Here is a 114,366-nt window from a genome sequence, read left to right as displayed (position 1 = left end):
ATTTTTGCGCAACAACTCACGCACTGAAATGCCCATAGCGCCAATCAGTGTTGTGAGTTCATCGCGCGAAGGCGGTGTCTCAAGGTAGTGAATAATTGTCGGCTCCACACCGCTGTTGCGGATCAGCGCCAGCGTGTTGCGCGAGGTGCCGCAGTCAGGGTTGTGATAAATCGTAATGTTGCTCATAAGTACTCTCACGACAAAGGAAAAGAGAGGCGCAATGCCAGCGCCACCAGCGTGACAAAAAGAACCGGCAATGTCATCACGATACCGGTTCGGAAGTAATACCCCCAGCTCACTGCGATCTTCTTCTGCGCCAGCACATGCAACCAGAGCAGTGTCGCCAGGCTGCCAATAGGCGTGATTTTCGGCCCCAGATCGCAGCCAATCACATTGGCATAAATCATCGCCTCTTTAAGCACGCCCGTTGCGCTGCTGCCATCAATCGACAGCGCACCAATCAGCACTGTTGGCATATTGTTCATTACCGAAGAGAGGAATGCGGTAATAAAACCTGTGCCGATGGTGGTCGCCCATAAGCCCTTATTGGCCAGCAGATTCAGAACCCCGGAAAGGTATTCGGTGAGCCCCGCGTTTCGCAGCCCATAGACCACCAAATACATGCCCAGCGAAAAGACAACGATTTGCCATGGTGCACCACGCAGCACTTTGTTTGTATCAATCGCTGCACCTTTTTTGGCGACGGCAAACAGAATAAGCGCACCAACAGCCGCAATCGCACTCACCGGAATACCGAGCGGTTCCAGCACAAAAAAGCCAGTCAGTAGCAGGATCAGCACTACCCAGCCGGTGCGAAATGTCGCCGGATCTTTAATTGCGCGGGCAGGTGCTGCCAGTTTATCTGCGGCATAATTTTGCGGAATGTCACGGCGAAAAAAGAGGTGGAGCATAGTAAGTGTCGCCGCGATTGCCGCGATGTCCACCGGCACCATGATGGAAGCGTAGGCGGTGAATCCCAGGTGGAAAAAGTCTGCCGATACGATATTAACCAGATTCGAGACAATCAGCGGCAGACTGGCGGTATCGGCAATAAAGCCTGCGGCCATCACGAACGCAAGTGTGGCTCGCGGGCTGAAACCAAGCGCCAGCAACATGGCAATGACAATCGGTGTCAGGATCAGCGCGGCACCATCGTTGGCAAACAGGGCTGCAACCGCCGCTCCTAACAACACAATATAAGTGAACAGCAACCGCCCGCACCCGTTGCCCCAACGTGCAACATGCAGCGCTGCCCATTCGAAAAAACCGGACTCATCTAACAGTAAGCTGATGATAATGACGGCAATAAACGTCGCCGTTGCGTTCCAGACAATATTCCACACCACCGGAATATCGCTCATATGAATCACACCGCAGGCCAGCGCCAGCACCGCGCCAAGCGTTGCGCTCCAGCCAATACTCAACCCTTTGGGCTGCCAGATAACCAGCACGAGGGTGAAAATAAAGATGCTTCCAGCCAGTAACATTTCAGACTCCATGATATACGGATTTATGCATATGTTTTGTTATCAGCACGAACCCAAAGACACTGATTGCAGTTTGGCTCGCGTCTCTTCACGCAAGCAATCCCATGCTGTATCGATGGTTGCTGCCGCCCAGGCGGGCATATGAGGTGACAGCCGATAATGGATCCATTTTCCTGCTCGTCGATCAACGACCAGACCATATTCACGTAACATCGCGATGTGCCTGGAAATTTTAGGTTGCGACTCCCCCGCCGCTGCGCAAATATCACATACGCAAAGTTCGCCGGACTCTCTGAGCAACAGCAGGATGGTTAATCGCGTTTCATCGGCGAGAATTTTAAAAAGCTGAACGGGTTGCAGCATGCCTTTACCTGAATGACGCCAAATAACATATATGGTAATTCATATGTATTGCTTTTTGAAGAGACAACGAGAATCACCGGAACATCTGGCCTTTCACATCATTTTTTTTGCCCAGCTGCAACCAATGTTAAACAAACATTTCACTCATCGGACACGTATTCATGGCACTGATAAACTCAATAGTATCTATCACAGCGATCGGAAGGTTATTGCCATGCAATATGAAGAACAGCAGCTTATCAACGGCCTTTTCCAGCGCCTGAAACAGACCGAGCAACAGAACGGCCAGCGCGACGCCGAGGCTGAGCGTCAGATAGCAGAATTTGTGCGTCAGCAACCTGCCGCGCCGTACTATATGGCGCAATCGATCCTGATTCAGGAAGCGGCGCTAAAACAGCTCCAGAGCAAAGTCCAGCAACTGGAAAGCGAGCTGGCGGCGCAAAAAAGCAAACCGCAAACCGGCGGTGGCAGTTTCCTCGGCGGCCTGTTTGGCGGCGGGAGAAGCCAAAGTCCACAGCCGGAAAATAACTGGAATGCACCTCAGCAGCCGCAGCAGGATTATTCCCGTTCGGCGGCACCTGCGCCACGCGGGAGCGGTTTTATGGCCGGGGCCTTACAAACCGCGGCGGGCGTTGCCGGTGGTGTGGTGCTGGCCGAAATGCTGACCAGCATGTTCCATCAGTCCCGCCCGGAAGAGATCGTGAATATTATTGAAGAACCGGCGACGGGTAATTCGTCGTTTGAAAACGCGCAGAACGACAACTTTAGTAATGCCTCCGACACCCGTTTTCTCGATCAGAACGATTCGTTCGGCAATGACTCTTACCAGAACGATGATTTTGATGACACCGATTACAGCAACGATGACGACAGCTTTATTTAACGCTGCCCACGCCTGAACCTGGCCCGGTGGCGCTGTCTGCCGGGCAATTTCTCCCCCCTTTTTAAAACCTACCAATTCAGGTGGCATGCCCCTTGCCAGTCGGGCATTGATGCTAACCTGTGCGGCGCTCAGCAAAAATGAGTCGGTTTTTTCTTTTTTCGGACAAGGAGAATGGGATGTTCATCGCCAAACCTGTCGCACGTACGCTGGCGGTTGCCGCCTGCCTGCTGGCACTGTCAGCCTGTGACGACAAAACCACCAAAACGCAAGAAGCGCAGCCGTCAGCCGAACAGGCCGAAGTGCTGAAGTACAACGAATATATTGCCGCGGCTAACATGACCTCGGCCAACTTCGGTAAACAACTTGCTGAATACCAGAAGTACACACAGCCCGCTTTCGATGGCAAAAAGAAAATGGATGATCTGTTTTTTACTGAACCGCTCTCTATGGGGCGTATTAAAGAACATCTGGATAAAGCGCACAGCATGAAGCCGGATATGCCGGAACTGGATGAACCGGGGCGTCTTTACAGCGAAGCGCTGGCAAAAGCCGAGCCGGTAAGCCGCGATATGTACAACTACATCAGCGCAAAAACATACAAAAGCGATAATGGCGCTCACGGTCGCGAGATCCAGCCCGCGTTGTTGAGCAGCATGCAGATGCTGGTCGTTGCGCAGGCGAATTTCTTTGAAGGTATCGAGGCAAAAGATCGTGCGCGCATTAAAGCGGAATTCGAACGTACGCAAAAAGGCACGCTTGAGCACGCGCAAATGGGGATGGTCTACTACCTGAAAGAGAGCCTGGATGCCGCCGGTGGCGTGCTGGATGGCAAAGGACTGGGCGATAAGAAGGCGGCATTCAAAGAGGCGCTCGATCAGTTCAACAGCATGGCTACCGCTTACGATGCCAAAGTACGCGAAAGCAACAAAACGGGCTGTTCGAGTCTTTTGTCTAAAGCCAATGACTATCTCTCCACCGGCCGTGACATTATTGAGCGCACCGAAAATGGCGAGTACGAAAAAGATGCCAAACAGTCAACGCAGTTTCAGCTGATGCAATCGCAGCAGACACAGGACGCCCAATCCCTGCTGCAAAACTACAACAATATGGTCAGCGCCTTAAACACCAACCAGTGTTAAGATTTTGCGCATAAAAAAAGAGGCCATCCGGCCTCTTTTTTGTTTTCTGCATACTCAGAACGTTTCCCAGTTATCACCCTGCGCCAGCGCCGGGCGCTGTGGCTTGAAGGTTTTGCTGGTTGGCGATGCCGCATTATTCTGACGCTGCGGTGCCGCGTCAGTTAAACGGAATGCCCCCACGGCTTCGGTCAGACGAGCCGCCTGCTCTTCCAGCGAAGCCGCCGCCGCCGAGGCTTCTTCTACCAGTGAGGCGTTCTGCTGGGTGACGTTATCCATTTCCGTGATCGCCTGGCTCACCTGGGTGATGCCTTTGCTCTGCTCATCAGAAGCGGCAGCGATCTCCAGCATGATATCGGTCACGCGCTTAACGGCTGTGACGATCTCACCCATGGTTTCACCGGCGGAAACCACTTCTCCGGAACCTTGTTCAATTAAGCTCACGGATTCGCTGATCAGCGCTTCAATCTCTTTCGCTGCCTGCGCACTGCGGCTTGCCAGCGTACGAACCTCGCTTGCCACCACCGCAAAACCACGCCCCTGTTCGCCCGCGCGCGCCGCTTCTACCGCCGCGTTAAGCGCCAGAATATTGGTCTGGAAGGCGATGCTGTTGATAACCGCTGTGATTTCGGAAATTTTGCGCGAACTGTTGGTGATATTGCCCATCGTTTGCACGACGCCAGAAACAATCTGCCCACCTTTGGTCGCTTTGCCGGAGGCATCGCGTGCCAGCCCGCTGGCATGGTGCGCGTTGTCGGCGTTCTGCTTCACGGTCGCGGTTAATTGCTCCATGCTGGCAGCCGTTTGTTCAATGGCCGCAGCCTGTTGCTCAGTACGGGAAGAGAGATCGGTATTACCGGCGGAGATCTCGCTGGTGCCGCGATAGATCTCTTCCGCGCCCTGACGCACCGTCGCGACCGTGGTGACCAGTGAATGCTGCATCGCTTGCAGATCGCTACTCAGGCGACCAATTTCGCTACGCCCGGCAGGCTCATCGGCTACCGTTAAATCCCCGGTCGCGATGCGAGAAATACGCTGAGCCGCACGTTGCAGCGGGTTAATCACTACGCTGCGCAATACGGTAAAGGTGATAACCGTCAGCACCAGCGCTAACGCAAAGGCGGCAGCCATAAACATCAGCCCAAGCTGGGTGCGGCTGTGAGCCTCTTCGGTCAGGCGCTGCGCACGCGCGGTACGGATATCAATGGCTTTTAACAACACTTCGTTGTAAGACGCATCCAGCTGGCGCGCCTGCTCACTTTCGTGGTTAATGATCGCTTCAAACATGCCGTTTTTGGCATATTTCAGCATCGGCTGCATGCCCGCGATGTAGGCATTAAAACGGGTGGTGAGATCGCCATCCAGGGCAAGGTCCGCCGGGGTTTTGACCGGGCGTTCCATATATTGATTAAAACCGTCCTGTGACTGCTTCATGCGTTTTTCTGCTTCAGCCACGTTGTTTTTCATATCTTCCATTTCGGCGATGCGACTGGCCGCGCCGGCGTGGATCAGGCTGATACGCGCTATGCGTAAGTTATTCGAACTGTTGGATAATCCCATGCGCACCTGGATTTCCTGTGTGACATCCTGCTGATCGCGATCCGCTTGCATCAGGAAGTAACCCGCCAGACCGGAACTTAATGCAAATAGCACTAAGATGCCGCCGAGAATGGAAGAAAACAGGGGAACCAATCGAATATTGTGCATAAAACCAATGCCTTGTGTTCTTTGCATCGCTGCTTTTTTATCCATGGCTATCGACTCTCATATATGTCTGATACGTACAACAGGAATGATATATAGGCATCGGCAATAATTGGATTATTCTTATGGCGAAAAGCGCGTCAGCGGTCACAGATTTGGAGTTTGGTTGCGCCAGCGGTGACACCGCTGGCGTGAGGGAGCGTTACTTTTCGCCGAAATGGATAACGGTGCGGATAGATTTCCCCTGATGCATCAGCTCAAAGGCATCGTTGATCTGCTCCAGTGGCATACGATGTGTAATGAAGGGATCGAGGCGAATTTTGCCCGCCATCGCATCTTCTACCATGCCTGGCAGCTGTGTACGACCTTTCACACCGCCGAAGGCGGAACCGCGCCATACACGCCCCGTCACCAGCTGGAATGGACGGGTGCTGATCTCCTGCCCTGCGCCCGCCACGCCGATGATGACGCTCTCGCCCCACCCTTTGTGGCAGCACTCAAGCGCGGCACGCATGACGTTCACATTGCCGATGCACTCAAAACTGAAGTCCACACCGCCGTCCGTCATTTCGACAATCACGTCCTGGATTGGCCGGTCGTGATCTTTCGGGTTAATAAAGTCGGTTGCGCCCATCTCTTTGGCGAGAGGGAATTTGTCCGGATTGGTATCAATCGCCAGAATGCGTCCCGCTTTCGCCTGAACTGCGCCCTGGATAGCCGCCAGACCGATGCCGCCGAGGCCAAAGATTGCGACCGTATCGCCCTCTTTGACTTTCGCCGTGTTATGCACCGCGCCAATGCCGGTGGTTACACCGCAGCCCAGCAGACAGACTTTATCCAGCGGCGCTTGTTCGTTAACTTTCGCCAGCGAGATTTCCGCGCAAACGGTGTATTCGCTGAACGTGCTGGTGCCCATGTAGTGATAAATCGGTTCGCCATTATACGAGAAACGGGTTGTACCATCAGGCATCAGGCCTTTGCCCTGTGTGGCGCGAACGGCCTGACAGAGGTTGGTTTTCCCGGATTTACAGAACTTACACTCGCCGCACTCCGCCGTGTAGAGCGGAATAACGTGGTCGCCCGGTTTCAGGCTGGTCACCCCTTCGCCGACTTCCACAACGATGCCGCCGCCTTCATGGCCGAGTACCGTCGGGAACACGCCTTCCGGATCGTCGCCAGAAAGCGTAAATGCATCGGTGTGGCAAACGCCGGTGTGTGTGATGCGCACCAGCACTTCACCCTTTTTTGGCGGCGCTACGTCTATCTCGACGATTTTGAGCGGTTGACCCGGCCCAAAGGCCACAGCTGCACGTGATTTCATAAGTCGCTTCCTTTTTGTATATGGCTTATTGCTTATTTTAGATAAGAGCGCAGAAGATGACCGACTTCCGCCATGCGCACCGCGCGTTGATCGGCAGTGGTTTCGCCGGTGACCAGCTCATCTTTGAGGTGAATTTCAACCATTTCGCCCATCAGACCATTGGCTGCGCCGCGCACGGCGGCGATTTGCTGCAAAATCGCGATGCAGGGCTCGCCGCTTTCCAGCGCGCGCTCTAATGCATCAACCTGGCCACGAATGCGACGAACCCGCGTAAGCACGCGTTTTTTATCTTCTGGTGAATGGGGCATACGACCTCCTTGATACTATAGGGGGGTATGGTAACTTTTATTTTAGTACGATGTAAACAATATGTTTTGCATGGATATCAGAAGGTTAGGCGTTTCAGTACAACTGACACTACGAGACACAAGACTATTGAGTGGCCCCAAATTTGTTTGAAAGAGTGTCTTCAATGAAGATAAATGTACACTGGTAGGTTGCACCAGCACCCCATTAAGAGCAGATATCCCACTGCCAGGCCGGACAGTCTGCATTGAACAAGGTTACTTAAAAACAAGATCACGAGAAATTTTGCTAGTTTGATGAGTTGTATAGTGTCTCACCTTGTCAATCGCTGTTTTTATCTACAGCAGAGCTATGATTTATTCCTTTCAAGAAGTTTTTGCTTCATGGATGCATGGCAATGTTAGCCAGGAGAATGTCGACGATTTGTGGGTTATTACCTGGATTGTCTGCTCATTTCTGTTTGCAATCGTCATTTATAAAACCACGATGCTTGCTATTCGCAAGTTAAAAAAACGATACGTCTAAATTTGCCCTCTTACTGACGGCAATGATAATGGTTCAGGAATTAGCCAGGGATAAATTCCATTTTTCTGCCCTGCTGACTTTCGACTGGTCAGGCAGAAATGATTAGGTACGCAAAGGTAATATGCCCTTCTCAGCGTATGATCGCATCGATGCTATGGGAGAGAGTTATTTTAATCATTAAAAACGTGGGGCTCTTTTTTATCTGCTTCGTGGCTGCATTTTGTTTATCAATATATGGAATGCCGCTCAATAGCTTAACCGTTGGCGTTTCAGACTGGGCTTATGCAACCTTTCGCCCGTTGATTTCCACGCCTTATGAAGCCGATGCCGATCCCACCTCATTCTTTGCGTTTGTCATTATGCTTTGTGTTTATGCATCGATTATGTTCGTGATCGTTAAATTAATTCTTCGCACAAAGAAGAGTTAACTCGCGTTCTTAATACAAGCAACTATTGTCGGCCAGCGTTTTGACCGACAATAGTTCCCAGGTTGCCACCCCCTGCGGTACTCAGCCTCAGTTTTACTTCACCAGCGACGAATAAATCAGCTTGATCCCTAAAATACTCAGTACCGTGGCCGAGGTTCTGTCCACCGCTGTTTTGATGCGCAAATACACGCGGCGCGGTTTCTCGGATGAAAGCAGCAGCGCCACCAGCGAATACCAGCCCGCATCAATCACAAAGCTCATCAGCGGGATCACATAATAGAAGACCGTTGGAATAGTGGCTGGCAGCAGCGCGGTGAAAATAGACGCGAATACGATAGCCGTTTTCGGGTTGCTTAACTGAATAAACAACCCATCACGAAACGTCTTCCACAGCCCTTTGGGTGCGTCGTTATGGTTCACAGAGAGCGTCAATGGTTGTGACGCGCCGCGAAAAATCTTCACCGCCATCCAGATAAGATACGCGCCCCCTGCTATCTTTAGCGCCATATAGAGTTCCGGCACCGCATTCAGCACCCTTTGCAATCCCAGCATCGCCATCAGCGCAAAAGTTGCCGCGCCAACCCCCATTCCCAGCGAGGTGACTAAACCATGCACACGTGAATGCGCCAGTGAATTACGCGCAACGTAAATAAAACTCGGACCTGGGCTCATTACCCCCATCATTAGCACAGCGGCGATCGCAATCAGACTGGACAACAGCACGGGAAACCTCCTGACAAGGCGAGACTAAAGTGACGTGATGACTCTAGCAGAGAGAAAACATAATGTATTCACCGGGAAAGGATAACAATCTTAAAATATATTGTACAAAACCCCACCATTTTTGTCTGATATCAAAATCCTAAGTAAATTTAATTAAATATATCGTAGGTTAATCAGTACAATATTAAATATAAAATTTAACTTAGGACTAGCGAGAATTATTTGATAAGATTTTTCTTAGTGAGGCATTATGCTATTAGCAAGGAGAACTTATGCGCTGGGATATTACGGATATGCTGCTTTCCCCAACGACAGGCACGGCGTTTGCTGTCGCCAGGAATAGTGAGCATCTGTCGGTTATTGTCTGGTATCGCGGCAACTATTTTTTACGACCAAACAACTACTTACATACTGATGGCGCACGGGTATCCATTGATGGAAAACCACAGAATTTTCGCGTTATTCATACCATGCCCTTTTTCCCTGCTATCTGGCGGACTTTAAAAACCAGTTGTCATTGTCCTGGTAATGATAACGTTTCATTACGGAATTGTGAAAAGCAGCAGACGTGTTTATTCGAACTTTGTCCCTATGGAATAAAAATGATTTCCTAGGTTAATATCACGTTGATATTTATTCCCCGAACGGACAAATAAATATTCCCCTGTAGATGTAAGCGAAAGAAAATCATCGGCCATTGCGCGCACCCGCCACGTCCTGCTCCGTGACGGATACGCGCAATATCCTGTTTAAGATTTACCTGATAGCCCGGCGGGCTCCTCCGGGCAAACGTCAGCGTTTTAACGGCTGCCCTGCGGTTTCGCGGGCGCGCAGCACTGTCAGGAAGGTGATGAGCGCCGCGCCCATCACATAGAAGGCGGGCGAAAATTTATCGCCGGTGCTGGTAATGAGCCAGGCGGAAAACCAGGGTGTGATGCCGCCAAAGAAGGCGACGGCAAAGTTATAGGCGATAGACAAGCCGCCATAGCGCACGCTGGTGGGGAAAAGTTCCGCCATTGCGGCGGTACAGGCGCCATCAAACGCGGCGATAAACGCCCCCAGCATCACCATTGCCAGCACAGCAGAGAGCACATCACCGTTCGCCATCACCATCATGGCCGGGTAACTCAGCAGAATAAACCCGGCGCACCCGGTCAGCATTAACGGTTTACGGCCATATTTATCCGACAGATAGCCCATAAACGGCACCAGCACCGCCACGGAAAAGAGACCAATCGTGGTGATGGCGTAAGCGTTAAGTTTCGAGAAGTGCAACTCGGTGGAGAGATAGCTCGGCATAAAGGTTTGCAGCGTCCAGTGCCCGACCGCTTTGATCACCACAAAACCGACGCAGAACAGCAACGCGCCCCACGCAGTGGTTACCGCTTTACGCAGCGGCGCGGATTCGGTTTGCCCGTTCTTCATGGCGTCGAGAAATTCTGGCGAATCTTCCAGATGTTTTCGTAAATACAGACCGACCCAGCCCAGCGGCCCGGCAATTAAAAAGGGAATGCGCCAGCCCCAGTCGCTCATGGTGCTTTCACCGAGCGTTGCCGTCAGCAGAAAGACCAGCCCGGAGCCGACGACAAACGCCATAAAACCAAAGTTATCGATCCAGCAGGTGAAGTAGCCACGGCGCTCCGTGGGGGCATATTCCGCCAGGTAGGTTGTCGCGCCCGAGCTTTCGCCCCCTGCGGCAAAGCCCTGAATCAGGCGCGTTATCACCAGCAGCACCGTCGCGGTAATACCAATCTGATGATAAGTCGGTAGCAGCCCCATTACGAAGGTGGCACCGGAGGTGAGCAGGATCACCGTTGCCAGCACTTTTTGCCGCCCTTTTCTGTCGCCCAACGAACCGAAAAACAGCCCGCCAAGCGGGCGCATAATAAAACCCGCGCCAAAGACCGCGAACGACGAAAGCAGTGCGACGCTCGGATCGCCCGCCTGGAAAAACTGTAGGCCGATAATGGCGGCGAGCGTGCCATACAGGCCAAAGTCAAACCATTCGACAAAGTGACCAATGCCGGTGGCGAGCAGCACTTTGCGTAATTTGCGCGATCCGGCAGCGTGTTCTTGTGTTGCCATCCGATCAAGAGACTCCTGTACTGGCTGTGTCATATCCCCTCCGCCCGATAGTGTTTCTATAATAGATATACTATCTACACTGCTTGTACGAATTGCGCACAGCACGGATGGCGTAAAATGTGATTTCCGCCCTGCTTTTCAATGTGGAAAACCCGACAGGATCACATTTTAGACGCGCAGAAATGAAAAAGCCCCGCAGGATGCGGGGCCAGCAGCGAGGAAGCGTTAGCCGCGTTTTTTTGGCATCATACGCAGCAGTGTGTTGTCTTTAAAATAGTAGTGATGCGCCAGCGCCGCACCGGCATGCAACGCAATGACAAAATAGCCAACATTGGCCAACAGCTCGTGGAACTCTTTAAGCGTATCCACCAAATCATAATTCGCTTCGGCGGCATACGGCATCGTAATACCGAAAGCAATCCATGGACCACCGCGGTTATACATCATCAGCAGGCCAATAACGGGCAAGGCAATAAACAGCATATAAATGACCAGATGCCCAAGGTGCGCCAGCCCGGTCATCATCGCTGACGGTTTCGGCTCAATCGGCGGCGTCGGGCTTTTCAGCCGCACCAGCAGACGCGCCAGCATCAGCACCAGAATTGAAATGCCGCATGAAACGTGTACCAGATTGAAATAAGGACGATAGCTGCGCGGGAAGAATCCGCGTAGTTCCATGGCGCAATAAGCGCCAATAACCAGCAGGAACACCAGCCAGTGAATGGCGATTTGTAATCCGGAATATTTGCTACGCATAAGGAACCCCAAAACGAACGAACCGGCGTTCAACATACCGGGCTTTCCTTAAAAATTCATTAACTTTTCCTTATCATTTTTCAGGGACTTACCACTGCCTGAATGGGATTCATTTGCCCAATAACGCCCGCCAGGTTATCACTAAATAAGTGCAAAACGGTGATTCATTACATTCTGATGGAGAAGATCGATGAGCAAAATTGGCATTAATGGATTCGGGCGCATTGGGCGCCTGGTGTTACGTCGCCTGCTGGAAACCAACAGCGGCGCAGAGGTGGTGGCGATCAACGATCTGACCTCACCCAAAGTGCTGGCCTATTTGTTAAAGCATGACTCCAACTACGGTCCGTTCGGCTGGAGCGTGGATTTTACCGAAGACGCGCTGATCGTTAACGGCAAAACCATCACGGTATATGCAGAAAAAGAGGCGAAAAATATTCCGTGGCGCAGCGCCGGTGCTGAGATCATCGTTGAGTGTACCGGTTTTTATACATCGAGCGAAAAATCGCAGGCGCACATCGACGCCGGAGCCAAAAAAGTGCTTATTTCCGCTCCGGCAGGCGAGATGAAAACTATCGTCTACAACGTTAACGACGACACGATTAATGCGCAGGACACCATTATTTCTGTGGCTTCCTGCACCACCAACTGTCTCGCGCCGATGGCCAAGGCATTGCAGGATAATTTCGGCATTAAAGTCGGCACCATGACCACCATCCACGCCTACACCGGTACGCAGGCGCTGGTCGATGGCCCGCGCGGGAAAGATCTGCGCGCCTCCCGCGCCGCCGCGGAAAACATCATTCCGCACACTACCGGTGCGGCGAAAGCCATCGGTCTGGTGATCCCGGCATTGAGCGGCAAGCTGAAAGGCCACGCGCAGCGCGTACCGGTGAAAACCGGCTCCGTTACCGAACTGGTATCCATATTAGAGAAGAAAGTGACGGTCGATGAGATCCATCAGGCGCTGAAAAAAGCCACCGAAAATAATGAATCTTTCGGCTATACCGACGATGAGATCGTCTCTTCTGATGTTATCGGCAGCCATTTTGGTTCCGTTTTTGACGCCACGCAAACCGAGATCACCGAAGCTGGCGGTGTACAACTGGTCAAAACCGTCTCCTGGTACGACAACGAATACGGTTTTGTCACTCAGCTGGTTCGCGTACTGGAAAAATATCGCGCACTGTAATCTCTCCATCCACGCCGGGTAATAACCCGGCGTATTCAAACCAGGCAGCACATGAGAAATATCAGCCCGGAAGATTTACTCACCCTGATAAAAGTAGCGGTACAACACGCCACGACGTTCCCCGTCTGGCCAACCGGCGAAGCTCCGGGTGCCGCGGTAAGCCCAGTGAAGTTTCAGCTTGAAGAGCATCATACCGGCCCCTCGCCTTTTGACCGATCAGTCACCGGCGTACGCGCTCCGCACATTACTGTCTACGCGCCACAAAACCCGAACGGTGTCGGTATTCTGGTCACGCCTGGCGGTTCTTATCGCCGCGTGGTGCTGGATAAAGAAGGCAGCGCGCTGGCCCCCTGCTTTAATGCCAAAGGTTACACCCTGTTTGTCATGACCTACCGCCTGCCCGGCGACGGGCATGAGGAAGGTGCGGACGCGCCGCTGGCCGATGTGCAACGCGCGATACGCGTCATTCGCGCCCGTGCGCAGGAGTGGCGACTCGATCCTGAACGTATTGGCATTATGGGTTTTTCCGCCGGCGGCCACGCCGCAGCCAGCCTTGGCACACGCTACAACGAAAACGTCTATCACCCCGTTGATGAGATGGATAAGCAACACGCCCGCCCGGCGTTTATGGCGCTGGTCTATCCGGTTATTACCATGCACCAGGAGATTGACCACCCGATGTCGCGCCAGCAGTTGATTGGCGATACGCTGGGCGACGAACAGATCCGTCGCTACTCCGCAGAGCAAATGGCCGATGAAAACACGCCGCCGACCTTTCTGTTGCACGCGGTCGATGACCCGGCAGTGAAAGTGGAAAACAGCGTGGTTATGTTCAGCGCCCTGCGCCGCCTTGGCGTGCCGGTTGAGATGCATCTGTTCGAACAGGGGAAACACGGTTTTGGCATTCGCGATGCGCTGGGCTTACCGGTGGCAATATGGCCGGAACTGATGATGGCGTGGATAGCAACCAAAGTATGAAACGAGCCCCCGTCATGCGCGGGGGCTGCGTATATCAGGACTGCAGATAGACCATTTGCGTTTGCAGATACTCGTTCAGGCCGTGGCGTCCATCCGCCCCACCAATGCCCGATTTGCGCCAGCCAGCATGGAAACCCTGCATCGATTCGAAATTCTCGCGGTTAATGTAGGTTTCACCAAACTTCAGCCCCCGCACGGCTTTCATTGCTGTCGTCAGATCGCGGGTATATACCGACGACGTGAGGCCATAATCGCTGTCGTTGGCCATCGCCAGCGCCTCTTCCAGCGTGTCGAACGCAACCACCGGCAGCACCGGGCCAAACGTCTCTTCATGCATGATGGCCATCTCCTGGCGCACATCGAGCAGCAATGTCGGCGGGTAAAAATAGCCTTTGCCGGCGACCGCCTTGCCGCCGAGTACCACGCGCGCGCCTTCAGACACGGCGCGCTCGACCTTCTCTGCAACGCGTTGCAGTGCCGCCGCATTGATAAGCGGCCCCATCGCTATATCGTTGCGCTGCGCCGGATCGCCAAACTGTACCGCTTTCATGGCTTCGCCAAGTCGATTGACAAAGCGGTCATAAATTCCTTTTTGCACATACACGCGTTCGGCGCAGTTACACACCTGCCCGGTATTGATGACGCGGGAATCAACAATCGCTTTCACGGCCAGCTCAAGATCGGCATCATCAAAAACAATTGCCGGTGCTTTGCCGCCCAGTTCAAGACACACTTTGGTGATGTTTTTCGCCGCTGCCGCCATGATTTTCTCACCCGCGCCAACGCTGCCGGTCATGCTGACCATCGCCACTTTCGGATTCCCCGCCAGCTCCTGCCCAACGGTTTCCCCGCGCCCGAGCACCAGGTTAAAAACGCCTTTTGGTAAGCCGACATCATGGACGATTTTCGCGAAGGCGATCGCGTTGTTCGGTGTGAATTCGCTCGGTTTAATCACGATGGTGTTGCCGGTAATTAGCGCGGGCGCCATTTTGCGGGCAATCAGGAAGAACGGGAAATTCCACGGCAAAATGCCAGTGGTGACACCCAACGGGCGTTTAAACACGAAGATATTTTCGCCCGGACGGTCGCTTTGCAGAATTTCGCCTTCATAGCGCCGCGCCCACTCGGCCATATAGTCGATGTAATCGGCGGTAAAGGAGACTTCCACCTCCGCAAGTTGCTGGATTTTTCCCCCTTCGGCGACAATCAGCGCACTGATCTCAGACGCTTTTTCACGAATACCCGCCGCGATTTTGCGTAACCAGCCCGCGCGCTCAATAGCGGGCAGCGCTTCCCAGCCTGGCTGCGCCCGTTCGGCAGCGTCAATGGCCTTACGCGCGTCTTCGGCGGTGCCATCGGGAATACGCGCCAGGATCGCTTCGGTTGCCGGGTTGATAACATCCAACCACGTATCGCCTTGCCAGCTCACGAATTGACCATCGATAAACATAGGGTGCTGTACCGGTGCTGTCATGCCTCGCTCCTGTAATGACATTGTTTTTAACAAGTGAATTCGTTGTTAAAAATCTATTCGCGCACGACATTTTTCCTACAGCCAGGGGCAACTTTTGTGAGAGAACGCATAAAAGGGGCGCTAAAAAGCAACAAAACCGTGACAAGTACAGCGGAGGAAATGCCCGTTTGCGGCAACGTCTGCGCAAACGGGCATTGGGGTTACAAAGCGCGGCTGCCGAGCGCCGCAGTAAGCGTGGTATCGGCCATTAAAACCTGCCAGGCAGCGTCGACTTCCTCCGGGAAATCAACATGAACGATAAAATCACGGCCGTTTGGCCCGTAGCCATTAGCATCATCGCGCAGACGCGGCACTTCCCCCAGCAGCAACGACAAATAACGCTCAACCGACCATAAGCCTCGCTGCTGCGGCTGGAATGCCAGCCCCTCAGCCGTGTTGGTTAACTGCGGAGTAAAGCCGGGCCAGCTCAGCCAGTGCGGCGCATCGTGACACTGCTGGCTGACGCGGGCAAACGTCGCCATTGTGCGGCGCTGCATGGTGGGATCCTGCACCACCATCACGGTTTTCGGTTTTACTCCCTGCGACATCAGCATATCGATGCTGAACCTGGCGTTCTCGCCGCAGTTGGTGGATTTGTCCTCAATCAGGATCTGTTTCGCATCAATCTGCCAGAACCGGTGCGCGATATCGGCCAGAATTGCCGCTTCACCGCGCCCGGTGGTACGCACGACGTTATAGCGTGGATGCCGGGCGACAGCCGAATAAAGAAAGGTGGTGGAGTGCCCGACGCCACCGCTTATCAGAAGCGGCGTTTGCTGCGCCGCCGCCAGTGCGCAGGCGGCATCGATCGCAGGAATGACAGCATTACCCGCGAGGATCACCACATCAGCCCGCACGGGCGTGGGCTTACCGACAAAATCATTTTGCGCCAGCCATGCGCCCAGCGTATTTGCCGCCGCCAGCGTGCGCTCTGATACGGCAGGAAAAGTCGTCATCAGCATAGAACCTCCTTCGCGTTAACTTACAGCCTACCGCGTCAACACCCGCAGAACAGGGGATCACTCCGAATCCTGTTCGCAGCGGTTCAGGTAAGTTTCTGTAGCCTTTTTGAAACATGTGCAATAACCCGCGATGCAGGGATTACCGCTGTATCTGCCCCATTGAAGACAGCGCCTGTAACCTGGCGTTAAGCAGGCAAAACGGCATACGTTTTATGTTGCGCACATTCGCGCACTAACGAAACCGCACCTACCGGTCACAACGCTTTTTCGAAACATACCGCTTCCGGCCTGCCAATATAGGTGCCGAAGTTTTCACGGATCCGAAAGCCGTTGCGCTGATAGAAATCAATGGCACGCTGGTTGATTTTGCGCGTCTCCAGCCACAACGCATGAAAACCGCGCTCCCGCGCATGCTGCTCAAGCGTGCGGAGCAACCGAGCGCCTACGCCGCGCGTGCCGGGGCGCGCATACATGCGCTTGATTTCACCGATCCCGGCGGACAATTCACGAACCGCAACGCAGCCCACCGCCACCGCGTTTTCTTGTGCCAGCAAAAAGAAGCCCCGCTCACCTAAGGCTGCGGCGTCAAACGAGGCTCTGCCGCTGCTGCCTGTGAGGTGTTGCAGGTAATCGGAAAGCGCGTCCTGAAGTTGCAGGCATGCAGGATCGCTTGCCCCGGTAAGCGTAATGGTTAGTGTACTCATTGTGACGTTGTCACCTATAGTTGTTTATTTTTATCAATAAAGCAGATCACTTAACGTCAGTAACCTATATTTTTCTTATGCGCTTGCATTGCCTTTGACGGCACAAGTAGAATCATTAGCCCGCTAACCATTCACATTAACAACCTTTGTTTCTATATGGATTACAGCTGTCCCCGACATCTTCATGCGCGCACAACTTACCGTCGCGAACGATCACCCTTAGCCCGGTCAGGAAAATGTAATGCGTTTGCCGAAAAGCGACCCGTATAGCCCACGCGAATGGCAGCCGCATGAAAAACCGATGCTGCTGGGTTCGCCTTCCACCCCTTATCACAGCACTCCGCGCCGTATCGCCTATGGTGTCGTTGGCCTGCTGGTTTGCATGACCGGCGCGCTCGGCAACGCGATGGTGACAGCTAATTTGCAAAACCTGCAAGGCACGTTTGCCGCCTGGTCGACGGAGATCGCCTGGCTGCCCGCCGTGTATGTGATGACCAATGTGTCAATTAACCTGCTGCTGGTAAAGTTTCGCCAGCAATACGGTTTGCGCGCGTTTACCGAAGGGTTTCTGGTGCTGTATGTACTGGTGACCTTCTTCCACCTGTTTATCAACGATCTCAGTTCTGCCCTGTTTGTCCGCGCCGCGCACGGCATGGTGGCGGCGGCACTCAGTTCGCTCGGCATTTACTATCAGATTCAGGCCTGGCCGGCGAAACATCGCTTAAAAGCGCTGACCATTGGTATTACCGGTTCGACGCTGGCGATTCCGATTGCCCGCCTCTTTTCTACCGAGCTGCTGCAACTGGATGAATGGCGCGGGCTGTACCTGTTCGAACTTGGGCTGGCGCTGCTCTCGCTTGGCTGTGTGATCGCCTTAAAATTGCCGCCGGGCGATCGTAAAAAAGTGTTTGAAAAGAAAGATTTCATCACTTTCTTTCTGCTCGCACCAGGCATGGCGCTGCTGTGCGCAGTGCTGTCGCTGGGTCGGCTGGACTGGTGGTTTGAAGCGCCCTGGATCGGCTGGGCGCTGGCAGGCGCCGTGGTGCTGATCGTCTCGGCGATAGCCTTTGAACACAACCGCAGTAACCCGCTGCTCAACACCCGCTGGCTCTCCAGCGGCAGCATTGTGCGTCTTGGGCTGATTATGCTGCTGATCCGCATTGTGCTCGCCGAGCAGAACACCGGCGTGTTTGGCTGGCTGCAATATGTTGGCCTGCAAAACGAGCAAATGACCAGCCTGGCGTGGTCGATCCTGGCAGGTATCATCTGCGGTATTACCGCCAGTTGCCTGACGATTAAACCCCAGCGACTGGCATGGCCGATTGTCACCTCGCTGGCATTGATGATTATCGCCTCGCTGCTTGATAGCCAGTCCACCAGTTTGACGCGCCCCAATCAGTTGATGGTAAGCCAGTTTTTACTCGGTTTTGCCAGTGCGTTTTTTATCGCACCAGCGATGCTGGCAGGGATTGGCGGCGTGGTGGCGGAGCCGCGCAACCTGGTCAGTTTCTCGGTGCTGTTTGGCATGAGCCAGAATATCGGCGGGCTGCTGGGTTCGGCGATCCTCGGCACGTTTCAGACATGGCGGGAAAAGTATCACTCCAGCCTGTTAGCGGACCAGCTCACCACCTTAAACCCACTGGTCAATGAGCGTTTGCAATATTACAGCCAGATGTTTCAAAGCCAGCTTGGCGACAGCACATTGCTTAGCGCGCAGGCGGTGACGCAGCTGCAAACGGTGTCGACGCTGGAAGCGAATATTCTGGCTTACAACGATACTTATCTGCTGACGGCCAGCATTGCCGCCGCCACGCTGATTTGGATTTTATGGCGCTTGTTGCGCCTGCGTATTACTGCCCGCCTTGTGTTGAAGCGGGCCACTGGGAGCAAATAATAATGTTACTGGAGTGTCTATGAGCCAGCAGGATGCCGCCAAAGAGCGGGCCAATACCCGCAGCAACTTACGTGTGGTTTCTCTTTTTTCCGCCGCCGCGATTGGCCTGGTGGGTGTACTGGTGATCCTTTACGCCTGGCAGTTGCCGCCGTTTACGCGCCATACCCAGTTTACTGATAACGCCTATGTACGTGGCCAGACAACATTTATCAGCCCGCAGGTGAACGGCTACATCACCGACGTGCCGGTACAGGATTTCGCCGTCGTGAAAAAAGGCGATCTGATTATGCAGATCGATGACCGAATCTACCGCCAGCGCGTCGATCAGGCGAAAGCCACGCTGGCGATGAAGCTGGCTGCGCTGGATAACAACCTCCAGCAGCGAAAAAGTGCGCAGGCCGTCATTGCCCGCAACGAAGCCGCGCTTGCCAGCGCCAAAGCGCAGGATTTGAAATCCCAGGCAGATTTAAAACGCGTGAAAGCACTGACCGCAGACGGCTCGCTCTCCATTCGTGAACGCGACGCCGCCCTCGCCACCGCCGCGCAGAACACCGCCAGTATTGCCCAGGCACAAGCGACGCTTGAGATGTCGCGCCAGGATCTGCAAACCACCATCGTTAATCGCGGGTCGCTACAGGCAGATGTGGAAAACGCCAAAGCGGCGCTTGAACTGGCGCAAATCGATCTGCAAAACACCCGTATCGTCGCCCCTCGCGACGGGCAACTGGGGCAAATCAGCGTGCGCCTTGGCGCGTATGTCACCGCCGGAACGCACCTGACCTCGCTGGTGCCGTCGCAACGCTGGGTGATCGCCAACCTGAAGGAGACGCAACTGGCAAATGTGGTTGTCGGGCAGCCAGTGCGCTTTACCGTCGATGCGCTGGATGGGCGCAGCTACCACGGGCGCGTGGAGAGCATCTCACCGGCTACCGGCGTGGAATTTAGCGCTATCAGCCCGGATAACGCCACCGGTAATTTTGTCAAAATCGCCCAGCGCATTCCGGTGCGTATCCAGGTGGAGGCGAAACCTGACGAACTGGCAAGGCTGCGCCCTGGAATGTCGGTGCAGGTACATATTGATACGCGGGAGGCAGAGCAATGAAGCGGCGTCTCACCGTTGTCGCGTTGAGTCTCACCCTTGCCGCTTGCCAGTCTGCCGATGTTCAGCAAGCCCAACCGTCGCTGCAGATCCCGGCGGCCTGGCGCAGCGAGGCGGGTCCGGTCAGCAAGACGGATAGCGTCTGGTGGCGTAACTTTCACGACAGCCAGCTAAACCGCTATGTCGACCAGGCACTACGCCACAACAGCGACGTGCTGATCGCCCGCGAGCGGGTCAATGAATATCAGGCGCGGGTTTACGCCGCCGACAGCGCCCTGTTCCCCGAACTGGACGCCGGAATTTCCGGCACCCGCGCCCGGTCGCAATCTGCCGCCACGGGTTTACCCGTTTACAGCACCTTGTACAAAGGCAATCTGACGGCCAGTTACAACGTCGATATCTGGGGAGCCAGCCGCAGCGCGTCTCGCGCGGCAGACGCCTCGCTGGAAGCCCAGAAAGCAGCGGCAGCGGCGGCCGATTTGACGGTGGCGACCAATGTCGCTTCCGGTTATCTCACGCTGCTGTCGCTGGATGCACAATTACAGGTCACGCAATCCACGCTGGCAGCGCGGGAAGATGCGCTCAAACTTGCCCGGCGACAGTATGAGACCGGCTATACTTCCCGGCTGGAGCTGATGCAAGCGGATTCCGAGTTGCGCAGCACGCGCGCGCAGATCCCGGTGCTGCAACATCAGATAAGCCAGCAGGAAAATGCATTGAGTGTGCTGCTGGGTAATAATCCGGGTGCGGTGAATCGTGGCGAATTTGCGGCGTTAACACCGCTGACATTGCCCTCGCAGTTACCGTCAAGTTTGCTCAACCGGCGGCCGGATATTGTGCAGGCACAGCGCCAGTTGGTTGCCGCCGATGCGACACTCGCCGCGTCGCAGGCGAAATTACTGCCGTCGGTTAACCTGACGGCAACCGGTAGTATGCAGGACAATACGCTGCCCGGTTTGCTGGATAATCCGCTACGGTTGTGGAGCATTGGCGGCAGCATTCTTGCCCCGTTGCTCAACCGCCAGGCGCTGAATGCGCAGGTCGATGTCTCGATGTCGCAGCGTAATCAGGCGCTTTACACCTATGAAAAAACCGTGCGCAACGCGTTCAAAGAGGTGAACGATAGCCTTGATGCCATCACCCGTCTGGGCGAGCAGCTCACCGAGCTTGCCGGGCAGGTCGATGTCGCGCAGGAGACGTTACGCATTGCGCAAAACCGTTATCACAACGGTTATTCCTCTTATCTGGACGTGCTGGACGCCCAGCGCACGTTGTTTTCCGCTCAACTGAGCGCGGTGCAGGTTAAAAACAATCTGTTACTGGCGCAGGTGGATCTCTATCGCGCACTGGGAGGTGGCTGGTCCGGGCTGAATTAAGTTTCTAATAAACCAGGAGTAATGCTATGCAGCAGAAGTGGTCCGCGGTTGACGAATACTTAGTAAAACAGCTGATTCCGGAAGATGAAATCCTGACGCAGGTGCTGGCAAATAACCAGCGCGCAGGGCTTCCGGCCATTGATGTTTCGCCCGCTCAGGGGCAATTACTGGCGCTGTTTGTGCGCATGGTGCGGGCGAAGCGCATTCTTGAAATCGGTACGCTCGGCGGTTACAGCACGGTGTGGATGGCGCGCGAGCTGCCAACCGGCGGCGAACTGCTGACGCTGGAAGCCGATCCGCTACACGCGGCGATAGCGCGTGAAAACCTGCAGCTTGCCGGGGTGGCGCATCAGGTCACCGTTGCCGAAGGCCCGGCGCTGCAGACGCTGGAAAACCTCGGCGAACGCCCGCCGTTCGATCTGATTTTTATCGATGCCGACAAACCCAATAACCCGAACTACCTGAAATGGGCGATGCACTATGCCCGTCCAGGTACGCTGATTATTGGCGATAATGTGGTGCGCGACGGCGCAGTGACTAACCCGACGACCACCGATGCCAGTGTGCAGGGCGTGCGTAAATTCATTGAGATGATTGGCGCCGACCCGCGCCTGACGGCCACTGCCATGCAAACGGTCGGCGTCAAGGGATGGGACGGCTTTACGCTTGCCTGGGTGAATGCGTAAGGTTACCGGTGCAAATCATTGCCGGATGGGAAACTCGCTTAGCTGGCAACGCGCGAAAGCGATGATAGTAGCCCGGTAGGCATCGCAACCGGGCGACTATCGGTTCTCTGTTCAGGCGCTAATCTGCTCCATTGCCTGCAGGATACGCTTATCGGAGATGGGATACGGTGTCCCCAGTTGCTGCGCAAAGTAGCTGACGCGCAGCTCTTCGATCATCCAGCGGATCGCTTTGACATCCTCATCTTCCCGGCGTGCCGGCGGCAGTTTATTCAGCCACTGCTGCCAGGCTTGCTGCGTCTGCTCCACTTTCAGCATCTGCGCGCGGTCGCGGTGTGGATCGACGGCCAGTTTTTCCAGCCGCTTCTCGATGGCTTGCAGGTAACGCAACGTGTCGCCCAGACGGCGGAAACCGTTGCCGGTAACAAACCCGCGATACACCAGCCCGCTCATTTGCGTTTTGATATCCGACAGCCCGAGCGCCATGGTCATATCCACGCGCCCTTTCAGCCGCTTGTTGATATTGAACACCGCCGTCAGGATCTGTTCGACCTGTTTGGCGATCTCCACCACCGTTTCGTTCAGTTCGGCGCGCACTTTTTCATGCAGCGCGGCGAAGCTCTCTTCCGTCCACACCGGGCCGCCCGCGTCATCAATCAGTTTGTCCACGCCGCAGGAAATGCAGTCATCAATCAAATCCAGCACTTTGCCGTACGGGTTGAAATAGAGCCCCAGCTTGGCTTTGTTTGGCAATTTTTCGTGCAGGTATTTAATCGGCGACGGAATATTTAGCAGCAGCAGGCGGCGGATACCGCGCCACATCGCCTGTTGCTGCGCCTGCGGGTTATCGAACAGCTTGATCGCGACACTGTCACGTTCATCGACCAGCGCAGGCCAGGCTTTTACCTTGTAGTTACCGCGTTTTTGCTCGTAGCTTTCCGGCAACTGGCCGAAACTCCAGATATGCAAACCGCTCTGCTCGATGCCGTCATCGGCCACCGCAGAAAGAGTTTCCTGCACTTTGCCTTTCAGGCGCTCTTTCAGTTCGGCCAGCGAGCGCCCTTCCAGCAGCTTCTTGTTCTTGTCATCCACTACGCGGAAGCTGATTTTCAGGTGATCGGGCACCTGATCCCAGTGCCAGTCGTCGCGGTCGACGGTAACCCCCGTCATCCGACGTAGTTCGCGCTCCAGCGCATCCAGCAATGGCAGTTCCAGCGGTGTAACGCGCCCCAGAAACGCTTCGGCGTAGTTTGGCGCGGGAACGAAGTTGCGCCGCGTCGGTTTCGGCAGTGATTTGATCAGCGCAATCACCAGTTCGCGGCGCAGGCCGGGAATTTGCCACTCAAACCCGCTCTCTTCGACCTGGTTTAATAACGGCAGCGGGATATGTACCGTGACGCCGTCGGCATCCGCGCCCGGTTCAAACTGATAACTCAGACGCAGCTTCAGGTTGCCCTGATGCCAGAAGTTGGGGTAATCGAGCTTACTGACACCCTCTGCGCCCTCTTTAATCAGCATGCTCTTTTCGAAGTTGAGCAGATCGGGGGCTTCACGGCTGGCCTTTTTCCACCAGCTATCGAAATGGCGGGCGGAAATCACCTCGTGGCTGATGCGCTGGTCATAAAACTCAAACAGCGTTTCGTCGTCCACCAGAATGTCGCGACGGCGTGATTTGTGCTCCAGTTCTTCCACTTCCGCGCGCAGTTTCAGGTTGTCGCGAAAGAAAGCATGCCGGGTTTGCCAGTCACCCTCGACCAGCGCGTGGCGAATAAAGAGCTCACGACACAGCATCGGGTCAATCTGGCTGTAGTTCACTTTGCGCGCCGCAACGATTGGCAGACCATAAACCGTCACTTTTTCCGTTGCCATTACCGCGCCCTGCGCCCGCTCCCAGTGCGGTTCACTGTACGAACGTTTAATCAGGTGCTGCGCTACCGGTTCAACCCATTCCGGATCGATGCGCGCGGCGATGCGCCCCCACAAACGGCTGGTTTCCACCAGTTCCGCAACCATTGTCCACTTCGGCGGTTTTTTGAATAAACCCGAGCCCGGGAAGATGGAAAAACGGGCATTCCGCGCGCCGGTAAATTCCTGTTTGTCGGCATCTTTCATACCTATATGCGACAGCAAACCGGTTAACAGCGCGATATGAATTTCGCGATATTCCGCAGGCTCGCTGTTGACCGGGATCCCTAACTCTTTCACCACCTGGCGCAGTTGGGTGTAGATATCCTGCCATTCGCGCACGCGCAGATAGTTCAGGTAATCCACCCGGCACTGACGACGGAACTGGTTTGACGAGAGCGCTTTTTGCTGCTCGCCCAGGTAATTCCACAGGTTCACAAAAGCGAGGAAATCAGACTCTTTATCATGAAAGCGCTGGTGCTTCTCGTCTGAAGCCTGCTTTTTATCCAGCGGTCTTTCGCGCGGATCCTGAATCGACAGCGCCGAGGTAATGATCATTGCTTCGCGCACGCAGCCATGTTTTTGCGCTTCCAGTACCATACGCGCTAAGCGCGGATCGACCGGCAGTTGCGATAGCTGGCGGCCCAGCGGCGTCAGTTTGTAGGCGGTCTGCTGCTCGTCGGTGGTGATCGCGCCTAACTCTTCCAGCAGGCGAACACCATCCTGAATATTGCGTTTATCCGGCGCTTCAACAAACGGGAAGGCGGCGATATCACCGAGCCCTAAAGCCGTCATTTGCAAAATGACCGACGCCAGGTTGGTGCGCAGAATTTCCGGATCGGTAAATTCCGGGCGTGACAGGAAATCATCTTCTGAATAGAGACGAATACAGATCCCTTCCGACACGCGGCCGCAGCGCCCTTTACGCTGGTTGGCAGAAGCCTGTGAAATCGGCTCAATCGGCAAACGCTGCACTTTGGTGCGATAGCTGTAGCGGCTGATGCGCGCCGTACCCGGATCAATGACATATTTGATGCCCGGTACGGTCAGCGACGTTTCCGCCACGTTGGTCGCCAGCACGATGCGCCGCCCGCTGTGCGGCTGGAATACACGGTTCTGCTCACTGTTTGATAAACGCGCATACAGCGGCAGGATCTCCGTGTGGCGCAGATCGCGCTTGCTCAGGGCATCAGCGGTATCGCGGATTTCCCGCTCGCCGCTCATAAAGATCAGAATATCGCCTGCACTTTCGCGCCCAAGCTCATCCACCGCATCGAATATCGCCTGAAGCTGGTCGCGTTCCGTGTCATCCGCTTCTTCGACAATCGGCCGGTAGCGCACTTCCACCGGGTAAGTGCGCCCGGACACTTCGATAATCGGCGCGTTATTGAAATGGCGCGAGAAACGTTGCGGATCGATGGTGGCGGAGGTGATGATAATTTTCAGATCCGGGCGGCGCGGCAGTAATTCACGCAGATAACCCAGCAGAAAATCGATGTTCAGGCTGCGTTCGTGCGCCTCATCGATAATGATGGTGTCGTACTGCATCAGCAAGCGATCCTGCTGGATTTCCGCCAGCAGAATACCGTCGGTCATCAGCTTGACCATGGTGTTGTCGCTAACGTGATCGCTGAAACGCACTTTATAGCCAATGCAACCGCCCGGCTCGGTTTTCAGCTCTTCGGCAATACGGTTGGCAACGGTGCGCGCCGCCAGACGACGCGGCTGAGTATGACCAATCAACCCTTTAATGCCGCGCCCCAGCTCCATGCAAATTTTCGGTAATTGCGTGGTTTTACCGGAGCCGGTTTCACCGGCCACAATCACCACCGGGTTATCGCGGATAGCTTCGAGGATCGCCTGTTTTTTCTGGCTGACCGGCAGGTTGTCCGGGTAATCAATGGTCGGGCGCGCGGCTTCGCGCTGCGCCACTTTTCCGGCGGCTTCGTTTATCTCTTGCGCCAGCGTCTGCAGCAGTGCTTGCTGAGATTCAGGATTTTTAACTTTCTTGCTGCCATGCAGGCGGCGGGCGAAGCGCTGCTGGTCGCGTAGCATCAGGGTGCTGAGCTGCGCGCTGAGATCGGTAATCGTCAATTTCTGTTGTTCTGTCATAGCGTTATTGGGCAGAGCACTGCCGGGAAACATCTTAAGTTCGCAATCGCAGTAGGATAGCACATCGCCGCAACCCTTTTCTTGTTCAAGAAATTCGAACATAGGATTCGATATATTGCGCTATTCATGTAGAGATTTTGTGAATAGAGTGTCATGACGTCACGGGGCAACCCATTGCAAATACAATAAAGGAAACACCCAATGAGCAAAGTTTTAGTTCTTAAATCCAGTATTCTGGCAGGGTACTCACAGTCTGGTCAGTTAGCCGATTATTTCGTTGAACAGTGGCGTGAAAAACACGCGGCGGATCACATTACCGTGCGTGACCTGGCCGCTAATCCGATCCCGGTGCTGGATGGCGAACTGGTTGGCGCGCTGCGCCCAAGCGATGCCCCGCTGACACCGCGTCAGCAGGAAGCACTGGCACTCTCCGACGAGCTGATTGCTGAGCTGCAAGCGCATGACGTGATTGTCATTAACGCCCCGATGTACAACTTCAACATCCCGACGCAGCTGAAAAACTACTTCGACCTGGTGGCACGTGCTGGCGTAACGTTCCGTTATACCGAAGCAGGTCCGGAAGGGCTGGTGAAAGGTAAACGCGTCATCGTGGTTTCCAGCCGTGGCGGTATCCATAAAGACACTCCGTCCGATCTGGTTGCGCCGTACCTGAAATTGTTCCTCGGCTTTATCGGCATTACCGATGTGAACTTTGTCTTCGCAGAAGGTATTGCTTACGGTCCGGAAGTGGCGACCAAAGCGCAGACCGACGCCAAAGCCGCAATCGACAGCCTGGTGGCTGCCTAAGATTTCCCCCTCTCACCTCCTGGTGGGAGGGTGCTTTTCCCCGCTTTTCCGGCTATTCACCTTCCGCAATATTATCGGCTGGATGCTTACCCGCGCCGCCTGTGGTTACGACACATCCCGCTTTTTTATCAAACCCATGACGCGGTGGCTGATTCACCGGAGTGCGAAAGCGCTGGCAGGTTGCCCCAGCACCTTGCTCAGGAAGGTAACGCGCCGCTTACGGTTTCTTCATCCATTTACCGTTAATGCCCTGCACGTAGTCGCCGGGCTTCGCGCGTTCCACCAGTTTCTGTCCGGCCATTCTGGCCACGTCATCCACCGCGATGTTGTTGCGATCGGCCAGTTGCTGGTAGCTCTCAGTGCGCGCTTTGTTAATGCGTTCCACCAGCGCCAGCGTCTCTTTATCCTGGCTTATCGGCGCGACATATCCATTGAGTGTTTCACCGACGCGCCCCTGGGTGCGGGCCTCATCAAGCGTCAGCGCCTGAGCGGTTGCGCTGAAAAGGCCAACGGCCAGCAGCGCGCTTATGACACGTTTTTTCATCATCGCCTCAGAACAAGTCGCTGCGGGTTTTCAGCAGGGTTTCAACGTCTTTATCCACTTTGATGTGAATTTCATGCTCGATCTTCACGTTCATATTGATGGTGATCGGCTCCTTTGGCGCCGCCACCTCAATCCGCGGCGTGCAGGCGGCCAGCAGCATTGTCGCCATCACTACGGGCACGGCTTTCAGGGTTCTCATTTTTTATCCTCACACTCTTCGCCCTTCGCGCAGCGGGCTTGCGGTAGCGCCGCGTGTTGCTCAAGCCATGACTGCAAATTGTCGCCAAAACGTAAACTGCGCCATAAGGTGAATACATTCTCCTCATGGGTATAGTTCAAATTCACGGTACTGCTTTTGCCATCGACAAAACTGGTGCCGCGCAGGGTGGCCTGCAGCGTCAGCAACCCCAAATTATCCAGATTGATCTTCGTCCATGAGCGGGAAATTTCCATATAGCGCAGCCAGTTAATCGCCGCGCCCGCCGCCATGTTGTCCTTCACCACCGCGTCAGCGGTATCTTTATCGATCCGCAGCGTCATCGGGCCGGGGTTATGCAACCAGCCATCTTTAATGATCCATTGCGGGTTATCCAGCCACAGCGGCAGCGCGCCGTCAAACGGCCCGGAAAGCGCGAACTGCTTCGGATTCACTGCGCTTATCAACTCACTGGCGGAAATGTGCTTCAGACGCAGCAGTGCCGGGTCGTGCTGCGGCATACGTAGCTGCTGCATGGTCACTTTTCCGCCCAGCACATCGACGCTGACATCGCTTAAAACGAGCGGATTATCCTCGCTCCACGGCCACGCGCCCTGCAAATCAGCGGTGATGTTTTTCGCCGTCACCTGGTTTGTTATCTCACCGATGCGCAATGAAACCGGTCTGCGGGTTCCCAGTTGCCAGCGCCCTTCGCGGTAGCGGAATGGCAGCACAAAATCGACGCCGCTGATTTGGTTGTCCGGCGTCCAGACACTGCCGCTTTTTAGCACACCGTGACCGCCCGCTTCAAAACCCTGGTCCGCTGCGGCGGAAAAGGCGACCTGCGCATACAGTGCGCCATTGAGCAGCTTCATTTTCCAGTCCGGGGGAATAAGCGGCTGGAATACAGAGAGCGCCTGGCGCGGCCACCATGCCTGCCCGCGTAAACGCTCACCGTCCCAGCGGCCATTAACCTGCACCGGGCCAATCGTGTCGGCCTGCAACGCCCCCTTAAACTGGAACATGGTTGGATCGTTGCCTTCGATGCTGAATGTCAAGGTCGAAGGCGGTAAGACACTTCCCGCGCTGAAGCTGGTTTGCCCGGCATCCAGCGTCAGTGCGCCGGTGAATTGCGGATTTGCCGCGTCACGCACCCACTTTACTGGTGCATCCAGCACTAACCGGGGCGCAGCCATGTGCATCGCGCCATATTGCAACTGGTCAAAGCCGGTTGAAAGATCGTTAAGTGTGATCGTGTTGTTATTCCATTCGCCGCGACCGGCGACATCCCAGCGTGCGTTCATCGGCGTGAAATTGCCGTCGCCCCAGTAGCGCCAGCGCCACAGGCCGTTATCCGGCAGAAAATCCTGCGCCTGACCATCAAGATGCAGACGGAAATCCCCCATCGCATTTTCATGCGCGCGAAGGATGGCCTGCAAACGCCCGTCAATACCATGCTGAGTGAGTTTGACGCCCGCCAGCGGCCAGCGCACTTCATCAATATTTAACGAATCAATCACCCGTCCGCGCGAGCGCAGCAGCGCGCCAGGCGTAAAAGCCAGTTGCGGATCGTCAATACTGCCGCTCAGATGGGCGGGAAGCACCGCATAAAACACCAGATCGCCCTGCTTTGCTTCTCCGGTCAGCTGCAGCGGCATATCGTTATTGTCGCTACCAAGACGGCCAGGGCCAATTGTCAGTACCGCGTTACCTTTCCCGGCGTCGCCCTGCGTCAGCACGTTTAACCGGCCACTGAACTGCGCCTTTTCCAGCCCCTGCTGCCAGTTATCCACTTTTAAGCCGACCCGACCGCTAAGCGGAAAACCCTGATAGGGCCAGCTCCAGCGTCCATCGCTGATGGTCAATTGTTCGGGCGTAAGCTGCCACGGCAGATCGAGTAGCGGATCGCCCTGATCGCGCGCCATAACCACCAGTTGCCCTTCGTTATCGCGCCAGTCGAGATCGACATCCACCACGCCCGGCTGCTGCGACAGGGTTAAGGTGCTTTCCATATGTCCGTTAACGGGTACGCTGTCTGGAACATCCGGCAGGGTAAATTCGCCACCGAGCGTAAACGGCGGCTGATCATCGACAAGACGCAGCGCCATGCGGCTAACCGTCAGCGTCTGCCCGCGCAAACGGGCATGGAGATCAACGCGCTCGCCAGAATAAGTAAGTTGCTGCACATCCGGTGTCAACGACGCGGATAATTTACCTGCCCACGTTTTCCACGGCGAAACGGTAAAACGCTCCACCGTCAGCCAGCTATAAGGCAGCATGGCTTGCCATTCGGCCAGCGTACGCGGCGCGGCAGAAACAGTTTCACTTTGTGGCAGTTTATTCAGGCAGGCGGTGTTAATATCCAGCGCGCCAATATGAAGCTGCCAGCGGCTGGGGTGTGTGAGTTCGGCGTTCTGTAATGATGCCAGTTGACAATCACCGACCAGATAGCGCAGATCGGGGATGTTTAACGCGTGTCGGGTGAATCGCGGGCTCTCCTCCATCGCGATACGCGTACCGGCTGGCAACCAGATCCCGACCAGCGTCGGCACCCATTGCGCAAGCGTCAGCAGCAGCGTAAGCGGCAACAGAAGGAACAGTAACACCAGTGCGATGGCGGCTTTGTATTTACCCTTCATGGGTAGCTAATATCCTGATTTTGCATATGATTAAGCCGATTCTGGCGGTTATTGTGGCATGTTTGACCGCCCCTTTGAAGGCGCGAGCCGTTTTAATCATAGTCTGGCGAGTGCATTTTCAGTAGTTACAGAAAATAGTGTTTTAATATCATTTACTTATGGATTCAGCGTATGTTCACGAAAGGCTCTTTAATTCGCGGCTGGTTTAGTGGCACCACCGTTTTCACCTGCTTTACCTTCAGCGATTATCTCAGTGCTAACTACTTTCACGACTCCAAAATTCCATGGCTTATCGGGGTTATTGCAGCGACAGCTATTAGCTGGAGCGCACGCAGCGCATTAAAACAATTGCGCTAGCAGGCGTGTCACAGCGGATATACTGAAACTGGACACATTCACCGCGCCCATGGTTGTCAATAAAATTTGAACGTTTACATAATAATTTTAAAACGTGATAATGTGGGTAGAAAACCATTGGAGAAAGTCTTATGAAACTCGCGATATACAGCACAAAGCAATACGATAAAAAGTATTTGCAGCAGGTAAACGAGAAATATGGCTACGATCTTGAATTTTTCGACTTTCTGTTAACCGAAAAGACTGCCAAAACCGCGAACGGCTGTGATGGGGTCTGTATTTTTGTTAACGACGATGGCAGCCGCCCGGTGCTGGAAGAGCTGAAAAAGCTCGGTGTGAAGTTTATCGCCCTGCGCTGTGCCGGGTTCAACAACGTTGATCTTGACGCGGCAAAAGAGCTGGGGTTGCAGGTCGTGCGTGTTCCGGCTTACTCACCGGAAGCGGTAGCAGAGCATGCCATTGGCATGATGATGACCCTGAACCGTCGCATTCACCGCGCGTATCAGCGTACCCGCGATGCTAACTTCTCCCTGGAAGGGCTGACCGGTTTCACCATGTACGGTAAAACGGCGGGTGTTATCGGCACCGGTAAAATTGGCGTTGCCGCCCTGCGCATTCTGAAAGGGTTTGGTATGCGCCTGCTGGCGTTCGACCCGTACCCGAGCGCAGCGGCGCTGGAGCTTGGCGTGGAGTATGTTGATCTGCCGACGCTGTTTTCGCAGGCGGATGTTATCTCCCTGCACTGCCCGCTCACCCCAGAAAACTTCCACCTGCTTAACCGCGACGCCTTTGCTCAGATGAAAGATGGCGTAATGATCATCAATACCAGCCGCGGTGGATTAGTGGATTCGCAAGCGGCGATAGAAGCGCTGAAAACGCAAAAAATCGGCGCGCTGGGAATGGATGTGTATGAAAACGAACGCGATCTGTTCTTTGAAGATAAATCCAACGATGTTATTCAGGACGACGTGTTCCGTCGCTTATCAGCTTGTCACAACGTGCTGTTTACCGGTCACCAGGCATTCCTGACGGCCGAGGCGTTGATTAGCATTTCCGAAACAACGCTGGAAAACCTGCGCCAGTTACGCGACGGCGAAGCCTGCCCGAACGTGCTGGCCTGATTGTCCGGGGTTCCCCTGCCTGCACGGGAACCCTTTCGGACAAACCCCGATGACGCCCAGGCTTAGCCTGTTAGAATCCCCCACGTGATGGATAACCCCTTAGAGGACGAGATGAAGAAAATTATGACTTTGGTTGCGTTGAGCGTAGTGCTTTCTGGCTGTGTGAGTTCCCGCACCGACACATTGAAACCACAGCAACTGGCAGATCAGCGTTTTGTGCTGACCACCGTGAACGGCCAGGCCGTGCAGGGTAATGGCCCGGCCCCGGAAATCCGTTTTGATAAAGACCTGCGCGTGTCCGGCAAAATGTGCAACGGCTTTATGGGCCAGGGAAAACTCTCTGAAGGCAAATTGACCGTCAAACAGATGGGCATGACCATGATGCTCTGCCCTGACCAGCAGCGTAATGAACTGGACCACACCATTAATGCGATGCTCAGCGAAGGCGCGCAGGTTGATCTTACTGACAACCAGCTGACGCTGGCGACGGCGACGCAAACCCTGATTTACACGCGCGCGGCGAAGGCTCAGTAACTGCCGCAGCTTCCGGTGGCAAGCGACTGTTCACTGCAGCGTTTGCCATTTGGTAAGGCGCACATTCCCACCATTGAACCATCGAGTTGCCGGGCAACAGACAACGAACCACCAATCATCGCACAGTTCGCCTGACCACCATTTGACATTGCGGCTTTAAGCCCCGGCGCTACGTGTGCTGCGGTCGCTTGCTGAACGGGTTCACTGCTGCATGCCGATAATAATAAAGCGGCACATCCTACTAAAAACGCTGCGCGCATTTCTCTCCCCCTGCCCCTGTGTCCTCAGGATAATTAAAAAAAGCGAAACCCAAGCATCATAGGCAGCAAGACGCAATACGTCGAGAGCTGAAAAGCATCTTTATGCGACCTGGAAACTTTTTTTTGCGTTTTTTTGGGCGGGTGAACACATTTCGTCGCAAACCGCGATTCAGCGGGTTCGTCAACTCAGGTTCAGTGGCAGGCGTTCCGCAGGCTACATCGCCACGAATGGCACGCTTTGGGCGCATCACGCAATTTGGCGGTTTGAGGTAACAACACGGTCGCGTCCTGAAGATTTCGCTGCGTAAAGCGCCTCATCGGCGAATTCGATGAGCATCGCCTCGTGCCCATTCAATGCGGCGGCAGATCCGGCGGCAACACCAATGCTCACACTCACGACGCCAAGCGGGCTTTGCTGGTGGGGAATATTCGCAAGCTTAATATTATGGCCTATCTTTCTGGCAATATTTCCGGCGGAATTCGCAGCCGTTTCAGGCAGAATGACCACAAACTCTTCTCCGCCATATCGGGCGGCCAGAAAAGAAGTTTCGCTAATGGTCTTTTTCAAATTATCGGCGACTGCCTGTAAACAGCCGTCACCGGCAATATGCCCGTAATTGTCGTTATATTTTTTAAAGTAATCGACATCAATTAATAGCAGTGCAATCTGCTGTTTGTTGCTGGCACATTTTGCCACTTCGTTCACTAAAGCCTCATCGAATTTGCGCCGATTCGCCAGCCCGGTTAAGCCATCTTCCGTGGCCATCACTTGCAACTCGGCATTCTCAGACGCCAGAGACTCTTTTGCTGCCGACAGCTCTTTACCGATGCGGATACGGTTGCGAACATCCTGAATAAGGTAATAGCTGGAGAAACTGACGCAGCCGATAAGAAACAGGATGATAGCAGCAAGAATTTCAGACTGACGACGCCATGAAGCCATGGCTTCATCGATGCTAACGGCAACGGTTGTCACCAAACCATAGCGTTTATTTTTTTGAAATGAATAAATGCGCTCTATTTTATCGAAACGCGACACTGACGTTGCGATCCCGGAATTCCCTCTTTTTAAATATTCCGTAAATAATGGCGAGTCCGAAATTTCCTTACCCATATATTTATCATCAAAAGGATAACGTAAAAGCACGATCCCCGCGTCGCTGGTTAACGCAATCGCGCCCTGCTTTCCAATGTCCAGCTTTCCATAGGTTTGCAAAAAATTGGCGATGTTCAGCGTCAATACAGTAACCCCTTTAAAATTCCCTTCGTTATCCTCCAGCCGTCGACTCACGGTGATCACCCACTGGCCATTTGTTCTGCTCACCACAGGCGGGCCGATAAAGATCTCCTTTGAATTATTATCCCGGTGGTGGATGAAGAAAAAGCGGTCGGCGCTATTACTCCTGCCCAAAAAATTCTCCTGCAAAGCGATAACTTTATTTCCTTTATCATCATAAATAATAATGTTATTCATCTGGGTGAGAAGCAGGTTCTGGTCGGCGAGTATTTTCTTAATATTCACTAACTGCGCGGGATCCATGCCATATATTTCCGTTATGTCAGAAATATTTTTTATCAACATCTCGCTTTGCCGGATAATTCCCTCTGAATAGGTATCGAGGGTATGGCTCAGGTTGGATATATTCGTATTAAGTTCATTACGCGTATGGTTTTTGGTACTCAGGATCTGAACAATCAGCGTGATGGATATCGCGAAAAAGACAACAGTAATGAAACTTGCCGCAAAAAAGATCTCTTTTTTCATCTTATTTTTACCCGCTACGACTCCTTCACAAGCACGACTGTAACTGTAAATCTTAAGTATCAAAAACACACATCTAAAGGTTTGAGAGCATTTAATTCATTAAGTTATTTACTGTACTCAAACGCAACGGCCGATAATAGCAGGATTGCAAATCCTTGTTTGTTAAGAACAGATGACTATCTTTTTTTTAAACAAGGCGCGATTACCCACCGCCATCATTTACCGTACATGGTTATTGCGATGATTCCACGTTCTATTATCGTGCAGCGCGACGATCGTTGCTGCTTTACACGGCCAATTTATGCGGGAAATTGTCGACGATACGCTTTTTTAGCGTCATTAAGACTCTGCGCATTCGCCCCACCCGCCAAATCAGGGTTGTCTGCCTGCAGCGGATCATCCTCCCAGTGGCAAACAGGACAGATCTCCCACGCACCACTTTCTGTAAGCGTTTCGCCACCGCAGCAAGGGCAGCGCAAAAGCTGTCTTGTCATTGATTTTCTCCCTCATTAAATGCATTCCGGCGCGAGAGTAACAGGCAACGCCTGCACACATGTCACCAGGTCTCGCCATCACCTGCCATTAAATCGCAATTCATTGATTCCCGTTATACCTCAGGACACAAAAGCGAAAATTGCGCGCGCAGTGGTTTGCTAAAATAACAGAATAACTACAGGGCTTGCCGCCGTTTCACAAGCCCCTTTCTATTGAGCAATGCAAGGGTGCCATATGATTACTATTGACGGTAATGGCGCGGTCGCGTCAGTCGCTTTCCGCACCAGTGAAGTTATCGCCATATACCCCATTACTCCCAGCTCGACGATGGCTGAACAGGCCGATGCCTGGGCCGGAAACGGCCTGAAAAATATCTGGGGCGACACGCCGCGCGTCGTGGAAATGCAGTCGGAAGCGGGGGCGATTGCCGCCGTACACGGAGCTTTGCAGACCGGTGCGCTCTCCACCTCGTTTACCTCATCGCAGGGTTTGCTGCTGATGATCCCCACGCTTTACAAGCTGGCGGGCCAGTTAATGCCATTTGTTCTGCACGTCGCCGCGCGTACCGTTGCCACCCACGCACTCTCTATTTTTGGCGATCATTCCGACGTGATGGCGGTTCGCCAGACCGGTTGTGCGATGCTCGCTGCCGGTAGCGTGCAGGAAGCACAAGATTTCGCGCTCATTTCGCACATGGCGACACTGAAAAGCCGGGTGCCATTCATTCATTTCTTTGATGGTTTTCGCACCTCGCACGAAATTAACAAAATCGTGCCGCTGGCGGATGACACCATTCGCAACCTGCTTCCTCAGGCGGAAATTGATGCGCATCGTGCCCGCGCGCTCAACCCGGAACATCCGGTGATCCGTGGTACTTCTGCCAACCCGGACACCTATTTCCAGTCTCGCGAAGCGACCAACCCGTGGTACAACGCGGTGTACGCGCACGTTGCGCAGGCGATGGACGATTTCGCTACCGCCACCGGGCGGCAGTACAAACCTTTTGAATATTATGGTCACCCGCAAGCCGATCGCGTGATCGTGCTGATGGGCTCGGCGATCGGTACCTGCGAAGAGGTGGTCGATGAGCTGCTGATGCGCGGGGAAAAAGTCGGCGTGTTGAAAGTGCGCCTCTATCGCCCGTTCAGCGCCGCGCATCTGTTGTCCGTGTTGCCGGAAAGCGCGAAAACCGTGGCCGTGCTGGATCGCACCAAAGAGCCGGGCGCCCTGGCCGAGCCGCTGTATCTGGATGTGATGACCGCGCTGGCAGAGGCGTTTAATAACGGCGAGCGGGAAACCCTGCCGCGGGTGATTGGCGGGCGTTACGGTCTGTCGTCAAAAGAGTTTGGCCCCGAATGCGTGCTGGCCATTTTTAACGAGCTGCGCGCGGCGAAGCCCAAACCGCGTTTTACCGTCGGTATTTACGACGATGTGACCAACCTTTCTCTGCCGCTACCGGAAAACACCCTGCCGTCGCATGCGAAATTAGAAGCGCTGTTCTATGGGCTCGGCAGTGACGGTAGCGTGTCGGCGACCAAGAACAATATCAAGATTATCGGTAACTCTACGCCGTGGTACGCGCAGGGTTATTTTGTCTATGACTCGAAAAAGGCTGGCGGCCTGACGGTTTCGCACCTGCGCGTCAGTGAAAAACCGATCAACTCGGCTTATCTGGTGTCGCAGGCGGATTTTGTCGGTTGCCACCAGTTGCAGTTTATCGATAAGTACCCAATGGCCGAGCGCCTGAAACCGGGCGGTATTTTCCTGCTCAACACGCCTTACAGCGCCGATGAAGTCTGGTCACGTTTGCCGCAGGAAGTGCAGGCGGTGCTCAACCAGAAAAAAGCGCGTCTCTATGTGGTTAACGCCGCGAAAATCGCCCGTGAATGTGGACTTGCCGCCCGCATTAACACCGTCATGCAAATGGCGTTCTTCCATCTCACAAATATTCTGCCGGGCGACAGCGCGCTGGCTGAATTGCAGGGTGCGATTGCCAAAAGCTACAGCAGTAAAGGTCAGGAGCTGGTGGAGCGAAACTGGCAGGCGCTGGCGATGGCCCGCGAATCGCTGTTCGAAGTGCCGCTGGAAGCGGTTAATCCGCTAAGTGCCCATCGCCCGCCGGTGGTCTCTGATTCGGCACCCGATTTTGTCAAAACCGTGACGGCGGCCATGCTGGCCGGTCTTGGCGATGCATTGCCGGTCTCCGCGCTGCCGCCGGACGGCACCTGGCCGGTGGGCACCACGCGCTGGGAGAAACGCAATATCGCCGAAGAGATCCCAGTCTGGAAAGAGGAGCTTTGCACCCAGTGTAACCACTGCGTTGCCGCCTGCCCGCACTCGGCGATCCGCGCCAAAGTGGTCTCGCCGCAGGCGATGGAAAACGCCCCGTCGAGCCTGCATTCACTGGATGTAAAATCCCGCGATATGCGCGGGCAGAAATATGTGCTGCAAGTCGCGCCGGAAGATTGCACCGGCTGTAACCTGTGTGTGGAAGTTTGCCCGGCAAAAGATCGCCAGAACCCGGACATCAAAGCCATCAACATGATGTCGCGCCTTGAACACGTTGAAGAAGAGAAAGTGAATTACGACTTCTTCCTCGACCTGCCGGAGATCGACCGCAGCAAACTGGAGCGCATCGACATTCGCACCTCGCAGTTGATTACCCCGCTGTTTGAGTATTCCGGGGCGTGCTCAGGCTGTGGCGAAACGCCGTATATCAAACTGCTGACGCAACTGTATGGCGACCGGATGATGATCGCCAATGCCACCGGTTGTTCATCGATTTATGGCGGTAACCTGCCCTCGACGCCTTACACCACCGATGAAAACGGGCGCGGGCCGGCGTGGGCGAACTCGCTGTTTGAAGATAACGCCGAGTTCGGCCTTGGGTTCCGCTTAAGTGTGGATCAGCACCGCCAGCGTGTTATGCGATTAATTGATCAATTCGCTGAACATATTCCGGCGGAACTGAACGCGGCATTGCACACGGAAGCGACCCCGGAAGCGCGCCGCGCACAGGTGGCAGAGCTGCGCACCGCGCTGGCGTCTGTGGAAGGTGCGCAACAGCTGTTGACCGATGCCGATGCGCTGGTCGAAAAATCGATTTGGCTGATTGGCGGCGACGGCTGGGCATACGATATCGGCTTTGGCGGCCTCGATCATGTGCTGAGCCTGACCGAGAACGTCAATATTCTGGTGCTGGATACCCAGTGTTACTCCAACACTGGCGGCCAGGCCTCAAAAGCCACCCCGCTCGGTGCGGTGACCAAATTTGGCGAGCATGGCAAACGCAAGGCGCGCAAAGATTTGGGCGTCAGCATGATGATGTACGGCCACGTTTACGTCGCGCAGATTTCGCTCGGCGCGCAGCTCAACCAGACGGTGAAAGCCATTCAGGAAGCAGAAGCCTACCCCGGCCCGTCGTTGATTATTGCTTACAGCCCCTGTGAAGAGCACGGCTATGATTTGGCGCTGAGCCACGATCAGATGCGCCAGCTCACCGCGACCGGTTTCTGGCCGCTGTACCGCTACGATCCGCGCCGTGAGGAAGAAGGGAAAGTTCCGCTGGCGCTGGACTCGCGGCCGCCATCCGATGCGCTGGCGGAGACCCTGCTTAATGAGCAGCGTTTCCGTCGTCTCAATGCGCAGCAGCCGGAAGTGGCGGAACAATTATGGAAAGATGCCGCCGCAGACCTGCAAAAACGCTATGACTTCCTGGCCCAGTTGGCAGGGAAAGCGGAGAAAAACGCAGCGGAGTAAGCCAGCCGCTGAAAAAGCCACCGGTTAACGCCGGTGGCTTTTTTAACGCACCGATTTAGCATGACACCCGCAGGAAGCGCGCTGATAATCACAATTTCAGTCCGCACGGCAAGGAGCGAATTTATGCATCATCACTCAGTCACCTCATCACGCATCGCTTCTGTCGGTTATGACGAACGCACCCGCACGCTGGAAATCTGTTTTCACGATAAAAGTGTTTACCAGTATCAGGGCGTGCCGGAACGTATCTTTTCTCTGTTTCTTACCGTGGTGTCCAAAGGCCGTTTTTATGATGGCGTGGTAAAAGGCAAATATCCGGAAAGAAAAGTCGCCTGAACAGGTAGCTACCGCTGCATTAATTTCCTGTCAGGATGGAGAGCAGACAACCCGCATCAGGAATCGCTATGTCAGCACTTAACCACCCCACTCCCTATTACGCAGTGATTTTCACCTCCGTGCGCACCGACGTTGATGATGGCTACGGCGCCATGTCCGATCGCATGATGGAACTGGCGGTGACTCAACCCGGCTTCCTGGGCGTGGATTCCGCCCGTGAAGAGGTTGGTATTACCGTCTCTTACTGGACATCGCTTGACGCTATCAAAAACTGGAAGATGAACGCCGGGCATCTGATTGCGCAGAAAACCGGGCGTGAAAAGTGGTATCGCTCGTTCACGACCCGCATCTGCCTGGTGGAAAAAGAGTATTCTTTTCAGGCGCAGGACCAGTAACAGTGTGCTCGTGCACCACGCATAATGAGCGCAAAACGCACCGCATTGAACAAATAAGCGCACGCTTTTTCGTTACGCTGTATTCGACATTCAACGGAATGTGATGAAAACAAAGCGAGGATTATGATGACATCCCGGACGCTTGAGCCAACGCCCGTAATCAAACGCCAGCAATTGCAGGACATCACCGTCACGATACTCAGTGACGGTTACCTTGAAGGTACTTTTGCGCTGTTGAACGGTATTGAAACCGACCAGGCCGAAGCGTTACTGACCGCCAGTGGCGTTTCGCCCCTGCCGCGCATGAATATTAATGCCTGCGTGGTCGAAACCGCCGGACACACCATTCTTATCGATAGTGGAACCGGTACGCCCGACGGCGCAAGCGGCGTGTTACCGGCTGCCCTTGCCGCAGCGGGCATTGATCCCCGCCGTATCGATACCGTCCTGTTAACCCATGGTCACCGCGATCACATTGGCGGTCTTGCCGGCCCGCAGCAGACTCCTCTGTTCAGTAACGTGCAGCGCCTGTTCGTGCATGAGAAAGAGCTCGCCTTCTGGCGGGATGAAACGCTATATGCCAGCGCACCGGAGGGGCTCAAGCGCTCATATGACATCGCAAGGAATGCATTCAGCGCATACGACGACCGGCTGGTGACCTTTAAGCAAGAGGATATTCTGCCCGGTATTCAGGCGGTGCCGCTTTTTGGTCATACCCCGGGTCACAGCGGTTTTCTGCTTAGCAATGAGAAAGACGCTTTGCTTATCTGGGGAGATATTGTCCATTTCCCGCACATTCAGATAGCCCGGCCTGATGTCTCGATTGCTTATGACCGCGACCCGGCGCTGGCGGCAAAAACGCGCAGCGCCCTGCTGGATCGCGTCGCGACAGATAATATTGCCGTTTGCGGTATGCACTTTAACCTCCCGACCACGGCAAAACTCAGCCGTAGCGGTAAAAGCTACGCGTTGCATTACGCAATGTAAGTTTCTCCGGCAGGAAACCTGCCGGAACCAGCCTTGCAGAGAAGACAAATGATAAGCCCCGCTTTACACGCCGATGCACGAGAAACAGAAATCCTGCTCAATGAATTACTGGAGCTGGCCTGTTCCGAACTCGCCTTCCCCTGCTGTTGCCTGCGCGCCATGCAAAGCTGGCAGGTTAATAAGTTTCAGGTCGACGGTGCGACCTTCTCCTTCCCCCTGCGCGGCACGTTTCGTTACCGCGAGCAGGATCAGTGGGTCTGCGTACCGCCCGGCGAGATGCTGGTGTTCCCCAACGCCCGTAGCATTGATATTGAGTGTACGCCCGATCCCGATAGCGGCGAGTTTCTCGCGCTGACAGTGTTAATGGCCGAGGAGCAACTGGAGGCCGCCCGGCTGTTACTGCGCGTTTTACCCCCGGCAACGCCCGGAAACGTCGGCGCTGAACCGCTGGCACAATTTATCGCCCCGATGACCCGCTGGGTCGCCGCGCTGCGGGCCGGAAACCGGGCACTATCAATACATGCAATGCTTGAGATTGTGATCAGATTGTTTGAGATGGGACATCACGGTTTGTTGCGTCTTCAGCCGCCGGGGATCGCCATGATGATACGCAACATGGTAAGCAGTGATCCGGCGTATCACTGGTCTACCGGTGAGATTGAAGAGCGGCTCAATATTAGCGGCGCCACGCTTCGCCGCCGTCTTGCGGCTGAAAATACTACGCTCAGCGCGGTGATCACCGATGCACGGATTGCCGGTGCGCTTCAGTTACTGATGACAACCCGCATACCGATAAAAACAGTTGCCGCGCGTGTTGGCTACGCGTCGGTCGCCAGTTTCAGCCGTCAGTTCAGTAAACGCTACGGCGCAGAACCTTCCGTTTTTCGCTAAAACAAACAGGCTCAATGGCATATTAAGCGCGAATAGCCTGCGCCCCGTTTCTTTAGCAATGTTCGGGGCACAGGATTTTACAGCGGGTCGTAAGATTCAGTTTTCTGGCGAAAGCCGTGTTTTTTTATAAGCCACAATCAGCAACGCGCACCGATTCAATCAGCTTTGCAAAACTGTTTAAGGAACACATGCCCTGCGCATTCTTCTCACTGCACGCCTTGAGCGCAAGATCCACCCGCCCCGGCGGGTTATCCAGCGAGAAAGCGCGCCTCTCTCTCATCTCCTGCAGGGTCTGATAAACGAACGACACCTGAACCCAGTCCGTGTTGTCGCTTACCCGTTTCCAGCGTTCGAAAACCAACTCTCCGCCCGGCGGGGTATTATCGGGTTGCGACGGCAGCGACCAGTTAAGATCTAACGCACCGCTGAGATTGGCGAGATTGGTATCATGTCCGGCAATAAACAACACAGAAACAGGAAATGTGATGCCGTAGTGATGCTGATCAGCGCCGTTGGTGGTCAATGCCGTGCGTATTAAATCAAGTAAGGGGGTCGCCCGGCTCCGCGCCACTTCAGGTGTTCTTTGTAACAGATCAAACTGGGCATTATGCAGGCTTAATAGCGATTGCCATTCTTTTTCTCCTGCGATCCTTCCCCACGCCACGTCCGCCATCCCCTGGGCTTGCTGCAGGAGGAAGATTTCCGTAAGTGTTGAAGAAAGCCCCCACGCGCCAGGTAAGGAGACGTTATCAGGCTTGATGTTGAGTCTGGTGGGGATATTTTTGGTGAATGAACACGCACGGCTATCCCCGGCGGTTTTGCATTTCTCTGAGGCAGGGAAATTTAAAACGTGCTCCAGAGTCTGAAAAGCTGGCTGATATTTCTGCGTGAATTGCTCAATACTTCCTCCCGCTTTCGTTAAAATCGCCTCATTCACCGCCGATGTGTTAAATGAACATTTACCCGTTTTTATCGGGTTAAAAAGCGGGTCTGTCTTCGATTTGTCTTGCTGATAATGCACAGGAACAGGACATTCAGGCGCCAGCCCCGTCAGGAATGCTTCACCTGTTTTGCGGGTTCGTTGATCGGTATCGGCAATCACTGCCACATGCCTCTCATCCGGGCAGGTTTTATCTGTCAGTAACCCCGTATCTGCCAGCCGCAGACGCTGATAATGCCCCAGTGCCGCTATAAGTTGTCCTCCGCGCGGTGTGAGCCATCCCAGCGGCACATCCCACTGGGGCCACTGAAAGGGTGTCACTTCGCGCATTTGTGGCGTGAACTTGGTTGGCGCGCGCACCCCGTGACGACTAACGATCACGACGCGCTCCAGCGTCATTCCGGGGTCTTCTTTTGCCTGTAATTGAAATGAAAAAAAGAAAAGGAGTAACACTCCTGCGCGAACAATCATTGCTCTTATCACTTTTACCTCCCTTCGATGATTAGATAACGGCTTGTTTCTTCACAAGCTGATTACACATCCTGGCGAAAATGATTTTACTCCTCTATTGATGAATAGGTTTTATACCGCACCTGAAAAAAGATGAGCGATGCCCCTTTCATTTATTGCCTGCGCCTGGTACCAGCCGTAAAACGTGCTGGTATTCGCCGCCGGAATCCGTACCATACGCGACATACTTTTGCCTGCTGGTGCTTGACTGCCAGCACAAGCCCATTTTCATCGCCAGTTAATGTGCATGAAAAGGGCAAAGGGTTTACGAAATTTACGGTGCATGGCGAGAGGAAATGAACCAGGATCAGAAAGGCATGCTCATCAGCAGCAGCCCTATCATGATGTGGTTTGCCCCTGCGGTGCCCCTGACGCTTCCAGAGACAAAATAATGATTGAAAAGCAAGAGATTACAAAGAAAGAACAGTACAACCTTAACAAACTGCAAAAGCGTCTGCGCCGTAACGTGGGCGAGGCCATTGCCGACTTCAACATGATTGAAGAAGGCGATCGCATTATGGTTTGCCTTTCCGGCGGCAAAGACAGTTACACCATGCTGGAAATTTTGCGCAACCTGCAACAGAGCGCGCCGGTCAACTTTTCGCTGGTGGCCGTTAACCTCGACCAGAAACAGCCGGGTTTCCCGGAACATATTCTGCCGCAGTATCTGGATACGCTGGGCGTGGAATACAAAATTGTGGAAGAAAACACGTACGGTATCGTTAAAGAGAAGATCCCGGAAGGCAAAACCACCTGTTCGCTCTGCTCACGCTTACGTCGCGGCATTCTTTACCGCACAGCGACGGAACTGGGTGCGACAAAAATCGCCCTTGGTCACCACCGCGATGACATCCTGCAAACGCTGTTTTTGAACATGTTCTACGGCGGAAAAATGAAAGGAATGCCGCCAAAACTGATGAGCGATGATGGTAAACACATCGTGATTCGCCCGCTGGCGTACTGCCGCGAAAAAGATATTGAGCGCTTCTCGGAAGCCAAAGGGTTCCCCATTATTCCGTGCAACTTGTGTGGCTCCCAGCCGAACCTGCAACGCCAGGTGATTGCCGATATGCTGCGTGACTGGGACAAACGCTATCCTGGACGCATCGAAACCATGTTCAGCGCGATGCAAAACGTGGTGCCTTCGCACCTGAGCGATATTAATTTGTTCGACTTTAAAGGCATCACCCACGGCTCTGAAGTGGTGAACGGCGGCGATCTGGCCTTTGATCGGGAAGAGATCCCGCTGCAACCGGCGGGCTGGCAGCCGGAAGAGGATGATTCGCAACTCGATGAGCTACGCCTCAACGTCATTGAAGTGAAATAACGTTGTGCCTCTCTGGTGCGCCAGAGAGGCTTTTTGCTTTATTTCAGCAACCGCACACGGCAGGTCTTGCCCTTAATTTTCCCGTTCTGCAATTGCTTCCACGCCTGACGCGCCACGCTTTGACGCACAGCGACATAAACGTGTGCCGGGTGGAGGGTGATTTTGCCGATATCCGCGCCATCCAGCCCCATTTCTCCCGTTAACGCCCCGAGCACATCACCGGCGCGCATTTTGGCTTTCTTGCCCCCATCAATGCACAACGTTGCCATTTCGGCTTCCAGCGGAACGACTTTGACGTTAGCCGGTGGATTGAGCCAGTTCAGCTTCAGTTGCAGCATCTCGGCCAGAATATTCGCGCGCTGTGCTTCTTCCGGCGCACAGAAACTGATGGCCAGACCGCTGTTACCCGCACGCGCGGTACGCCCGATGCGGTGTACGTGAACTTCCGGGTCCCACGCCAGCTCGTAGTTCACTACCAGCTCCAGTGATTTGATATCCAGCCCACGCGCGGCAACATCGGTGGCGACCAGCACACGGGCGCTGCCATTGGCGAAACGCACCAGCGTCTGATCGCGATCGCGCTGCTCCAGATCGCCATGCAGCGCCAGGGCATCCTGCCCGGCGGCGTTCAGTGCATCACACACTTCCTGGCAATCTTTTTTGGTGTTGCAGAACACCACACAGGATGCCGGGCGGTGTTCGCTGAGCAGCTTTTGCAGCAAACTGGCTTTGCCACTGCGGGAAACTTCGAAAAATTGCTGTTCTACTGCTGGCAGTGCGTCAACGGTGTCGATTTCAATTGTTTCCGGATTGCGCTGCACACGACCGCTAATGGCGGCAATGGCTTCCGGCCAGGTCGCAGAAAACAGCAGCGTCTGGCGCGAAGCCGGGGCAAAAGCGATAATCTCATTGATGGCGTCGCTAAACCCCATATCCAGCATACGATCCGCTTCATCCATCACCAGCGTTTGCAGGTTATCGAGAGCAACGGTGCTTTTTTGCAGGTGATCCAGCAGGCGGCCCGGCGTGGCAACAATAATATGCGGCGCGTGCTGTAACGAGTCGCGCTGCGCCCCGAAAGGCTGCCCACCGCACAAGGTCAATATTTTGATGTTCGGCATATAACGCGCCAGGCGACGCAGCTCGTTTGCCACCTGATCCGCCAGCTCACGCGTGGGGCATAAAATGAGGGACTGCGTTTGAAAACGGCTGGCATCAATGTGCTGCAACACCCCTAAGCCAAACGCCGCTGTTTTACCGCTGCCGGTTTTCGCCTGTACCCGGACATCCTTACCCGCAAGAATAGCGGGCAGCGCCGCCGCCTGGACGGGTGTCATGGTGAGATAGCCCAGTTCGTTGAGGTTTTCGATCTGGGCTGCGGGCAAAGTATTCAGGGTTGAAAAAGCGGTCACAATGTTTTCTCGCGATAAAAAGGCTTACGTTTAGCAGGCGCGTATCCTCTCAGATCTGCCTTTATAACGCGACATTTTAATCGGCTCTTCATCCGGCGGCGGATCCGGCATTGGTTGCGGGCGTGGGATCGGGTCGGGGATTGGAACCGGATCGGTTGGCACCGGATCGCTCAACTGTGGGGAAGAAAAATAGAGTGCGTTCATCATTGCCTCCTTTTTGTGGGCTTCTCGTTAAGGGTAGACGGCGAGAACACGGAGGCAAAAAAAAGCCGACTATTAAGTCGGCGTCGTACGAATCAATTGTGCTATGCAGTAATTCAAAAAAGGAAGTAAGACAATATGGAGCGCAACGCCCATCGCTTGACGTTGCATTCACCTGCGAGATGAATATTGCCCTGAACAGGTGTTTCGTTTATTGACCTCGCTCAATTAATGCGGCGTTTTTATGTTCAATTTTTGTTAAAAAAGTGAAATTTTACAGCCAGTTACTACGATGCAACCACCAGGTAACACCACCGATCAGCACCACCAACATCATGCAAAAAAGCGCAAAGCCAAAATGCCAGCCACCGCCGGGGATACCGCCAAGGTTGACGCCAAACAACCCGGTTAAAAATGTGCTCGGCAGAAAAACCATTGCCATCAAAGACATCGTATAAGTGCGTCGCGCCAGTGATTCCTGCATGACTTGGGTAATTTCATCGGTCATCACGCCGGTACGGGCGATACAGGCATCAATCTCATCGAGCCCGCGACCAAGGCGATCGGCAATATCCTGCATCCGTCGGCGCTGATCGTCACTCATCCACGGCAAACGTTCGCTGGCCAGCCGGGCAAACACATCGCGCTGCGGCGCCATATAGCGGCGCATCACAATCAATTGCTTACGCAGCAACGCCAGGATGCCGCGCGGCGGAATTTGCTGATCGAGCAGGTTATCTTCAAGGTCGATAATCCTATCGTGTAGCGATTCGATAAACTCGCTGGCGTGATCGGTCAGCGCATCGCACACATCCACCAGCCAGCCGCCACAATCCGTCGGGCCGGTTCCCTCCTCCAGATCGCTGACCACATCGTCCAGCGCCAGCACTTTGCGCTGACGTGTTGACACAATCATGCGCTCATCCATATAAACGCGCACCGCTACCAGTTGATCCGGCCGCTCGTCCGTGCTGCCATTTATGCAGCGCAAGGTAATTAACGTCCCCTCGCCCATGCGGCTTACCCGGGGGCGCATGCTCTCCCCGGAAAGCGCCGTGCGTACGCTGTTCGGCAACACCGGTGTGGTTTCCAGCCACTGGGCGCTCTCCGGGTTGGTATAATTCAGATGCACCCAGCACGGTGTGCTTGCGGTAATAACATCATTATCTTCCAGCGGTTTCACGCCGCCTTTTCCGTCCAACAGCCAGGCAAATACCGCATCCGGAACGTTCACATCAGTTCCTTTAATTGCTTCCACAGGACCTCCACAATCCGCATGGTGTTTTGGCAAGTCTAGCCATATGGCAACGTTAAGCAATCATCACGCTGAATTTATTAACAAATTAACAAACAATGCAAAAAAGAAGGCCCGGTTTCCCGGGCCTTTACGGCTATCACCGCAATCAGAACGAGTGCCAGTAATTTTCCTGCTTACCCAGCAGCGGAGCACTGACGCGTGGAGGGGAGACTTTTGCTGGCAGTACCGCATCCTGTGCTTTTACCGCCGCCAGGCGGAATTTACCAATACGTTGCAGTAAGCCCTCCACCTGGTGTTGTAAAACATCCGACGAGCCCGCCAGTTCATCCACCATGGTGACGTTGCTTTGCGTCACTTTTTCCAGCTCCGCCAGCGCCAGTGTGATCTGCGAGATCCCCTTTTCCTGCTGCAGCGTCGTGACGGCGATTTCATCCATTAATTTACTCACCACGCTCGCACCAGAGACAATCTCGTGCATGTTCTGCTCGGCTTCACCAACGACGGTCGCGCCCTGGTTAACGTTATCGGTGGTAACAGCAATCAGCGATTTAATGTTTTTCGCCGCTTCCGCGCTGCGATGCGCGAGACTGCGCACTTCGCCCGCCACGACGGAAAAACCTTTGCCATGATCCCCGGCGCGTGCCGCTTCTACTGCCGCGTTCAGCGCCAGAATATTTGTCTGAAAAGCAATACCATCAATGATGGAGATAATTTCGGTCATCTGACCGGCACAATCGGTTATCGATTGCATATTTTTCGCCACCTGCCCCATTAGCTTGCCCCCTTTTTGCGCGCAGGTTGTGGCATCTTTTGCCCGGGTACTTGCGAGGCGGGTATTGTCAGCGTTGTTCTTCGTGCTGGAAGCCATCTGCTCCATACTGGACGCCGTTTGCACCAGCGCGGCAGATTGCTCTTCCGTTTTAACAGACAGATCGGCGCTGCGTGAGGCCAGTTGCGCCGAAAGCTCCAGCGCGGTATCGGAAGAGGCGCGAATTTCTTTCACCAGGCTCGCGATACTGGCAGAAAGGCTGTTAATGCCCGGAATTAACCGACCCGCGCAATTATTACCAAACTCAGGAATAACGATAGAAAGGTTTCCCGATGTGACTTCTTCTATGCTTTTTTTTACCGTGTTTATCGGCGTCACCAAATATTGCGTCATATAAAACCAGAGAAGCGTCAATGATGTGAGGGAAACAACACTTGTCATGGCAAATAGAACGATATTTTTTGAGACAACGATCACTAATACATCAAGAATAAAAAAAGAGACCAGAAGATATAAAATAATAAATGTTCTTACGCTAATATTTCGCAACATAGGGAAACCCACCTGAACACCGGGGACGGTAAGATCCTTATAGCATCCGCAATGTACTTTTACACGGCGAAATTGATGCCAAATAATGTTCACCTTTAAATAATTTCAATTTCACTTAAGTCGATTTAAATGAGAAGTTTAACTTCCACTCAGCAGATACTGATATAACAATATATTGAGCAAGCAGAATTGCTCGTTAACATATATCATATAAGAAATGATGCACCCCATACTAATGAGAAATAATATTCGCGACTTAAGATAATTTTATCATATGTTAAATCATTCACTTTATTTAAGTTATTGTCATAACAGCCGATGAATAAATAAAGAGCTATTATTAGTTTATTCGCCCCTGCAATAATAAAATTAGCGTAGCCATTAAATTCATTAGGTTAGCTGCTAAAATTAGTGCCAGGATTACATATCATCTTTTTTTGCCTGTGTGGATTGCATGATGCTCTACGTTTCGTGGGACCCCATTCTGATTGGCATCTCTTTTCTGGTCGCTTTCATTGCTTCATTTGTCGCACTGGATAGCGCAGGCAAAGTTGCGACGTCTGAACCTCGCAGCGCAATATTCTGGCGTTTTTCGGGTGGCGCCACCCTGGGGATCGGTATCTGGTCGATGCATTATGTCGGCATGCTGGCAATGAAAATGCCGGTGATGATGCATTACGATTTAGAACTTACCCTCCTCTCATTTATTATCGCGATGTTGACATCCATACTTGCTATCAATATTGCCGTAGCGGGTAAAACACTGCCGACAAAACGTCTACTGTTCGCTTCCTTACTGCTCGGTACCGGCGTTGTATCCATGCATTATCTGGGTATGGCGTCGATGATGGGTTTCCTTACTATTTACTGGAACGTTGCGCTGATTGCGCTTTCGGTAGCCATTGCATTTTTCAGTGCCTGGGTTGCCCTTTGGCTGGCCTTTAGCCTGCGGCAAAATACCCATGGCGTCTTTATTAATCGCGTCTTTGCAGCCCTGATAATGGGTGCTTCTATCAGTGCGATGCATTATACCGCCATGAGTGCCGCCACATTCAGCAACGATGGCACAGGCATTGTGATCCGCGGCCATGCAACAACGCTGATGAGCCATGACGTCGGCGAATTGGGGCTGTCATTGTGGGTTGCCACGACGACACTGGTGATTTTCGGCATCATGCTGTTCATTTCGATGATTGATTCCCAACTGCGTACATCACGTTTGACGGACAGCCTGCGCCAGCTTAATCAACAACTTGAAAAACAAGCCTATTATGACCCACTAACGGGGCTGGCAAACCGCTCCCAGCTCGACAATCTTCTTGATGCTTGCCTTAGCAAGGCATCGGAGACACGCAGCACTTTCGCACTGATTTATATGGACTTAGATCGCTTTAAACTGGTCAATGATGCCTGGGGACATCACATAGGTGACCAACTGCTGGTGGCGGTTGCCGGGCGATTATCCGCCTGTATCAGCGAAAAAATGTCGCTGGCACGTCTGGGCGGGGATGAATTTACCCTGCTGGTGCCGGACACCCACGAAGACGAAGTTGAGGCGCTGGTAAAACACCTTGTAGCCACCATTCAACAGCCCTTCTGCGAGCTGAATCATGTCATTAATGTTTCACTTAGCGCCGGGATCAGTTACTACCCGCAGCATGGCGATACCGCCCACGAGCTGAAACTGAAAGCCGACACGGCAATGTACAGCGTAAAACAGGAAGGCCGAAACAGCTGGGCTGTTTTTCATGCCGGCATGGCGCAGAAAACCGTCGACGATCCGCTGTTTTTGCAGGATTTATCGCAGGCGTTGTCACGCGATCAGTTTGAACTCTGGTATCAACCGCAGTACCACGCGCCGGAGCATGCGTTGGCAGGTTTCGAAGCGTTACTGCGCTGGCGTCACCCGACACGAGGGGTTTTGCTGCCCGCAACCTTTTTACCGATGCTGGAAAAAACGGGGCTAATCATCTCTGTCGGGCGTTGGGTAATTGATGCAGCATGCAGGCAGTTACATCACTGGAACAACCTGGGTTTTCGTCATCTGACGCTTGCTATCAACCTCTCACCCAGCCAGTTTGAGCAGCATGATATTTACGACCAAATCACCGATTCACTGCAACGCTACCATATCGATCCCATGCAGTTGACGCTTGAAATCACGGAGAACACTGCGCTGAAAAACATCGAGCGCAGTGTGCAGTTGCTTAACCAGTTCGCGCAAATGGGTATCACGGTCGCCATTGATGATTTTGGCACGGGCTACTCCAATATGCTGATGCTGAAACGGTTACCGGCAACAGAGCTTAAAATCGACAGAAGTTTTGTGAAGGACATTCGCGATAACAGCCGCAACGTTAAAATTGTCTCCACGATCATTGATATTGCACATTCCATGAACATGCATGTCGTCGCGGAAGGTATCGAAACGGCCGAGCAGCAGGCGTTGCTGACCAATATGGGCTGCGCTTATCTGCAAGGGTTTCTTTTTGCCCGTCCTTTACCGGTCGAGAAAGTGGCGGTGCTGCTCCAGCAAAAAAGATTCACTTTATCGCTGGAATGTTCAGATTCGTCACAAAAAAAGCCCGCATAAACCCCTAATTTTCAGGTATGTTGCAAGAAAGTCATTAAATTGCCGCTGATGTGTCACTTGTGACCGCGTTGCAACATACATGATTAAGGGGAGTCGCCATGCTTAAACATCACCTGGATGCGTTGAATGTGCTCTCCACCCCGGTTTGGGTGGTTGCTCCTGACACAGAAGCGTTACTGTTCGCGAATGCGCAAGCGCTGAAAATCGCGGCAGGACGCTCACTCACTGAGATGCGAAACGGAAAATACTCTGCTTATGCGCAACTCAGCCTGGCCATGTACCTGCCCAGCTTACAAAATCATGAAGATGTGGTCGAAATCTGGAGTGTTTGTCCGGATGGTGAAGAGACCACCATCAGTTGCCGTGTCGTGTTGCGTACGCTGGAAAACGCCGGTGAAGTGCTGCTGTTTGAAGGCGTGTCAGGTGCCGCGGCGGCGGCGCTAAAAGCGCACCACTCGCCAACGTATCGCCCACACAAGCAAGGTTTTTACGCCCGCTTTTTTTACACAACATCCGCGCCAATGCTGCTTATCGATCCCATTCGTGATGGGTTGATTGTCGATGCCAACCTCGCTGCGCTACGTTTTTATGGTTATGACCACGAAGAGATGTGCCAGAAACACACCTGGGAGATCAATACGCTTGGGCGCAGCGTATTACCGGTGATGCAGGAAGTGTCGAATCTGCCTGGCGGGCATAAGCCATTAAATTTTATTCATCAACTCGCGGATGGTTCCACACGCCATGTACAAACGTACGCCGGGCCGGTTGAGATTTATGGCAAGCGTTTAATGTTGTGCATTATTCACGATATCACCGAACAAAAACGCCTTGAGCAGGAACTGGAATACGCCGCGCATCGCGATGCGCTCACCGGCCTGCTGAACCGCCGCCAGTTTTATCATCTGACGGAACACATTCTGCCGACGGGGCTTGATTTCAGTTTGCTGCTGGTCGACGCCGATCATTTCAAAGGTATCAATGATCAGTTTGGTCATCAAAAAGGTGACCAGGTACTGGTTGAACTGGCGCGAATGCTTGAGACGAACTGCCGCTCAGGCGATTATGTTTTCCGCTGGGGCGGCGAAGAGTTCCTGTTACTACTGCCGCATACCACCACGGATATGGCACTAAACGTAGCGGAACGGATACGCCAGGCCGTGGCCAGTATCAACATCGCGGATCTGCCTGGCTTTACTGTGAGTATTGGTGTGGCGCACCATCTGCCTGATGAAGACCTGGATGCCCTCTTTAAACGCGTGGATGAGGCGTTATACCTGGCGAAGAATAACGGGCGAAACCGGGTACTGGCCGCATGATAACAAGCAAAAAAAAGCGCCCGTCTGACGGGCGCATTGCAGTGATGTTGCTGAGTTAGTGGATACCCAGACGCCAGGCAAAATCAATCTCTTCTTTCAGCTCGCTGTGCGACAGCGTCAGCAAATCCGCAAACTCCAGGCGCAATTGTTTGAGTTTTTTTAAGTATTCCGCCGGTGTCAGCGTGGTTTTGTCGCGACGCAGATATTCAATTGCCAGTTGGGTTGGGTCTAATTCAGTCTCCATAGCATCCTCTTTCGTGGTGAAAACCTGACCACTATAGCACACTGCATTGTCTGTTTTTTGACCAAAATCGTAAAAAGGCGGCATTTCGCGGAGGAAGATAATTTTAAAAGCCCCTTTTAAAAATGGGTTGCGTACTTAGATGGTAAAATGAACTTTCTTAATAACGAATCGTTGAGTCAATGATGCAGATGTATTGCGTACGACATTACTTCCAGTTTTTTAGCCCGCTCAACGACACGGGCTTATTTGTTGAAAAGACAGGGGAAAGCGTAAAAATGCGTCTCCTTATTTCCTCCATTGTCCCTTCACATTCCCTAAGTAAAATTCGCACCACTCCTGCTCAGACAGGAACCATTCCGTAATCAATGAGTTTCCCCTTACTTCCCGTGACGTAAGGGGATTTTTTTATCAGTGCTTCAGAATATAAAGCGTACGGCTATAAGCCACATCTTCGGGGTTATTGATCGGATAACCTTTCAGCCATGGTTTAATCAAACGCCCGTTGGTGTACTGATAAATCGGCGCAATCGGCGCTTTTTCCGCCAGAATATGTTCCGCCTCGTTATAATCAGCGTTTCGCGCCTGGGCGTTGGTTTCCAGCGCCGCTTGCGCCAGCACTTTGTCGTACGCCGCATCGTTGAAACGTGGAATGTTGCCGCTGTTCGTCGAGTTCAGCACCGACAGGAAAGTGGAAGGTTCATTGTAATCCCCGACCCACGACGCGCGGATAACATCAAAGTTGCCGCTGTTACGGCTGTCGATATAGGTTTTCCACTCCTGATTCTGCAATTTGACGTCCGCGCCAAGGCTCTTTTTCCACATTGACGCCACCGCAATCGCGATTTTCTGATGGTTTTCTGAAGAGTTATACAGCAGCGTCAGTTTCAGCGGACGTTGCGGGCCGTAGCCTGCCGCCTGCAATAACGTTTTTGCCTGCGCGTTCAACTCGTCCTGGCTCATCTGTTCAATTTGCGAGGGCTGCGGCGTAAATCCGGCGGTAACATCCGGCGTGAAGCGCCAGGCTGGTTTTTCACCGGTGCCCAGCACTTTCTGCGCGATCACCCGCCGATCAATGGTCATGCTCAATGCAAGCCGCACACGCGCATCGGCAGTCGGCCCTTTCTGGGTGTTAAACGCATAGTAATAGGTGCCAAGCTGCGGCGGTGTATAGACCTGTCCGGGGATATCTTTAAGTAACTTTTGATAGAGGGTTTTCGGGAAAGATTCCGTAATGTCGATATCGTTCGCCAGATAGCGTTTGGTGGCCGCAGACTCCTGATTGATCGGTACAAACGTGACCTGCTGGATAACCGTTTTCGCATCGTCCCAGTAATGATTGTTACGTTCGAGCACCAGCTTTTCGTTCACTACGCGATCGGCAAGTACATAAGCGCCATTGCCCACCAGTTTGCCAGGGCGCGTCCAATCAGCACCGCTTTGCACATTGGCTTTTTGCACCGGGTAAAAGGCAAAACTGGCGGCTAAACTCGGGAACCATGGCAATGGCCGCTCCAGTTGCACCCGCAACGTGCGCGCATCAACGGCGCTAACGCCGAGTTTATCCACCGCCTCTTTACCCTCCGTAATGCTTTTCGCATTCGCAATGCCCGCCAGCGCAGCAAAACTGGCAAAGGGTGAAGTGGTTTTCGGATCAACGAGTCGCTGCCAGCTATAGACAAAATCCTCTGCCGTCACCGGCGAACCATCGGACCAGCGCGCATCGTCCCGCAACGTAAATACCCAGGTGCGGTTATCGCTGCTTTGCCATTTACTGGCAACGCCCGGAACGATTTCGCCCTTCTCGTTCTGATTCACCAGCCCTTCAAAGAGATCGCGGATGACCTGAATTTCCGGCAAGCCAACGGCTTTCGCCGGATCTAACGTTGCAGGTTCATCTTTAACATGGCGAACGACTTCCTGTTTCTCGGCGAGTTGGGTACCCGGCGGCACATCCGCCGCCAGTGCACTTACAGAAAAACCGCACAGCCAGAACGCGCAGCTCAGCGCTGAAATTCGATGCTTCATGGGATCCCCTCATTGGTATAACTTCCCGGCAAAAGATGAGGTAATTATTTGTTTTAACTTGGGAGAATGCAAACAGCGGACAGCGGAAAATTGAGGCTGGACGCCAAATTAACCCTCATGGCATGATTTGCGTCGCATCGCTTTATGCTCAACACTTGCTGTAAATAAACGACAATAAAAGGAAGCCTATGCCAGCCACACGCCCGCGTGCTCAACGAGGCGCATTTGCCCCCGGCAGTGAAGAGTTTGGTCGCTCGCTGTTAGGCGCGCCGCTGATCTGGTTTCCCGCCCCCATTGCCACGCGTGAAAGCGGGCTCATTATCGCCGGAACGCACGGTGACGAGAATTCGTCCGTGGTGACCCTCTCCTGCGCGTTGCGCACGCTTAAGACAGATTTACGTCATCATCACGTGGTGCTGGCGGTCAACCCGGATGGTTGCCAGCTTGGTCTGCGCGCAAACGCGAACGGGGTTGATCTTAACCGTAATTTCCCGGCGGCCAACTGGAAACCCGGTGAAACGGTGTATCGCTGGAACAGTGCGGCTGAAGATCGTGATGTCGTCTTGCTGACAGGCGATGCGCCCGGTTCAGAACCGGAAACGCAGGCGCTGTGCCAGCTTATCCATCGCATTCACCCGGCGTGGGTCGTGACATTCCACGATCCGCTGGCCTGCGTTGAAGATCCGCGCCAGAGCGCGCTTGGGAAATGGCTCGCGGATGAATTTTCCCTGCCGCTGGTCACCAGCGTCGGTTACGAAACGCCGGGATCGTTTGGCAGCTGGTGTGCAGATATCAATTTGCACTGTATCACCGTCGAATTCCCGCCGATCTCCTCTGATGAAGCCAGCGAGAAATACCTTGCGGCAATGACGGCGCTACTGCACTGGGATCCTCAAAGATGAAGTTTTCCGGTGCTGAAATGCAGCGCCGGTTCAACATCCACCGCCAGCCAGGTCGGGCCATCAAGATCGGCAAAACGCACCTGGCTGGCAAGTGGTAGCGCCGCCGCGATGGCGCGCGACGTACAGATCATACAACCAAGCATCAGCGTGAATCCTTGTTGAGACGCCTCATGCGCCAGCGCCAGCGCTTCGGTTAATCCGCCGGTTTTATCCAGCTTGATATTCACCATTTCATAGCGCCCATGCAGGTGAGCGAGGCTTTCTCGGGTGTGGCAGCTTTCATCCGCGCAAATCGGCAACGGATGGATGAAATTCGCCAGTGCATCGTCCTCATCGGCTGGCAGCGGCTGTTCCAGCATGGCAACGCCGAGATCCGCCAGCAACTGGCATCGCGCGGCAAGCCCTTCACTGTGCCAGGCCTCATTGGCATCCACAATTAATGTCGCTTCGGGCGCGGCAGCGCGAATTGCCACCAGCCTTTCGCTGATCAAATGGTCATCCAGCTTAATTTTCAGCAGCTGAGCGCCCTTTTCGCTGAGCGCGGCGGCGCTGGCCGCCATCTGTTCCGGTGTGCCAATCACCACTGTTTGAGCGGTGATAATAGTTTCCGGCAAACTGACACCAGCGGACTGGGCCAGCGAGATAGCCGCTTTGCGCGCCTGTAAATCCCACAAGGCGCAGTCAACCGCGTTTCGCGCAGCACCCGGCGGCAGGAGGGTTTGCAGCTCTTCACGCGTCAGGCGGTTTTCCAGTTGCGGCACAATCGTCATGATTTGCGCCATGACAAATGCCTCGCTTTCACCATAACGCGGGTAAGGCGTACATTCCCCGGCGGCTTTTATGCCATCCTCTTCCAGCTCGACCACCACCACGCGCGCTTCGTTGCGCGCACCGCGCGAAATCACAAACGGCGTATGCAGCGGCCAGGTTTCCTCATACACTTTGACGCTTCTCATTCCTCACTCCTCTGCCGCAGGTCTAAACCAGTATAGATATGAAAATTGGTTTGCCGTGCTCTCCGTGGATGGCATAAACTAGCGCCGACGTTAACTATATGTAAACAGGAAGATATTATGTCACAACTCGTTCATTTTCAGGGCAATCCGGTTCCGGTTGCAGGCGCTATCCCGCAGGCTGGCGCAAAAGCCAAGCCGTTCACGCTCGTGGCTAAAGACCTGTCCGACGTCGCACTGAGCCAGTTCGCGGGTAAACGTAAAGTGCTGAACATTTTCCCAAGCATCGATACCGGCGTTTGCGCGGCTTCTGTGCGTAAATTTAACCAGTTAGCAACTGAGATGAACAACACCGTGGTGCTGTGCATTTCTGCTGACCTGCCATTTGCCCAGTCCCGTTTTTGCGGTGCTGAAGGTCTGAGCAATGTTATTACCCTTTCGACGCTGCGCAGTGCTGACTTCCTCGAAAATTACGGTGTTGGCATCTCTGATGGCGCACTGAAAGGCCTTGCGGCGCGTGCTGTGGTGGTGATTGACGAAAACGACACTGTTGTTTTCAGCCAGCTGGTGAATGAGATCACCAACGAGCCGGATTACACCGCCGCGCTGGACGTGCTGAAAGGTTAATTAACCTGACACCAACAAAAAAGCCTCCGCAATGGAGGCTTTTTCTTTTCTACTCGTCGCCCTTCTTCTGGCTCAAGCCATATTCCCGCAGTTTATTGGCAATCGCGGTGTGCGAAACGCCGAGCCGCTTCGCCAGTTTACGCGTGCTGGGATAGTTGCGATAAAGCTGGATCAGCACCGAGCGCTCAAAACGGCTGGTGATCTCATCCAGCGATCCCTCCATGGCATCTTCGCCCACCGGCACTGTGGCGGCGTCATAATCCGGCAGTTGAATATCCTGAGCGCGCAGCTCGTAGCCTTCCAGCTGCGTTAGCGCCCGGTAAATGGCGTTTTTCAACTGGCGCACGTTACCCGGCCAGCCATAGCGGTTGAGCAATTGATGCACATCTTGCGACAGTTTTGGTCGTGGAACGCCCTGCTCATCGGCGAAACGGGCCACAAAAAGCTCCGTCAGCGGCATGATATCCTGCGGACGATCGCGCAGCGGCGGTAAGTTCAGCGTCAGTACATTCAGGCGATAGTAAAGATCTTCACGGAACAGCCCTTTTTGCACCAGCTCCACCAGATTGCGCTGCGTTGCGCAGATCACGCGCACATCCACATGCACTTCATGATCTTCGCCGACACGCCGGAACGTACCATCGTTAAGAAAACGCAGCAGTTTCACCTGCATACGCGGCGACATTTCGCCAATCTCATCAAGCAGCACCGAGCCGCCGTTCGCCTGCTCGAAAAAGCCCTTTTTCCCTTCCGGCGCATGACCAAACAGCTCGCTTTCGACGGACTCTTCCGGAATGGACGCGCAATTCAGCGCCAGATAAGGTTTCGCCGCGCGCGGGCTGGCAAGATGGCAGGCATGCGCCAGCAAATCTTTACCGGTGCCGGTATCGCCGGTGATCAGCAGCGGTGCGGTGAGCATCGCCAGTTTCCGCGCCTGTTCCACCACCTGACGCATTTTCTGGCTCACGGCGACAATCTGACTGAACGCGCTGAGATCCTGTTGGCTCAGGTTTTGTAACTGGCGACCCATACGAATAGTCGAACGCAGCATCACCACCGCACCGGTCAGCACCGGTTCGCCGGTCTCGCCTTCCAGGTGTACCGGCGTTATCTCCATCAGGAAATTTTGCCCGGCGATAACGACGTGCTCGTTATGCGAATTTTGCGGGTTACCATCGAGCCAGCGCTGGAAATTAAACCCTGCAATTAGCTGTACCGCGTTGTGGTTACGAAGTTTATCGGCATCCAGGGCAAAAAGCTGGCAGCTGGCCGGGTTCGCCAGTTCCACTTTGCTTTTCATATCCAGCGACAATACCGGCTCCGGCAGCGCTTCGAGCAGCGCGCTCATCGCGCGGTGTTCGCGTTCAGATGGCATCCACAACACGGTACGCACATCCGTCACGCCGGGGATACGGCGAATTTCAGCCATCAGGCTGCTGAAGGTGTTAAATTCGAGCGCGGCGAAATTCAGGTAGATCCGCCCGACAGGGTCAATTTCTATCCCGCGTAAGTCGATACCGCGCAGCACCAGTAAATCCAGTAATTCGCGAGTCAGACCAAGCCGGTCTTCACAAAAAACTTCAAGACGCATGGGAATTCGCCCTTATTCATTCACGTAATGAAAGGATGATAAGCCAGTTCGCGGTTGGCAGGAAGATATCTGTCAACAAATATTGACAGTTTGCGGAGAAAAGCGGCACTGCGGCGTAAAGGTAAGCGCGCAGCGCCGGTTTTTTAGTCAGCGGAGCGTTTCTGAAGCGTCTCTTTCAACTGGCTAATCAATTGCCTGCGGAAATCGCCAAGGCGCGGCTTATCGTCGTCAAGCCACGGCAGCGGACGACACAGCTCCATCGCTTTAATACCGAGGCGCGCCGTCAACAGCCCGGCGCCAATCCCCTGCGCCGCACGCGCCGAAAGCCGGGCCGCCAAATCCTGCGAGACCCAGTCCATGCCAATTTCACGCACCAGTTCGCTGGCACCCGCAAAAGCGATATTCAGCAGCACTAAGCGGAACAAACGCAGACGGCTGTAGTAACCGAGTTCAATACCGTACAGCGTGGCGATACGGTTGATCAGCCGCAGATTGCGCCAGGCGATAAAAGCCATATCGACCATCGCCAGCGGACTGACGGCGATCATCAGCGCGGATTCCGCCGCCGAGCGGCTGATTTCACGCCGGGCCTGAGTATCCAGCACGGGCTGAACCAGATGCGCATACAGGCTGACAATTTCTCGATCGTTATGCGTTTCGTGGATCGCCGCATACCAGCGCTGTAGCGCCGGGTGTGCCTGATCGATACCTGCCTGCCGCGCCAGTTTTTCGCAAAAAGCCCGCCCTTTCCCGGTGGCGTGGCTGTGCAATAAATCACGCGCTTCATCGCGTTCCTGCGCACGCTGGCGTAAACGCCAAAGCCGTCGCCATTCGCTGGCAACCGAACCGACACCTGCGCCAACAATCAACACGCCGGCGGCGCAGCCGCCCAGTGCCACCCAGTCCTGAGTTTGCCAGGCGTTCATTGCCCACTGCACACCTTGTCCGACCACGCTTACGCCAAACAACGTCAACCCGGCGGTGACCATTTTGCGCCACAGGCTCCGTTTTGGCCGCAGCGAAGCCTCGACCACCGCCTCGGCTTGCCCCTCTTCCGGCAGTTCATCAACCACGGCGGGAGCAAAGTTTTCCGCTTGCTTATCATTAAAGGTCTGCGCCCGCTTAAACTGCGCGCTGCTTTCCGCTTCCAGCGGGCCTGCGAAATCGATTCTCGGTTTTAGCGGCTCGGTCATCGCAATTTATCTCCAATCAAAAACTCCAGCGCCGCATCCAGGCGGATATGCGGCAGCGGCGTATCAACATCCATCACTGGCGGGCGGAACGCCTCAAAATTAAAACCTTGCTTGTCCCAGAATGCCTGCCCCGGTAACCGCGCGGGCACTTCACCGGGATAAACGGTTAGCGGCACGCCATCGCTCAGACGATGCCCGCGCAGCGCCGGGATCTTCTCGCCATTCACATCAATGATGCCGCTTTGCGTCGCCTGCACAGAAGCCAGCCCCAGACAATCCATACTGATGCCTTCAAACGCCGCGTTTTGCCAGGCGTCCTGGATCAGTTGCTGTAACAGCGACACCATATTGGCGTGCTGATCGACGGTAATATGATCGGCTTTGGTGGCGGCAAATAAGAGTTTGTCGATAACCGGCGCAAACAGGCGGCGAAACAGCGTTCGCTGACCGTAGTGGAAACTTTGCATCAGTTGTGTGAGCGCAAGCCGCATATCGTTAAACGCCTGCGGGCCGTTGTTCAGCGGTTGCAGGCAATCGACCAGTACAATCTGGCGATCAAACTTGAGGAAATGGTGTTTATAGAAACCTTTGACGACATGCTCGCAATAATAGTTGTAACGTTCACGCAGCATCCCGGCGTTGGTGTGTTTACCGGCCTGCGCCAGTTTCGCTTCCCCGGTGCCGTCAACGTCCGGCCACGGGAAGAATTGCAGCGCGGGCGCGCCCGCCATATCACCGGGCAGAACAAAGCGGCCAGGTTGAATAAAGTGCAGCCCCTCTCGTTTGCATTGATGCAAATAGTCCGTCCACGCCGCAGCAATTTCGGCCAGCCGGTTTTCATCCGCTGGAGCCAGCGGATCAAGCCCCGCGCACAGGGCGCGCCATTGCGCCGACCACGCCTGACGCTGCCCTTGCAACAAGCCAGTCATTTGCCGCGACCAGCTCAGGTAATCCTGTGCCAGCATCGGTAAATCCAGCAGCCATTCGCCAGGATAGTCGACAATTTCCAGATAAAGCGTGGAGGTCTCTTTGAAATGGCGCAGCAGCGAATCATTGGAGCGAAAACGCAGCGCAAGGCGGATTTCGCTGACGCCGCGCGTCGGCGTCGGCCAGACCGGCGGCGATCCATACAACTGCGCCAGCCCCTCATCATAGGTAAAACGGGGAATACCAAAATCACGCTGCGGCACGCGTTTCACGCCAAGCAGCCGCTCTTCGCGCACGGCGCTTAGCAACGGCAGACGTGAACCTGCATGAATGTTCAGTAATTGATTAACCAGTGCGGTAATAAATGCGGTTTTGCCACTGCGGCTCAGGCCGGTCACCGCCAGACGCAAATGCCTGTCCATTCCGCGGTTAACCAGCGCATTCAATTCGTTACGAAATCGATCCATCGCCATTGCGTTTTGCCTTAGAGCGTTAGCCGTAATCCCTTATTTTATCTCGTTTTGGGACAGGAAGCGGCGAGAAAATTTATTCGCAGCTCGCTTCAACAACGGCTCCAGCGCGAACGCCAGCAGCAACTTAACCGGGCGTCGGGCGACGGATTTCACCGCCCAGCCCGCAACACCTGCCGGGCCGAAGCGCAGCGCGGTCAGCAACGCCAGCTTTCCGACAATCTGCAAACCGGGTTTTACGTTACGGTGAACCTGTTGCCAGCGTTGATTCATATTTTTCTCCTACAACTGACGGAAACGGCTGCGCAGCGAGAACGTGTCTGAGGTGACATAACGTTCCATCTGGCGCAAACGGGTTTCTCCGGCGGCGAGCTGTGCGTCTACCGCGTCCAGCAATTCGCTGCTGCCCGGTACGTTTTCGCTCTCGGCATAATTGTCCGGCAGCGGATCCAGCACAAAAAACAGCACGATGTACGCCGCCACAACAAAGAAAAACAGCCCGAAAAACATCGCCAGAATGGCAAGAATACGCACGACTTTGACGCGAATATCCAGATACTGCGCGATGCCTGCACAGACACCACCGATTTTTCCGCGCTGCGGGATGCGCCATAACTTTTTATTTAGATCGAGGGTTGCCATTAGCGGTCTCTCCAGTTCGGGTGCTCAGCATCAAGAATATCTTCCAGCGCCTGAATACGTTCGCGCATCCTCGAGGCCTCTTCGGAAAGCTGGAGTAAGCGCTGCTGCTCGCTCTGGTTAAGTTCGCCGCGTGAAGTGCGATTGTTGTAATGCAGCCATAACCAGACCGGCAACACAAACAGGATGAAAAGTGTCAGGGGTATAGCCAGAAACAGCGTGCTCATGTGTACTCCTTACAGCGGATGAGGAGCGGCATCTTCTGATGCCGCCGTTATTATTATTCGTTGTCTTGTTTCATTTTGGCTTTCAACTGCGCCAGTTGCTCGCTGATTTCGTCATCGGCACGCAGTTCTGCAAATTGCTGATCCAGCGATTTCTGCTTTCCAAAACCGTGGCTTTCCGCTTCGGCTTCCATCTGGTCGATACGACGTTCGAACGATTCAAAGCGCGCCATCGCTTCATCCAGCTTGCCGCTGTCGAGCTGACGGCGGACATCGCGCGATGAGCTGGCCGCCTGGTGACGTAACGTTAATGCCTGCTGGCGGGCACGGGTTTCGCTGAGTTTATTTTCCAGCTCGCCGATCTCTTTTTTCATCCGCGTCAGACTTTCATCCACCAGCGTCACTTCCTGCTCAAGCGTTTCAATCAGCGCGGTAAGTTTTTGCTTTTCAATCAGCGCCGCACGCGCCAGATCGTCTTTATCTTTCCGCAGCGCCAGTTCGGCTTTTTCCTGCCACTCGGCCTGCTGCGCGCTCGCTTGTTCAATGCGACGCGTCAGCTGTTTTTTCTCCGCCAGCGCACGCGCTGAAGTTGAACGAACCTCCACCAGCGTATCTTCCATCTCCTGGATCATCAGGCGCACCAGCTTTTGCGGATCTTCGGCTTTTTCCAGCAGTGAATTGATGTTGGCGTTCACGATGTCGGCAAAACGAGAAAAAATACCCATAATCTGTTCCTCTTGATTTCTGTAATCGGGCTCAGCCCTGCTGCGGGACTATTACAAACGCCGTGCCAACTTTTTATCTCATTGAATATAAAGCAGATGAATAGTTTTACCGCAACGATAACTTAGGCTAGAGTAGTTAATATCACTAACTAGTGGCGAATTTCATCATGTCGGAACAAAAGGATAACTTGCTCGGCGAGGCCAACAGCTTTATTGAGGTGCTGGAACAGGTTTCGCGCCTCGCGCCCATCGATAAGCCGGTGCTGATCATCGGTGAGCGCGGTACCGGTAAGGAGTTGATTGCAAACCGTTTGCACTTTCTCTCTTCGCGCTGGCAAGGACCGTTCATTTCGCTCAATTGCGCGGCGCTGAATGAAAACCTGCTTGATACCGAACTCTTTGGCCATGAAGCGGGCGCGTTTACTGGCGCGCAAAAACGCCATCCGGGCCGGTTTGAACGTGCCGATGGTGGGACGCTGTTTCTTGATGAACTGGCCACCGCGCCAATGCTGGTGCAGGAAAAACTGCTGCGGGTGATTGAATATGGCGAGCTGGAGCGCGTCGGCGGAAGCCAGCCGCTACAGGTCAATGTGCGGCTGGTTTGCGCCACTAACGCCGATCTGCCGCAAATGGTACAGGACGGCACATTTCGCGCGGATTTGCTCGATCGGCTGGCCTTTGATGTCGTGCTCCTGCCGCCACTGCGCCAGCGCCAGAGCGATATCATGCTGATGGCGGATCATTTCGCTATCCAGATGTGTCGGGAACTGAAATTGCCGCTCTTCCCTGGCTTTACCGATCACGCGCGCGACGTGCTGATGGGCTATTCATGGCCGGGCAATATCCGCGAACTTAAAAACGTGGTCGAGCGCTCGGTTTACCGCCACGGCAGCATCGATACGCCGCTTGATGACATCATCCTTGATCCTTTCAACCGTGATATCACTCCCCAACCACAAACCGGGCGGGAAGCAGCCGGGTTACCAGCGTTGCCGCTGGATTTACGCAAATTCCAGTTCGATCAAGAAAAAGCGCTGCTGCAAACCAGCCTGCAACAGGCGAAATTTAACCAGAAACGTGCGGCGGAGTTACTCGGGCTCACTTACCACCAACTGCGCGCCCTGCTGAAAAAGCACCAAATCAGCTGAAATCGCCGACAATAACAGCAGTCGTAAGCAGACATTTGTACGAAGCCATAGCAAGTGCGATACACTTTGCACATGAATTTAAAATCGTTGAAAAAATCATGCGTCTGGTTTTCTCTTCCCTGCTATTGACCGCAAGCCTGGCAACGGGTTTTGCGCAAGCGGCGACACCGCTTTCTGAGCAAGCGGATATTCGCGACAGCGGCTTTGTCTATTGTGTCAATGGCCAGGTCGATACCTTTAACCCGCAAAAAGTCAGCAGCGGTCTGATAGTCGATACGCTGGCGGCACAGCTTTATGATCGCCTGCTGGATGTCGATCCTTATACCTACCGGCTGGTTCCGGAGCTGGCGGAAAGCTGGGAAGTGCTCGATAACGGCGCGACCTACCGCTTTCGCCTGCGCGACGGCGTGGCTTTCCAGAAGACAGCCTGGTTTACGCCGCACCGCACCCTGAACGCCGATGATGTGGTCTTCACCTTCCAGCGCATTTTCTCGCGCAATCATCCCTGGCATAACGTCAACGGCGGTAACTTCCCCTATTTCGACAGCTTGCAGTTTGCCGATTCTGTCGACAGTGTGCGCAAGCTCGATAACCGCACGGTTGAATTTCGCCTGAAAAAACCGGATGCCTCCTTTTTATGGCATCTGGCGACACACTATGCTTCGGTGATGTCGGCGGAATACGCCGCCCAGTTAGAGAAAAGCGATCGCCAGGAGTTGCTTGACCGACAGCCGGTCGGCACCGGGCCTTATCAACTGGATGAATATCGTGCCGGGCAATATATTCGGTTACAACGTCACGAAAAGTTCTGGCGCGGTACCCCATTGATGCAACAAGTGGTGGTCGATCTCGGATCCGGCGGCACCGGGCGCTTGTCGAAGCTGTTAACCGGCGAGTGCGATGTGCTGGCATGGCCTGCCGCCAGCCAGTTGACGATTTTGCGTGATGACCCGCGTTTGCGGCTCACGTTGCGCCCGGGCATGAACATCGCCTACCTGGCGTTTAACACCAACAAACCGCCGCTGAATAACCCGGAAGTGCGCCATGCACTGGCGCTGGCCATTAATAATCAGCGTCTGATGCAGTCGATCTATTACGGAACCGCTGAAACCGCCGCTTCAATATTGCCGCGCGCCTCCTGGGCCTATGACAACGAAGCGAAGATCACCGAGTACGATCCGGCGCAGGCTCGCGAACGTCTGAAAGCGCTGGGGCTGGAAAATTTGACGCTGCAATTGTGGGTGCCGACCAGTTCACAGGCGTGGAACCCAAGCCCGTTGAAAACCGCCGAGCTGATTCAGGCAGATATGGCACAGGTCGGTGTTAAAGTGGTGATTGTTCCGGTGGAAGGCCGTTTCCAGGAAGCGCGGCTGATGGATATGAATCACGATTTAACCCTTGCCGGCTGGGCAACGGACAGTAACGATCCGGACAGTTTCTTCCGCCCGATGCTCAGTTGCGCGGCAATCAACTCACAGACCAATTTTGCGCACTGGTGCAACCGTGAGTTCGACGAGGTGTTACAAAAAGCGCTGGCTTCACAGCAACTTGCGGCTCGCATTGATGATTATGACGAGGCACAGCAGATACTGGCGCGCGAATTGCCGGTGTTGCCGCTGGCATCTTCCCTGCGTTTGCAGGCGTATCGCTATGACATTAAAGGCCTGGTGCTGAGCCCGTTTGGTAGCGCCTCCTTTGCCGGTGTTTCGCGGGAAAAACAAGGGGTATCGCCACAATGATTATCTTTACCCTGCGCCGCCTGTTATTACTGCTGGTCACGCTTTTTTTACTGACCTTTGTCGGCTTTAGCCTGAGCTATTTTACGCCCCACGCTCCGCTTCAGGGCGCGTCGCTGTGGAATGCCTGGGTGTTCTGGTTTAACGGTTTGCTGCACTGGGATTTTGGTGTTTCCAGCATCAATGGCCAGTTAATTTCAGAACAGCTTAAAGAGGTGTTTCCGGCCACTATGGAGCTGTGCCTGCTGGCGTTTGGCTCCGCCTTGTTAGTGGGTATCCCGGTCGGCATGCTGGCTGGTGTGATGCGCGGCAAGTGGCAGGATAAAATGATCAGCGCCTTTGCGCTGCTGGGCTTTTCAATCCCGGTGTTCTGGCTGGCACTGCTCTTAACCCTGTTTTTCTCGCTGAATTTAGGCTGGCTGCCGGTGTCAGGTCGTTTTGATCTGTTATACGAAGTCAAAACGGTGACCGGTTTTTCGCTGATTGATGCCTGGCTCTCCGATTCGCCGTGGCGCGAAGAGATGATTATCAGCGCCTTACGGCATGTTGTGTTGCCGGTGTTAACGCTGGCGGTGGCACCGACTACTGAAGTTATTCGTCTGATGCGCATCAGCACCATCGACGTGTTCGATAAAAACTACATCAAAGCGGCGGCGACGCGCGGCCTTTCGCGGCTGACGATCCTGCGCCGCCATGTTTTGCATAACGCCCTGCCACCGGTGATCCCGCGCCTCGGCCTGCAATTTTCGACCATGCTGACGCTGGCGATGATAACCGAAATGGTCTTTAGCTGGCCTGGACTGGGGCGCTGGTTGATCAATGCGATTCGCCAGCAGGATTATGCGGCGATTTCCGCAGGTGTGATGGTGGTAGGCTCACTGGTTATTATTGTGAACGTGCTGTCCGATATTCTCGGCGCGCTGGCTAATCCGTTGAAACATAAGGAATGGTATGCCTTACGATAGCGTCTACAGCGAAAAACGCCCGCCGGGCGCGCTGCGAACCGCGTGGCGCAAATTTTACGGCGATACCACCGCGATGATCGGTCTGTATGGCTGTGGCGCGTTAGTGCTGCTGTGTATTTTCGGTCACTGGTTTGCCCCTTACGGCATTGACCAGCAATTTCTCGGTTATCAGTTGCTGCCGCCCTCCTGGTCGCGCTACGGCGATGTTTCGTTTTTTCTCGGCACAGATGATTTAGGGCGCGATGTATTAAGCCGGTTGTTGAGCGGCGCAGCACCAACGGTGGGCGGTGCCTTTGTCGTTACGCTGGCGGCAACGCTTTGCGGGCTGGCGCTTGGCGTTTTCGCCGGTTGCACTCACGGCCTGCGCTCGGCGGTGCTGAACCATATTCTCGACACGCTGCTGTCGCTACCGACACTGCTGCTGGCGATTATTGTGGTGGCGTTCGCCGGCCCGCATCTCTCGCACGCAATGTTCGCCGTCTGGCTGGCGCTGCTGCCGCGCATGGTGCGTTCCGTTTACAGCCTGGTGCATGACGAACTGGAAAAAGAGTATGTGGTTGCCGCGCGGCTTGATGGTGCGTCAACCATGAATATTCTCTGGTTTGCCGTGTTGCCGAACATTACCGCAGGCATGGTGACAGAAATTACCCGCGCGCTGTCGATGGCGATCCTCGATATTGCGGCACTCGGTTTTCTCGATCTCGGCGCGCAACTGCCCTCTCCGGAATGGGGTGCCATGCTCGGTGACGCGCTGGAGCTGATTTATGTTGCACCGTGGACAGTAATGCTGCCGGGCGCGGCAATTATGGTGAGCGTGTTGCTGGTTAATATTCTTGGCGACGGTATCCGCCGCGCGATCACAGCGGGGGTGGAATAATGCCGCTTCTTGATATTCGTAATCTCACCATCGAAGTGAAAACCGGTGAAGACTGGGTAAAAGCCGTCGATCGCGTCAGCCTGACGCTGGCAGAAGGTGAAATTCGCGGGCTGGTTGGCGAGTCCGGCTCCGGTAAGAGCTTGATTGCTAAAGCGATTTGCGGCGTTACCAAAGACAACTGGCGCGTCACCGCAGACCGTATGCGCTTTGATGATGTTGATCTGCTGCGCCTCTCCTCACGTGAGCGCCGCAAGCTGCTGGGCCACAACGTATCGATGATTTTTCAGGAACCGCAATCCTGTCTCGATCCCTCCGAGCGCGTTGGCAAACAACTGATGCAGAATATTCCCGGCTGGACGTGGAAAGGCAGCTTGTGGCAACGTTTTGGCTGGCGGAAACGCCGCGCCATTGAGCTGCTGCACCGTGTTGGCATTAAAGATCATAAAGATGCGATGCGCAGTTTTCCTTATGAGCTGACCGAAGGTGAATGCCAGAAAGTGATGATTGCTATCGCGCTGGCTAACCAACCGCGATTGCTGATTGCCGATGAGCCGACGAACGCGATGGAACCGACCACCCAGGCGCAAATCTTTCGCCTGCTCGACAGGCTCAATCAGAACAACAACACCACCATTATGCTGATCAGCCATGATTTGCAGATGCTGAGTAAATGGGCGGATCGCATCAATGTGATGTATTGCGGCCAGACCGTTGAAACCGCGCCAAGCGAAGAGTTGATCGCAACGCCTCATCACCCTTATACGCAGGCGTTGATTCGCGCGATCCCGGATTTCGGCAGCGCGATGCCGCACAAAAGCCGCCTGAATACCCTGCCCGGCGCGATCCCGCTGCTGGAGCAGTTGCCGATCGGCTGCCGCCTGGGGCCGCGCTGCCCTTACGCCCAGCGTAAATGTGTGGAAACGCCGCGGTTAGCCGGTGCAAGAAATCATCTCTTCGCCTGCCATTTCCCGCTGAATATGGAGAGTGAGTGAGATGGTCGAAACCTTGCTTGAAGTGCGCAATCTGAGCAAAACCTTCCGTTATCGCACCGGCTGGTTCCGCCGCCAGACGGTTGAAGCGGTTAAACCGCTGAGCTTTACCCTGCGGGAAAAACAGACGCTGGCGATTATTGGTGAGAACGGCTCCGGTAAATCGACGCTGGCGAAAATGCTGGCCGGAATGGTCGAACCGTCTTCCGGCGAACTGGTGATTGACGATAAACCGTTGCATTACGGCGATTACACGTTTCGCAGCCAGCACATTCGCATGATTTTCCAGGACCCAACCACCTCGCTGAACCCGCGCCAGCGACTGTCGCAAATCCTTGATTTCCCGTTGCGCCTGAATACGGATCTTGAGCCGGAAGTCCGCCAGAAGCGCATTCTTGAGACGCTGCGCATGGTCGGCCTGTTGCCGGATCATGTCAGTTATTACCCCTATATGCTGGCGCCCGGGCAAAAACAACGCCTGGGGCTGGCGCGGGCGTTAATCCTGCGTCCGAAAGTGATTATTGCTGACGAAGCGCTGGCGTCGCTGGATATGTCGATGCGTTCGCAGTTAATTAATCTGATGCTGGAATTACAGGAAAAACAGGGTATCTCTTATATTTATGTCACCCAGCACATCGGCATGATGAAACATATCAGCGATCAGGTTTTGGTTATGCATCAGGGTGAAGTCGTTGAGCGCGGCAGCACCGCCGATGTGCTCGCCTCGCCGCTGCACGATTTAACAAAACGTTTAATTGCCGGGCATTTTGGCGAAGCGTTAACAGCCGATGCCTGGCGAAAAGACCGCTGATTCAATAGTTTCAGTGGTCGGATTAACTCATCCGGCGACTCATGATAGAATCGCCGCGTTTTAACGACGATCGCCCCACATGATGGCGCTCGCCACAACAATGAATATAAGGATTAGAGCTATGGGTTTTCTTTCCGGTAAGCGCATTCTGGTTACTGGCGTCGCCAGCAAACTGTCCATCGCATACGGCATCGCACAGGCTATGCACCGCGAAGGCGCTGAGCTGGCATTCACCTACCAGAACGACAAGCTGAAAGGCCGCGTTGAAGAGTTTGCCGCCCAGTTGGGTTCCAGCATCGTTCTGGAATGTGATGTCGCTAAAGATGAAAGCATCGACGCCCTGTTCACCGACCTGGCGAAAAGCTGGCCGAAGTTTGACGGTTTCGTTCACTCCATTGGTTTCGCACCGGGCGATCAGCTGGATGGCGACTACGTGAACGCGGTAACCCGTGAAGGCTTTAAAATCGCCCACGACATCAGCTCCTACAGCTTTGTGGCGATGGCGAAAGCCTGCCGTGAAATGCTGAACCCGGGTTCAGCGCTGCTGACGCTCTCTTATCTGGGCGCGGAGCGTGCGATCCCGAACTACAACGTAATGGGTCTGGCAAAAGCCTCTCTGGAAGCAAACGTCCGCTATATGGCGAACGCGATGGGTCCGGAAGGCGTGCGTGTCAACGGTATCTCCGCCGGTCCGATCCGCACACTGGCTGCTTCCGGCATTAAAGATTTCCGTAAAATGCTGGCACATTGCGAAGCGGTTACCCCGATTCGCCGCACTGTGACCATTGAGGACGTCGGTAACTCCGCCGCGTTCCTGTGCTCCGATCTCTCTGCCGGTATCTCCGGTGAAGTGGTTCATGTTGACGGTGGTTTCAATATCGCCGCCATGAACGAGCTGGAAATTAAATAATCCCCACCGCCCCTTCTTCTGAAGGGGCGTTTTTCGATATGCCATTCTGATATTTATTATCACCTAACAATCTTTCATCCCTCTCCTTCATTACGCCAGGATTAAGCAGCAAAAAAGATCCGGCGACAATGATATGCCGTCGTATCCGGATCGCCACTTTCAGACCAAGGAACGACCATGGAACAACGCCGGATTGAAGGCAAAAGCCACTGGTATCATGAGACCCAGTCGAGTGCCAGCCGGGCACATGCGCTACCGTTAGTTCCCGAAGCGGCCACAGTAAACGACCCTTTTCTGCTCGACCTCGCCCTGCCGGAGAAACAAAAAACCGACCTTGAAGGCATTGTTTCGTCCGCACGAAAAATCTATGCCCTGCTATTTCCGCAGCGTGTAAACACCAGCCGTTTACGCACTTTCAGCGCCTATGATCGCCTCAGCACCGCCCTTACGGCGGCGCAGGTTTTCGGCGTTCAACGGTTATGCAATCACTACGCCGCGCGGCTGGCACCGTTATCCGGCCCGGACTCGTCACGGGAAAGCAACTACCGACTGGCACAAATTACCCAACATGCGCGGCAGCTTGCCGCCTCTCCCTCGGTTATTGACGCACGTGCGCGACAACAGTTAGAAGACGTAGGATTAACGCTGTATGACCTGGTGATCATCAATCAGATTATCGGCTTTGTTGCTTTCCAGGCGCGCGTTGTCGCCGCCCTGCAGGCATCACTCGGCCAACCGGTGCGGTTTATACCCGGTATGGAAACCCAGCAAGAAGCGGACGCCGCGCTTTTTAGCGATATCGCCACTGAATGGCAGCCCGGTATCGATAGTGTCGATTTACGTACTGCAAATGCGCCGCAAATGGAGTCACTTGCGCGCTGGCAACCGCTGCCGGAACTACGCCTGCTTGCCCCCTTGTTGGCCCATGAACATCTGCTGCTCAATGAGCTGGGTGAAATGAGCGAACAGGTGGCTAAAATCAGCCCCAATAAACAGCAGAGCTGGCTGGTGGCGGCCTACACCGCGCGCCTCAACGGCAGCACGAGCTGCTTTACCCAACAAGTGCAACGTGGCAGTGACAATGAGTTACTAGCGCAGGCGCTGCGCGCCGGCAGCCGCGAGCTCAATCGTGTGCTGGCAGGGAAAAATAAAGAGAGCGCTCTGGTGCAAGCCGTTCAGATGCTTACCTGCGCGCCGGACAGGTTTAGCCCCGCGCAATTTTTACAGCTTGAGGAACATGGCTACAGCCGCCAGGCAGCAATGAGCTTGCTTGTCGCTTGTGCGCTAAATGGCTGGTTAAACCGGCTGCATATCGCCCTCGGGCAAAGCGTGTAGCCGCAGGCGGGTATAGCGCTGCGTAAGTGCTCTTGCCACTGGTTGCGCAGCATGATTTTGCTGAAACAGCGCTTGCCGCAGCAGGAAGAATCGCGTAAAACTGTCAGCCGCTCTTTTAGCCACGAAAATACATAATTATGCTCCAGGACAACCCGCTGCTAGCGCAGCTTAAACAACAACTTCATTCCCAAACTCCGCGTGCGGAAGGTGTTGTAAAAGGCACTGAAAAAGGCTTTGGATTTCTGGAAGTCGACGCGCAAAAAAGCTACTTCATTCCGCCACCGCAGATGAAGAAAGTGATGCACGGCGACAAGATTATTGCCGTCATCCACAGCGATAAAGACCGTGAAAGCGCGGAGCCTGAAGAGCTGGTCGAGCCGTTCTTGACCCGTTTTGTTGGCAAAGTGCAAAAGAAAGACGATCGTCTCTCTATCGTGCCGGATCATCCGTTGCTAAAAGATGCTATCCCCTGCCGCGCCGCCCGTGGCGTTGAGCATGATTTCAAAGAGGGCGACTGGGCCGTCGCTGAAATGCGTCGCCATCCGCTGAAAGGCGATCGCGGTTTCTACGCTGAACTGACGCAGTTTATCACCTTCGCTGAAGACCATTTTGTGCCGTGGTGGGTCACCCTGGCGCGCCACAATCTGGAAAAAGAAGCGCCAAATGGCGTGGCGACCGAAATGCTGGATGACGGCTTGCAGCGTGTGGATTTAACCGCGCTGGATTTTGTCACGATCGACAGCGCCAGCACCGAAGATATGGACGATGCGCTGTATGTTGCGCAGACCGCTGAAGGCGAACTGCAACTGACCGTGGCAATTGCCGATCCTACGGCCTGGATTGCCGAAGGCAGCAAGCTCGATGAGGCTGCGAAGATCCGCGCTTTCACCAACTATCTGCCGGGTTTCAATATCCCTATGCTGCCGCGCGAGCTGTCTGACGATCTTTGCTCTCTGCGCGCCAACGAAGTGCGCCCGGCGCTGGTTTGCCGGATGACGCTGGATGCAGACGGCGCTATCAAAGACAATATCGAATTTTTCGCGGCGACCATTGAGTCGAAAGCCAAACTGGCTTATGACGATGTCTCCGACTGGCTGGAAAACGCCGGTAACTGGCAGCCAACAAACGATGCCATCGCGGCGCAGATCCGTCTGCTGCAGCGCGTCAGCCAGCTGCGCGCCCAATGGCGCCAGAACCACGCGCTGGTATTTAAAGACCGTCCGGATTACCGCTTTGTGCTTGGCGAGAAAGGCGAAGTGCTGGATATCGTTGCCGAGCCACGCCGCATTGCTAACCGCATTGTTGAAGAGTCAATGATTGCCGCCAATATCTGCGCTGCACGCGTACTGCGCGACAAGCTCGGCTTTGGCATTTATAACGTGCACCTTGGTTTCGACCCGGCGAACAGCGAACAACTGGCCGCGATGCTGAAAACGCACGGTATGCATGTTGATGCCGAAGAAGTGCTGACGCTGGAAGGTTTCTGCAAATTGCGTCGCGAGCTGGATGCGCAGCCTTCAGGCTTCCTCGATAGCCGCATTCGCCGCTTCCAGTCTTTCGCGGAAATCAGCGTTGAGCCTGGCCCGCATTTTGGTCTTGGCCTGGAAGCGTACGCGACCTGGACCTCGCCTATCCGTAAGTACGGCGACATGATCAACCATCGCCTGCTGAAAGCGATTATCAAAGGCGAAACGCCGAAGCGCCCACAGGACGATGCCACGGTGCAAATGTCTGAGCGCCGTCGCCTGAACCGCATGGCGGAACGCGATGTCGGCGACTGGCTCTACGCCCGTTTCCTGCAAAACAAAGCCGGTACCGATACCCGTTTCGCGGCAGAAATTATTGATGTCAGCCGCGGCGGTATGCGCGTACGGCTGGTGGATAATGGTGCCGTTGCCTTTATTCCGGCTCCGTTTATTCATGCCGTGCGCGACGAACTGGTGTGCAGCCAGGAAAATGGCACCGTGCAAATTAAAGGTGAAACCGTCTTTAAAGTGACCGACGTTATTGATGTCACGATTGCGGAAGTCCGTATGGAAACCCGCAGCGTTATTGCCCGCCCGGTGCTGTAACGTTTTTTAATCATGGCGCTTTCCAGCCCTGGGAAGCGCCAAATTTCTGTTGCGATGCCACGCGCATTTTTTTCTGAATTCTTCACACAATCCTGCAAAAACGACCACAATAAAACCTCAGGCAACTGTTTGTTTACTGCGGCTTTATGCTATTTATGACAGATCTTTTTTCGCTACCAGGCCGGGTTTTAACAAAACATTCCAAGAAGAAACAACACGTTCATGCCTGATTACCCCCTTTAAAAAGGCGGTTATCCGTCAATAAATTGTGTACCCGTTGCGCTTTTATGTGGGTTGGGAGATTGCATGAAAGACTTTCAGGAACAGAACCTGCTGTTTCGCTATCTGGGTTCGACAAGCCCCTTTTGGCGTTTAACCGCCGACAGTAACGCACTGCACTTTGCTCCGGACGAAAACGCCGATGTCAGCCAGGTTGTTGCGCTGAGCGACGAGCAAGCAGCGCGGATCCGCGAAATGACGGTCATCACGTCCAGCCTCACGATGCATCTCTCTTTATTCGGCGAGGACGTTGCCGTGCACCTCGTCGGCAGGAAAATATCCCGCAAAGCCTGGGCGGGTAGCGCATCGGCCTGGCACGATACCAAGTCAGTAGCCCGCGATCTGGTGCAAGGCCTCTCCTTCGCAGAGCAAGTTGTTTCCGAAGCGAATTCAGTGATTGTGATCCTCGATAAGCACGGGAATATTCAGCGGTTTAATCGTCTGAGCGAAGAATACACCGGCATGAAAGAGCAAGAGGTCATCGGGCAAAACGTTTTTAAACTGTTTATGAGCCGCAGCGAAGCGGTGGCTTCAAAACGCAATATCAGCGGTTTTTTTCGTGACGGTAGGCCATATGAAGTGGAACGCTGGGTTAAAACCCGTAAAGGCCAGCGTTTATTTCTGTTTCGCAATAAGTTTGTTCACAGCGGCAGCGGTAAAAATGAAATTTACCTCATCTGCTCCGGTACGGATATTACCGAAGAGCGGCGTGCGCAAGAGCGATTGCGGGTTCTCGCCAACACCGATACGGTGACGGGTTTACCCAATCGCAACGCTATTAATGAGTTAATTAGCGATGCGATAAGCGCGCGCGGGGAAACGCAGGTCGGCATTGTCTATCTTGATCTGGATAATTTTAAAAAAGTGAATGATGCCTATGGGCATATGTTCGGCGATCAACTCTTGCAGGCAGTCGCGCTGGCCATATTGAGTTGTCTGGACGAAGGCCAGGTGCTTGCAAGGCTCGGCGGCGATGAGTTTATCGTACTGGCAACAGACACTTCGCAGAGCCTGCTGGAAGCGATGGCATCGCGCATTCTGACCCGTTTACGCCAGCCTTTCCGTATCGGCCTTATTGAAGTTTACACCGGCTGTTCGCTGGGCATTTCGCTGGCTCCGCAGCACGGTAATGACCGGGAAAGCGTGATCCGCAACGCCGACACGGCGATGTATACCGCTAAAGAGAGTGGCCGCGGCAAGTTTTGCGTCTTCTCGCCGGAAATGAATCAACGCGTATTTGAATATTTATGGCTTGATACCAATCTGCGTAAAGCGCTGGAAAAAGAGCAACTGGTGATCCATTACCAGCCCAAGATCACCTGGTGCGGCGAAGTACGTAGCCTTGAAGCGCTGGTCCGCTGGCAATCGCCGGAGCGTGGCCTGATCCCGCCGCTGGACTTTATCTCCTATGCTGAAGAGTCAGGTTTGATTGTGCCGCTGGGGCGCTGGGTCATGCTGGATGTGGTGCGGCAAGTGGCGAAATGGCGCGACAAAGGCATATTTGTGCGCGTAGCGGTAAACGTCTCTGCGCGCCAACTGGCGGATCAGACAATTTTCAGCGATCTGAAACAAGCGCTGCTGGATCTTAAATTTGAATATTGCCCAATTGATGTGGAGCTGACCGAGAGCTGCTTGATTGAAAACGAGGAGCTGGCGTTGTCGGTTATTCAGCAATTCAGTGCGCTGGGCGCGCAGGTGCATCTTGATGACTTCGGCACAGGTTACTCGTCCCTGTCGCAACTGGCGCGTTTTCCGCTGGACGCTATCAAACTCGATCAATCTTTTGTCCGCGAAGTGCATAAGCAGCCAATATCGCAATCACTGGTGCGGGCGATTGTCGCCGTCGCACAAGCGCTTAATTTGCAGGTGATTGCTGAAGGTGTGGAGAATGCAAAAGAAGACGCCTTTCTTACAAAGAATGGCGTCAATGAACGGCAGGGTTTTTTATTTGCCAAACCAATGCCCGCTGCCGTATTCGAGCGGTGGTTCAGGCGTTATCAGGCACGTAAATCGCGTTAGCCCGCTTTCAGCGCCACCGCAGCGTGGCGATCCTGTAACAGGACTAAACGTTCCATATAAGCAATATCTTTCGGTTGCAAACAGAAAGCCGAGTCCACCCAGTCTTCGGTAATGTCCATCAGTTCACTGCGCGGTAACTGCAAAACGCGCTGGCGGGCGCGCAGCATTGCCCGCACACCGTTTAACCGGGGTTGCAGGGTATCGATAAAGGTACGTGTCGCAAGGAACCCCTGCCCGGATTCGAAAGAGACATCCACCAGCCCTTGCGCCTCATACCACTCTGCCGCGTGCGACTCCCCTTTGTAGATCAGCTCTTCCGCCAGTTTCATTCCCGAACGACGCGCTACCAGTGAGTACGCGCCCATACCGGGAAAAAGATTGAAGGCGATTTCCGGGAAACCGAGTCGTGCGTCGCGCTGCGCCAGCACGAAATGGTGCGCCAGCGCGGCTTCGAAACCGCCTCCGAGCGCACTGCCTTCGACCATCGCCAGCGAGATGGCTCCCGTGTCAAACCCTCTTGACGCGGCGTGAACACAATCCACGCAGGCGCGGGCATAGGCGCGCAGGGCTTCGCGTCGACCATTCTTGATACAATCAACAAAAAATTGTAGATCGCCGCCGGTGTTGAACATGCCGGGGACTAACGATCCGGTTACCCAAAAATCAACGGCAAATCCCGCTTGTCGGACAAGCCAGGAAATATTCATGATCTCCTCAATTAACGCATGGTTGAAGCAAGGTCTTGGCCTTGCGCGCAGCATCATCCACACGGTACGGCGCTCCTCCTCGTAATAGCCAGAAAGCTGCGTAAAGCGTTCTTCGTCAGTAAACAGTTTGCAGGTGGTCTGGTTGATAATCGTCATTGCTTTATCCTCCGGTAATAAAAGCGCATTGCGCGCACTGCAAGACTAATCCACCGCCAGAGCCAGCTCTTTGTTGCGTAATGAATATATAATTGGCGCTTATAAGTTTTTGAGATTTCCTTTTTTTCCTTCTCTTTTTAAACTGTTTTCTGCATCATTGAATTCATTCGTTTTTCGACATAAAGGTGAAGGTATGGCAGACATCGACGTGAAACACCTTGCCGGCCGGATAGATACCGTTCTGGATATTCTGGTTGCGGGGGATTACCAATCCGCCATTCGGAACCTGGAAATTTTGAAGGCGGAATTATTGGATCTCGATAACAACGATAAAGCGGCCTCTTCTGGTGCGCCGAAAACACCCTGGGAAATTTAACTACCCTTATTTTCGCCATGACGCGGCAGCCGGGAATGCGACGCGCGTACTGGCGATTCCCTTTCTTCAAACCATTATTCGAAATATGTGGCTATGAATTCCCGACAACAACTTATTTTGCAGACGGTCATCGACAAGGGCCAAATGAGTGTTACAGACCTCGCGCGTATGACCGGGGTATCTGAAGTCACGATTCGTCAGGATCTGAATACGCTCGAAAAACAAAGCTATTTGCGCCGTACGCATGGTTTTGCTGTGCCGCTGGACAGTGACGATGTAGAAACACGCATGATGAACAACTACACCGTGAAGCGTGATTTGGCTGATTTTGCAGCATCGCTGGTGAGTTCAGGTGAAACAGTGTTTATTGAAAATGGCAGCAGTAACGCCCTCCTCGCCCGTAAACTGGGCGAACAGCGTGATATCACCATTATCACTGTGAGCAGCTATATAGCTCATCTGCTCAAAGAAGCGTTGTGTGAAGTGATCCTGCTTGGCGGCATTTATCAGAAAAAGAGTGAAAGCATGGTCGGCCCGCTGACGCGCCAGTACATTCAGCAGGTGCATTTCAGCAAAGCCTTTATCGGGATCGATGGCTGGCAACCGGAAACGGGTTTTACCGGGCGCGACATGATGCGTACTGACGTGGTCAATGCCGTGCTGGAAAAAGGCAGCGAAGCGATTGTGCTCACCGATAGCTCCAAGTTTGGCGTAGTCCATCCTTATACGCTTGGCCCCGATGAACGCTTTCAGCGGGTGATCACCGATTCAGCCCTTAAGCCGGAAGCACATCTTCAACTGCAGCAAAAAGGCCTGATTGTCGATATCGTTAACACTGGCGGGTTTCGCTAATCCTGTTAGCCCGCGGCGCGGGCTATCTCCCTCATATCTGAGACTATTCTGACGTTTCGATTAAGACTATTTACCTGTCTTGTTACCGGTCTGCGCGTAAAATTATTATTAGCGATATAACAGGAAGTGACTATCACTGACGTGATTGAATTATACCTGCGCAGCAAGGTTTCACGGGGAATCTTTAGGTCCGCTCACAGGCACTATACTTAAAGAGAACATTCTTCCGTGAATCGATTATTCAGGAGAAAGTATGATGATGTTAACAAGCAAAAAAATGGCCGCAGCAGTACTGGCAGTTACCCTGGCAATGTCTCTGAGCGCTTGTGGTCACTGGTCTAAACGCGATCGTAATACCGCAATCGGTGCGGGTGCGGGTGCGCTTGGTGGTGCTGTGCTGACGGATGGTAGTACGCTCGGTACGCTGGGCGGTGCAGCTGTCGGCGGTATCATCGGTCACCAGGTTGGTAAGTAATTGGTCATTTAAACGGCGACAATAAAAAATAATACTTTCTTTTTCAGGTCTACGTTTCACAGTGTAAATAATAAGGCCGCGGTAATAATCGCGGCCTTTCTGTATTCTGGTTTAACCACCCGCTAATTTCACTTTCATCCCTTTGGCTTCCAGCAATGATTTGAGTAAATCACGTTTGTCGCCTTGGATCTCAATGACGCCCTCTTTCACCGAACCACCGCAGCCGCATTTTTTCTTTAATTCTGCGGCCAGCTTAGCCAGTGCTTCATCATCTTCATCAATGCCGGTTATCAGGCACACGCCTTTGCCTTTGCGGCCGCTGGTCTGACGCTGGATACGTACAACACCATCACCTTTCGGGCGTGTATGTTGCTCTTTTGGCTCGTCAATGCGCCCGGTTTCGGTCGAATAGACCAGACGGCTGTTGTCGTCTTTCATTATTCCCCCATACCCAACGATGCATTAATCGCTTTAAGTGTTTTCGCCGGGTCGGCAGACTGCGTAACCGGACGGCCAATCACCATATAGTCTACGCCTGCCGCAAGCGCCTGTTCCGGCGTCATGATGCGGCGCTGATCGCCAGACTCGCTGCCGACTGGGCGTATTCCTGGCGTGACCAGTTTGAATTCCTTGCCTAATGCGTTCTTAAAACGGACAGCTTCCTGAGCGGAGCAAACAACGCCATCAAGGCCACATTGCTGCGTAAGGCGAGCCAGGAGCTCCGCATGCTCTGCAGGCAATGCGTTGATGCCAAGATCCTGTAAATCACTCGCTTCCATGCTGGTCAATACGGTGACGGCAATCAGTAACGGCGCATCTTTACCAAACGGAAGCAGCGCTTCTTTCGCAGCCGTCATCATCCGCGCGCCGCCAGAAGCATGCACATTCACCATCCAGACACCTAAATCTGCCGCCGCTTTCACCGCATGCGCTGTCGTGTTGGGAATGTCATGGAATTTCAAATCGAGAAAAATATCGAAACCGCGCTGTTGCAGATCGCGCACCAGTTGCGGGCCGAATAAGGTGAACATCTCTTTGCCAACTTTCAGGCGGCAATCACGCGGATCGATACGGTCAACAAACGCCATGGCCGTGTCGCGGTTATCGTAATCAAGTGCTACTACAATCGGGGAAGCAGTAACGGTGCGGGAAGTCGATAAAACAGTAGACGTCATGATCAGACCTTCTGAAATGAGGGCACCCGCTCAGGCGCGAGAAGAATAAACGGCGAGCATTCTACCCGTGAGCGCGTAGAAATAACAGGTTCGATTTTTTGCTGCTAAGCGAAGACCAGCGCAGATGCCGCAGAGTCAAAAAAACATCATTAGTATGTTGTAACTAATGATGTTGTTTTTAAAAATTACTGGCCATCCAGGCCGCGAATCGGTTTAACGGTCGACCACGCCCGGCAAGACGGACAATGCCAGTACATGGTAAACGCGGTGAATCCACATTTATGGCAGCGATAACGGGGTTTACTGCGCACCTGCTCGCCCACCATTTCACGCAGCACCATCAGACTCTCTTTGGCGCGCCCCTCTTCGGCTTCGTTGAGGTGGTAATCCATTAGCTTATGGAAAACGCGCATGGTGGGATGCCGCTGCAGTTGTCGCGTAACATAACTCTGCGCCGCGTCAGGCCCATCGCGGCGCTCCATAATATCTGCCAACATCAATTCGGCAGTCGCACCGGTGTTTTCTTCCACGCAACGCTGTAAAAATGCTGCCCATTCATCATTTTTACCCAATTGCTGATAGCAGGTTTGCAGCATTTCCAGCGTTTCGCTGACGAGTTCTTTATCCTGATCGATAACGCGTAACAGGCTCTCCACCGCTTTTGCATAATCGCCATCGGCCATAAACACACGGCCCATCATGATAGAGACGCGCGGGCTGTCACGATCGGCGGCAGCGCCTTTTTTCAGCAATGCCATCGCCCGCCCCATCTCTTCGTTGCCCATCTGCTGCAACGCCAGCTCACAGTAGAAATGCGCGATTTCGCCCCGCTGCTTATCTTTGCCGAGTTTCACTAGCCGCTCAGCGACATCGATGGCTTTTTGCCACTCACTGGTCGCCTGATAAATTTGCAGCAATTGCTGGAGCGCACCGACCCGAAAATCAGTTTCATCCACCAATTGGTTAAACATATCTTCCGCGCGATCATACATACCGGCCGCCATATAGTCGCGGCCAAGTTGCTGCACCGCCAGCAGGCGCTGGTCGTAAGAGAGGGACGCGCTTTCCATCAATGTCTGATGAATACGGATTGCACGGTCAACCTCACCGCGCGAGCGAAAAAGGTTGCCGAGAGTGAGGTGCGCTTCAACGGTTCCGGTGTCCTCTTTCAACATATCGAGGAACAGATCAACCGCTTTATCTTGCTGATTACTCAGTAAAAGGTTAACCCCGGCGACGTATTCACGTGACAGCCGGTTAGCCTCATCCTGTTTCGTCTGTTGAGCATTTCTGCGCCCCATATACCAGCCATAGGCAGCCGCGACAGGTAACAACAGAAACAACAACTCCAGCATAAAATATTATTCCTTCACTGCCGTTGAGCCGGTTGCAACCGTAACAGTTGTGGCAGGAGTAAGCTGGTGCTCAAGACGTTTGATTTTACGTTCGGCGCGCGCCAGAGAAACGCGAACGCGTAGCCAGAAAAGGCCACAAATCAGCCAGCCGATAATAAAACCAGCAGCAAACAGCACGGCCAGCAGCGTGGAAATCCTGTATTCACCCTGTGCGAGCAAATAGTTGAATGTGACTTGCTGATCGTTTTGCGCGCCAAGGGTAATCGACACAACAAAAATCGCTAACACCAGTAAGAAAATGAGTAAATATTTCACATTACGTCCCGTTATGTGCTGCCGAGCGATGAATTTATATGCAACGACTGCATTCAGCCCTATAAACTACCATTTTAGCGCCCGGCGCGAAATGGAAATGCATGATGTTAAATTCTGATTTGCGGGCGAAACAGCGGAAATCAACCCTCTTGATCGCGAGCAATAATTTCCGGTACTTCTTCCGCAGGCGGCGTGAGCGGGCCACAAATACGCTGGGCAAGCCAGGTCGCCAGCGTCACAAGCAGCCAGGATATCAACGTCGCAACCACCAAATCGCGCGGCCAGTGCATGCCTAACAGCAGCCGGCTCCCCATCACGCCTGTCGCCCACACAAGCAGCACAGCAATCGTCCATGTGCGTCTGCGTGGCCACAGCAACCCCACGGCTAATAATGCCCAACTTGCGGCAAACATGGTATGTCCGGAGGGAAATGCGAAACCCGTCTCTTTTTGCCAGTGTTTACGTAAAAACCCAGGAATATCATGCTGGCTGGAGAGCTGTTTTTTCACTAACTCTCCCCGGTCCTTACGTTTCAAAGTGTAGAACTGTTCGGCCTGAACATCGTGCGTTTTTTCCAGCCACAGGACGAAAGGTCGCGGCTCCTGAACACGCTCTTTGACAAAAGATTTAACCCCCTGTCCTGCCAAAATCGCGCAGCCAAGAATAACGAACAGCATCACTGCAGCCTTGAGGCGAAAACGCAGGCACCAGAGAAACCACACGCACAACACGACATGCGTGATAATTCCCCACGGTTGGGTAACGGTTTCTGTTAACCAGTATAAAAAATGCAGCCACCAGCGGGTTTGCCCCGGCTCCCAGTTCCAGCCGGAAATCCACATTATCAGCGGCATTATCAATAAAATCGCCGCACCTGCTGTTGTTCGCATTGCAATGGAAAGCATCTTTTCTCCTTCTGATTTCGCGAACCAATATAACTGAAAAATAACATTTCCGCTGAAACCTGCGCATTTGTGCGTTTAAACTGTAATGCGTGGGTCACCTGTAGGCGATGCGTAATGCATTGTGGCAAAATGAGGTTATACAGAAGGCCAACAGGCTACAGGTGCGCAGTGCACCACTAAAAATCCGGAGATTCACATGCAACTTAAACGTGTGGCAGAAGCCAAACTGCCAACCCCATGGGGCGACTTCCTGATGGTGGGTTTTGAAGAACTGGCAACCGGGCAGGATCATGTCGCTCTTGTTTTCGGTGATATTTCCGGGCAACTGCCCGTACTTGCGCGCGTTCACTCCGAGTGTCTGACCGGCGATGCCTTGTTCAGCCTGCGCTGTGATTGCGGTTTTCAGCTTGAAGCGGCACTCAATCACATTGCAGAAGAAGGACGCGGCGTACTGCTTTATCATCGCCAGGAAGGCCGTAACATCGGTTTGCTGAATAAAATTCGCGCGTATGCGTTGCAGGATCAGGGCTATGACACCGTTGAAGCGAACCATCAGTTAGGTTTTGCTGCCGATGAACGCGACTTCACGCTTTGCGCGGATATGTTTAAATTGCTGGCGGTAGACGAAGTTCGTCTGCTGACCAATAATCCAAAAAAAGTTGAAATCCTTACCGAGGCAGGAATCAATATTGTAGAGCGCGTACCGCTGATCGTCGGGCGTAACCCGAAAAACGCGCACTATCTCGATACCAAAGCAGAAAAAATGGGGCACCTGCTGAAATAAGCGCCCCATCGGTGATGAAACAGGCCTGCAAATGCAGGCCTTTGTTTTAGTTTAACATATTACGGATCACGTAATGCAGAATGCCATCGTTGCGGTAATAGGTCAGCTCCGTCGAGGTATCAATGCGACAGCGGCACGCCAGCGTCTCCTGCTTACCATCGGCGCGGGTTAATGTCACGGATAAGGTTCCACCGGGCGTGATATTTTGCAGATCGACAACGTCCAGCTTTTCCTCCCCCGTCAAAGCCAGCGTCTTTCGCGTCACGCCTTGTGGGAACTCAAGCGGCAGGATCCCCATACCAATCAGGTTGGAACGGTGAATACGCTCGAAAGATTCAGCAATTACCACCCGAACTCCCAACAAGCGCGGCCCTTTTGCCGCCCAGTCGCGGCTGGAGCCTGAACCATACTCTTTGCCGGCAATCACCGCCAGCGGCGTACCCTCTTGCTGGTAGCGTACCGCGGCATCATAAATAGAGACCACTTCGCTGCCCGGCAAATGACGCGTCATGCCGCCTTCAACGCCCGGCACCATTTCGTTGCGAATACGGATATTGGCGAATGTCCCGCGCATCATTACTTCATGATTGCCACGTCGCGAACCATAGGAGTTAAAATCCCGGCGCTCGACGCCATGGCTTTGAAGATAGCGGCCCGCCGGACTGTCCGCTTTGATACTGCCTGCTGGCGAAATATGGTCGGTCGTGACCGAATCACCGAGCATCGCCAGGATCCGCGCCCCATGAATATCTTCCACCGGTTTTGGCTGCGCCTGCATATCTTCAAAGAAGGGTGATAACCGGATGTAAGTCGAGTCATTCTGCCAGCTATACGTATCGGAGTGCTCAACCTCAATCGCCTTCCACTCCGGCGTGCCTTCAAACACCTCGGCATACTCCTTGCGGAACATTTCAGTTGAGACTTGCTCAACCGCACGGGCGATCTCACTACTTGTTGGCCAGATATCTTTCAAATAGACCGGATCGCCCTTCCGATCATGACCGAGCGGGTCGGTGGCGAGGTTGATATTCATATTGCCCGCCAGCGCATAAGCCACCACCAGCGGCGGTGAAGCAAGCCAGTTCGTTTTTACCAGGGGGTGAATACGTCCTTCGAAATTGCGGTTGCCTGAAAGCACCGCACCAACGGTAAGATCGCCTTCACGGATCGCCTGTTCAATAGGCTCAGGTAACGGTCCAGAGTTACCGATACAGGTAGTACAACCGTAACCGACAAGGTTAAAACCCAGTTCATCCAGATAAGGCGTTAATCGCGCCTGCGCCAGATAGTCAGAAACCACTTTCGAACCAGGCGCCAGCGATGCTTTCACCCATGGCTGTCGTTTGAGCCCGGCGGTGACCGCTTTTTTGGCCAGCAGCCCGGCGGCCATCAACACACTGGGGTTTGAGGTGTTGGTACAAGAAGTGATCGCAGAAATCACTACCGCACCGTCCGGCAATTCATATTTCTGCCCGTTCAGCACGTACTCGACCGGTTTGCGATCTTTTTGCGCCGTGTTCAGTTCAAGTTCTGAGCTGGCTGCAAAGGCTTTAGGCACATCGCTCAGCGCGACACGATCCTGAGGGCGTTTTGGCCCGGCGAGGCTCGCTTCGACGTCGTGCATGTTCAGTTCAAGTGTGCTGGTAAAGACAGGTTCATCGCCCGGGTTACGCCACATACCTTGAGCTTTCGCATAAGCCTCCACCAACGCGACTTGCTCTTCGCTACGGCCACTCAGGCGCATATAATCGAGCGTCACGCCATCGATAGGGAAAAAGCCGCAGGTTGCGCCATATTCCGGGGCCATATTGGCAATGGTGGCGCGGTCGGCAAGCGGCAGCGAATCAAGGCCATCGCCGTAAAACTCAACAAATTTACCGACAACGCCGTGTTTGCGCAGCATTTGCGTGACCGTCAGCACCAGATCGGTTGCCGTGATCCCTTCTTGCAATTTACCGCTCAGTTTAAAACCGACAACATCAGGGATCAGCATAGAGACCGGCTGCCCGAGCATCGCTGCTTCGGCTTCAATCCCGCCCACGCCCCAGCCCAATACACCGAGGCCATTAATCATGGTGGTATGAGAGTCAGTGCCGACAAGCGTGTCAGGATAGGCAACCCACTCTTTGCCCTGCAATTCGCTCCAGACCGCTTTGCCGAGGTATTCGAGATTTACCTGGTGGCATATTCCTGTTCCCGGCGGCACCACGCTGAAACGGCTAAACGCCTGCTGGCCCCAGCGCAGGAAAGCATAACGCTCATGGTTACGTTCCATTTCAAGACGGACGTTCTCTTCGAAGGCGTCATCATCACCGAAGTGATCAACGGTCACGGAGTGGTCAATCACCAGATCGACCGGGGATAGCGGGTTCACTTTAGCGGTATCGCCCCCAAGACGTTTCACCGCTTCACGCATCGCCGCTAAGTCAACGACGGCGGGAACACCGGTAAAGTCCTGCATCAGAACCCTTGCAGGGCGATAAGCGATTTCGCGATCGGCGTGCGCACTGTCGAGCCAACCGGCCAGAGCACGGATATCTTCTTCAGTGACAGATTCTTCATCCTGCCAGCGCAGGAGATTTTCGAGTAAAACTTTTAGCGACTTGGGTAACCGCGCGATATCCCCAAGTTGTTTAGCGGCCAGCGGCAAGCTGTAGTAGTGATAAGTTTTGTTCTCTGCCTGCAACGTGTCCTTACTGGCTTCGCGTAGGGTTGACGACATGTGCTCCTCCTTAATTACAGGGATTGCTTACCCTGATGCTCTTCAGGGTCTGTATTAAAGATAACACAAACATATCGTAACGTTTTGATAACAACCAAAATTGCTACAAAAGGGAAAATCTTTCAGGAGAAGGGAAATAAAAAACCTCGCTGATGCGAGGTTTTTCAATTCATTAGCGAAGGGCAGCCCAGAGAATCTGTCCCCAGAAAAGAATGGAAACAGAAAAAGCGGCTAACCACGACCAGTATTTCATTCCGCAATCATTACTCATAAATTTATTACCAGAAAATCTATTCATTAAAACTGAGTCATTACTCAATTCATTTATGCTGTGTATTAATTAAAGAGTACAAAAGAACGCATCAATGAATAGCCGGGATAATTTCCCACGTTTATTCTGATGATATTTTTATTGTTTTTTGATGTCGTCTTCAGAGAAGGCATCAATAAAAGCTTGTTGCTGCGGCGTCAGCTTCCAGGAAGCCGGAATAGAGGTCACAGGTTTCTTTTTCGCTTTAGCTGGTGTGTCATGCAGTTGACATACTTGCTTAACCGGTTCGAATCGACCCGCTATAGCCATTTTAACCCCAGAATTTCCAGATCAATAACGCGACGACTGCCCAAAACACGGCAGAGCCAAGAAATACCGCCAGCCAGGCTTTACGCTTAAGCTCAGGGTCCCTTTGCGGCTCTTCACTTCCTGATGGCATTGCTAACCTCGTACAATCGACATCACTTATCATTTTGGGTACCAACAATCGGTGTAATTAATCATGAGATGAGACAAATCCTAAAAGAACTTTAGCCGAAAATCCAGTGAATTTACTCACCAATTCCAAAGAAATATTTAATCTTTTGACCCGAAATAAATTATTGAAGTAATAAATTTGCAGAGCGGCAATTTAGTTTCTATTTTTGTCGCTAAATAGTGACAGTGTCGGGTTTAAAATTGTGAAGGCAATCACCCGGAAAGGTGATTGTATCAAAGATGAAGATAATTCTAATTTGGCTTTAGGAGACATTATGGGTATCTTTTCGGGCGATAAGATACCCTACGGCATTATTTCTGCGGCAACTTAATATCTTTAAACATCGCTTCTATATCTTCATTAGAACGCAACGCCACGGCTGCATCGACCACATCGCGCGTTAAATGTGGCGCGAAGCGCTGAATAAAATCATACATATAGCTGCGCAGGAACGTGCTGCGACGGAAACCTATTTTTGTGGTGCTGTGGCTGAAGATTTCGTGAGCATCCAGTTTAACAAGGTCCGGATCGGAGATCGGATCCACCGCCATGCTGGCAATAACCCCTACTCCCAGCCCGAGTCTGACATATGTTTTGATAACGTCTGCATCTGTCGCGGTGAAAACGATTCGTGGCGTCAATCCTGCTCGATTAAACGCTGTGTCGAGTTCTGAACGTCCGGTGAAGCCAAAGGTGTAAGTCACCAGTGGATATTGCGCCAGCTCATCAATACTGACGGACTGCTTAGACGCCAGCGGATGATCGGGTGTCACCACGATCGAGCGATTCCAGTGGTAGCACGGTAACATCACCAGATCATCGTAAAGATGCAGCGCTTCAGTGGCGATGGCGAAATCAGCATTGCCTTTAGAAACCGCTTCTGCAATCTGCGTCGGCGATCCCTGGTGCATGTGCAATGAAACGCGCGGATAGCGTTCGATAAACCCTTTAATCACATTCGGCAGCGCATACCGCGCCTGGGTATGCGTGGTAGCTACATACAGCGAGCCCTTATCCGGCCAGGTGTGTTCCCCCGCCACCGATTTAATTGCATCAACTTTGGACAATACTTCACGCGCAATGCGGATGATTTCCTGCCCGGCGGGCGTCACCTGAGTGAGATGTTTGCCACTGCGGGCGAAGATTTGTATGCCGAGCTCATCTTCCAGCATGCGGACTTGTTTACTGATGCCAGGCTGAGAGGTATAGAGCCCTTCCGCCGTGGAAGAGACGTTGAGGTTGTGATTCACCACCTCGACGATATAACGAAGCTGCTGTAGTTTCATAACAGACCATCCGAAGTACGCAAACGGGGTTATCGCTTAATACGATTTGATAATAAAAAAGCGGTTAGCTATAACAACTATATCATTTATAGCTTCCGTGTATAGCAGCGAACAAAGAATAATAACGCGCAAATAAAAAGGGCCGGAAAACCGGCCCCTGAAGGTATATGGCTGAAAAAACTACTTTTTAGCTTCAGTCCATTTATTGTCGATATAAAACGCTGACCACCCGGTCGCTTTCCCGTCTTTTTCCGAAGCAACATATTGCTGCCTGGTCTTGCGGCTAAAACGCACAATGGTTTTATTGCCCTGCGGATCTTCCTGCGGGGCGTCCGCAAGATAGCGCAGTTTTTCCGGCAGACGGTCACGGAAGCGGTACAGTTCTTCTACCAGCGGTGCACGTGTTTCGCGAGATTTCGGGAAGGTATTCGCCGCGAGGAACACCCCGGCTGCGCCATCACGCAGAACAAAATAGGCATCCGATTTTTCGCACGGCAACTCCGGCAACGGTACCGGATCCTCCTTCGGCGGTGCAACTTCACCGTTACGCAGGATCTTACGCGTGTTTTTACACTCGTCGTTGGTGCAAGCCATGTACTTACCAAAACGCCCCATTTTCAGGTGCATTTCAGAACCGCATTTTTCACACTCAACGATTGGGCCGTCATACCCTTTGATGCGGAATTCACCCTCTTCGATCTCGTAGCCATCGCAGGTTGGGTTATTCCCACAGACATGCAGTTTACGCTTCGGATCGATCAGATAGCTGTCCATCGCCGTACCACATTTCTGGCAACGACGTTTGGCGCGCAGCGCGTTGGTTTCCGCGTCTTCGCCTTCCAGCACATTGAGCACTTCGTTTTCCGGCACCAGGTTAATGGTGGTTTTGCAGCGCTCTTTCGGCGGTAACGCATAGCCGGAACAGCCAAGGAAAACCCCGGTGCTGGCGGTACGAATGCCCATTTTACGCCCACATGTCGGACAATCGATGCTGGTCAGTACCATCTGATTCGGACGCATACCGCCCGCTTCAGGGTCCTGTTCAGCTTGCTCCAGCTGGCGAGAGAAATCGCCAAAGAAGCTGTCCAGCACCTTGCGCCATTCCGCTTCGTGGTTCGCCACGCGGTCGAGGCTGTCTTCCATCTGTGCGGTAAAATCGTAGTTCATCAGCTCGCGGAAATTCTCTTCCAGACGATCGGTAACAATTTCGCCCATTTTTTCCGCATAAAAACGGCGGCTTTCAACACGCACATAACCCCTGTCCTGAATGGTCGAGATGATCGACGCATAGGTAGACGGGCGGCCGATGCCGCGTTTTTCCAGCTCTTTTACCAGCGAAGCTTCGCTAAAACGCGCAGGTGGTTTGGTAAAGTGCTGTGCCGGCGTTAACTCTACAAGCGAAAGAACATCGCCTTTATTCACCGCAGGCAACGTACGATCTTCATCACCTTTGCGCAGCGCGGGCATCACTTTTGTCCAGCCATCGAAACGCAGGATGCGGCCACGAGCTTTAAGACGGAAATCGCCTGCGCCCACCGTCAGCGTGGTGGAATCATACTGAGCAGGCGTCATCTGACAGGCAACAAACTGGCGCCAGATCAGCTGATAAAGCTTCTGCGCGTCGGCTTCCATGTCTTTTAACGATTCAGCTAACACCGCGACATCGGAAGGACGAATAGCTTCGTGCGCCTCCTGAGAGTTCTCTTTGCTGGCGTACTGATTAGCGTTTTCCGGCAGGTATTTTTTACCGAAATTATCAGCAATGTAATTGCGCACCATCGACACGGCGTCCTGGCTCAGGTTTGTCGAGTCGGTACGCATATAAGTGATGTAGCCGGCTTCATACAGGCGCTGCGCCATCATCATGGTTTTCTTCACGCCAAAACCCAGCCGCGTACTGGCGGCCTGTTGCAGCGTAGAGGTAATAAATGGTGCACCCGGTTTGCTGCTGGTCGGCTTATCTTCCCGCTCCAGCACCGTATAACGCGCTTTTTCCAGCAGGCTGACCGCCGCCATGGTTTGCTCGCGATTAACCGGACGGAAGGCTTTATCCCCTTCATGAGTCACCTGCAGCGGCAGCGTATCGCCACCAGGCGTCGCTGTAGCAGCGTCGATCTCCCAGAACTCTTCCGGCACAAACGCTTTAATTTCGCGTTCGCGCTCAACAACTAATCGCACGGCGACCGACTGTACGCGACCGGCGGAGAGGCCGCGGGCAATTTTCTTCCACAGCAGTGGAGACACCATGTAGCCCACCACGCGGTCCATAAAACGGCGCGCCTGTTGAGCATTCACACGGTCAATATTCAGTTCGCCCGGCGTTTCGAAGGCCTGACGAATCGCATTCTTGGTAATTTCGTTAAACACGACACGGCTGTAGCGTTTCTCGTCGCCACCGATCACTTCCCGCAGGTGCCACGCAATGGCTTCCCCTTCGCGGTCAAGGTCGGTTGCGAGATAGATGTGGTCGGCTTTTTCCGCCAGCGATTTCAGCTCGGAAACCACCTTCTCTTTACCGGGCAGCACTTCATAATGTGCATCCCAGTTGTGCCATGGGTCGATCCCCATGCGATTGACAAGAGCGCCGCGTTCATCCTTTTTAGGCTTCTTAGCCGTTTTGGCGGAGGCTGAGTCTGCGCTCTTTTTGGGTGCTGAGCCACTGGTCGGCAAATCACGGATATGACCAACGCTGGATTTAACCACATAGTCATTACCCAGATATTTATTGATCGTTTTGGCTTTTGCCGGGGACTCAACGATAACGAGAGCTTTACCCATATTCACCTTTACCTAATTAAATTCTTCCAGAAATTCGTCGCATGTCGCTTCAGACCCACCGGCGACGAGCATTCAATATTGCGGCGGCGTCAATGGATATCAACCCTTTTTTTAACAAAGCGCGTAAAACGGAGCGTTCAGGTGACTGAGTTTACAGGCTTTTTCGCGCAAGGGCGGAGTAGCACAACGATATAACGGTCGAATGTCAAGCAAATCTGTTGCCAGATTGACGAAAGCGTCACACTGTACCTGATAAAATTTGTTACGCAACTTTATTAGCATGCAAAAGCGGATCACGCCAGCACAACGCCCAGGCAAAGCCCTTGCAAAAACAGGGAAAATTTGCCCGGGAACCGGGCCAGCGGTAAACTGACGAAATTTTTTGAGGAGTAGAAAAATGCAAGAGACATCTCAGCCTATCAATCGCCAGTCTCTGCTTGAACTGGCTAATAAAATGATCAGTGAGCATGACGACACGCTATCCGGTATCGTCGCGACCGGCGTCAGCCAGCGTAACGGCGTACTGGTTTTCAGCGGCGAGTATTTTCTTGATGAGCAAGGCTTACCGACGGCGAAAAGTACAGCGGTATTCAACATGTTCAAATACTTAGCGCATGAGCTTTCTGAAAAATATCATCTGATTGACTAAAAGAAAACGCGAGGCCGAAGCCTCGCGTTTTTACATCATCGGTTTTTGCCCGCGCTGCCACCAGCGCATCAGCAAATGATCGATACTCTCCATCGCACTGCCCGTAAAACGCTCCATCAGTTTTTTACGCTGCTGATAGCGCACACCAATCACTTCGTGATCTTCGATAAGCCCCAGCAGCAGATCATCGCTGGTGCCAATGGCATCGATCAGCCCTTTATCAAGCGCCTGGGAGCCGTACCAGTGCTCACCCGTCGCCACGCTTTCAATGTCCAGTTCTGGCCGCATCTGATGAACAAAACCTTTAAACAGATCGTGAGTTTCGTTCAGGCTCTCGCGAAATTTCTGCCGCCCTTCTTCCGTGTTTTCACCAAGCAGTGTCAGCGTACGTTTGAACTGACCCGCCGTGTGCAGCTCAATGTCGATCTCTTTGCCTTTGAGGAAGCGGTTAAAGTTGGGGATCTGCGCTACCACGCCGATAGACCCGATGATCGCGAACGGTGCCGCAACAATTTTATCGGCCACGCAGGCCATCATATAGCCGCCACTGGCAGCCACTTTGTCGACGGCGATGGTCAACGGGATATGCTTGTCGCGCAAACGTTGTAACTGGGAAGCGGCAAGACCGTAGCCATGCACCACGCCTCCCGGGCTTTCCAGCCGCACAACGACTTGATCCTGCGGCGTTGCCACCGCCAGCACTGCTGTAATCTCTTCACGCAATGCGTTGACTTCGCCCGCGTCCATACTGCCTTTGAAATCGAGCACATAGGCACGCGGCGCGCCTTTGTCTTGCTGTTCGCTGGCCTTCGCCTTCGCTTTTGCCGCTTTAGCTTCCAGCTTCAGTTTTTTCTTCTGCGCTTTGTGCCAGTGTTTCTGTTGGTGATCATCCAGCAAGGAGACCGACATCTCCTCCTGCATTTCTTTATATTGCTCACTCAAACGGGTGATTTTCAGTTCTCCCCGCTGGCGTTTGCGCTGTGTCAAATTAACAATCAGCACGGCCACAACAGCAATCGCCACGACGACAGTCGCGATTTTGGCCAGAAACAGGCCATACTCAGACAGTAATTCCATGCATACCACCTCGATTACACCACTCGACAATCGCACCAGTGTACATGAGCGATGCTGGCACGTCTCGCGTAAGCCATTGGTACAATGTGCCATGTTGCTGAATTTTTTCGTAAAGGTTGCGCAACCTTCCCGCAGGCTGATTGAAATAGCCCTCTGTTTAAGGCATAAAGCCAACATGTGAAGGCGATAACAGGCTCCGGCCTGAGGAGAGAGTGTGCATTATCAGCCACAACGCGATTTGTTAAACGATCGCATCATTCTGGTGACCGGTGCCAGCGACGGCATCGGCAAAGAAGCGGCGCTGACCTACGCCCGCTACGGCGCGAGCCTCATTCTGCTGGGCCGAGACGACGCGAAATTACAGCAGGTTGCGCGCGATATTCAACAAGAAGGCCAGCAAGCGCAGTGGTTTACCCTCGATATGGCAAGCTGCACCCCGGAAATGTGCCAGCAACTGGCTGATACCATTGCGGCCACCGTGCCGCGTCTGGACGGTGTATTGCACAATGCCGGTTTACTCGGGGATGTATCGCCAATGATCGAGCAGGTTCCGGCAGTCTGGAACGAGGTGATGCAGGTCAACGTGAACGCCACTTTTTATCTCACCCAGGCGCTTCTTCCTTTATTACTTAAATCGGACTGCGGCTCTCTGGTTTTCACCTCCTCGAGCGTTGGCCGCCAGGGACGTGCTAACTGGGGCGCTTATGCTGTGTCGAAATTTGCCACCGAAGGGATGATGCAGGTGCTGGCCGAAGAGTATCAAAACCGGGTGCGGGTCAACTGTATTAACCCAGGCGGTACGCGCACCAGAATGCGTGCCAGCGCCTTTCCGACCGAAGATCCAGACAAACTGAAAACCCCCGCCGATATTATGCCGCTTTATCTGTGGCTGATGGGCGATGACAGCCGCCGTAAAACCGGTATGAGTTTTGATGCCCAACCGGGTCGCAAACCAGGAATTTCACAATGAGCGAAGAACGATATCAGCAACGCCAGCAGCGCGTAAAAGAGCGTGTCGATGCGCGCGTCGCTGCCGCACAGGATGAACGCGGGATCATTATTGTTTTTACTGGAAACGGTAAAGGGAAAACCACCGCCGCATTCGGCACAGCAACACGCGCAGTCGGCCATGGTAAAAAAGTGGGCGCCATTCAGTTTATCAAAGGGACGTGGCCGAATGGCGAACGCAACCTGCTGGAACCGCTGGGCGTGGAATTCCAGGTGATGGCAACCGGTTTTACCTGGGATACGCAAAACCGCGAAAGCGACACCGCAGCATGTCTAGCGGTCTGGCAACATGCCGAACGAATGCTGGCCGATCCCGCGCTGGATATGGTGCTGCTGGATGAACTGACCTATATGGTGGCCTATGATTACCTGCCGCTGGAAACGGTACTTGACGCGTTACGCAAACGCCCGGCAAACCAGACGGTGATTATCACCGGACGCGGCTGCCACCGCGATATTCTTGACCTGGCGGATACCGTCAGCGAATTACGACCGGTGAAACACGCTTTTGAAGCGGGCGTAAAAGCGCAACAAGGTATCGATTACTGACGCGACGTAAGGCTGCCGTCATTGCAGGCAGCGCTTTTTACCCCTGGAGACCGGGCCGCAGACCTTAGCAAGCAGCTACAGCTACCGCGTGAGATTTCACGCAAGCGATCGGGCTGAACCAAATCAGTTCCACATCCACTGACATGATTCTTTGGTGAGCAACAAAAAAGGGGCTTTCGCCCCTTTCTCATATTCTTTATTAAGATCAGTCGTTTTTATTACGCGAACTGCCGGGACGACGACCACCACCGGACTTGCCAGCCGGTTGGCTGTGACGTTTCACCGCGCGGCGGATCTGGTTCGCTTTCATGCGACGGCGATCTTTCTCCACGGCCACTTTGGATTGCGTTTCCGCATCCAGCCCCACCAGCTCACGCAGGTAGTTAGTTTGCGCCAGATCGAGTTCCGTCCAGCCGCCGCGAGGCAATCCTTTTGGCAGCGGAATATCACCGTAACGTACGCGGATCAGGCGGCTAACCTGTACGCCAACCGCTTCCCACAGACGACGCACTTCACGGTTGCGCCCTTCGGTCAGGGTGACGTTATACCACTGGTTAATGCCTTCGCCACCGCTGAACTTGATGGTTTTAAACGCCGCCGGGCCATCTTCCAGCTGCACACCGCGCGACAGATCGCGCAACTTCGCGTCATCAACTTCGCCAAAAACACGTACCGCGTATTCACGCTCAACTTCACGGCTCGGGTGCATCAGTCGATTCGCCAGTTCACCATCGGTGGTAAACAGCAACAGACCGCAGGTATTAACGTCGAGGCGACCTACCGCGATCCAGCGCGCGCCGCGCAGTTTCGGTAGACGATCAAAAACTGTCGGGCGTCCTTCCGGATCGTTACGCGTACAGAGTTCACCTTCCGGTTTGTAGTACGCCAGCACGCGGCAGATCTGCTCCACGGACTCTTTCACCGAAATGAGGTGGCCATCGATACGGATTTTCAGCGCAGGCGTTACTTCCACGCGATCGCCCAGTGTGGCGATTTTGCCGTCCACGCTTACGCGGCCAGCCTCAATAATAGATTCGATTTCACGGCGGGAACCGTGGCCAGCTCGCGCCAGCACTTTCTGTAGTTTCTCGCTCATAGAGCTTCCTTCAGGTGTCGCCTTCACAGGCGTCGAATAGGGTCATCAGGTCGGCGAAGCCGCTGCTGAAATGGCCGCGTAGTATAGCGGCTTGCGCCACTATAAGAAAGGCTTAACGTCGCCAACCCCTTCGCGAATAACCTCGGGTGTCGATTCGGTTAAATCGACCACCGTCGTCGGTTGTTGGCCGAGATAGCCACCGTGGATGATTAAATCCACCACTTTTTCCAGCCGATCTTTAATTTCATCCGGATCGGATTCGGTAAAATCACTGCCCGGCAGCATTAACGAGGTGGAGAGCATCGGTTCGTTGAGCGTTTCCAGCAGCGCCAGCGCAATCGGGTTCGACGGTACGCGCAGCCCAATCGTTTTGCGTTTTTCCTGCAATAAACGGCGCGGCACCTCTTTTGTCCCTTTCAGGATAAACGTGTAATTGCCGGGCGTATTATTTTTAATCAGACGAAAAGCCACGTTATCGACAAAGGCATACGTCGACAGCTCCGATAAATCGCGGCACATCAGCGTAAAGTTGTGGCCATCCGGCAGGTGACGAATGCGGCAAATACGCTCCATCGCCCCTTTGTCTTCAATTTTACAGCCCAACGCATAACCGGAATCGGTGGGGTACACGATGACGCCGCCTTTACGCACAATTTCTACCGCCTGGTTAATCAACCGCGGCTGGGGGTTTTCCGGATGAATATAAAAAAATTGACTCATACTTCCCTCTCTCTGTTCTGTTGCGGCTGCTCCCATTTCAGCCATACGCCCTCAACACCGGCCGGAAGCCAGAGTTTGCGCCCCAGTTCAATCCATGGGCAAGGCTGATGGAAATCAGAACCTTGCGACGCCAGTAAACCAAACTGACAGGCATACGCGGCGAGCTGCGTTCGCTCGTTGGGAGCCTGCTGGCATTGGGCGACTTCCATCGCCTCACCGCCGCACTGTGCAAAATACGCCAGCAGCCTTTTCAGCCATTTAGCAGAAAGGTTATAGCGACCAGGGTGGGCCATTACCGCCGTTCCGCCAGAATGATGAATCACATCAATAGCTTGTTCTATTGTACACCACTGGGGAGGAACGTATCCCGTTTTGCCCCGTGCCAGATACTTTTTAAACACATCGGCAATATTGCTCGCTTTGCCCTGTTCCACCAGGAAACGGGCAAAGTGTCCGCGCGTTACGTTCGCCCCCTGCGCCAGCCGTTGCGCGCCTTCCCAGGCACCGGGAATGTGCGCTTTTTCTAAACGCTCAGCAATCAGTTTCGCCCTCTGGACCCGGCATTCAGATTGCGCCTGCAAAAAAGTACGCAGCGTCGGGTGGTCAATATCAATATTCAGACCAACAATATGTATTTCGTGGTTTTCCCAGACGGTGGAGATCTCCACACCGCTGATAAGCTGCAAATCCAGTCCGGCACGGACAATTTCCGCACGGGCTGCAGGAATGGCATCGGTGGTATCGTGGTCGGTTATCGCCAGCGTACCGACGCGCATTTCTACCGCGCGATGCACCAGTTGTTCCGGGGAAAGCAGACCGTCAGAGGCCGTCGTATGGCTGTGAAGATCGTAAATAATGGCGTAATTCGTGTCGCTCAAAGCGGCTCCGCTAATTCATCTGGACGTCGGTTTGTCGCCTATCATACAGTCCAGAGAATATTTTCTGAATTCGAGGTTGACTTTCTTTTCCTGAACCAGTTAACTAGTACGCAAGTTCACACGACAAGGTATCGCAAACATGAATGCCCATTTCTCTGTTACTCGCTGGTGGCGCACTCCCTGACAAGGGCTGTGAGATCACGTGCGCATTCAGCATACCGATACCAGGCCCGCTCACCCAGCGGGCTTTTTTTTGAACAAAATAAATAATGAGAGCGACTATGCAAACGCAAAAACCAGCACTCGAACTTCTGACCAGCAACGCCAGCTACCGCAGTAACCCGACGGCATTGTTCCATCAATTATGCGCTGCCCGACCGGCAACCCTGTTGCTGGAATCAGCGGATATTGATAGTAAAAGTGACTTAAAAAGCCTGCTGTTGGTTGATAGCGCGTTGCGTATCACCGCGCTTGGTGACACTGTCACCATTACAGCATTAACTGAAAATGGAGCAGCACTCCTGGCGCTGCTGGATAACGCCCTTCCAGCCGGTGTTGAAAACACCCTGCTCCCCGATGGGCGCGAGCTGCGATTCCCGCCGGTCAGCAGCCTGCTGGATGAAGACGCCCGCCTCTGTTCGCTCTCTGTGTTTGATGCTTTTCGCTTATTACAAAACCTGGTCGACGTCCCTTGCGATGAACGCGAAGCCATGTTCTTCGGCGGCTTGTTCGCGTATGACCTGGTAGCCGGTTTTGAAGATTTACCGCAGCTTACGCACGATCGCCGTTGCCCGGACTACTGCTTTTACCTCGCCGAAACCTTACTGGTGATCGACCACCAGAAACAGCAAACCCGTATCCAGGCAAGCCTGTTTACGCCTTCAGCAGAGGAAAAAGACCGCCTGCTCCAGCGAATCGACACCCTGCGCCAGCAGCTGGATCACCCGGCCGGAGCGTTGCCGGTGGAGAAAGTTGAACATATGCGCTGCGACTGCAACCAGAGTGATGAAGAGTACGGCGCAGTGGTTCGCGAAATGCAAAAAGCGATTCGCGCGGGCGAGATTTTTCAGGTAGTACCGTCTCGTCGCTTCACCCTGCCTTGCCCTTCACCGCTGGCGGCTTACGAAGTGTTAAAAAAGAGCAACCCCAGCCCGTACATGTTCTTTATGCAGGATAACGATTTCACCCTGTTCGGTGCCTCACCGGAAAGCTCGCTGAAATACGACGCCAGCAACCGCCAGATTGAGATCTACCCTATCGCCGGTACCCGTCCGCGTGGACGCCGTCCGGATGGTTCACTGGATCGCGATCTCGACAGCCGTATTGAACTGGAGATGCGTACCGACCACAAAGAACTGTCAGAACACTTAATGCTGGTGGATCTGGCGCGTAATGATCTGGCGCGCATCTGCACACCGGGTAGCCGCTATGTCGCTGATTTAACCAAAGTCGATCGCTACTCCTACGTGATGCACCTGGTTTCACGCGTGGTGGGTGAGCTGCGTCAGGATCTGGATGTTCTGCACGCCTACCGCGCCTGCATGAATATGGGCACCTTGAGCGGTGCGCCAAAAGTGCGTGCAATGCAGTTAATCGCCAAAGCGGAAGGCACACGTCGCGGTAGTTACGGCGGCGCGGTGGGTTATTTCACCGCCCATGGCGATCTGGATACCTGCATCGTAATTCGTTCTGCGTGGGTGGAGGACGGTGTGGCAACGGTACAGGCAGGCGCGGGTGTCGTGCTGGATTCCGTTCCGCAATCCGAAGCCGATGAAACCCGTAATAAAGCTCGCGCGGTTCTGCGCGCTATCGCTACCGCACACCACGCTCAGGAGACTTTCTGATGGCTGACATTCTGCTGCTTGATAACATCGATTCCTTTACTTACAACCTGGCGGATCAGCTGCGTGCGAGCGGACACAACGTGGTGATTTACCGTAACCATGTTCCGGCGCAGACCTTGATCGACCGCCTTCAGACAATGCAAAACCCGGTGCTGATGCTTTCTCCAGGTCCAGGCGCACCGTCTGAAGCTGGCTGCATGCCGGAGCTGCTTACGCGGTTGCGCGGCAAGTTACCGATTATCGGTATCTGCCTCGGTCACCAGGCGATTGTTGAAGCCTATGGCGGCTACGTCGGCCAGGCTGGTGAAATCCTGCACGGCAAAGCCTCAAGTATCGAACACGATGGCCAGGCGATGTTCGCGGGGTTAAGCAACCCGCTTCCCGTTGCGCGTTACCACTCACTGGTGGGCAGCAACATCCCGGCAGGATTAACCATCAATGCCCATTTTAACGGCATGGTGATGGCGGTGCGTCACGACGCCGATCGCGTTTGCGGTTTCCAGTTCCACCCGGAGTCGATTTTGACCACGCAAGGCGCACGTCTGCTGGAACAAACGCTGGCCTGGGCGCTGCAAAAACTGGAGCAGACGAATACGCTGCAACCGATTCTGGAAAAACTGTATCAGGCGCAAACACTCAGCCAGCAGGAGAGCCACCAGCTTTTCTCTGCGGTGGTACGCGGCGAGCTGAAGCCGGAACAACTGGCGGCCGCGCTGGTCAGTATGAAAATTCGCGGTGAGCATCCCAACGAAATTGCCGGAGCGGCCACCGCACTGCTGGAGAATGCCGCGCCGTTCCCGCGCCCGGACTATGCTTTTGCCGATATCGTCGGCACCGGTGGCGACGGCAGCAACAGCATTAATATTTCCACCGCCAGTGCATTTGTCGCTGCTGCGTGCGGACTGAAAGTTGCCAAACACGGCAATCGCAGCGTGTCGAGCCGTTCCGGCTCATCGGATTTGCTGGCGGCATTTGGTATCAATCTGGATATGAACGCAGATAAATCGCGTACCGCGCTCGATGAGCTGGGTGTCTGTTTCCTGTTTGCGCCGAAGTATCACACCGGTTTTCGCCACGCAATGCCGGTCCGTCAGCAGTTGAAAACCCGTACTCTGTTCAACGTGCTCGGCCCGTTGATTAATCCGGCGCACCCACCGCTGGCGCTGATCGGCGTCTATAGCCCGGAGCTGGTGCTGCCGATTGCCGAAACCCTGCGCGTCCTCGGTTATCAGCGTGCGGCAGTCGTACATAGCGGCGGCATGGACGAAGTGTCACTGCATGCGCCTACACTGGTTGCCGAACTGCACGATGGCGAAATCAAAAGTTACCAACTCACCGCTGCCGACTTTGGCCTGACGCCGTACCATCAGGAGGCGCTGGCTGGCGGGACACCGGAAGAAAACCGTGACATTCTGACACGCTTACTCCAGGGTAAAGGTGAGGCCGCGCATGAAGCCGCCGTCGCCGCCAATGTCGCCATGTTGATGCGTCTGCACGGCGAAGAGGATTTACAGGCCAACGCGCAGAAGGTTCTGGATGTGCTGCACAGCGGAGCAGCCTACGACAAAGTCACCGCACTTGCGGCAAGAGGGTAAAAAATGCAGACCGTTTTAGCGAAAATCGTCGCCGATAAAGCCGTATGGGTAGCGGCGCGCAAGGAGCAACAACCGCTGGCCAGTTTTCAGAACGAGGTCGTGCCAAGCACGCGTCGCTTCTACGATGCCCTGCAAGGCACGCGGACAGCGTTTATCCTGGAGTGCAAAAAAGCCTCGCCCTCCAAAGGCGTGATCCGCAATGATTTTGACCCGGCGCGCATTGCGTCTATCTACAAACATCATGCGTCGGCAATTTCCGTGCTGACGGATGAGAAATATTTCCAGGGCAGTTTTGATTTTCTGCCGATTGTCAGCGGCATCGCGCCGCAGCCGATCCTGTGCAAAGACTTTATTATCGACGCTTATCAGATTTACCTGGCGCGTTACTACCAGGCAGATGCGTGCCTGCTGATGCTTTCGGTACTCGACGATGAGCAGTACCGCCAGCTTGCCGCCGTCGCGCACAGTCTGAATATGGGCGTGCTGACGGAAGTCAGTAATGAAGAAGAGCTGCAGCGCGCTATCGCGCTGGAAGCGAAAGTCGTCGGCATCAACAACCGCGACCTGCGCGACCTGTCCATCGATTTGAACCGCACCCGTGAGCTTGCTCCGCGCCTTGGCACAGGTGTGACGGTCATCAGCGAATCTGGCATCAATACTTATGCTCAGGTGCGTGAGCTCAGCCATTTTGCCAATGGTTTCCTGATTGGCTCCGCGCTGATGTCCCATGACGATCTCGATGCGGCAGTAAAACGCGTTTTGCTGGGTGAAAACAAAGTGTGCGGGCTGACCCGCCCGCAGGACGCGCAGGCGGCTCATCAGGCCGGTGCCATCTACGGTGGTTTGATCTTCGTGGCCAGCTCCCCGCGCGCCGTAACGGAAGTGCAGGCACAAACGGTGATGCAGGCCGCGCCGCTGCAATATGTTGGTGTGTTCCGTAATGCCGCGCCCGAAGACGTGGTGGCTAAAGCTAACGCACTCAATCTGGTAGCCGTCCAGCTGCACGGTGATGAAGACCAGGCCTATATCGATACGCTGCGCGAGCGTCTGCCGACAAAGACGCAAATCTGGAAAGCGCTCAGCGTTGGCGACAGCCTGCCCGCGCGGCGCTTCCGGCAGGTCGATAAATATGTGTTTGATAACGGCCAGGGCGGCAGCGGTAAACGTTTCGACTGGTCGCTGCTGGCAGGCGAACCGCTGGATAACGTGATTCTTGCTGGTGGCCTGAGCGCAGATAATTGCGTGCAGGCGGCCAAAACCGGCTGTGCCGGACTCGATTTTAATTCAGGCGTGGAGTCGGAACCGGGTATCAAAGATGCCAGCAAACTGGCCTCGGTTTTCCGCACACTGCGCGCTTATTAAGGAAAGAAGATAATGACGACACTACTGAATCCCTATTTTGGCGAGTTTGGCGGAATGTTCGTTCCGCAAATCCTGATGCCGGCATTGCGCCAGCTTGAAGAAGCCTTTGTCAGCGCACAGAGCGATGCCGAATTTCAGCAACAGTTTAACGATCTGCTGAAAAACTACGCCGGACGTCCGACCGCGCTGACCAAATGCCAGAACATTACTGCCGGTACGCGCACCACGCTTTACCTCAAGCGTGAAGATTTGCTGCATGGTGGCGCGCACAAAACCAACCAGGTGCTGGGTCAGGCGTTGCTGGCAAAACGCATGGGCAAAACCGAAATTATCGCCGAAACGGGAGCGGGTCAGCATGGCGTGGCCTCGGCGCTGGCGAGCGCCCTGCTGGGCCTGAAATGTCGCATTTATATGGGCGCAAAAGACGTTGAACGCCAGTCGCCAAATGTGTTCCGCATGCGCTTAATGGGCGCGGAAATCATCCCGGTACACAGCGGTTCCGCCACGCTGAAAGATGCCTGTAACGAGGCGCTGCGCGACTGGTCTGGTAGCTATGAAACCGCGCACTATATGCTGGGAACTGCGGCAGGTCCGCACCCTTTCCCGACCATTGTGCGCGAGTTCCAGCGCATGATTGGTGAAGAGACCAAAGCGCAGATCCTCGAAAAAGAGGGGCGTCTGCCGGATGCAGTTATCGCCTGTGTGGGCGGTGGTTCTAACGCGATCGGTATGTTTGCCGATTTTATCGACGAAACCTCTGTCGGCCTGATTGGTGTCGAACCGGCGGGTCACGGTATTGAAACCGGCGAGCACGGCGCACCGCTGAAACATGGCCGCGTTGGCATCTATTTTGGTATGAAATCGCCGATGATGCAGACAGAAGAAGGCCAGATTGAAGAGTCTTACTCTATTTCTGCGGGTCTTGATTTCCCGTCAGTCGGACCGCAGCATGCGTACCTCAACAGTACGGGGCGTGCCGACTATGTTTCGATCACCGATGACGAGGCGCTGGAAGCCTTCAAAACCCTGTGCCGCCATGAAGGGATCATTCCGGCGCTGGAATCCTCGCACGCCCTCGCCCATGCGCTAAAAATGATGCGCGAGAACCCGGACAAAGAACAGTTGCTGGTGGTTAACCTTTCCGGACGCGGCGACAAAGATATTTTTACCGTACATGACATCCTGAAAGCGCGAGGGGAAATCTGATGGAACGCTATGACAATTTATTTAAACAGCTGAGCGCGCGCAAAGAAGGTGCATTCGTTCCCTTCGTCACGCTGGGCGATCCGTCCCCGGAACAGTCGTTAAAAATCATTGATACGCTGATTGAAGCGGGTGCGGATGCGCTTGAGCTGGGGATCCCCTTTTCCGACCCGCTTGCGGATGGCCCGACCATCCAGAACGCCACGCTGCGCGCCTTTGCCGCAGGCGTGACACCGTCACAATGTTTCGAAATGCTGGCAACCATTCGCCAGAAGCATCCGACCATCCCTGTTGGCTTGCTGATGTACGCCAACCTGGTTTTCAGTCGGGGAATTGACGAATTCTATGCCCAGTGCGCAAAAGTCGGCGTCGATTCTGTGCTGGTGGCGGATGTGCCGATTGAAGAGTCCGCACCGTTCCGCCAGGCGGCTTTGCGCCATAATATCGCGCCCATCTTCATCTGCCCGCCAAACGCGGACGACGATCTGTTGCGCCAGATTGCCTCTTATGGCCGGGGGTACACCTACCTGCTTTCGCGCGCTGGAGTCACTGGCGCGGAAAACCGTGCGGCGCTGCCACTGCACCATCTGGTGGAAAAACTTACCGAGTATCACGCTGCGCCCGCGCTGCAGGGCTTCGGTATTTCCGCACCGGATCAGGTTAGCGCTGCCGTAGAAGCAGGTGCCGCCGGGGCGATTTCCGGTTCAGCGATCGTGAAAATCATCGAGAAAAATCTCGCCAACCCAACGGCTATGCTGGCTGAACTGAAAGCCTTTGTGCAAAGCCTGAAAGGCGCTACTTTACCGCGTTAACCTCCCGCACCGCCTGTTGATTCAGGCGGTGCGCTTTCCTGTTTATCCCCATGTTTTCCTGACGCATTGTTAAAAGGTTCATATTTTCTGTGGAATAATAATTCTAAAAATTATGACACCGATAAAAACACCATGCGTGAGACTCCTGATTCTTGCTGGCATCGTCGCTGGCTGGCCCTGTTACTGACCGGGTTGCTTTCCGGCGCGGCTGGCATGTTGATCGCCCTTCTGCTGCATGCCATCCAGCACCTCGCTTTTGGTTATAGCCAGCAATCGCTAATCGGCGGCGCACCATTTCTGCAGGGCGTAACGGATGCCAGCGCCCTGCGCCGTTTTGCTTCTCTTGCTGCCGCGGGTGTGGTGGCAGGCTGGGGCTGGTGGCTCCTGGAGCGCTATGCAAAAAAACGTGTCAGTGTGGTTGCTGCGCTAAAAGATGTTCAGCGCCCGATGCCTGCTTTCACCACCTTAACTCATGCGCTCTTGCAAGTTGTTACCGTGGCGATGGGCTCGCCGCTCGGGCGTGAAAGCGCACCGCGTGAAGTTGGTGCCCTGTTTGGTGGTGGGATCGCACGGCATATCGGCTTAAATGCGCAAGAGACGAGGCTGGTGATCGCCTGTGGCGCAGGTGCCGGGCTGGCGGCGGTATATAACGTCCCGCTGGCGGGCGCGATTTTTACCCTTGAGGTGTTGCTGGTCACGATCAGTTGGGATGCGGTCATTGCCGCCATTGTCACCTCCGCTCTCGCTGCGTTCGTGGCATCGCTGGTGCTGGGCAACGAGCGACAATATCTTTTTACCGCCCCCGCCGCGCACCTGTCCTTGATTATCTGGGCTACCTTATCCGGCCCGTTGTTCGGCTATGCCGCCAGTCTGTTCCGGCGGATGACCAAAATCGCGCGCGCACAGGTGAAAACCAACTGGCAGATGCCGGTCTTCTGTTTTATCGCTTTTGCCTGTCTCGGCTTGCTCGCTATCTGGTTTCCGCAATTACCTGGCAATGGGCGCGGTCCGGTGCAACTCAGTTTTGGCGGAGGCGTTACGCTGCCGCTGGCGGCAATGTTGATCGGGTTGAAAGTGCTGAGTATCTGGATGGTGCTGCGCAGCGGAGCCGAAGGCGGCCTGCTCACGCCAGGTCTGGCGATCGGTGCCCTGCTGGGAGCGCTGATGTTCCTGCTGATTGGGCAATTTTTCCCCGGTGGCAGTATGGCGGAATTCGCGCTGACCGGTGGCGCGGCTTTTCTCGCCTCGTCGATGCAAATGCCGCTCACTGCCATTGTGCTGCTGATGGAATTCACCGGCATGGATTTCAGCTTTTTTGTGCCGTTGACCCTCTGTGTTGCGGGTGCGTATATGACGTGCCGCTATTGCGAGTCGCGCGTTCGTTTACGGCGCTGAAAGCGCCATCAGGTTTCTGATAGCTGCGCGAAAAAACATTAAACGCTGACATTCGTAATGCGTCATCTCGCAGTTGGCCGCGCACCATGAGGTCTGGACAAACGAGGGTTTATCCCGCGGCTTACGGTGATCTTTGTGGTTGGTGCGCGTAGCGTGATGGCGCTGGGGAGCGGTTACATACGCTAAAAGAAATCCGCATGGTGATACGGCATAGAAGTGCGTGGAAACTGGTTATTGTGAAACCAGTTTCCACAATACGCTTAAAAACGATAACCAGCAGAGAACATAAATACCCACGGATCCAGGCGAGTATGTACGCTTTGTTGCTCACCATTTGCTTTAAAACGCACATCCGTATCAATATCCATCCACCAGACTGACATGTTAATCAGCCAGTTGCGGTTGATTAAGTAATCCAGACCGGCTTGCCCCGCCACGCCCCAGGAGTCTTTCAGACTCAAATCCGACAGCCCGGCCGCTTTCCCGGTATCGTTAAATTTCTCATCAAAGAAAGTGGTGTAGTTTACGCCTGCCCCAAGATATGGGCGCAATTTGCTCTGTGAATCACCGAAATACCACTGCGCCATCAATGTCGGCGGCAGGTGGTGCACAGTGGCGATGTCGCCGGTTGGACCGGTGCCAACGCGGTGGCGAAACGGCGTCGCGGCCAGTAATTCAATGCCGATGTTGTCGGTCGCCATCCAGCTCATCGTCACACCAAGTTGGGTGTTATTGTTGACATTAAAACTGCCCAGAGCGCCTAAAACGTTATCAGAACCTTCCGTCGGACGTACCGTCGCAGAACCGGCTCGAATGAAAAACTCGCCAGCTTCATGCGCGTATACACCTGTAGAAAGACTACTCAGGATCAATGCTGCCACGGCTAACTTCTTCATATCCACTCCATGTTTAAGGTTTTTATCGCGCCGTGAATATACCTATAACTGAGTACAAAGTGATCCAACACAGATCACACTTGACCCCGTAATTTAACATTCATTGATCTGGGTTAATTTTCACTACTCGTTACACTCATTAACTTTTGTATTTAAATCAATTTCCGCTTTGTGAGGCGGTTAAAAAAATACCTGTTCACCCATCTTGTGCGCGTTCTGCGGCAGCGATAATTTATTGGCCTGACAATTTATGTTGATGCGTGGTTAAGTGCAGGTGTGCTATGAGTGATGTGAATCCGTGCATGTCGTGCGGAGCCTGTTGTGCGTATTTTCGAGTCTCTTTCTATTGGGCTGAAGCGGATGACGCTGGCGGCCCTGTCCCGGCTCAACTCACCGAGCCGCTAACCCCCTTTCTGCGCTGCATGAGCGGAACCAACCAAAAGCAGAGCCGCTGTACGGCGCTGCAGGGTACGCCCGGCGAGTCGGCCAGTTGCAGTATTTATGCGAACAGACCCTCTCCCTGCCGGGAATTTACGATGTCCGGCGAAGACGGAAAGGTTAATGAGGCCTGCGATCGTGCTCGCGCGCGCTACGGTTTAGCGCCTCTTTACAAAGATATGCTTTTCCATACAAGCAGCGATGCTGCCACTGAGAGTGTATTCGGGGTACAATTGCCCGCAATTTAACACCGCTATACTCAAGGAGAGTGCATGTCTATCACGGCGAAGTCCGTTTACCGTGACACGGGGAATTTTTTTCGTAATCAGTTCGTTACCATTTTACTGATCGCGCTGCTTTGTGCGTTTATCACGTTCTTACTTGGGAGCGCCTTTAAGCCCAGTGATGAGCAACTCTCCATTTTAAGTGAAGGGGATAATCTTGCAGGCAGCGTCGGGTTGTTTGAACTGGTGCAAAATATGACGCCGGAGCAGCAACAAGTGCTGCTCCGCGCCTCTGCGGCGTCGACGTTTTCCGGCCTTGTTGGCAATGCGATTCTCGCTGGTGGCGTGCTGCTGATGATCCAGATGATTTCTGCGGGTCAGCGCATCAGCGCGTTGCGGGCGATTGGTGCCAGCGCCCCACTGTTGCCGAAGCTATTTTTACTGATCCTGCTGACCACGTTTATCGTGCAAATCGGCATTATGTTTGTGATTGTCCCGGGCGTCATTCTGGCGATCCTGCTCGCTTTCGCCCCGGTGATACTGGTGCAGGATAAAACGGGGATTTTCGCTGCCATGCGTAACAGCATGCGTCTTGCCTGGGCGAATATGCGTCTTGTCGCTCCGGCAGTGTTAGGTTGGTTACTGGCGAAAACATTCCTGCTGCTGTTTGCCCATAACTTTGCGGTGTTCACTGTAGAAGGCGGCGAAGTGATTGCCAATACGTTGAGCAACCTGATTTCCGCAGCGCTGCTGGTTTATCTGTTCCGCCTCTATATGTTGATGCGTTCGTGATTGTTCCGGTTGCCCGCGTCTGTGGGCTACCCCTTATGATGGAATCGTAGAATGAAGCAGTTTCTTGATTTTCTGCCGTTAGTGGTCTTTTTCGCCTTTTACAAACTGTACGATATCTATGCGGCGACCACTGCGCTGATCATCGCGACCGCTATCGTGCTGATATACAGCTGGGTGCGCTATCGCAAAGTGGAAAAGATGGCGCTGATAACTTTTGTGCTGGTCGCAGTATTCGGCGGGCTGACCCTTTTCTTCCATAACGATGAGTTTATTAAATGGAAGGTGACGGTGATTTACGCCCTGTTCGCTGCTGCGCTGCTCTTCAGCCAGTGGGTAATGAAAAAGCCGCTGATCCAGCGCATGCTCGGCAAAGAGATCGCACTGCCGGAAGCCGTTTGGGGCAAGCTGAACATCGCATGGGCACTGTTCTTTATTTTGTGTGGTCTGGCAAATATCTACATTGCCTTCTGGCTGCCGCAAAATATCTGGGTGAATTTCAAAGTGTTTGGCTTAACCGCCCTGACACTGCTCTTCACTGTGCTGAGCGGTGTTTATATCTACCGCCATATGCCCGCGCAGGACGACAAATCCTGAGAATGAAAGCCAGGCTCTCGCGCCTGGCTTTTTTCTTTCCGAACGCCCCGCATTCGTAGTAGCATCCCGCCATAAATCCCTCATAGCAGAAGAGATAACAATGACAACCCTTCAGGACACTCCCCAGGGAGATCTTGTTTTACGCACATTAGCAATGCCAGCAGACACCAATGCCAACGGCGATATCTTCGGCGGCTGGTTAATGTCACAAATGGATATTGGCGGGGCAATACAAGCCAAGGAAATTGCGCATGGTCGCGTGGTGACGGTGCGCGTTGACGGCATGACTTTTCTGCGCCCGGTCGCGGTGGGCGACGTGGTGTGCTGCTACGCACGCTGCGTTAAACGGGGCAACACGTCAGTGACGATTAATATTGAAGTGTGGGTGAAGAAGGTCTCATCCGAGCCAATTGGTCAGCGCTATAAAGCGACGGAAGCGCTGTTTATTTACGTCGCAGTGGATAATGAAGGTAAACCGCGCCCGTTACCGCAGGCATAAGAAAAAAGCCTCCTTACGGAGGCTTTTTTTATTCCATTGAGGCACCGCCGTTCAGGCGGAACACAATATTCACAATTAATCCCGAACCCGGTTTCCCTGACTCATAACGCCACTTGCGCATTGCCGCTTTTACTTCACGCTCGAACATATTCGCCGGTTGCGCCGACAATACTTCAACATTCTCAACACGGCCATCTGAGGTGACGTCAAATTTCACTTTTACCCGGCCTTCAATACGCAGTGCTTGCGCGCGGGCCGGATACTGCGGCTGATTGCGGCTCAGCGCGCGCGGGCCGGCAGGAACAGCCGGCGCTGGCTGGGTTGTTGCCGACGGCGTCGGATTCGCGACCGGGCGTGCGGGCGCGTTATTCTGGAACGGCGAGGCCGGTTGCGGCGTTACCGGTTTGACTTCGCGCTTCGGCTGCTCGACCTTATTCTCCGGTTTTGGTTTTGGCTTAGGTTTTGGCTGCGGTTTGGGCTTTTCAATCACCACTGGCGCTTCTTTCGGAGGCTCAGGAACGGGTTCCGGCTCGGGCTCCGGTTCAACCACCGGCTCCGGCGGCTGAGCAACCTGGGGAGGTTCCAGATCGGCAGGCGAAACCATCGTTACCGTAATAGGCTGCGCGGGCGCAGGAAGCTCAACGACCTGATGTACCGATGTATAGAGCAGACCCGCCACGACAGCACCGTGAATACCGATGGACAATAGCGTCGGCCAGGGAAAGCGGCGAGGTAAATCGAGGGTCATTGAAGTCATAATCGTGTCAGTTAAAAAACCAGAACTAGATTTTAAATGCAAATAGCAATCATATTCAACAAGCCATCGCAGGCGCAGGCCATTTAGTCGAGTAAATGGGTAAAAAAGCCGCACACTTTGCATGGCTGTTACCGCATTGTCATCTTTACATTGCAGTCGTTTCACCTTTCACATAGGGTATGGCTTTCTTATCTGTAAGGAGTTCTGCCCGTGCTGTACGTTATTTTTGCTGAAGATATTGCTGACTCGCTCGAAAAACGTTTGTCCGTGCGCCCTGCCCATCTGGCAAGACTGCAACTGCTGCACGATGAAGGCCGCCTGCTGACGGCTGGCCCAATGCCGGCCGTTGACAGCAACGATCCGGGAGCGGCGGGTTTCACTGGCTCGACGGTGATTGCTGAGTTTGAATCGCTGGAAGCGGCGAAGTCCTGGGCAGAAGCCGATCCTTACGTCGCTGCCGGGGTTTACCAGAACGTAACGGTGAAGCCGTTCAAAAAAGTATTCTAAAAAGAAAAGACCCGCCACGGCGGGTCTTTTACATTACAGGCGGCTTCAGAACCCGGCAGCATTTCACATCCGGCTGATGAGTTGATCGCCTGTGCAAATCGCGGCGTATTAACGAACTTGCCCGCGACTAACATATACCCGCTTCCTGCGGTATATATAGACAGGCAGATCGCCAGGTCTGATTTTTATTATTTAATGCCCAACGCTTTTGGAAAAAAGATTAATAATCACCACCCCGGCGATAATTAACCCCATCCCCATGATTGCCGGCATATCCAGTTTTTGCCCATGTACAAGCCAGCCAGCAAGACCTATCAGCACAATACCTGCACCTGACCAGATGGCATAAATCACCCCGGTAGGCAGAGTGCGCATCGTAATTGTCAGGCACCAGAATGCGATGCAATACCCGGCGATACTGATAATACCGGGTAACAAACGGGTAAAGCTGTCGGAAGATTTCAGCGCCGTGGTGGCAATCACTTCCATCACAATGGCAATACTGAGAAAGATAAAGGCTTCTTTATTCATATGGGTTACCGGACAATATTAACGTTTACTCAGCGCCAGACGGGTGGCAAACAGCAAAAAGACCATGCCCGTGCAACGATCCATCCAGCGTATGACTTTTTCTTTACGCAGGAATGACGCCAGCGGGCGCGTGGCAGAAATCAGTAGCGTCGACCAGCAGGTGCCCAGTAAAAGGTGAATAAAAACCAGGCCAAACGTCCACGCGATCGGCGGTTGCCCCTGCGGAATAAACTGCGGCAAAAATGAGACATAAAAAATGCCCACTTTCGGGTTAAGTACGTTGCCGAACATCCCTTTGATAAACCAGTTCTGCGATTTCGTATCGCTTGCGTCTACCGCCGCAAACGATCTGCGCGGGCGCAGCAACATGTTCAGGCCCAACCAGCATAAATAGGCAGCACCGCAATATTTCAGGATATTGTACGCCAGCTCAGAGACTGCGATCAGTGCGCCCAGACCAAACGCCACCATTGCGCCCCAGATAAGGCAACCGGTGTTGATTCCCATCTGTGCCTTGAAGGCCTCTTTGCGGCCCTCAACGGTCGCGGTGCGTAGTATCAGCGCCGTGTCCAGCCCCGGTGTTAATGTCAAAAGCGTGGCGGCGAAGGTAAAAGCCAGCAGACTATCCATTACCGACATACGACAACTCCCTCTTTAGCACTAAGTCCAGAAACGATCGCGGGCACCTGTTCGGTGCCCGGATATTAAAGATCGTAAATAGCGAATAACAGCACATTACGATGACGGTTTACGCCACATTTCCTGATGGCGTGGATGCGCATATTGCGTCGTGATTGCGCTTCCAGCCAGCGCGCTTTACGGCGGCTCATCTGCCGCAGCATACGCCAGCGCCCCACTTCCGTTCGACTACGCTTCATTTTTACAACTCAAAACTTAACAGAAACGCCATTATAGTCCGTCAACTTCGCCAGGCCAGCGCTTTTCGGCGTTTTTATTTGCCAGATGAATGCGGATGCGTACACTCATGAAATACGGTTTTTAAAAAGGATTTTTATCTATGTCCGCTTTTTACACGGTAATGAGTTGGCTGATTGTCCTGGGTTACTGGCTACTGATTGCTGGTGTAACACTGCGCATATTGATGAAGCGCCGCGCGGTCACCTCCGCGATGGCGTGGTTATTGATTATTTACATCCTGCCGCTGGTTGGGATCATCGCCTATCTTTCCCTGGGTGAGCTGCACCTTGGAAAACGTCGTGCCGAGCGCGCCCGCGCTATGTGGCCTTCGACTGCCAAGTGGCTGAATGATCTGAAAAATTTCAAGCATATCTTTGCCACTGAAAACAGCGGTGTGGCGTCTTCTCTTTTCAAGCTTTGCGAGCGACGTCAGGGGATCGCCGGGGTTAAGGGCAACCAGTTGCAGCTACTCACCTCAACCGATGATGTCATGCAGGCATTGATCCGCGACATCCAGCTCGCCCGCCACAATATTGAGATGGTGTTTTACATCTGGCAACCCGGCGGAATGGCGGATCAGGTGGCCGAATCGTTAATGGCCGCAGCGCGCCGCGGCGTACACTGTCGCCTGTTGCTGGACTCTGCCGGCAGCGTGGCGTTTTTCCGCAGCCCGTGGGCAACCATGATGCGAAACGCCGGCATTGAAGTGGTCGAAGCGCTGAAAGTGAATTTAATGCGTGTTTTTCTGCGCCGCATGGATTTACGCCAGCACCGAAAAATCGTGTTGATAGATAATTACATCGCCTACACCGGCAGCATGAATCTGGTTGATCCGCGCTTCTTTAAGCAAGATGCTGGCGTCGGTCAGTGGGTCGATTTGATGGCGCGCATGGAAGGTCCGATCGCTACGGCAATGGGGATTGTTTACTCTTGCGACTGGGAAATTGAAACCGGAAAACGCATTCTTCCCCCGCCGCCGGACGCCAACATCATGCCTTTTGAGGAGGCCAGCGGCCACACCATTCACACCATTGCTTCCGGGCCTGGTTTTCCGGAAGATCTGATCCATCAGGCATTGCTGACCGCTGTCTACGCATCGCGCGAATATTTAATTATGACCACGCCCTATTTCGTACCCAGCGACGACCTGCTGCATGCGATTTGTACGGCTGCTCAGCGCGGTGTGGACGTGAGTATTATTCTGCCGCGCAAAAACGATTCGCTGCTGGTCGGCTGGGCCAGTCGGGCATTTTTTGGCGAGTTGCTGGCCGCAGGCGTAAAGATTTACCAGTTCGAAGGCGGTCTGCTGCATACCAAAAGCGTGCTGGTGGATGGCGAACTGAGCCTCATTGGTACTGTAAATCTGGATATGCGTAGCCTGTGGCTGAATTTCGAAATCACGCTGGTGATTGACGATGCCGGTTTCGGTGGCGATCTGGCGGCCGTACAGGATGATTACATCTCCCGCTCCCGCTTACTTGATGCGCGATTGTGGGTAAAACGGCCGTTCTGGCACCGCATTGCTGAACGACTGTTTTACTTCTTCAGTCCGTTGCTGTAAAACGTGCCCAACAGACGCGAAGAGGTAATCATGGAAATGGATCTGAATAATCGCCTGACCGAAGACGAAACCCTTGAGCAGGCTTACGACATCTTCCTCGAACTGGCAGCGGATAATCTCGACCCGGCGGACATCATTCTTTTCAACTTACAGTTTGAAGAGCGTGGCGGCGCTGAGTTATTTGATCCTGGCGAAGACTGGCAGGAACATGTGGATTACGATTTAAACCCGGACTTCTTCGCTGAAGTGGTCATTGGCCTTGCGGATACCGATGGCGGCGAAATCAATGACATCTTCGCACGCGTCTTACTGTGCCGCGAAAAAGATCACAAACTTTGCCATATTCTCTGGCGCGAATAAGCGCGGAAAGAGAAAAGAAAAAGGGCTGACAGTTGTCAGCCCTTTTTATATGCGTGGATTATAGCGGGTCGACTTTCAGGCAGGAGACCGCATGACGGAAGCTGCCCTCCAGCACCGGACGTGTCTGCGCGCACTCAGGCCCGGCAATCGGGCAGCGAGTACGGAACACGCAGCCCGACGGCGGGTTGATTGGTGATGGCAAATCCCCTTCCAGCAACTGTATCGTCTTGTTCTTTTCCCGATCCGGATCCGGAACCGGCACCGCCGACATCAGCGCTTTGGTATATGGATGCAGCGGGTTCTGATACACCTCGTCATAAGTGCCAAGCTCTACAGCATGGCCGAGATACATCACCAGCACACGATCGGAGATATGCTTAACTACCGCCAGGTCGTGAGCGATAAAGATTAGCGACAGCCCCATTTCACGTTGCAGTTGCTGCAGCAGGTTAACAACCTGCGCCTGGATTGAAACATCCAGCGCGGAAACCGGCTCATCACAAATGATCAGTTTCGGTTCGAGGATCAGCGCGCGGGCAATACCGATACGCTGACACTGGCCGCCGGAGAACTCATGCGGATAGCGGTTAATCAGGTTCGGCAGCAGCCCCACTTTCATCATCATCGTTTTAACGCGATCGCGCACTTCCTGGCGCGACATTTTCGGATGATAGGTGCGCAGCGGTTCGGCGATGATTTCACCGATAGTCATACGTGGGTTCAGTGATGCCAGCGGATCCTGGAATATCATCTGGATATCGCTGCGCACGTCGCGCCACTCTTCCTGCTTCATGCCCAGCAGATCTTTACCCAGCCAGGCCACTTTTCCGTCGGTGGCTTTCACCAGGCCAATAATGGCACGGGCGAAAGTCGACTTGCCGCAACCGGATTCGCCCACTACGCCAAGGGTTTCCCCTTCGTACAGACGCAGCGTAACGCCATCAACCGCTTTCAGGGTTTTCGGCGGTTGCCAGAACCACTGCTTGCCATCTTTGATGTCGAAATGCACCTTTAAATCGGCGATTTCCAGCAGCACTTTTCTCTCATCAATCGCGGTATTCATACCAGTTCCTCTACCGATTTAAAGCAGGCGCGCAAACGGCCCGGGGCAAACTCCTCCAGCGGTGGAGCACTGTTACAGATTTCCATCGCGTGCGGGCAGCGCGGCTGGAACGGGCAGCCTTTCGGCAGACGCAGCAGGTTCGGCGGGTTGCCAGGAATGGTCAACAAGGCTTCGCCTTCCGTGTCGAGGCGCGGTACGGCATTGAGCAGGCCGATAGAGTACGGATGGGATGGCTGATAGAACACATCGCGCGCTTTGCCATACTCCATGGTACGGCCAGCGTACATCACCAGCACTTTGTCACAGATACCAGCAACAACGCCCAGGTCATGGGTGATCATAATGATTGCGGTGTTGAATTCGCGTTTCAGCTCGTTCAGCAGGGTCATGATCTGCGCCTGTACGGTCACGTCCAGCGCGGTGGTCGGTTCATCGGCGATCAACAGTTTTGGCCGGCATAACAACGCCATTGCGATCATGACACGCTGGCGCATACCGCCGGAAAACTCATGCGGATACATGCGCATGCGTTTACGTGCTTCCGGCATTTTCACCGCGTCGAGCATTTTAACGGACTCTTCAAATGCTTCCGCTTTGTTCATGCCTTTGTGCAACATCAGGACTTCCATCAACTGCTCAC

General features: G+C 53.9%; 110 protein-coding genes, 1 pseudogene and 1 other annotated feature (2 of these 112 running past the window's edge). Of the genes and pseudogenes, 54 read left to right on the top strand and 57 right to left on the bottom strand.

Going from position 1 to position 114,366, the window contains the following annotated elements:
• The 3 genes in view from arsC to DFO56_RS04640 are tightly spaced (at most 42 nt apart) and all read right to left on the bottom strand, a layout consistent with a single transcriptional unit that may run on beyond the window.
• Nucleotides 1-186 carry the 5' portion of a glutaredoxin-dependent arsenate reductase gene (arsC, locus tag DFO56_RS04650; protein WP_016495952.1) on the bottom strand. 243 nt of this gene lie to the left of the window's left edge, so 186 of the gene's 429 nt are visible here — the first part of the coding sequence; it begins with the start codon at nt 184-186; its stop codon lies beyond the left edge, outside the window.
• 8 nt (nt 187-194) lie between these two features.
• On the bottom strand, nt 195-1,487 hold the full coding sequence (locus tag DFO56_RS04645; RefSeq protein WP_045508164.1) for an arsenic transporter: 1,293 nt from the start codon (nt 1,485-1,487) through the stop codon (nt 195-197).
• A gap of 42 nt (nt 1,488-1,529) precedes the next feature.
• The gene (locus DFO56_RS04640) at nt 1,530-1,850 is read right to left on the bottom strand and encodes a metalloregulator ArsR/SmtB family transcription factor (protein ID WP_045508161.1); all 321 of its coding nucleotides are present in this window, start codon (nt 1,848-1,850) and stop codon (nt 1,530-1,532) included.
• A gap of 214 nt (nt 1,851-2,064) precedes the next feature.
• Here DFO56_RS04640 and DFO56_RS04635 point away from each other — a divergent pair, with 214 nt between their 5' ends.
• Together DFO56_RS04635 and DFO56_RS04630 are read left to right on the top strand one after the other, a co-directional pair.
• Nucleotides 2,065-2,733, top strand: a complete 669-nt coding sequence (locus DFO56_RS04635; RefSeq protein ID WP_045508158.1) for a DUF2076 domain-containing protein — start codon at nt 2,065-2,067, stop codon at nt 2,731-2,733.
• A 176-nt stretch (nt 2,734-2,909) separates the two neighbouring features.
• Nucleotides 2,910-3,872, top strand: coding sequence for a DUF3829 domain-containing protein (locus DFO56_RS04630; protein WP_016495948.1), 963 nt, complete (start codon nt 2,910-2,912; stop codon nt 3,870-3,872).
• A 54-nt stretch (nt 3,873-3,926) separates the two neighbouring features.
• Here DFO56_RS04630 and DFO56_RS04625 read toward each other — a convergent pair whose 3' ends face one another.
• From DFO56_RS04625 to DFO56_RS04605, 4 genes are all read right to left on the bottom strand, one after another.
• Nucleotides 3,927-5,621, bottom strand: coding sequence for a methyl-accepting chemotaxis protein (locus tag DFO56_RS04625; protein ID WP_044489349.1), 1,695 nt, complete (start codon nt 5,619-5,621; stop codon nt 3,927-3,929).
• Between the two features lie 154 nt (nt 5,622-5,775).
• Nucleotides 5,776-6,894, bottom strand: coding sequence for an S-(hydroxymethyl)glutathione dehydrogenase/class III alcohol dehydrogenase (locus tag DFO56_RS04620; RefSeq protein ID WP_045508155.1), 1,119 nt, complete (start codon nt 6,892-6,894; stop codon nt 5,776-5,778).
• A 32-nt stretch (nt 6,895-6,926) separates the two neighbouring features.
• On the bottom strand, nt 6,927-7,202 hold the full coding sequence (locus DFO56_RS04615) for a metal/formaldehyde-sensitive transcriptional repressor (protein ID WP_016495945.1): 276 nt from the start codon (nt 7,200-7,202) through the stop codon (nt 6,927-6,929).
• Nucleotides 7,203-8,246: 1,044 nt separating this feature from the next.
• Complete coding sequence (locus DFO56_RS04605; protein ID WP_045508152.1) at nt 8,247-8,876, bottom strand: LysE family translocator; 630 nt, start codon at nt 8,874-8,876, stop codon at nt 8,247-8,249.
• Nucleotides 8,877-9,148: 272 nt separating this feature from the next.
• On the opposite strand from DFO56_RS04605, the gene DFO56_RS24580 reads away from it, so the two are divergent.
• Nucleotides 9,149-9,490, top strand: coding sequence for a hypothetical protein (locus DFO56_RS24580; RefSeq protein WP_071925195.1), 342 nt, complete (start codon nt 9,149-9,151; stop codon nt 9,488-9,490).
• A gap of 178 nt (nt 9,491-9,668) precedes the next feature.
• On the opposite strand, the gene DFO56_RS04600 is transcribed toward DFO56_RS24580, so the two are convergent.
• Nucleotides 9,669-10,994, bottom strand: coding sequence for an MFS transporter (locus DFO56_RS04600; RefSeq protein WP_370447795.1), 1,326 nt, complete (start codon nt 10,992-10,994; stop codon nt 9,669-9,671).
• Nucleotides 10,995-11,186: 192 nt separating this feature from the next.
• Complete coding sequence (gene cybB, locus DFO56_RS04595; protein WP_045508621.1) at nt 11,187-11,717, bottom strand: cytochrome b561; 531 nt, start codon at nt 11,715-11,717, stop codon at nt 11,187-11,189.
• A 190-nt stretch (nt 11,718-11,907) separates the two neighbouring features.
• Here cybB and gap point away from each other — a divergent pair, with 190 nt between their 5' ends.
• Both gap and DFO56_RS04585 read left to right on the top strand, forming a co-directional pair.
• Nucleotides 11,908-12,909 (top strand): type I glyceraldehyde-3-phosphate dehydrogenase, encoded by a 1,002-nt coding sequence (gap, locus tag DFO56_RS04590; protein ID WP_045508149.1) that lies wholly within the window; start codon nt 11,908-11,910, stop codon nt 12,907-12,909.
• Nucleotides 12,910-12,960: 51 nt separating this feature from the next.
• Nucleotides 12,961-13,887 (top strand): alpha/beta hydrolase, encoded by a 927-nt coding sequence (locus tag DFO56_RS04585; protein WP_045508146.1) that lies wholly within the window; start codon nt 12,961-12,963, stop codon nt 13,885-13,887.
• A 34-nt stretch (nt 13,888-13,921) separates the two neighbouring features.
• On the opposite strand, the gene aldA is transcribed toward DFO56_RS04585, so the two are convergent.
• The 3 genes from aldA to DFO56_RS04570 all read right to left on the bottom strand — a co-directional run bounded on the left by aldA (nt 13,922) and on the right by DFO56_RS04570 (nt 17,066).
• Nucleotides 13,922-15,361 carry an aldehyde dehydrogenase gene (aldA, locus tag DFO56_RS04580; RefSeq protein ID WP_045508143.1) on the bottom strand — a complete coding sequence of 480 codons (1,440 nt, stop codon included), beginning with the start codon at nt 15,359-15,361 and terminating at the stop codon, nt 13,922-13,924.
• A gap of 200 nt (nt 15,362-15,561) precedes the next feature.
• Entirely contained in the window at nt 15,562-16,362 is an 801-nt protein-coding gene (locus tag DFO56_RS04575) for a YdcF family protein (protein WP_045508141.1), read from the bottom strand.
• A 254-nt stretch (nt 16,363-16,616) separates the two neighbouring features.
• Nucleotides 16,617-17,066: a GNAT family N-acetyltransferase gene (locus DFO56_RS04570; protein WP_045508138.1), complete on the bottom strand. Its 450-nt coding sequence runs from the start codon at nt 17,064-17,066 to the stop codon at nt 16,617-16,619.
• A gap of 241 nt (nt 17,067-17,307) precedes the next feature.
• Here DFO56_RS04570 and DFO56_RS04565 point away from each other — a divergent pair, with 241 nt between their 5' ends.
• Genes DFO56_RS04565 through DFO56_RS04550 form a run of 4 tightly spaced genes read left to right on the top strand, consistent with a single transcriptional unit; the run spans nt 17,308 to nt 22,121 of the window.
• The gene (locus DFO56_RS04565) at nt 17,308-18,960 is read left to right on the top strand and encodes an MFS transporter (RefSeq protein ID WP_016495934.1); all 1,653 of its coding nucleotides are present in this window, start codon (nt 17,308-17,310) and stop codon (nt 18,958-18,960) included.
• A 19-nt stretch (nt 18,961-18,979) separates the two neighbouring features.
• A complete protein-coding gene (locus DFO56_RS04560) occupies nt 18,980-20,062 on the top strand; it encodes an HlyD family secretion protein (RefSeq protein ID WP_016495933.1) in 1,083 nt (360 codons plus the stop codon).
• Nucleotides 20,059-21,435, top strand: coding sequence for an efflux transporter outer membrane subunit (locus DFO56_RS04555; RefSeq protein WP_045508135.1), 1,377 nt, complete (start codon nt 20,059-20,061; stop codon nt 21,433-21,435). Before DFO56_RS04560 ends, DFO56_RS04555 begins: the two co-directional genes overlap by 4 nt.
• A 26-nt stretch (nt 21,436-21,461) precedes the next feature.
• Nucleotides 21,462-22,121: an O-methyltransferase gene (locus tag DFO56_RS04550; RefSeq protein ID WP_016495931.1), complete on the top strand. Its 660-nt coding sequence runs from the start codon at nt 21,462-21,464 to the stop codon at nt 22,119-22,121.
• 111 nt (nt 22,122-22,232) lie between these two features.
• Here the strand turns inward: DFO56_RS04550 and hrpA are convergent, their stop codons facing one another.
• Nucleotides 22,233-26,135 (bottom strand): ATP-dependent RNA helicase HrpA, encoded by a 3,903-nt coding sequence (gene hrpA / locus DFO56_RS04545; RefSeq protein ID WP_045508618.1) that lies wholly within the window; start codon nt 26,133-26,135, stop codon nt 22,233-22,235.
• A gap of 201 nt (nt 26,136-26,336) precedes the next feature.
• Between hrpA and azoR the strand changes: the two genes are divergently transcribed.
• Nucleotides 26,337-26,942: an FMN-dependent NADH-azoreductase gene (gene azoR / locus DFO56_RS04540; protein ID WP_016495929.1), complete on the top strand. Its 606-nt coding sequence runs from the start codon at nt 26,337-26,339 to the stop codon at nt 26,940-26,942.
• A 217-nt stretch (nt 26,943-27,159) separates the two neighbouring features.
• Here azoR and DFO56_RS04535 read toward each other — a convergent pair whose 3' ends face one another.
• The 3 genes from DFO56_RS04535 to DFO56_RS04525 are packed head-to-tail and all read right to left on the bottom strand — an operon-like array spanning nt 27,160 to nt 30,321.
• Nucleotides 27,160-27,486 (bottom strand): YdbL family protein, encoded by a 327-nt coding sequence (locus DFO56_RS04535; RefSeq protein ID WP_016495927.1) that lies wholly within the window; start codon nt 27,484-27,486, stop codon nt 27,160-27,162.
• A gap of 7 nt (nt 27,487-27,493) precedes the next feature.
• Nucleotides 27,494-27,685: a YnbE family lipoprotein gene (locus DFO56_RS04530; RefSeq protein ID WP_045508132.1), complete on the bottom strand. Its 192-nt coding sequence runs from the start codon at nt 27,683-27,685 to the stop codon at nt 27,494-27,496.
• Complete coding sequence (locus tag DFO56_RS04525; protein ID WP_045508129.1) at nt 27,682-30,321, bottom strand: YdbH family protein; 2,640 nt, start codon at nt 30,319-30,321, stop codon at nt 27,682-27,684. Before DFO56_RS04525 ends, DFO56_RS04530 begins: the two co-directional genes overlap by 4 nt.
• Before the next feature lie 171 nt (nt 30,322-30,492).
• Between DFO56_RS04525 and DFO56_RS04520 the strand changes: the two genes are divergently transcribed.
• The 3 genes from DFO56_RS04520 (at nt 30,493) to hslJ (ending at nt 32,333) form a co-directional block, all read left to right on the top strand.
• The gene (locus tag DFO56_RS04520) at nt 30,493-30,678 is read left to right on the top strand and encodes a hypothetical protein (RefSeq protein WP_045508127.1); all 186 of its coding nucleotides are present in this window, start codon (nt 30,493-30,495) and stop codon (nt 30,676-30,678) included.
• A gap of 131 nt (nt 30,679-30,809) precedes the next feature.
• The gene (locus DFO56_RS04515) at nt 30,810-31,799 is read left to right on the top strand and encodes a 2-hydroxyacid dehydrogenase (protein WP_016495923.1); all 990 of its coding nucleotides are present in this window, start codon (nt 30,810-30,812) and stop codon (nt 31,797-31,799) included.
• A 111-nt stretch (nt 31,800-31,910) separates the two neighbouring features.
• The gene (gene hslJ, locus DFO56_RS04510) at nt 31,911-32,333 is read left to right on the top strand and encodes a heat shock protein HslJ (RefSeq protein ID WP_016495922.1); all 423 of its coding nucleotides are present in this window, start codon (nt 31,911-31,913) and stop codon (nt 32,331-32,333) included.
• On the opposite strand, the gene DFO56_RS04505 is transcribed toward hslJ, so the two are convergent.
• From DFO56_RS04505 to DFO56_RS04495, 3 genes are all read right to left on the bottom strand, one after another.
• Nucleotides 32,327-32,593, bottom strand: a complete 267-nt coding sequence (locus DFO56_RS04505) for a DUF333 domain-containing protein (RefSeq protein WP_071925194.1) — start codon at nt 32,591-32,593, stop codon at nt 32,327-32,329. The two genes, hslJ and DFO56_RS04505, sit on opposite strands and share 7 nt — an antisense overlap.
• Nucleotides 32,594-32,840: 247 nt before the next feature.
• Complete coding sequence (locus DFO56_RS04500) at nt 32,841-34,358, bottom strand: sensor domain-containing diguanylate cyclase (protein WP_045508124.1); 1,518 nt, start codon at nt 34,356-34,358, stop codon at nt 32,841-32,843.
• A gap of 299 nt (nt 34,359-34,657) precedes the next feature.
• Nucleotides 34,658-34,852 carry a CPCC family cysteine-rich protein gene (locus DFO56_RS04495; RefSeq protein ID WP_072051622.1) on the bottom strand — a complete coding sequence of 65 codons (195 nt, stop codon included), beginning with the start codon at nt 34,850-34,852 and terminating at the stop codon, nt 34,658-34,660.
• 235 nt (nt 34,853-35,087) lie between these two features.
• Between DFO56_RS04495 and nifJ the strand changes: the two genes are divergently transcribed.
• The 5 genes from nifJ to DFO56_RS04470 all read left to right on the top strand — a co-directional run bounded on the left by nifJ (nt 35,088) and on the right by DFO56_RS04470 (nt 41,221).
• A complete protein-coding gene (gene nifJ / locus DFO56_RS04490; protein WP_045508121.1) occupies nt 35,088-38,612 on the top strand; it encodes a pyruvate:ferredoxin (flavodoxin) oxidoreductase in 3,525 nt (1,174 codons plus the stop codon).
• 123 nt (nt 38,613-38,735) lie between these two features.
• A complete protein-coding gene (locus DFO56_RS04485) occupies nt 38,736-38,948 on the top strand; it encodes a KTSC domain-containing protein (RefSeq protein ID WP_016495918.1) in 213 nt (70 codons plus the stop codon).
• 68 nt (nt 38,949-39,016) lie between these two features.
• Nucleotides 39,017-39,343 carry an antibiotic biosynthesis monooxygenase gene (locus DFO56_RS04480; RefSeq protein WP_045508119.1) on the top strand — a complete coding sequence of 109 codons (327 nt, stop codon included), beginning with the start codon at nt 39,017-39,019 and terminating at the stop codon, nt 39,341-39,343.
• A 123-nt stretch (nt 39,344-39,466) separates the two neighbouring features.
• Entirely contained in the window at nt 39,467-40,330 is an 864-nt protein-coding gene (locus tag DFO56_RS04475) for an MBL fold metallo-hydrolase (protein ID WP_233500373.1), read from the top strand.
• A gap of 48 nt (nt 40,331-40,378) precedes the next feature.
• Nucleotides 40,379-41,221 carry a helix-turn-helix transcriptional regulator gene (locus DFO56_RS04470; protein WP_045508113.1) on the top strand — a complete coding sequence of 281 codons (843 nt, stop codon included), beginning with the start codon at nt 40,379-40,381 and terminating at the stop codon, nt 41,219-41,221.
• 124 nt (nt 41,222-41,345) lie between these two features.
• On the opposite strand, the gene DFO56_RS04465 is transcribed toward DFO56_RS04470, so the two are convergent.
• Nucleotides 41,346-42,632, bottom strand: a complete 1,287-nt coding sequence (locus DFO56_RS04465) for an AppA family phytase/histidine-type acid phosphatase (RefSeq protein WP_114413833.1) — start codon at nt 42,630-42,632, stop codon at nt 41,346-41,348.
• A 174-nt stretch (nt 42,633-42,806) separates the two neighbouring features.
• Between DFO56_RS04465 and DFO56_RS24885 the strand changes: the two are divergent.
• Nucleotides 42,807-43,063 (top strand): annotated as a pseudogene (locus DFO56_RS24885) (hypothetical protein); the annotation flags it as partial.
• The gene (gene ttcA, locus DFO56_RS04455) at nt 43,063-43,998 is read left to right on the top strand and encodes a tRNA 2-thiocytidine(32) synthetase TtcA (protein ID WP_016495912.1); all 936 of its coding nucleotides are present in this window, start codon (nt 43,063-43,065) and stop codon (nt 43,996-43,998) included. The pseudogene DFO56_RS24885 and the gene ttcA, both read left to right, overlap by 1 nt.
• A gap of 38 nt (nt 43,999-44,036) precedes the next feature.
• Here ttcA and dbpA read toward each other — a convergent pair whose 3' ends face one another.
• From dbpA to DFO56_RS04440, 4 genes are all read right to left on the bottom strand, one after another.
• Nucleotides 44,037-45,410, bottom strand: a complete 1,374-nt coding sequence (gene dbpA / locus DFO56_RS04450) for an ATP-dependent RNA helicase DbpA (RefSeq protein WP_045508107.1) — start codon at nt 45,408-45,410, stop codon at nt 44,037-44,039.
• A 30-nt stretch (nt 45,411-45,440) separates the two neighbouring features.
• Complete coding sequence (locus tag DFO56_RS24710; protein ID WP_016495910.1) at nt 45,441-45,614, bottom strand: hypothetical protein; 174 nt, start codon at nt 45,612-45,614, stop codon at nt 45,441-45,443.
• A gap of 271 nt (nt 45,615-45,885) precedes the next feature.
• A complete protein-coding gene (gene zntB, locus DFO56_RS04445; protein WP_016495909.1) occupies nt 45,886-46,869 on the bottom strand; it encodes a zinc transporter ZntB in 984 nt (327 codons plus the stop codon).
• A 145-nt stretch (nt 46,870-47,014) separates the two neighbouring features.
• Nucleotides 47,015-48,190, bottom strand: a complete 1,176-nt coding sequence (locus DFO56_RS04440; RefSeq protein ID WP_045508104.1) for a methyl-accepting chemotaxis protein — start codon at nt 48,188-48,190, stop codon at nt 47,015-47,017.
• A gap of 457 nt (nt 48,191-48,647) precedes the next feature.
• On the opposite strand from DFO56_RS04440, the gene DFO56_RS04435 reads away from it, so the two are divergent.
• Together DFO56_RS04435 and DFO56_RS04430 are read left to right on the top strand one after the other, a co-directional pair.
• The gene (locus tag DFO56_RS04435) at nt 48,648-50,783 is read left to right on the top strand and encodes a bifunctional diguanylate cyclase/phosphodiesterase (protein ID WP_045508615.1); all 2,136 of its coding nucleotides are present in this window, start codon (nt 48,648-48,650) and stop codon (nt 50,781-50,783) included.
• A gap of 98 nt (nt 50,784-50,881) precedes the next feature.
• Nucleotides 50,882-52,102: a sensor domain-containing diguanylate cyclase gene (locus DFO56_RS04430; RefSeq protein WP_045508101.1), complete on the top strand. Its 1,221-nt coding sequence runs from the start codon at nt 50,882-50,884 to the stop codon at nt 52,100-52,102.
• Nucleotides 52,103-52,157: 55 nt separating this feature from the next.
• Here the strand turns inward: DFO56_RS04430 and DFO56_RS04425 are convergent, their stop codons facing one another.
• Together DFO56_RS04425 and DFO56_RS04420 are read right to left on the bottom strand one after the other, a co-directional pair.
• Entirely contained in the window at nt 52,158-52,346 is a 189-nt protein-coding gene (locus DFO56_RS04425; RefSeq protein WP_044489640.1) for a YdiH family protein, read from the bottom strand.
• Between the two features lie 408 nt (nt 52,347-52,754).
• Nucleotides 52,755-54,371, bottom strand: a complete 1,617-nt coding sequence (locus tag DFO56_RS04420; RefSeq protein ID WP_045508099.1) for an ABC transporter substrate-binding protein — start codon at nt 54,369-54,371, stop codon at nt 52,755-52,757.
• A 188-nt stretch (nt 54,372-54,559) separates the two neighbouring features.
• Between DFO56_RS04420 and mpaA the strand changes: the two genes are divergently transcribed.
• On the top strand, nt 54,560-55,273 hold the full coding sequence (mpaA, locus tag DFO56_RS04415) for a murein tripeptide amidase MpaA (RefSeq protein WP_045508098.1): 714 nt from the start codon (nt 54,560-54,562) through the stop codon (nt 55,271-55,273).
• Here the strand turns inward: mpaA and ycjG are convergent.
• Nucleotides 55,264-56,229, bottom strand: coding sequence for an L-Ala-D/L-Glu epimerase (gene ycjG, locus DFO56_RS04410; protein ID WP_045508096.1), 966 nt, complete (start codon nt 56,227-56,229; stop codon nt 55,264-55,266). The genes mpaA and ycjG overlap by 10 nt on opposite strands.
• Before the next feature lie 117 nt (nt 56,230-56,346).
• Between ycjG and tpx the strand changes: the two genes are divergently transcribed.
• Nucleotides 56,347-56,853: a thiol peroxidase gene (gene tpx, locus DFO56_RS04405; protein ID WP_017457215.1), complete on the top strand. Its 507-nt coding sequence runs from the start codon at nt 56,347-56,349 to the stop codon at nt 56,851-56,853.
• A gap of 49 nt (nt 56,854-56,902) precedes the next feature.
• Here tpx and tyrR read toward each other — a convergent pair whose 3' ends face one another.
• The 7 genes from tyrR to pspA all read right to left on the bottom strand — a co-directional run bounded on the left by tyrR (nt 56,903) and on the right by pspA (nt 62,622).
• Nucleotides 56,903-58,444, bottom strand: coding sequence for a transcriptional regulator TyrR (gene tyrR / locus DFO56_RS04400; RefSeq protein ID WP_016495900.1), 1,542 nt, complete (start codon nt 58,442-58,444; stop codon nt 56,903-56,905).
• A 143-nt stretch (nt 58,445-58,587) separates the two neighbouring features.
• Nucleotides 58,588-59,637, bottom strand: coding sequence for a YcjF family protein (locus DFO56_RS04395; RefSeq protein ID WP_045508093.1), 1,050 nt, complete (start codon nt 59,635-59,637; stop codon nt 58,588-58,590).
• Nucleotides 59,634-61,031, bottom strand: coding sequence for a YcjX family protein (locus tag DFO56_RS04390; RefSeq protein WP_045508612.1), 1,398 nt, complete (start codon nt 61,029-61,031; stop codon nt 59,634-59,636). The genes DFO56_RS04395 and DFO56_RS04390 overlap by 4 nt, the downstream gene beginning before the upstream one ends.
• A gap of 39 nt (nt 61,032-61,070) precedes the next feature.
• Nucleotides 61,071-61,307 carry a phage shock protein PspD gene (gene pspD, locus DFO56_RS04385; RefSeq protein ID WP_016495897.1) on the bottom strand — a complete coding sequence of 79 codons (237 nt, stop codon included), beginning with the start codon at nt 61,305-61,307 and terminating at the stop codon, nt 61,071-61,073.
• Nucleotides 61,308-61,316: 9 nt separating this feature from the next.
• Entirely contained in the window at nt 61,317-61,676 is a 360-nt protein-coding gene (gene pspC / locus DFO56_RS04380; protein ID WP_045508091.1) for an envelope stress response membrane protein PspC, read from the bottom strand.
• Nucleotides 61,676-61,900 carry an envelope stress response membrane protein PspB gene (pspB, locus tag DFO56_RS04375; protein ID WP_045508088.1) on the bottom strand — a complete coding sequence of 75 codons (225 nt, stop codon included), beginning with the start codon at nt 61,898-61,900 and terminating at the stop codon, nt 61,676-61,678. The genes pspC and pspB overlap by 1 nt, the downstream gene beginning before the upstream one ends.
• Nucleotides 61,901-61,953: 53 nt before the next feature.
• Nucleotides 61,954-62,622, bottom strand: a complete 669-nt coding sequence (gene pspA, locus DFO56_RS04370) for a phage shock protein PspA (RefSeq protein ID WP_016495894.1) — start codon at nt 62,620-62,622, stop codon at nt 61,954-61,956.
• A 152-nt stretch (nt 62,623-62,774) separates the two neighbouring features.
• On the opposite strand from pspA, the gene pspF reads away from it, so the two are divergent.
• The 10 genes from pspF to pdeR all read left to right on the top strand — a co-directional run bounded on the left by pspF (nt 62,775) and on the right by pdeR (nt 75,763).
• A complete protein-coding gene (gene pspF / locus DFO56_RS04365) occupies nt 62,775-63,770 on the top strand; it encodes a phage shock protein operon transcriptional activator (protein ID WP_161796279.1) in 996 nt (331 codons plus the stop codon).
• A gap of 98 nt (nt 63,771-63,868) precedes the next feature.
• Nucleotides 63,869-65,509: an ABC transporter substrate-binding protein SapA gene (gene sapA / locus DFO56_RS04360; RefSeq protein WP_045508082.1), complete on the top strand. Its 1,641-nt coding sequence runs from the start codon at nt 63,869-63,871 to the stop codon at nt 65,507-65,509.
• A complete protein-coding gene (gene sapB / locus DFO56_RS04355) occupies nt 65,506-66,471 on the top strand; it encodes a putrescine export ABC transporter permease SapB (RefSeq protein ID WP_016495891.1) in 966 nt (321 codons plus the stop codon). Before sapA ends, sapB begins: the two co-directional genes overlap by 4 nt.
• Entirely contained in the window at nt 66,458-67,348 is an 891-nt protein-coding gene (sapC, locus tag DFO56_RS04350) for a putrescine export ABC transporter permease SapC (RefSeq protein WP_016495890.1), read from the top strand. The genes sapB and sapC overlap by 14 nt, the downstream gene beginning before the upstream one ends.
• A complete protein-coding gene (gene sapD / locus DFO56_RS04345; protein ID WP_016495889.1) occupies nt 67,348-68,340 on the top strand; it encodes a putrescine export ABC transporter ATP-binding protein SapD in 993 nt (330 codons plus the stop codon). The genes sapC and sapD overlap by 1 nt, the downstream gene beginning before the upstream one ends.
• Before the next feature lies 1 nt (nt 68,341).
• Nucleotides 68,342-69,148 carry a putrescine export ABC transporter ATP-binding protein SapF gene (gene sapF, locus DFO56_RS04340; protein ID WP_016495888.1) on the top strand — a complete coding sequence of 269 codons (807 nt, stop codon included), beginning with the start codon at nt 68,342-68,344 and terminating at the stop codon, nt 69,146-69,148.
• Nucleotides 69,149-69,269: 121 nt separating this feature from the next.
• On the top strand, nt 69,270-70,058 hold the full coding sequence (gene fabI / locus DFO56_RS04335; protein WP_016495887.1) for an enoyl-ACP reductase FabI: 789 nt from the start codon (nt 69,270-69,272) through the stop codon (nt 70,056-70,058).
• A 177-nt stretch (nt 70,059-70,235) separates the two neighbouring features.
• A complete protein-coding gene (locus tag DFO56_RS04330) occupies nt 70,236-71,393 on the top strand; it encodes a hypothetical protein (RefSeq protein WP_045508078.1) in 1,158 nt (385 codons plus the stop codon).
• A 137-nt stretch (nt 71,394-71,530) separates the two neighbouring features.
• Nucleotides 71,531-73,465 carry an exoribonuclease II gene (locus DFO56_RS04325; protein WP_045508075.1) on the top strand — a complete coding sequence of 645 codons (1,935 nt, stop codon included), beginning with the start codon at nt 71,531-71,533 and terminating at the stop codon, nt 73,463-73,465.
• Between the two features lie 306 nt (nt 73,466-73,771).
• Entirely contained in the window at nt 73,772-75,763 is a 1,992-nt protein-coding gene (gene pdeR, locus DFO56_RS04320) for a cyclic di-GMP phosphodiesterase (RefSeq protein WP_045508072.1), read from the top strand.
• Here the strand turns inward: pdeR and DFO56_RS04315 are convergent.
• Nucleotides 75,760-76,626 carry a crotonase/enoyl-CoA hydratase family protein gene (locus tag DFO56_RS04315; RefSeq protein ID WP_016495883.1) on the bottom strand — a complete coding sequence of 289 codons (867 nt, stop codon included), beginning with the start codon at nt 76,624-76,626 and terminating at the stop codon, nt 75,760-75,762. The two genes, pdeR and DFO56_RS04315, sit on opposite strands and share 4 nt — an antisense overlap.
• A gap of 193 nt (nt 76,627-76,819) precedes the next feature.
• Between DFO56_RS04315 and DFO56_RS04310 the strand changes: the two genes are divergently transcribed.
• The 3 genes from DFO56_RS04310 (at nt 76,820) to osmB (ending at nt 78,329) form a co-directional block, all read left to right on the top strand.
• On the top strand, nt 76,820-77,002 hold the full coding sequence (locus tag DFO56_RS04310) for a hypothetical protein (RefSeq protein ID WP_016495882.1): 183 nt from the start codon (nt 76,820-76,822) through the stop codon (nt 77,000-77,002).
• 93 nt (nt 77,003-77,095) lie between these two features.
• Nucleotides 77,096-77,854: a DNA-binding transcriptional regulator YciT gene (locus DFO56_RS04305; RefSeq protein ID WP_044489347.1), complete on the top strand. Its 759-nt coding sequence runs from the start codon at nt 77,096-77,098 to the stop codon at nt 77,852-77,854.
• A gap of 256 nt (nt 77,855-78,110) precedes the next feature.
• Nucleotides 78,111-78,329: an osmotically-inducible lipoprotein OsmB gene (gene osmB, locus DFO56_RS04300; protein ID WP_025263597.1), complete on the top strand. Its 219-nt coding sequence runs from the start codon at nt 78,111-78,113 to the stop codon at nt 78,327-78,329.
• A 111-nt stretch (nt 78,330-78,440) separates the two neighbouring features.
• On the opposite strand, the gene yciH is transcribed toward osmB, so the two are convergent.
• From yciH to pgpB, 5 genes are all read right to left on the bottom strand, one after another.
• Nucleotides 78,441-78,767, bottom strand: a complete 327-nt coding sequence (yciH, locus tag DFO56_RS04295) for a stress response translation initiation inhibitor YciH (RefSeq protein ID WP_016495879.1) — start codon at nt 78,765-78,767, stop codon at nt 78,441-78,443.
• Nucleotides 78,767-79,504, bottom strand: a complete 738-nt coding sequence (gene pyrF, locus DFO56_RS04290) for an orotidine-5'-phosphate decarboxylase (protein WP_045508068.1) — start codon at nt 79,502-79,504, stop codon at nt 78,767-78,769. Before pyrF ends, yciH begins: the two co-directional genes overlap by 1 nt.
• A gap of 185 nt (nt 79,505-79,689) precedes the next feature.
• Entirely contained in the window at nt 79,690-80,859 is a 1,170-nt protein-coding gene (gene lapB, locus DFO56_RS04285) for a lipopolysaccharide assembly protein LapB (protein WP_045508065.1), read from the bottom strand.
• A gap of 6 nt (nt 80,860-80,865) precedes the next feature.
• Nucleotides 80,866-81,174, bottom strand: coding sequence for a LapA family protein (locus DFO56_RS04280; RefSeq protein WP_045508064.1), 309 nt, complete (start codon nt 81,172-81,174; stop codon nt 80,866-80,868).
• Between the two features lie 140 nt (nt 81,175-81,314).
• Nucleotides 81,315-82,079, bottom strand: coding sequence for a phosphatidylglycerophosphatase B (pgpB, locus tag DFO56_RS04275; RefSeq protein WP_045508061.1), 765 nt, complete (start codon nt 82,077-82,079; stop codon nt 81,315-81,317).
• Nucleotides 82,080-82,275: 196 nt separating this feature from the next.
• On the opposite strand from pgpB, the gene ribA reads away from it, so the two are divergent.
• Nucleotides 82,276-82,863: a GTP cyclohydrolase II gene (gene ribA / locus DFO56_RS04270; protein WP_016495874.1), complete on the top strand. Its 588-nt coding sequence runs from the start codon at nt 82,276-82,278 to the stop codon at nt 82,861-82,863.
• A 46-nt stretch (nt 82,864-82,909) separates the two neighbouring features.
• Here ribA and acnA read toward each other — a convergent pair whose 3' ends face one another.
• The 6 genes from acnA to topA form a co-directional block, all read right to left on the bottom strand.
• A complete protein-coding gene (gene acnA, locus DFO56_RS04265) occupies nt 82,910-85,585 on the bottom strand; it encodes an aconitate hydratase AcnA (RefSeq protein WP_045508060.1) in 2,676 nt (891 codons plus the stop codon).
• 172 nt (nt 85,586-85,757) lie between these two features.
• Nucleotides 85,758-85,856, bottom strand: coding sequence for a small membrane protein YmiC (gene ymiC / locus DFO56_RS24880; protein ID WP_233500384.1), 99 nt, complete (start codon nt 85,854-85,856; stop codon nt 85,758-85,760).
• A gap of 138 nt (nt 85,857-85,994) precedes the next feature.
• A complete protein-coding gene (locus DFO56_RS24790) occupies nt 85,995-86,165 on the bottom strand; it encodes a hypothetical protein (protein ID WP_016495872.1) in 171 nt (56 codons plus the stop codon).
• A gap of 1 nt (nt 86,166) precedes the next feature.
• A complete protein-coding gene (locus DFO56_RS04260; protein WP_082071763.1) occupies nt 86,167-86,328 on the bottom strand; it encodes a YmiA family putative membrane protein in 162 nt (53 codons plus the stop codon).
• Nucleotides 86,329-86,645: 317 nt separating this feature from the next.
• The gene (cysB, locus tag DFO56_RS04255) at nt 86,646-87,620 is read right to left on the bottom strand and encodes an HTH-type transcriptional regulator CysB (RefSeq protein ID WP_016495871.1); all 975 of its coding nucleotides are present in this window, start codon (nt 87,618-87,620) and stop codon (nt 86,646-86,648) included.
• 180 nt (nt 87,621-87,800) lie between these two features.
• Nucleotides 87,801-90,398 carry a type I DNA topoisomerase gene (gene topA / locus DFO56_RS04250; protein WP_045508058.1) on the bottom strand — a complete coding sequence of 866 codons (2,598 nt, stop codon included), beginning with the start codon at nt 90,396-90,398 and terminating at the stop codon, nt 87,801-87,803.
• 397 nt (nt 90,399-90,795) lie between these two features.
• On the opposite strand from topA, the gene DFO56_RS04245 reads away from it, so the two are divergent.
• Nucleotides 90,796-91,047: a YciN family protein gene (locus tag DFO56_RS04245; RefSeq protein ID WP_016495869.1), complete on the top strand. Its 252-nt coding sequence runs from the start codon at nt 90,796-90,798 to the stop codon at nt 91,045-91,047.
• Nucleotides 91,048-91,077: 30 nt separating this feature from the next.
• Here DFO56_RS04245 and sohB read toward each other — a convergent pair whose 3' ends face one another.
• On the bottom strand, nt 91,078-92,124 hold the full coding sequence (gene sohB / locus DFO56_RS04240) for a protease SohB (protein WP_045508056.1): 1,047 nt from the start codon (nt 92,122-92,124) through the stop codon (nt 91,078-91,080).
• A 214-nt stretch (nt 92,125-92,338) separates the two neighbouring features.
• On the opposite strand from sohB, the gene DFO56_RS04235 reads away from it, so the two are divergent.
• Both DFO56_RS04235 and cobO read left to right on the top strand, forming a co-directional pair.
• On the top strand, nt 92,339-93,094 hold the full coding sequence (locus DFO56_RS04235) for a YciK family oxidoreductase (protein WP_045508053.1): 756 nt from the start codon (nt 92,339-92,341) through the stop codon (nt 93,092-93,094).
• The gene (gene cobO, locus DFO56_RS04230) at nt 93,091-93,681 is read left to right on the top strand and encodes a cob(I)yrinic acid a,c-diamide adenosyltransferase (protein ID WP_016495866.1); all 591 of its coding nucleotides are present in this window, start codon (nt 93,091-93,093) and stop codon (nt 93,679-93,681) included. The genes DFO56_RS04235 and cobO overlap by 4 nt, the downstream gene beginning before the upstream one ends.
• 205 nt (nt 93,682-93,886) lie before the next feature.
• Here cobO and rluB read toward each other — a convergent pair whose 3' ends face one another.
• The 3 genes from rluB to rnm form a co-directional block, all read right to left on the bottom strand.
• Nucleotides 93,887-94,777, bottom strand: coding sequence for a 23S rRNA pseudouridine(2605) synthase RluB (gene rluB / locus DFO56_RS04225; RefSeq protein WP_016495864.1), 891 nt, complete (start codon nt 94,775-94,777; stop codon nt 93,887-93,889).
• A 99-nt stretch (nt 94,778-94,876) separates the two neighbouring features.
• Nucleotides 94,877-95,497 (bottom strand): L-threonylcarbamoyladenylate synthase, encoded by a 621-nt coding sequence (locus tag DFO56_RS04220; RefSeq protein ID WP_016495863.1) that lies wholly within the window; start codon nt 95,495-95,497, stop codon nt 94,877-94,879.
• Nucleotides 95,494-96,375 carry an RNase AM gene (gene rnm, locus DFO56_RS04215; RefSeq protein WP_045508050.1) on the bottom strand — a complete coding sequence of 294 codons (882 nt, stop codon included), beginning with the start codon at nt 96,373-96,375 and terminating at the stop codon, nt 95,494-95,496. Before rnm ends, DFO56_RS04220 begins: the two co-directional genes overlap by 4 nt.
• Before the next feature lie 160 nt (nt 96,376-96,535).
• Nucleotides 96,536-96,630, top strand: a sequence feature (Trp leader region).
• Between the two features lie 26 nt (nt 96,631-96,656).
• Between rnm and DFO56_RS04210 the strand changes: the two genes are divergently transcribed.
• The 6 genes from DFO56_RS04210 (at nt 96,657) to DFO56_RS04185 (ending at nt 104,586) form a co-directional block, all read left to right on the top strand.
• On the top strand, nt 96,657-98,219 hold the full coding sequence (locus DFO56_RS04210) for an anthranilate synthase component 1 (protein ID WP_045508047.1): 1,563 nt from the start codon (nt 96,657-96,659) through the stop codon (nt 98,217-98,219).
• Complete coding sequence (gene trpD / locus DFO56_RS04205) at nt 98,219-99,814, top strand: bifunctional anthranilate synthase glutamate amidotransferase component TrpG/anthranilate phosphoribosyltransferase TrpD (RefSeq protein ID WP_045508045.1); 1,596 nt, start codon at nt 98,219-98,221, stop codon at nt 99,812-99,814. Before DFO56_RS04210 ends, trpD begins: the two co-directional genes overlap by 1 nt.
• Before the next feature lie 3 nt (nt 99,815-99,817).
• Nucleotides 99,818-101,176, top strand: a complete 1,359-nt coding sequence (gene trpCF, locus DFO56_RS04200) for a bifunctional indole-3-glycerol-phosphate synthase TrpC/phosphoribosylanthranilate isomerase TrpF (RefSeq protein WP_045508042.1) — start codon at nt 99,818-99,820, stop codon at nt 101,174-101,176.
• Nucleotides 101,177-101,188: 12 nt separating this feature from the next.
• On the top strand, nt 101,189-102,382 hold the full coding sequence (gene trpB / locus DFO56_RS04195; protein ID WP_045508038.1) for a tryptophan synthase subunit beta: 1,194 nt from the start codon (nt 101,189-101,191) through the stop codon (nt 102,380-102,382).
• The gene (trpA, locus tag DFO56_RS04190; protein WP_045508034.1) at nt 102,382-103,191 is read left to right on the top strand and encodes a tryptophan synthase subunit alpha; all 810 of its coding nucleotides are present in this window, start codon (nt 102,382-102,384) and stop codon (nt 103,189-103,191) included. The genes trpB and trpA overlap by 1 nt, the downstream gene beginning before the upstream one ends.
• A gap of 132 nt (nt 103,192-103,323) precedes the next feature.
• Entirely contained in the window at nt 103,324-104,586 is a 1,263-nt protein-coding gene (locus DFO56_RS04185) for a chloride channel protein (protein WP_045508609.1), read from the top strand.
• Between the two features lie 260 nt (nt 104,587-104,846).
• Here the strand turns inward: DFO56_RS04185 and ompW are convergent, their stop codons facing one another.
• The gene (gene ompW, locus DFO56_RS04180) at nt 104,847-105,482 is read right to left on the bottom strand and encodes an outer membrane protein OmpW (RefSeq protein WP_045508031.1); all 636 of its coding nucleotides are present in this window, start codon (nt 105,480-105,482) and stop codon (nt 104,847-104,849) included.
• Nucleotides 105,483-105,763: 281 nt separating this feature from the next.
• Between ompW and DFO56_RS04175 the strand changes: the two genes are divergently transcribed.
• The 4 genes from DFO56_RS04175 to yciA all read left to right on the top strand — a co-directional run bounded on the left by DFO56_RS04175 (nt 105,764) and on the right by yciA (nt 108,029).
• A complete protein-coding gene (locus DFO56_RS04175) occupies nt 105,764-106,168 on the top strand; it encodes a YkgJ family cysteine cluster protein (RefSeq protein WP_045508028.1) in 405 nt (134 codons plus the stop codon).
• Between the two features lie 24 nt (nt 106,169-106,192).
• Nucleotides 106,193-106,936 carry a YciC family protein gene (locus tag DFO56_RS04170; RefSeq protein WP_016495853.1) on the top strand — a complete coding sequence of 248 codons (744 nt, stop codon included), beginning with the start codon at nt 106,193-106,195 and terminating at the stop codon, nt 106,934-106,936.
• Nucleotides 106,937-106,987: 51 nt separating this feature from the next.
• Nucleotides 106,988-107,530, top strand: coding sequence for a septation protein A (locus tag DFO56_RS04165; protein WP_016495852.1), 543 nt, complete (start codon nt 106,988-106,990; stop codon nt 107,528-107,530).
• Nucleotides 107,531-107,630: 100 nt separating this feature from the next.
• On the top strand, nt 107,631-108,029 hold the full coding sequence (gene yciA, locus DFO56_RS04160) for an acyl-CoA thioester hydrolase YciA (RefSeq protein ID WP_017457174.1): 399 nt from the start codon (nt 107,631-107,633) through the stop codon (nt 108,027-108,029).
• 28 nt (nt 108,030-108,057) lie between these two features.
• Here yciA and tonB read toward each other — a convergent pair whose 3' ends face one another.
• Nucleotides 108,058-108,777, bottom strand: coding sequence for a TonB system transport protein TonB (tonB, locus tag DFO56_RS04155; protein WP_045508013.1), 720 nt, complete (start codon nt 108,775-108,777; stop codon nt 108,058-108,060).
• A gap of 219 nt (nt 108,778-108,996) precedes the next feature.
• Here tonB and DFO56_RS04150 point away from each other — a divergent pair, with 219 nt between their 5' ends.
• Nucleotides 108,997-109,293 (top strand): YciI family protein, encoded by a 297-nt coding sequence (locus DFO56_RS04150; RefSeq protein ID WP_016495849.1) that lies wholly within the window; start codon nt 108,997-108,999, stop codon nt 109,291-109,293.
• A gap of 192 nt (nt 109,294-109,485) precedes the next feature.
• Here DFO56_RS04150 and DFO56_RS04145 read toward each other — a convergent pair whose 3' ends face one another.
• From DFO56_RS04145 to DFO56_RS24575, 3 genes are all read right to left on the bottom strand, one after another.
• The gene (locus DFO56_RS04145; RefSeq protein ID WP_045513477.1) at nt 109,486-109,824 is read right to left on the bottom strand and encodes an SMR family transporter; all 339 of its coding nucleotides are present in this window, start codon (nt 109,822-109,824) and stop codon (nt 109,486-109,488) included.
• A gap of 18 nt (nt 109,825-109,842) precedes the next feature.
• Complete coding sequence (locus DFO56_RS04140; protein ID WP_045513480.1) at nt 109,843-110,463, bottom strand: LysE family translocator; 621 nt, start codon at nt 110,461-110,463, stop codon at nt 109,843-109,845.
• Between the two features lie 65 nt (nt 110,464-110,528).
• Nucleotides 110,529-110,702, bottom strand: coding sequence for a YciY family protein (locus DFO56_RS24575; RefSeq protein WP_017457170.1), 174 nt, complete (start codon nt 110,700-110,702; stop codon nt 110,529-110,531).
• Between the two features lie 140 nt (nt 110,703-110,842).
• Between DFO56_RS24575 and cls the strand changes: the two genes are divergently transcribed.
• Entirely contained in the window at nt 110,843-112,303 is a 1,461-nt protein-coding gene (gene cls, locus DFO56_RS04135) for a cardiolipin synthase (protein WP_016495845.1), read from the top strand.
• Between the two features lie 30 nt (nt 112,304-112,333).
• Nucleotides 112,334-112,663, top strand: a complete 330-nt coding sequence (locus DFO56_RS04130; RefSeq protein WP_016495844.1) for an HI1450 family dsDNA-mimic protein — start codon at nt 112,334-112,336, stop codon at nt 112,661-112,663.
• A 58-nt stretch (nt 112,664-112,721) separates the two neighbouring features.
• Here DFO56_RS04130 and oppF read toward each other — a convergent pair whose 3' ends face one another.
• On the bottom strand, nt 112,722-113,726 hold the full coding sequence (gene oppF / locus DFO56_RS04125) for a murein tripeptide/oligopeptide ABC transporter ATP binding protein OppF (RefSeq protein ID WP_016495843.1): 1,005 nt from the start codon (nt 113,724-113,726) through the stop codon (nt 112,722-112,724).
• On the bottom strand, nt 113,723-114,366 hold the 3' portion of the coding sequence (locus DFO56_RS04120; protein ID WP_045513483.1) for an ABC transporter ATP-binding protein. The gene runs 370 nt beyond the window's last position; the window shows 644 of its 1,014 coding nt (coding positions 371-1,014); the start codon falls outside the window, past its right edge; its stop codon occupies nt 113,723-113,725. The genes oppF and DFO56_RS04120 overlap by 4 nt, the downstream gene beginning before the upstream one ends.

Source organism: Kosakonia sp. AG348, assembly GCF_003337365.1.
GTDB lineage: Bacteria > Pseudomonadota > Gammaproteobacteria > Enterobacterales > Enterobacteriaceae > Kosakonia.
This window is presented reverse-complemented; position numbering and strand designations above follow the sequence as displayed.

Bases quoted from the DNA above. Each gene is read 5' to 3' on its own strand.
- DFO56_RS04185 (WP_045508609.1), top strand. From the start codon at position 103,324: ATGCGTGAGACTCCTGATTCTTGCTGGCATCGTCGCTGGCTGGCCCTG.
- cysB (WP_016495871.1), bottom strand. From the start codon at position 87,620: ATGAAACTACAGCAGCTTCGTTATATCGTCGAGGTGGTGAATCACAAC.
- cls (WP_016495845.1), top strand. From the start codon at position 110,843: ATGTCCGCTTTTTACACGGTAATGAGTTGGCTGATTGTCCTGGGTTAC.
- DFO56_RS04390 (WP_045508612.1), bottom strand. From the start codon at position 61,031: ATGGATCGATTTCGTAACGAATTGAATGCGCTGGTTAACCGCGGAATG.
- tonB (WP_045508013.1), bottom strand. From the start codon at position 108,777: ATGACCCTCGATTTACCTCGCCGCTTTCCCTGGCCGACGCTATTGTCC.
- ymiC (WP_233500384.1), bottom strand. From the start codon at position 85,856: ATGAGTAATGATTGCGGAATGAAATACTGGTCGTGGTTAGCCGCTTTT.
- pspB (WP_045508088.1), bottom strand. From the start codon at position 61,900: ATGAGCACGCTGTTTCTGGCTATACCCCTGACACTTTTCATCCTGTTT.
- DFO56_RS04525 (WP_045508129.1), bottom strand. From the start codon at position 30,321: ATGAAGGGTAAATACAAAGCCGCCATCGCACTGGTGTTACTGTTCCTT.
- DFO56_RS04145 (WP_045513477.1), bottom strand. From the start codon at position 109,824: ATGAATAAAGAAGCCTTTATCTTTCTCAGTATTGCCATTGTGATGGAA.
- tyrR (WP_016495900.1), bottom strand. From the start codon at position 58,444: ATGCGTCTTGAAGTTTTTTGTGAAGACCGGCTTGGTCTGACTCGCGAA.
- pspC (WP_045508091.1), bottom strand. From the start codon at position 61,676: ATGGCAACCCTCGATCTAAATAAAAAGTTATGGCGCATCCCGCAGCGC.
- DFO56_RS04600 (WP_370447795.1), bottom strand. From the start codon at position 10,994: ATGACACAGCCAGTACAGGAGTCTCTTGATCGGATGGCAACACAAGAA.
- DFO56_RS04140 (WP_045513480.1), bottom strand. From the start codon at position 110,463: ATGTCGGTAATGGATAGTCTGCTGGCTTTTACCTTCGCCGCCACGCTT.
- DFO56_RS04130 (WP_016495844.1), top strand. From the start codon at position 112,334: ATGGAAATGGATCTGAATAATCGCCTGACCGAAGACGAAACCCTTGAG.
- trpD (WP_045508045.1), top strand. From the start codon at position 98,219: ATGGCTGACATTCTGCTGCTTGATAACATCGATTCCTTTACTTACAAC.
- DFO56_RS04395 (WP_045508093.1), bottom strand. From the start codon at position 59,637: ATGACCGAGCCGCTAAAACCGAGAATCGATTTCGCAGGCCCGCTGGAA.
- DFO56_RS04570 (WP_045508138.1), bottom strand. From the start codon at position 17,066: ATGAGTACACTAACCATTACGCTTACCGGGGCAAGCGATCCTGCATGC.
- DFO56_RS04315 (WP_016495883.1), bottom strand. From the start codon at position 76,626: ATGACGATTATCAACCAGACCACCTGCAAACTGTTTACTGACGAAGAA.
- pyrF (WP_045508068.1), bottom strand. From the start codon at position 79,504: ATGACGTCTACTGTTTTATCGACTTCCCGCACCGTTACTGCTTCCCCG.
- pdeR (WP_045508072.1), top strand. From the start codon at position 73,772: ATGAAAGACTTTCAGGAACAGAACCTGCTGTTTCGCTATCTGGGTTCG.
- osmB (WP_025263597.1), top strand. From the start codon at position 78,111: ATGATGTTAACAAGCAAAAAAATGGCCGCAGCAGTACTGGCAGTTACC.
- DFO56_RS04575 (WP_045508141.1), bottom strand. From the start codon at position 16,362: ATGCTGATGACGACTTTTCCTGCCGTATCAGAGCGCACGCTGGCGGCG.
- DFO56_RS24575 (WP_017457170.1), bottom strand. From the start codon at position 110,702: ATGAAGCGTAGTCGAACGGAAGTGGGGCGCTGGCGTATGCTGCGGCAG.
- hslJ (WP_016495922.1), top strand. From the start codon at position 31,911: ATGAAGAAAATTATGACTTTGGTTGCGTTGAGCGTAGTGCTTTCTGGC.
- DFO56_RS04530 (WP_045508132.1), bottom strand. From the start codon at position 27,685: ATGAGAACCCTGAAAGCCGTGCCCGTAGTGATGGCGACAATGCTGCTG.
- DFO56_RS04555 (WP_045508135.1), top strand. From the start codon at position 20,059: ATGAAGCGGCGTCTCACCGTTGTCGCGTTGAGTCTCACCCTTGCCGCT.
- DFO56_RS04640 (WP_045508161.1), bottom strand. From the start codon at position 1,850: ATGCTGCAACCCGTTCAGCTTTTTAAAATTCTCGCCGATGAAACGCGA.
- ribA (WP_016495874.1), top strand. From the start codon at position 82,276: ATGCAACTTAAACGTGTGGCAGAAGCCAAACTGCCAACCCCATGGGGC.
- DFO56_RS24710 (WP_016495910.1), bottom strand. From the start codon at position 45,614: ATGAACGCACTCTATTTTTCTTCCCCACAGTTGAGCGATCCGGTGCCA.
- DFO56_RS04645 (WP_045508164.1), bottom strand. From the start codon at position 1,487: ATGTTACTGGCTGGAAGCATCTTTATTTTCACCCTCGTGCTGGTTATC.
- gap (WP_045508149.1), top strand. From the start codon at position 11,908: ATGAGCAAAATTGGCATTAATGGATTCGGGCGCATTGGGCGCCTGGTG.
- hrpA (WP_045508618.1), bottom strand. From the start codon at position 26,135: ATGACAGAACAACAGAAATTGACGATTACCGATCTCAGCGCGCAGCTC.
- fabI (WP_016495887.1), top strand. From the start codon at position 69,270: ATGGGTTTTCTTTCCGGTAAGCGCATTCTGGTTACTGGCGTCGCCAGC.
- DFO56_RS04245 (WP_016495869.1), top strand. From the start codon at position 90,796: ATGCAAGAGACATCTCAGCCTATCAATCGCCAGTCTCTGCTTGAACTG.
- cybB (WP_045508621.1), bottom strand. From the start codon at position 11,717: ATGCGTAGCAAATATTCCGGATTACAAATCGCCATTCACTGGCTGGTG.
- DFO56_RS04615 (WP_016495945.1), bottom strand. From the start codon at position 7,202: ATGCCCCATTCACCAGAAGATAAAAAACGCGTGCTTACGCGGGTTCGT.
- DFO56_RS04620 (WP_045508155.1), bottom strand. From the start codon at position 6,894: ATGAAATCACGTGCAGCTGTGGCCTTTGGGCCGGGTCAACCGCTCAAA.
- DFO56_RS04630 (WP_016495948.1), top strand. From the start codon at position 2,910: ATGTTCATCGCCAAACCTGTCGCACGTACGCTGGCGGTTGCCGCCTGC.
- DFO56_RS04560 (WP_016495933.1), top strand. From the start codon at position 18,980: ATGAGCCAGCAGGATGCCGCCAAAGAGCGGGCCAATACCCGCAGCAAC.
- DFO56_RS04420 (WP_045508099.1), bottom strand. From the start codon at position 54,371: ATGAAGCATCGAATTTCAGCGCTGAGCTGCGCGTTCTGGCTGTGCGGT.
- ycjG (WP_045508096.1), bottom strand. From the start codon at position 56,229: ATGAGAAGCGTCAAAGTGTATGAGGAAACCTGGCCGCTGCATACGCCG.
- topA (WP_045508058.1), bottom strand. From the start codon at position 90,398: ATGGGTAAAGCTCTCGTTATCGTTGAGTCCCCGGCAAAAGCCAAAACG.
- DFO56_RS04465 (WP_114413833.1), bottom strand. From the start codon at position 42,632: ATGATTGTTCGCGCAGGAGTGTTACTCCTTTTCTTTTTTTCATTTCAA.
- DFO56_RS04310 (WP_016495882.1), top strand. From the start codon at position 76,820: ATGGCAGACATCGACGTGAAACACCTTGCCGGCCGGATAGATACCGTT.
- DFO56_RS04165 (WP_016495852.1), top strand. From the start codon at position 106,988: ATGAAGCAGTTTCTTGATTTTCTGCCGTTAGTGGTCTTTTTCGCCTTT.
- acnA (WP_045508060.1), bottom strand. From the start codon at position 85,585: ATGTCGTCAACCCTACGCGAAGCCAGTAAGGACACGTTGCAGGCAGAG.
- DFO56_RS04210 (WP_045508047.1), top strand. From the start codon at position 96,657: ATGCAAACGCAAAAACCAGCACTCGAACTTCTGACCAGCAACGCCAGC.
- rluB (WP_016495864.1), bottom strand. From the start codon at position 94,777: ATGAGCGAGAAACTACAGAAAGTGCTGGCGCGAGCTGGCCACGGTTCC.
- azoR (WP_016495929.1), top strand. From the start codon at position 26,337: ATGAGCAAAGTTTTAGTTCTTAAATCCAGTATTCTGGCAGGGTACTCA.
- trpCF (WP_045508042.1), top strand. From the start codon at position 99,818: ATGCAGACCGTTTTAGCGAAAATCGTCGCCGATAAAGCCGTATGGGTA.
- yciH (WP_016495879.1), bottom strand. From the start codon at position 78,767: ATGAAAGACGACAACAGCCGTCTGGTCTATTCGACCGAAACCGGGCGC.
- sapD (WP_016495889.1), top strand. From the start codon at position 67,348: ATGCCGCTTCTTGATATTCGTAATCTCACCATCGAAGTGAAAACCGGT.
- trpB (WP_045508038.1), top strand. From the start codon at position 101,189: ATGACGACACTACTGAATCCCTATTTTGGCGAGTTTGGCGGAATGTTC.
- sapF (WP_016495888.1), top strand. From the start codon at position 68,342: ATGGTCGAAACCTTGCTTGAAGTGCGCAATCTGAGCAAAACCTTCCGT.
- DFO56_RS04475 (WP_233500373.1), top strand. From the start codon at position 39,467: ATGATGACATCCCGGACGCTTGAGCCAACGCCCGTAATCAAACGCCAG.
- DFO56_RS04470 (WP_045508113.1), top strand. From the start codon at position 40,379: ATGATAAGCCCCGCTTTACACGCCGATGCACGAGAAACAGAAATCCTG.
- sapC (WP_016495890.1), top strand. From the start codon at position 66,458: ATGCCTTACGATAGCGTCTACAGCGAAAAACGCCCGCCGGGCGCGCTG.
- DFO56_RS04480 (WP_045508119.1), top strand. From the start codon at position 39,017: ATGTCAGCACTTAACCACCCCACTCCCTATTACGCAGTGATTTTCACC.
- DFO56_RS04260 (WP_082071763.1), bottom strand. From the start codon at position 86,328: ATGATAAGTGATGTCGATTGTACGAGGTTAGCAATGCCATCAGGAAGT.
- DFO56_RS04220 (WP_016495863.1), bottom strand. From the start codon at position 95,497: ATGAGTCAATTTTTTTATATTCATCCGGAAAACCCCCAGCCGCGGTTG.
- DFO56_RS24790 (WP_016495872.1), bottom strand. From the start codon at position 86,165: ATGGCTATAGCGGGTCGATTCGAACCGGTTAAGCAAGTATGTCAACTG.
- DFO56_RS04565 (WP_016495934.1), top strand. From the start codon at position 17,308: ATGCGTTTGCCGAAAAGCGACCCGTATAGCCCACGCGAATGGCAGCCG.
- DFO56_RS04175 (WP_045508028.1), top strand. From the start codon at position 105,764: ATGAGTGATGTGAATCCGTGCATGTCGTGCGGAGCCTGTTGTGCGTAT.
- DFO56_RS04635 (WP_045508158.1), top strand. From the start codon at position 2,065: ATGCAATATGAAGAACAGCAGCTTATCAACGGCCTTTTCCAGCGCCTG.
- DFO56_RS04505 (WP_071925194.1), bottom strand. From the start codon at position 32,593: ATGCGCGCAGCGTTTTTAGTAGGATGTGCCGCTTTATTATTATCGGCA.
- DFO56_RS04430 (WP_045508101.1), top strand. From the start codon at position 50,882: ATGCTTAAACATCACCTGGATGCGTTGAATGTGCTCTCCACCCCGGTT.
- DFO56_RS04625 (WP_044489349.1), bottom strand. From the start codon at position 5,621: ATGGATAAAAAAGCAGCGATGCAAAGAACACAAGGCATTGGTTTTATG.
- oppF (WP_016495843.1), bottom strand. From the start codon at position 113,726: ATGAATACCGCGATTGATGAGAGAAAAGTGCTGCTGGAAATCGCCGAT.
- mpaA (WP_045508098.1), top strand. From the start codon at position 54,560: ATGCCAGCCACACGCCCGCGTGCTCAACGAGGCGCATTTGCCCCCGGC.
- DFO56_RS04170 (WP_016495853.1), top strand. From the start codon at position 106,193: ATGTCTATCACGGCGAAGTCCGTTTACCGTGACACGGGGAATTTTTTT.
- nifJ (WP_045508121.1), top strand. From the start codon at position 35,088: ATGATTACTATTGACGGTAATGGCGCGGTCGCGTCAGTCGCTTTCCGC.
- cobO (WP_016495866.1), top strand. From the start codon at position 93,091: ATGAGCGAAGAACGATATCAGCAACGCCAGCAGCGCGTAAAAGAGCGT.
- DFO56_RS04515 (WP_016495923.1), top strand. From the start codon at position 30,810: ATGAAACTCGCGATATACAGCACAAAGCAATACGATAAAAAGTATTTG.
- DFO56_RS04535 (WP_016495927.1), bottom strand. From the start codon at position 27,486: ATGAAAAAACGTGTCATAAGCGCGCTGCTGGCCGTTGGCCTTTTCAGC.
- trpA (WP_045508034.1), top strand. From the start codon at position 102,382: ATGGAACGCTATGACAATTTATTTAAACAGCTGAGCGCGCGCAAAGAA.
- sapB (WP_016495891.1), top strand. From the start codon at position 65,506: ATGATTATCTTTACCCTGCGCCGCCTGTTATTACTGCTGGTCACGCTT.
- DFO56_RS04425 (WP_044489640.1), bottom strand. From the start codon at position 52,346: ATGGAGACTGAATTAGACCCAACCCAACTGGCAATTGAATATCTGCGT.
- pgpB (WP_045508061.1), bottom strand. From the start codon at position 82,079: ATGCTTTCCATTGCAATGCGAACAACAGCAGGTGCGGCGATTTTATTG.
- ttcA (WP_016495912.1), top strand. From the start codon at position 43,063: ATGATTGAAAAGCAAGAGATTACAAAGAAAGAACAGTACAACCTTAAC.
- DFO56_RS04330 (WP_045508078.1), top strand. From the start codon at position 70,236: ATGGAACAACGCCGGATTGAAGGCAAAAGCCACTGGTATCATGAGACC.
- DFO56_RS04440 (WP_045508104.1), bottom strand. From the start codon at position 48,190: ATGTTGCGAAATATTAGCGTAAGAACATTTATTATTTTATATCTTCTG.
- DFO56_RS04305 (WP_044489347.1), top strand. From the start codon at position 77,096: ATGAATTCCCGACAACAACTTATTTTGCAGACGGTCATCGACAAGGGC.
- DFO56_RS24580 (WP_071925195.1), top strand. From the start codon at position 9,149: ATGCGCTGGGATATTACGGATATGCTGCTTTCCCCAACGACAGGCACG.
- ompW (WP_045508031.1), bottom strand. From the start codon at position 105,482: ATGAAGAAGTTAGCCGTGGCAGCATTGATCCTGAGTAGTCTTTCTACA.
- DFO56_RS04325 (WP_045508075.1), top strand. From the start codon at position 71,531: ATGCTCCAGGACAACCCGCTGCTAGCGCAGCTTAAACAACAACTTCAT.
- aldA (WP_045508143.1), bottom strand. From the start codon at position 15,361: ATGACAGCACCGGTACAGCACCCTATGTTTATCGATGGTCAATTCGTG.
- sohB (WP_045508056.1), bottom strand. From the start codon at position 92,124: ATGGAATTACTGTCTGAGTATGGCCTGTTTCTGGCCAAAATCGCGACT.
- pspA (WP_016495894.1), bottom strand. From the start codon at position 62,622: ATGGGTATTTTTTCTCGTTTTGCCGACATCGTGAACGCCAACATCAAT.
- DFO56_RS04585 (WP_045508146.1), top strand. From the start codon at position 12,961: ATGAGAAATATCAGCCCGGAAGATTTACTCACCCTGATAAAAGTAGCG.
- yciA (WP_017457174.1), top strand. From the start codon at position 107,631: ATGACAACCCTTCAGGACACTCCCCAGGGAGATCTTGTTTTACGCACA.
- DFO56_RS04485 (WP_016495918.1), top strand. From the start codon at position 38,736: ATGCATCATCACTCAGTCACCTCATCACGCATCGCTTCTGTCGGTTAT.
- lapB (WP_045508065.1), bottom strand. From the start codon at position 80,859: ATGCTGGAGTTGTTGTTTCTGTTGTTACCTGTCGCGGCTGCCTATGGC.
- tpx (WP_017457215.1), top strand. From the start codon at position 56,347: ATGTCACAACTCGTTCATTTTCAGGGCAATCCGGTTCCGGTTGCAGGC.
- DFO56_RS04550 (WP_016495931.1), top strand. From the start codon at position 21,462: ATGCAGCAGAAGTGGTCCGCGGTTGACGAATACTTAGTAAAACAGCTG.
- pspD (WP_016495897.1), bottom strand. From the start codon at position 61,307: ATGAATCAACGCTGGCAACAGGTTCACCGTAACGTAAAACCCGGTTTG.
- DFO56_RS04520 (WP_045508127.1), top strand. From the start codon at position 30,493: ATGTTCACGAAAGGCTCTTTAATTCGCGGCTGGTTTAGTGGCACCACC.
- DFO56_RS04435 (WP_045508615.1), top strand. From the start codon at position 48,648: ATGCTCTACGTTTCGTGGGACCCCATTCTGATTGGCATCTCTTTTCTG.
- DFO56_RS04500 (WP_045508124.1), bottom strand. From the start codon at position 34,358: ATGAAAAAAGAGATCTTTTTTGCGGCAAGTTTCATTACTGTTGTCTTT.
- sapA (WP_045508082.1), top strand. From the start codon at position 63,869: ATGCGTCTGGTTTTCTCTTCCCTGCTATTGACCGCAAGCCTGGCAACG.
- DFO56_RS04495 (WP_072051622.1), bottom strand. From the start codon at position 34,852: ATGACAAGACAGCTTTTGCGCTGCCCTTGCTGCGGTGGCGAAACGCTT.